Origin of the sequence: Lactobacillus sp. PV034 (assembly GCF_014522305.1) — a bacterium.
Taxonomy (GTDB): Bacteria; Bacillota; Bacilli; order Lactobacillales; family Lactobacillaceae; genus Lactobacillus.
Map to the genome: position 1 here is coordinate 5,001 of NZ_CP041982.1, position 115,343 is coordinate 120,343.

The following is a 115,343-nucleotide window of genomic DNA, read 5'->3' on the forward strand; positions in this document are numbered from 1 at the left end:
TAGGAAATTTGAGAGGAGCTGTCCTTAGTACGAGAGGACCGGGATGGACATACCGCTGGTGTACCAGTTGTCGAGCCTTCGGCACCGCTGGGTAGCTATGTATGGAAGGGATAAGCGCTGAAAGCATCTAAGTGCGAAGCCCCCCTCAAGATGAGATTTCCGATGCGAAAGCAGTAAGACACCTTAAAGACGATGAGGTAGATAGGCTAGGAGTGGAAGTACAGTGATGTATGGAGCGGACTAGTACTAATCAGTCGAGCACTTGACCAAGCAAGAAGAGCTCAGCGGTTTTTTGCGAGAGATTATATTTAGTTTTGAGTGTAAAAGCTCAAAAGAGTACGGTGGCGAAAGCGAGAAGGATACACCTGTTCCCATGCCGAACACAGAAGTTAAGCTTCTCCACGCCGAAAGTAGTTGGTGGGAAACTGCCTGCGAGGATAGGAAGTTGCCGTGCTCAGACCTGGAGGATTAGCTCAGCTGGGAGAGCATCTGCCTTACAAGCAGGAGGTCACAGGTTCGAACCCTGTATCCTCCATCTGAGTCGTTAGCTCAGTTGGTAGAGCATCTGACTTTTAATCAGAGGGTCGGCAGTTCGAGACTGCCACGACTCATTGGCCCTAATTTTAATATGCGGGTGTGGCGGAATTGGCAGACGCGCTAGATTTAGGTTCTAGTGTTTTCGGACGTGTGGGTTCAAGTCCCACCACCCGTATCTCGCCAATTACGGTAGAGCAAAGCCGATTTAGCTCAGTTGGTAGAGCATCTGTCTTGTAAACAGGGGGTCGAAGGTTCGAATCCTTTAATCGGCATTACAACTTAATATATATGCGGAAGTAGTTCAGTGGTAGAACATCACCTTGCCATGGTGGGGGTCGCGGGTTCGAATCCCGTCTTCCGCTTATCATTATCATGCCGGGGTGGCGGAACTGGCAGACGCACGGGACTTAAAATCCCGCGGTTGGTGACAACCGTACCGGTTCGATTCCGGTCCTCGGCATATAATGATGCACCCTTAGCGCAACTGGATAGAGTGTCTGACTACGAATCAGAAGGTTGAAGGTTCAAATCCTTCAGGGTGCACATTTCGGGAAGTGGCTCAGTTTGGTAGAGCACCTGGTTTGGGACCAGGGGGTCGCAGGTTCGAATCCTGTCTTCCCGATTGTAACTTGGTTACATTTTGGCGGTGTAGCTCAGCTGGCTAGAGCGTCCGGTTCATACCCGGGAGGTCGAGGGTTCGATCCCCCCCGCCGCTATACTTGGACCTTTAGCTCAGTTGGTTAGAGCAGACGGCTCATAACCGTCGGGTCGTAGGTTCGAGTCCTACAAGGTCCATTTTGGACTTTATTTTTTTATTATAATCGCGGGATGGAGCAGTCTGGTAGCTCGTCGGGCTCATAACCCGAAGGTCATAGGTTCAAATCCTGTTCCCGCAATATGGTCCCTTGGTGTAGGGGTTATCACGCCTCCCTGTCACGGAGGAGATCACCGGTCCGAATCCGGTAGGGACCGTAAAATGGCTCGGTAGCTCAGTTGGTAGAGCAAAGGATTGAAGCTCCTTGTGTCGGCGGTTCGATTCCGTCCCGCGCCATTCTTTGTTTAATTTTGCGGGTATAGTTTAGTGGTAAAACGAAAGCCTTCCAAGCTTTAGTCGCGAGTCCGATTCTCGTTACCCGCTTTAATGGGCCTATAGCTCAGCTGGTTTAGAGCGCACGCCTGATAAGCGTGAGGTCGATGGTTCAAGTCCATTTAGGCCCATTGGAGACTTACTCAAGTGGCTGAAGAGGCGCCCCTGCTAAGGGTGTAGGTCGGTTTATACCGGCGCGAGGGTTCGAATCTCTCAGTCTCCGTATAATTCTTTATAAACGTTGATATATCAGCATTTATTTTTTTATGTACAGAAAGCGTACAGAATAATTTGTATTTGAGTACCCGGAAGGGTGCTTTTTTAATAAATAGAATTTTTATACTCTTTGAAATAAAGTACTCAGAATCAAGCAAAAACAGGCTTGATTCTTTTTTTAAGCCTAATAGAGCTTAATAGTCAAAATTCAAAAATAATCGAGTATACTGACTATCTCATTAGAAATATGTAACTTCCTTAGGAGAATACTATGAACTCTTATAAAAGGGATTTAAAGATGTATTTTAAGAATCAAAGAAAAGTCAAAGTAAAGCCGTAGTATGGCTGTTTTCGCTAAAGATTGACATATAAAGAATTTGATTTGCAGATGTATTAATAAATTGAAAGAAGTCCCTACATTTGAATTTATAATGTATCTTTTGGCTGTTTATAAAGTCAGATTTAAGTCTCTACGAGAAACATATTAAATTTTTCTTTTAAGACTTGTTGCATTGTAATAAAGGAATACAAAAATTATATAAAAAATGCTTGCAATAATTATTTCAATTTAGTATTATTTATATTGCTGATGCGGAAGGAATTAGTTAAATAAAATTCTTCTTGACAAGGAATACTTCTTCCTGTATTATAAATAATTGCGTTAGCACTTATAAAGTTCGACCCGTTGGTCAAGTGGTTAAGACACCGCCCTTTCACGGCGGTAACATGAGTTCAAATCTCGTACGGGTCATTCCTGAAATCAGGAAATTAAAAATGGAGGATTACCCAAGTCCGGCTGAAGGGAACGGTCTTGAAAACCGTCAGGCGGGTTTTGCCCGCGCGTGGGTTCGAATCCCACATCCTCCTTATATAATCGCGGGATGGAGCAGTCTGGTAGCTCGTCGGGCTCATAACCCGAAGGTCATAGGTTCAAATCCTGTTCCCGCAATATGGTCCCTTGGTGTAGGGGTTATCACGCCTCCCTGTCACGGAGGAGATCACCGGTCCGAATCCGGTAGGGACCGTAAAATGGCTCGGTAGCTCAGTTGGTAGAGCAAAGGATTGAAGCTCCTTGTGTCGGCGGTTCGATTCCGTCCCGCGCCATTCTGGAGGCCTAGCGAAGTGGCTAAACGCGGCGGTCTGTAAAACCGCTCTCTCTGAGTTCGGTGGTTCGAATCCACTGGCCTCCATTTAAATAGGGATATCGTATAAAGGTAGTACATCGGTCTCCAAAACCGCTAGTGTGGGTTCAATTCCTACTATCCCTGTTTTAATATTTCACGGCGGAATTGGTGAAGCGGTTAACACACCGGTTTGTGGATCCGGCATGCGTGGGTTCGATCCCCACATTCCGCCCTAACATTGGGATGGAGCCATACACATGGCAATAACTTTTATTGGTTATTATCCCAATTTTTTTATATCAGAATTTGGCGGTGTAGCCAAGTGGTAAGGCACGGGTCTGCAAAACCTTGATCACCGGTTCAAATCCGGTCACCGCCTTTGCCTGAATATTCTGATTTCTATTTTAATATGGCGGTGTGGCGGAATTGGCAGACGCGCCAGACTCAAAATCTGGTGTCCCCTGGGACGTATCGGTTCGACCCCGATCACCGCTATAATTATTCAGACATTCTGGCAAAAAGAACGTGGGTAATCTTGCTCACGTTCTTTTTTTGTATCAAATTGCATGTCTGGTGTAACATCTTTATAATATCTCTATATGGAGGTTTTTTATGAATATTGGTCTTTTCACAGATACTTACTTTCCACAAATTTCAGGAGTAGCTACTTCAATTCAAACTTTAAAGAATGCTTTAGAAGCACGTGGTCATTCAGTATTTATATTTACAACTACAGATCCTCATTTACCAAAGGGGTCTGTTGAGCCTAATGTTTTTAGAGTAGCTAGTGTACCTTTTGTCTCTTTTACTGATAGAAGAATCGCGTTTAGAGGTGTTTTCCAGGCAACTAAGATTGCTAAGGAAGTTAAACTTGATGTAGTGCATACTCAAACAGAATTCTCAATGGGAATGATCGGAAAATATGTAGCAAAATCTCTTAATATTCCAGCTATTCATACTTACCACACCAATTATGAAGATTATTTACACTATGTTTTAAATGGCCATTTGTTAAAGCCATATCATGTAAAACAATTTGTTAAAGCTTATTTGCACAGTATGCAAGGTGTAATTGCACCAAGTGAGCAAACGAGAAAAACTTTAAAAGGTTATGGTGTAAAAACTCCAATGAGAATAATTTCAACTGGAGTAGATTTGCATAGCATTAATGAAAATCCAAAAAGAGATGTTAGACAAGATCTAGGATTAACAGATCGAGATTTGGTTTTATTAACTCTTAGCCGTGTTGCGCCAGAGAAGAAGATTGATCATTTGATTCAAAGTTTACCTCGAATTTTAAAAGAGGTTCCTAATGTAAAATTAGTTATTGCTGGTGATGGTCCAGCGATGGAAGATTTACAAGACCTAACCCATAACTTAAATCTTGAAGATAAAGTAATTTTTTCTGGAAATGTGGAACACAGTGATGTGGGGAATTACTATCGTATGGCAGATTTATTTGTTTCAGCTAGCGATACAGAAACGCAGGGATTGACATATATTGAAGCACTCGCTGCAGGTACACCTTGTGTTGTATTTTCAACGGATTATACTCAAGATATTTTTAGTGAACCAGAACTAGGAAGAATTTTTAAATCTCAAGCTGAAATGGAAAGAGATATTATTGAACTTCTACGTAAAAAGCAATTTACTATTTCTAAAAATATTTTGCATAAAACTTTAGATAAAGTTACGGCTAGTTCATTTGGAGAAAATGTTGAAAAATTTTATTTAGATGCAATTACAGAACTAAAAGCAAATGAGGTAAAAAATGATTAGAATAAATATGTTTTCCGAAGCTGATTCAGTAAAGGGTCAGGGAGTAGGATCAGCCTATAATGAATTAATGCGGTTAATGAGAAAAGACTTAGTTGATGATTTTTATGTAACAGTGAATAGATATGGGAAAAGTGATTTAACCCATTATCATACAATCAATCCAACATATTTTGCTAATAGCTTTTCGCCAAGTCGGGGAAGAAAAATTGGATATGTACATTTTTTACCAGAGACTTTAGAAGGTTCAATAAAATTGCCAGGGTTTGCTAAAAATGTATTTTATAAATATGTAGTAGATTTTTATGATCGGATGGATCAAATAGTAGTAGTAAATCCAATGTTTATTGAAAAATTGGCAAATCACGGAATTGATTCTCAAAAAGTTAAATATATTCCAAATTTTGTTTCAAAAGAAGAATTTTATGAACAGACGCAGGAAGAAAAAAATGCTTTTAGAAATAAACTAGGGATTCCATTAGATAAATTCATTGTATTTGGAGATGGTCAAGTACAAGAGCGTAAGGGAGTTGCAGATTTTGCTAAGCTTGCTCAAGCAAATCCTGATATTCAATTTATCTGGGCAGGGGGCTTTTCATTTGGTATGATCACTGATGGATATGACCGTTTAAAGGAATTAGTAAAGAATCCTCCAAAAAACTTAATTTTTACTGGGATAGTTGAACGTCAGGAGTTAGTAAATTACTTAAATATAGCTGATCTCTTTTTGTTACCCTCATATGATGAATTATTTCCAATGTCTGTACTCGAAGCTTTTTCAACCCATACTCCTGTTTTGCTTCGTGATTTAGAATTATATAAAGCAATAATTGATGGTTATTATGCGCAAGGAAAGGGCTTTACAGAACTAAATGCTCAAATTAAAAATTTCGTTAAACATCCGGAATTATTAGCTAAATATAAATTACTTTCTCAAAAGGCCAGTGAGCAATATTCAGAAGAGAATCTAGCAAAAATTTGGCGAGAATTTTATCTGTCTCAATATGAAATCGGAAAAAAAGTAGGACAAATTAAATAATGAATAAAAAACATTTACTGGGTGTACTGATAGTTTTAAGTATTAGTGGAGCAGTAATTTTTCATGAGTTAAAGACAACTAATATAGCTCAATTAATTTCAGCAGCTAAGAATATAAATTTTTTCTTTTTTGGTTTAGTATTACTTGTAATGCTAATTTCCTATGTTTTTGAAGCAAGCATTATTGCTGTGTTGGAACATCAGAAAAATGAGCCTAAACGGTCAAAGTGGTCATTTTTTAGAATTCCCTTAATTCAAGCTTTATTTAATGCAATTACACCAATGTCTACTGGTGGACAACCGTCTCAATTGATTGCAATGATTCAAATGGGAATTGAAGGTGGACGTGCAACATCGATTTTATTGATGAAGTTTATCATTTATCAAATTTGTGTATTTTTCGCCTATGTTTCTACTATTATCTTTGGTTTTCACTTAGTTATTCAGAAATTTAAGGGGTTAGCTCTCTTTATCTTAATTGGTTTTATTATTCATATTTCCTCTATTATTTTTCTTCTTGCTATCATGTTTGCTTATTCCTGGACAAAAAAAGCAACCCTGTGGATTATGAATTTGTTAGAAAAAATCTTTAAGAAATCTACTGTTGCTAAGTGGCGAAAAAGCACCATGGAACAAATAGATTCCTTTTATAAGGAGGGACAAAATTTAAAAAGGGAGAAATTCAAGCTTATTGGTGCCACAGGGTTAACAATTGGCCAACTTTTATGCTTTTATTCAATTCCGTATCTAATCTTGTTAGCTTTAAATGTGTCTACTTCTTGGGTTAATGTAACACAAATGAATATTATGATTATTATGTTTATGGCAATCATTCCAATTCCTGGGGCTTCTGGTGGAGCTGAATTTAGTTTTCAAACTTTATTTTCTACCTTTGTAAGTTCAAATATTATTTTAGTTTTAGGAATGTTTTTGTGGCGGTTTACTACATACTTCTTTGGCATGATTTTAGGAATCTTTGGCTGGATATTTAAACCAAAGAAGGTTAAAGCATAATTATCTATAAATTTTAATAAATTTACTTTCATTTGTACTGCGAATAGTAGTACTATCAAAAAAGAGAATTTTTGATGGAGGGAATTATGGCTCACCTTAAATCCTTGTATAACTGGCTTTTTAAAACTAAATTAGGATTTTTTAGTTTTGTTGTTGTACTTTTTTGGATCAAGACATATTTAATTTATAAAACAAAATTTAATCTTGGCGTTGTTGGACCAATGCAAGAATTTTTACTTTTGTTTAATCCAATACCAGCAGCCCTTTTACTAATTGGTATTGGTTTATTCTTTAAAGGAAGAAAATCATATTGGATAATGGTCCTAATTGATTTCTTATTATCTCTATGGCTATTTTCAAACATTCTGTACTATCGTGAATTCTCAGACTTTTTGTCAATGTCAATTATCAAAACATCTGGTTCAACGTCTGATAATTTAGGAAAGAGTATCGTTGGAATAACTCATGCGACAGATTTTTTATGTTTTCTTGATGTCTTAATTATTATTTTTTTAATTGCATTTAAAGTATTTAAGATTGATGTAAAGCGTTTAAAATTCAGAATTCCTATCCTAATAGAAGTAATTGCCGTGAGTTTATTAGGACTGAATTTGACAATGGCTCAATCAGATAGGTCAGGACTTTTGACTAGAACCTTTGATAATAATTATATTGTTAAGTATCTGGGGATGAATGCTTTCGCAGTCTATGACGGAATGAAGACTGCACAAACTGAGGCAATTATGGCCAAAGCTAATCATAATGATTTAAAAGCTGTCCAAAATTATATTAAGAAAAATTATATTGCCCCAAATCCGGCTTATTATGGTGTGGCCAAGAATAAGAATGTTCTAGTTATTCACCTTGAAAGTTTTCAACAGTTTTTAATTGATTATAAGTATAAGGGAAAAGAAGTAACTCCTAATTTGAATAAACTGTATCACGAAAACGATACAATTAGTTTTGATAATTTCTTTAATCAAGTAGGACAAGGTAAGACATCTGATGCAGAAATGATGATTGAAAATTCGTTGTTTGGTTTGCAATCAGGGTCTGCAATGTCGAGCTATGGAACTTCAAATACTTTCCAGGCAACGCCGGCTATCTTGGGACAACAAGCAGGCTATACAAGTGCAGTGATGCATGGAGGTGCTGGCTCATTTTGGAATAGAGACAACGCTTATAAATCTTTTGGCTATGACTATTTTATGCCGTTAAGTTACTATAGCAATAAAAAGGGTTACTATAATGGCTATGGAATTAAAGATAAGCTTTTCTTTGATCAATCTGTTAAATATATTGAGCATTTACCTCAACCATTTTATTTAAAAATGATTACTGTTACTAATCATTATCCTTATGACTTAGATAAAGAAGATACAACAATTGGTAAAACAAAAACTGGGGATCAAACGGTAGATGGTTATATTCAAACTGCCCATTATCTTGATGAGGCAATTGGGGAATTAATGGATTATCTTCAAAAGACAGGTTTAGAGAAAAATACTCTAATTATGTTGTATGGAGACCATTATGGTATTTCAGGAAATCACCATAAGGCAAGTGCGGAACTATTAGATAAAACTAGCTTTAATGATTTTGACAATTTACAATTCCAAAGAGTACCACTTATGTTCCATATGCCTGGATTAAAGGGTGGCATCAATCATACTTATGGTGGAGAGATCGATGTAAGACCAACCCTATTTAATCTATTGGGAATAAATGATAAGAATTACATTCAATTTGGCCATAGTTTGCTTGCAAAAAATGCTCCCCAGATTGTTGCTCAAAGAAATGGGGATTTTATTACTCCAAAATATAGTCGTGTTGATGGAAGCTACTTCTATACAGCAACGGGCAAAAAAATATCTCATCCGAATAAAGCTACTAGAGAACAATTAGCTTCAATTTCAAATACTGTTACAAGTGAACTTTCATTGTCAGATAGAGTAATAACGGGAGATTTATTAAGATTTTATACTCCTCAAGATTTTAAACCAGTTAAAAAGAAACAATATTCATATAAAGAGAGTAAAGCGTTAAGAAAGCTAAAAAAAGAAGAGCGGAAAAAGAAAAATAGCCTTTACTATCAAAATGGTAAGAAATCAACAAGAGATGAGTTTAAAACTGATGCGCCAGAATTAAAAAGATAAAAATAAGAGTAAAAGTATAATACTTTTACTCTTATTTTTTGTTGAAAATTATCTTGTAAAAAGTATTGTCAAGCCCAGGAGTACCGTGTATAATAATAAACTGTTGTTAGAAAGAGAAAGGATAAATTGATCCTTGACACTATTCTAATAGCTGTGCTATAATTATTAAGCTTCATTTTTGAGAAGCAATAAAATTGTGATTAAAAGAATTAATTAAAAAAAGTTCTTGACAAATATATTACAATTTTGTTACAATTATAAAGCACTGATTCGACTGCGAGTTTTATTACTTCTTTCGAAAAAATAATTTAAAAAAAGTTCTTGCTTTTATAAATTATGTGTGCTATAATTAATAAGCTGACTTAGTCAGCTGGTAGTACCTTGAAAACTGAACAAAGTTTCGCTGAAAAGTGTGCGGGGTTTTTAACCCCAATCAATAAGCGAAGTCAATTCGCAAGCAATAAATTTGTGATAACAAATTAAAAAATATCATGAGCTATTTCAAGCTCATTTCTTATGGGAAATGAGAGTTTGATCCTGGCTCAGGACGAACGCTGGCGGCGTGCCTAATACATGCAAGTCGAGCGAGCTTGCCTGGATGATTTTGGTGCTTGCACCAAATGAAACCAGATACAAGCGAGCGGCGAACGGGTGAGTAACACGTGGGTAACCTGCCCAAGAGACTGGGATAACACCTGGAAACAGATGCTAATACCGGATAACAACTTTAGACGCATGTCTAGAGTTTGAAAGATGGGTTTTCTATCACTCTTGGATGGACCTGCGGTGCATTAGCTAGTTGGTAAGGTAACGGCTTACCAAGGCAATGATGCATAGCCGAGTTGAGAGACTGATCGGCCACATTGGGACTGAGACACGGCCCAAACTCCTACGGGAGGCAGCAGTAGGGAATCTTCCACAATGGACGAAAGTCTGATGGAGCAACGCCGCGTGAGTGAAGAAGGGTTTCGGCTCGTAAAGCTCTGTTGTTGGTGAAGAATGATAGAGGTAGTAACTGGCCTTTATTTGACGGTAATCAACCAGAAAGTCACGGCTAACTACGTGCCAGCAGCCGCGGTAATACGTAGGTGGCAAGCGTTGTCCGGATTTATTGGGCGTAAAGCGAGCGCAGGCGGTTTAATAAGTCTGATGTGAAAGCCTTCGGCTCAACCGAAGAATTGCATCAGAAACTGTTAAACTTGAGTGCAGAAGAGGAGAGTGGAACTCCATGTGTAGCGGTGGAATGCGTAGATATATGGAAGAACACCAGTGGCGAAGGCGGCTCTCTGGTCTGCAACTGACGCTGAGGCTCGAAAGCATGGGTAGCGAACAGGATTAGATACCCTGGTAGTCCATGCCGTAAACGATGAGTGCTAAGTGTTGGGAGGTTTCCGCCTCTCAGTGCTGCAGCTAACGCATTAAGCACTCCGCCTGGGGAGTACGACCGCAAGGTTGAAACTCAAAGGAATTGACGGGGGCCCGCACAAGCGGTGGAGCATGTGGTTTAATTCGAAGCAACGCGAAGAACCTTACCAGGTCTTGACATCCAGTGCAATCCTAAGAGATTAGGAGTTCCCTTCGGGGACGCTGAGACAGGTGGTGCATGGCTGTCGTCAGCTCGTGTCGTGAGATGTTGGGTTAAGTCCCGCAACGAGCGCAACCCTTGTCATTAGTTGCCATCATTAAGTTGGGCACTCTAATGAGACTGCCGGTGACAAACCGGAGGAAGGTGGGGATGACGTCAAGTCATCATGCCCCTTATGACCTGGGCTACACACGTGCTACAATGGATAGAACAACGAGAAGCAAACCCGTGAGGGCAAGCGGATCTCTGAAAACTATTCTCAGTTCGGACTGCAGTCTGCAACTCGACTGCACGAAGCTGGAATCGCTAGTAATCGCGGATCAGCACGCCGCGGTGAATACGTTCCCGGGCCTTGTACACACCGCCCGTCACACCATGAGAGTCTGTAACACCCAAAGCCGGTGAGATAACCTTTATAGGAGTCAGCCGTCTAAGGTAGGACAGATGATTAGGGTGAAGTCGTAACAAGGTAGCCGTAGGAGAACCTGCGGCTGGATCACCTCCTTTCTAAGGAAGGCGAAGATGATGGAGAGTGTGAGAGCACTAATAGAAGTCATCGAAAAGCAAAACGGAAGCACACTTGAGAAACTTTGTTTAGTTTTGAGGGTAATACCTCAAAAAAACTTGAATAACGCCAAGCGAATCGGGCCTATAGCTCAGCTGGTTTAGAGCGCACGCCTGATAAGCGTGAGGTCGATGGTTCAAGTCCATTTAGGCCCATTCAAAGCTTATTGCTTTGAGCCAATATGGCGAATGGGGGCTTAGCTCAGATGGGAGAGCGCCTGCTTTGCACGCAGGAGGTCATCGGTTCGATCCCGTTAGCCTCCATAGAGAATTGAAATAAGTCAATTCTCTTAAGAGTTAGTACATTGAAAACTGAATATAATCTAGCAAAAAACCGAGACAATCGTAAAACAGATTGCAAGAGCGACCGAGAGAGAAAACTCAAAAAGAAGACTTGAAATAGGTCAAGTAGAAAAGGGCGCATGGTGAATGCCTAGGCACTAGAAGCCGATGAAGGACGTGACTAACCACGAAAGGCTTCGGGGAGCGGTAAGTACGCAGAGATCCGGAGATATCCGAATGGGGGAACCCAATACGTGAAGACGTATTATCAATTACTGTTAAGGTAATTGAAGGAAGACGCAGTGAACTGAAACATCTAAGTAGCTGCAGGAAGAGAAAGAAAAATCGATTTCCCAAGTAGCGGCGAGCGAAACGGAAAGAGCCTAAACCAGCTGGCTTGCCAGTTGGGGTTGTAGGACTACGACACGGTACTCGAAGAGATAGCAGAATTATTTGGAAAAATAAGCCAGAGAAGGTGAGAGCCCTGTAGGCGAAATTTCAGAGAGACCCAGTAGGATCCTGAGTAGGTCGGAACACGAGAAATTCCGATTGAATCCGCGAGGACCATCTCGCAAGGCTAAATACTAACTAGTGACCGATAGTGAACCAGTACCGTGAGGGAAAGGTGAAAAGAACCCCGGAAGGGGAGTGAAAGAGAACCTGAAACCATGTGCCTACAAATAGTCAAAGCACATTAAAGTGTGATGGCGTGCCTTTTGTAGAATGAACCGGCGAGTTACGTTATGGTGCAAGGTTAAGTCAGAAAAGACGGAGCCGGAGCGAAAGCGAGTCTGAAGAGGGCGAGAGAGTATCATGACGTAGACCCGAAACCAAGTGACCTACCCATGACCAGGTTGAAGGCGTGGTAAAACATGCTGGAGGACCGAACCCACGTAAGTTAAAAATTGCGGGGATGAGTTGTGGGTAGCGGTGAAATTCCAAACGAACTTGGAGATAGCTGGTTCTCTCCGAAATAGCTTTAGGGCTAGCCTCGTGTGAATGATAGTGGAGGTAGAGCGCTGTTTGGACTAGGGGCCCGTCATGGGTTACTGAATCCAGATAAACTTCGAATACCATATATCAATGCACGGGAGTCAGACTGCGAGTGATAAGATCCGTAGTCGAAAGGGAAACAGCCCAGATCACCAGTTAAGGTCCCCAAATCTATGCTAAGTGGAAAAGGATGTGGAGTTGCGTAGACAACTAGGATGTTGGCTTAGAAGCAGCCACCATTTAAAGAGTGCGTAATAGCTCACTAGTCGAGTGACGCTGCGCCGAAAATGTACCGGGGCTAAGCATAGTACCGAAACTGTGGATGCATATTTATATATGTGTGGTAGGAGAGCGTTCTAAGTGCGGCGAAGTTTGATCGAGAGGACAAATGGAGCGCTTAGAAGTGAGAATGCCGGTATGAGTAGCGAAAGATAGGTGAGAATCCTATCCGCCGAAAGACTAAGGTTTCCTGGGGCAGGCTCGTCCGCCCAGGGTAAGTCGGGACCTAAGGTAAGGCCGAGAGGCGTAGCCGATGGATAACAGGTAGAAATTCCTGTACTGAAACTAATCGATATGAGCGATGGAGGGACGCAGTAGGCTAGTGACGCATGGTGCTGGAAATCCATGTGTAAGCATTAAGTATTGAAGTGAGTCAAATGCTTGCTTCTAAAAGTACAAGATGTGATGCGGAGCGAAATAAAAGTAGCGAAGGTCATGATGTCACACTGCCGAGAAAAGCTTCTAGCCAGAGTAGTTTTACCCGTACCGCAAACCGACACAGGTAGTCGAGGAGAGTATCCTCAGGTGAGCGAGAGAACTCTCGTTAAGGAACTCGGCAAAATGACCCCGTAACTTCGGGAGAAGGGGTGCTGATAGTAAAATATCAGTCGCAGTGAAGAGGCCCAAACAACTGTTTATCAAAAACACAGGTATCTGCAAAATCGTAAGATGACGTATAGGTGCTGACACCTGCCCGGTGCTGGAAGGTTAAGAGGAGAGCTTAGCGAAAGCGAAGGTTTGAATTGAAGCCCCAGTAAACGGCGGCCGTAACTATAACGGTCCTAAGGTAGCGAAATTCCTTGTCGGGTAAGTTCCGACCTGCACGAAAGGTGTAATGATTTGGGCACTGTCTCAACGAGAGACTCGGTGAAATTATAATACCCGTGAAGATGCGGGTTACCCGCGACAGGACGGAAAGACCCCATGGAGCTTTACTGTAGCTTGATATTGAGTATTTGTTAAACATGTACAGGATAGGTAGGAGCCAGAGAAGATAGGACGCTAGTTTTATCGGAGGCAATGTTGGGATACTACCCTTGTTTGATGGATCCTCTAACTCACAGAGCTGAGCGTTCTGGAGGACAGTGTCAGGTGGGCAGTTTGACTGGGGCGGTCGCCTCCTAAAATGTAACGGAGGCGCCCAAAGGTTCCCTCAGAATGGTTGGAAATCATTCGCAGAGTGTAAAGGTATAAGGGAGCTTGACTGTGAGAGTTACAACTCGAACAGGGACGAAAGTCGGGCTTAGTGATCTGGTGGTACTGAATGGAAAGGCCATCACTCAACGGACAAAAGCTACCCTGGGGATAACAGGCTTATCTCCCCCAAGAGTTCACATCGACGGGGAGGTTTGGCACCTCGATGTCGGCTCGTCGCATCCTGGGGCTGAAGTCGGTCCCAAGGGTTGGGCTGTTCGCCCATTAAAGCGGCACGCGAGCTGGGTTCAGAACGTCGTGAGACAGTTCGGTCCCTATCCGTCGTGGGCGTAGGAAATTTGAGAGGAGCTGTCCTTAGTACGAGAGGACCGGGATGGACATACCGCTGGTGTACCAGTTGTCGAGCCTTCGGCACCGCTGGGTAGCTATGTATGGAAGGGATAAGCGCTGAAAGCATCTAAGTGCGAAGCCCCCCTCAAGATGAGATTTCCGATGCGAAAGCAGTAAGACACCTTAAAGACGATGAGGTAGATAGGCTAGGAGTGGAAGTACAGTGATGTATGGAGCGGACTAGTACTAATCAGTCGAGCACTTGACCAAGCAAGAAGAGCTCAGCGGTTTTTTGCGAGAGATTATATTTAGTTTTGAGTGTAAAAGCTCAAAAGAGTACGGTGGCGAAAGCGAGAAGGATACACCTGTTCCCATGCCGAACACAGAAGTTAAGCTTCTCCACGCCGAAAGTAGTTGGTGGGAAACTGCCTGCGAGGATAGGAAGTTGCCGTGCTCTTTTTTAATATTCCGGCTTAGCTCAGTTGGTAGAGCACCTGACTGTTAATCAGGCTGTCGTCAGTTCGAGTCTGACAGCCGGAGTCGTAGCTTAGTATTATGGAGTGTTGTCCGAGTGGTTGAAGGAGCATGATTGGAAATCATGTATACGGGCATTACCTGTATCGAGAGTTCGAATCTCTCACACTCCGTCGGGCTACAAAGTTTCTGCATTTAGTAAAAAGTTATTGCTAAATAAAAAGGAAACTGGTATATTTATATAAGTGCTCAGATAATATGACCCGTTGGTCAAGTGGTTAAGACACCGCCCTTTCACGGCGGTAACATGAGTTCAAATCTCGTACGGGTCATGAATGGAGGATTAGCTCAGCTGGGAGAGCATCTGCCTTACAAGCAGGAGGTCACAGGTTCGAACCCTGTATCCTCCATAGTTCAATGGAAGCTACCACCTATGTGGTGGCTTTTTTTATTACGTTGAACTAAAGTATTATTTCTAGTGGAGTCGGTTCAGGTCCCAAAAGGATTCGTGAATATACGAAGATGCCTTGTAACCGAAATATATTTTAGGGGGACACCATGGAAAAAGAAAAACATTTATTTACTTCGGAATCCGTTTCTGAAGGACATCCAGATAAAGTTGCTGATCAAATTTCTGATGCAATTTTAGATGCAATTTTAGAAAAAGATCCTAACGGAAGAGTAGCATGTGAAACTACTGTAACTACAGGATTAGTTTTAGTAGTAGGAGAAATTACTACTAATGCATATGTAGATATTCAAAATGTAGTTAGAAAGACTATACTTGAAATTGGATATGATAAGCCAGAGTTAGGGTTTGATGGTAATAATTGTGCTATTTTAGTGGATATTGATGAACAATCTGCTGATATTGCTGGTGGTGTGGATAATTCATTAGAAGTTAGAGATAGTGCTCGCGATACTGATGAATTAGACCAAATTGGAGCTGGAGATCAAGGATTGATGTTCGGGTTTGCAATTAACGAAACACCTGAGTTAATGCCCCTTCCTATTTCACTTTCCCATAAATTAATGAAAAAAGTTGCTGATTTAAGAAAGAATGGTACTTTACCTTGGCTTAGACCGGATGCTAAAGCCCAAGTTACTGTTGAGTACGATGATGATGGTAAACCTAAGAGAATTGATACTGTTGTTATCTCAACACAAACCGACGAAACTGTAACTTTAGATGAAATTAAAAGCAGTATGATCAATCAGGTAATTAAAGAAGTTATTCCTGATAAGTATTTAGATGAAAATACTAAATATTTGATAAATCCTTCTGGTCGTTTTGTTATTGGTGGGCCAAAGGGAGATTCTGGCTTAACTGGTCGTAAAATTATTGTTGATACATACGGTGGTTATGCTCGTCATGGTGGAGGAGCATTTTCAGGTAAAGATTTAACTAAAGTAGACCGTAGTGCAAGTTATGCAGCACGATATGTAGCGAAGAATATTGTTGCTGCAGGTTTAGCTGATCGTTGTGAAATTCAATTAGCTTATGCAATTGGGGTTGCGCACCCAGTATCTATTATGATTGATACTGCTGGAACTGGAAAAGTTGATGATGACTTATTGGTTGAAGCTGTTCGCCATACTTTTGATTTAAGACCAGCTGGTATTATTAAGATGTTAGACTTGCGTCGTCCAATTTATCGTCAAACCGCTGCATATGGACATTTTGGTCGTACAGATGTTGATTTGCCTTGGGAACACACTGATAAGGTAAATGATCTTAAAAAATATGTAGAAGAACATAAATAAAATTAAAGCCTTAAATTTTTAATTTTTAAGGCTTTTTATTTTAATTAATTAAAATTAAGCTAGGAGAATTATTAATGGATTATATCGATAGTTTTGCTCATATTTTGCCTAAAAATTATTATCAAGCTGTGTTAAAGTACGATTCATCAATACCTGATAAATATCCTTTTATTAATATTCCTACTTTAACAAATTTAGGTGAGCGGTTAAAATATTGGCCGGCATCGAATATCAAACAGGTAATTTCGTTTGCCAACATTAATGCAGAAGATTTTACTGAGCCGGTCCAAGCTGCTCACTTAGCCCATGAGGGAAATATAGAGCTAGCAGATATTGTAGCAAGCCACTCAAATTATTTTGAAAGTGGAGTGGGTATGCTAGCCCTTAACAACATTGAAAAAAGTAGAGAAGAATTAGAATGGATTGCAAAAAATAAGTATTTAGTTGGAGCACAAATTTTTACTCGTCATTTAGGAAAGAGTATTGCTAATGAAGAGTTTGAACCAATCTTTGAAGTTGCTCATAAATTAGGATTACCTCTTTGGCTTCATCCAGTATTTGATTTGCGCAAACCTGACAATAACTTGGTCTTTTCTTGGGAATATGAATTATCTCAAGCTATGTTGCAGCTAGTTCAGGCACAGCTCTTTAAAAAATATCCTAATATTAAAATTATTGTTCATCATGCGGGTGCGATGGTACCATTTTTTGCAGGAAGAATTGATCATATTTTACCTCCAGAATTAGCAGCTGACTTCAAAAAATTTTATGTGGATACTGCCATTTTAGGAAATCCACCAGCCTTAAATTTAGCTCTAGATTATTTCGGCATCGATCATGTTTTGTTTGGAACAGATGCGCCATTTGCAGTAAAGCCAGCTGGAGCAACAGATCTTATAATTACTGCAATTAATAAACTAAATTTAGATAAAGCAGCTTTAGAACAACTTTATTCAAAAAATTATAAAAATTTATTAAGTAAGTAAAAGGAGCCTCAAAATGAGGCTTTTTTTGTTGCAGTATAAATTATTTTTTATACAATGTATTAATAACTGATACATTTAAAGGATAACAAAATGAATGATGTTAAGTTTTCAGTAGCGATTCATATTTTAGTAATGATTGCTACCAGCTCCGTAGATGTTAATTCAATTGCTTTAGCGCAAAGTGTAGGGACTAATCCTAGTTATATTCGAAAAATTTTATCGCTCTTAAAAAAGAGAGGATTAATTGAAAGTCATCGAGGAAAATCTGGCATTAGTTTAGTTAAAAGGCCAAAAGATATTTCATTATTAACAATATACGAAGCTGTTGAAGAGCAAGAACCAACTTTTTTTCAAATTCATCAACATGCTAATCGTCACTGTCCAGTTGGAAAAAATATTAAAGAAATGGTTTTTCCAATTGAAAGTAAGCTAGAAAAGCAAATTTCAGAAAGTTTAGCTTCGGAGAATTTAGCAGATGTAATTGAAAGATTAGGGAAATTAATAGAAAAGGAAAATTAACATGAAAATACAAGCAGCTAGATTATTTAAATATAGTAAAACCAATCCTGAAATTAAAGTAGTAGAAACTAAGGTAGAAGAACTACAAGCAGATGACTTGTTAGTGCAAGTGTTAAATGCTGGTGTAAATCCCCTAGACAATTTAATTGCGCATGGAGAGTTAAAATTGGTTTTCCCATTTAAGTTACCGCAAACAATGGGAAATGAGTTTGTTGGCATTGTTAAAGAAGTTGGTGCTAATGTAACTGACTTTAAAGTGGGTGATCGAGTTTTTGCAAGAAATCCACTTGATAATATTGGGGCATTTGCCGATGAATTGGTGCTTAAACAAGCTGCAGTTGCTAAAGTTCCAGAGTATTTAACTAACCCAGAAGCAGCTGCTGTACCATTGACAGCTCTCACTGCGATGCAAGCGTTAGAATTAATGGACTTTAAACCAGGACAAACCTTGTTTATTTCTGGTGGAACTGGAAGTTTTGGGGCAATGGCAATTCCAATTGCAGTAGCTAAAGGATTAAAAGCTATTACTAATGGTAGTAGTGCTAAAAAGGAAGAAGTAGAAAAATTAGGTGTTAGTCAATTTATTGACTATCGTAAAGAAAACTACTGGGATGTTCTTTCTAATATCGATTTTGTAATTGATACTTTGGGTGGCGATAATATTGAAAAAGAAATGAGTATTATGAAGCCTGGAGGTGTGTTAGTTACTTTAAGAGGAATGCCAAATAAAGCTTTTGCTAAGTCAATGGGAATGAGCAAAGCTAAGCAGCTGTTGTTTGGTATGGCTAGTGCAAAAATGGATCGGTTAGCTAAAAAGTATGGCGTTACTTATCACTTTATTTTTGTGCATGCAGATGGGAAGCAATTAAAAGAAGCTAGTGAGATTTTAACGCAAAAAGAGATTAGACCAGCATTAGGTAAACATTTTACCTTGGCACAGACTCAAGCTGCAATGGACCAAGTTGCTAAGGGGAGAAATGCAGGAAAGATTATTTTAGATATTAATTAGAAATAAAAGCTAGCTAAGATAACCTAACTTAATTAATCAGCTCTTGTTTTTACTATGACTTATGTGTTAAATTATAATCATTATCTTAATGAAGCAATAAAGGTTAGAAAGTAGTAACATTTGGATTCTTTTAGAGAGAGACTGGTGCTGAGAAGTCTTAGATGAAGGTGTGAACTTGTTCTAAGCAATGCCTTTCGTCATACTATCCGCGTTAAGGAATAGTTCAAGGGTCACAAATGTGAAACTTAGGTGGTACCGCGATAATTCGTCCTATGATTATTTATAATCATGGGATTTTTTTATTAGGAGGAAATTAATGTACAATCATAAGACTGTAGAAAAGAAATGGCAAAAATATTGGGCAGATCATAATACTTTTAAAACAGGAACAGATCCTAAAAAGAAAAATTATTATGCTTTAGATATGTTTCCTTTCCCTTCAGGTAAGGGACTTCATGTGGGTCACCCAGAAGGATATACAGCAACTGATATTCTCTCACGTATGAAGCGTGCTCAAGGATATAATGTATTGCACCCAATGGGCTGGGATGCATTTGGTTTACCAACTGAACAATATGCTTTGAAAACTGGTGAAGATCCAGCAAAGGTTACTGATGAAAATATTGCTAATTTTAAAAAGCAATTAAACAAATTGGGATTTTCTTATGATTGGGACCGTGAAGTTAAAACTTCAGATCCTAATTACTATAAGTGGACTCAATGGGTATTTGAACAAATGTACAAGAAGGGCTTAGCTTATGAAGCTGAAGTTCCTGTTAACTGGTCTCCGGATTTAGGTACTGTTGTGGCTAATGAAGAAGTTATTGATGGCAAAACTGAACGTGGTGGTTATCCAGTTTACCGCCGTAACATGCGTCAATGGATGCTTAAGATGACTGCTTATGCTGATCGTTTACTTGAAGATTTAGATGACTTAGATTGGCCAGAAGCTGTTAAAGAAATGCAACGTAACTGGATTGGTCGTTCTGAAGGAGCCCAAGTTACTTTTAAGGTAAAAGACAGTGACAAGACTTTTGATGTCTTTACTACCCGTCCAGATACTTTGTTTGGTGTAAGTTATACTGTTTTGGCTCCTGAAAGTAAGTTAGTGCAAGAGATTACTACTCCAGAACAAAAAACAGCTGTTGATGCTTACATTAAGAAAATTGAATCTAAGTCAGATTTGGAAAGAACTGATCTTAATAAAGATAAGACAGGTGTCTTTACAGGTGCTTATGCTATTAATCCAGTTAATGGTAAAGAAGTTCCAATTTGGATTTCTGACTATGTTTTGGCAAGTTATGGTACAGGTGCGGTAATGGCAGTACCAGCTCATGATGATCGTGATTATGCCTTTGCTTCTAAATTTAAGTTGCCAATTAACCGTGTTATTGAGAGCGGAGATTTAGAAAAAGGAGCCTTCACTGGTGATGGCAAGCATATTAACTCTGAGTTTTTAGATGGTTTAAATAATGAAGAAGCTAAAAAGCAAATGATTGCTTGGCTTGAAGATCATAATGTAGGTCAAAAGAAGGTGAACTACAAGTTACGTGATTGGGACTTTAGTCGTCAACGTTACTGGGGTGAACCAATCCCTGTTATTCACTGGGAAGATGGAGAGACCACGTTAGTACCTGAAGATCAATTGCCATTAGTTTTACCACATGCTACTGATATTAAGCCATCTGGTACTCCTGAAAGTCCATTGGCCAACTTAACTGATTGGGTAAATGTAGTAGATGAAAATGGCCGCAAGGGTAAACGTGAAACTAATACTATGCCAAACTGGGCAGGTTCTTCATGGTATTACTTACGTTATATTGATCCACATAATGATAAAGAATTAGGTGATTATGATTTACTTAAGGCTTGGTTACCAGTAGATCTTTACATTGGTGGGGCAGAGCATGCAGTGCGTCACTTACTTTATGCTAGATTTTGGCATAAGGTTCTTTATGATCTTGGTGTTGTACCAACTAAAGAACCATTCCAAAGACTTTATAATCAAGGTTTAATTCTTAAAGATCATGAAAAAATGTCAAAATCTAAGGGCAATGTTGTTAACCCAGATGAAGTTATTGATGAATATGGTGCCGATAGCATAAGAATGTATGAAATGTTCATGGGACCATTAGATGCTTCAATTGATTGGGATGATAATGGTCCAGCTTCAACTAAGAAGTTTTTAGATCGTATTTGGAGAACAATGGTTAATGATTTAGATCTTCAAGCTATTCCTAGTGAAAAAATTGTTGATGAAAATGATGGCACCCTTGATAAGGTTTATAACGAAACTATTAAGAAAGTAACTGAAGACTTTGAAAACTTGCACTTTAATACTGCAATTTCTCAAATGATGGTCTTTATGAATGCAGCACAAAAAGCTAAGCAAATACCTCGTGAATACGCCGAAGGTTTCATTAAATTAGTTGCTCCTGTTGCTCCTCACATGATGGAAGAAATCTGGTCAATTTTTGGTCATGACGAATCAATTACATTTGCTGAATGGCCAAAATATGATGAAAGTAAATTAGTTGAATCAACTGTTGAGATTATGGTGCAAGTTAATGGAAAATTACGTGGTAAATTCAAGGCACCTAAAGATACAGTAAAAGATGAACTAGAAAAAGAAGCATTAAGCTTAGAACACGTCAAAAAATTCTTGGAAGGTAAAGACATTAAGAAGGTAATTGTCATTCCTAATAAGATCGTGAATATTGTTGCTAAGTAGTTTAAGTTTTTCCTAAATAATTAATTTATTTAAACAAAGTAAAAATATCTGAGTATGATAAATTTCAGGCTCGTTTTGAAGTAGGAAAAATTTATGGAAAATAATACAAAAAATTCTAATACCCAGGAGACGATGGTTAAAGGTTCCGCATGGATGACCTTTGGCTCAATCTTTTCGAGAATTCTTGGGGCGATTTATATTATTCCTTGGTATGCCTGGATGGGAAATCATGGAAATATTGCTAATGCTTTAACTGCAAAAAGTTATAACGTCTATAGTTTGTTTATTATTGTTTCTACAGCAGGTATTCCAGGTGCCATCGCCAAACAAGTGGCTAAATATAATGCCTTGAATGAATATGGAATTGGAAGGCAATTATATCGGAGAGGCTTGATTTTAATGACGGCTTTTGGGATTGCTTGTGCAGCTCTTATGTATTTTGCAGCACCAGTTTTGGCAGCAGATGATATTTTGGGTGCAATTTTCCATGGCGCAAATTCAGACCCCGCACAAGTTGCGGTAATGAGAAGTTTATCTTATGCCTTATTATTAATCCCAATTTTAAGTATTATGCGTGGGTACTTCCAAGGTTATGCCGACATGATGCCACCAGCTATGTCACAATTAGTGGAGCAATTAGCGCGAGTAGGGTGGATGTTGTTTACTGCTTATCTTATTATGCAAATTCAACATGGATCCTATGTGAAGGCAGTTGTTCAGTCTAATTTGGCAGCTGCTATTGGGGCGGTCTTTGGGATCTTACTTTTGGTCTGGTTTCTTTATCGAAGACGTAAAACAATTAATAATTTAATAGCTAATTCAAATAATGCAGTAAAAATTTCAACAATTGAAATTTTTAAAGAAATAATCAATCAATCGATTCCATTTATTATCATTGATTCCGGCATTACTTTGTTCCAGTTAGTTGATCAATATACTTTTCCTTCTATGATTAGGATGTTTGTTCATGCAAGTCAGGTGCAAGTCGATACTTGGTATGCATTATTTGGACTTAATGCCAACAAGCTAATTATGATTATTGTTTCTTTAGCTACTGCTATGGCTGTGACTGCAATTCCTTTACTATCTGGTGCACATGCACAAAAAAATTATCAAAGTATTTCTAATCAAATTGAAAATATCTTAGAATTATTTCTTTTTGTAATGTTACCTGCAGCTTTCGGGATGGCGGCCATTTCGGGACCTATCTATACTATCTTTTATGGCTATGATGCGTTAGGATCTCACGTCCTATATTTATCAGCTTTTACTGCCATAAGTTTAGGGGCCTTTACAGTTTTAATGGCTATTCTTCAAGGGTTATCTGAAAATGGCTTAGCAATTAAATATTTGATCTTGGGATTAATTATTAAGTTGGCAGTTCAATTACCAATGATAAAATTTTTCAAGGTTTACGGTCCTTTAATTGCTACTAACATAGGGATGATTGTAACTATATGGTTAGCTATTCAGCATTTAAAGGTTAGATACAAATACAACTCTAATAGAACTGCTCGTAGATTTATCGGGATTACGGTATTTTCTATTATTATGTTTATTTGTGTAAGTGCAGCTATATTTTTATTTGGAAAATTTATTTCTCCGGCTGGACGTGTGGGCGCAATGATCTTAGTTATTATTGCGGTAGCTATTGGTGGCGCTATATATGGTTATTTAGCAATAAAGACAAGTTTAGCTCAAAAAATCTTAGGCCATAAAGTCGATAGCATATTAGCTAAATTGCACATAAGAATATAAAAAAATAAGTCTATGATAAAATTCATAGACTTCTTTTTTTGAATATTTTGATTTCTATCAAAATACGCCCCTGCCAAGGTAAGTAAATTATACACCTTAATGAGTAAAATCTTTTTTAAATGTAATTAAAGAGTGTAAAATAAGATTGATAGAAAAGGGGAACGATAATGAAAAAAGATACTTACATGACCTTATTAGGCTTGAGAGACGTTTGTTATAATGATTTTAATTTTGATATCGATAACAAAAATCCTTTTTTAGGAACAGATACTTATAAAAAAATTGAAGAAATTTTAAAGAAAAATCAAACGGAAGATTTACTTAAGGAATTTGAAGTAGGTTCAAATATTTATCAAGATTACGCACCAGAATATTTAAGTTTAACTACAAAGCATGAAATTGAACATGATATTAATGCAGCCCGTGAATACTTAGATAATTATTCCGGTGATAAAGATGATCTTAAGAAAAACTATCAAGCATTTCTAGATGATAATTCATTAAGCTACTCTTTTGGTGCAGAAGATAATTTAGATCAAGTGCAGAAAGATTTAAATAATATTGATACAGAAAATGTTATTGTGTGGGAAAGAAGAAAAAATGAATATATTCTTTTACCTCACTCTTTCCAAAGTCTAGAAAGAATTAAAAATAAGATTTCTTCTGTGAAACGCGAAAACGATAAAGCTATTAGATTAGCAATGGAAAAGCTATTTAATAATATTAATGACTTTTTAAAACCTTTCAGTAAAAGCCAATATGGTAAATATGAAAAAGATTTGCCTGAAGATTTAAAGGTGAAGCTTGAACATGAAGCTTTACTTTTACAAAATGATGCTCGTGAAGTTGGTGCAGAAAAATTAGCTAAGACAGCAGAAGAGATCGCACGAAAAGCAAATGATGATTTTGAGTAGAAAAGGTACTTACAGAGTGTAAGTACCTTTTTTATAATTTGAAAATTAGTATAGGAATTATGTTTTGAATGCTTTATACTAATATAAGTTGTAAGGAGGAAAAGATGAAGAAAAGTATTTTAACCACAACTTTTATCGCAGGATTAGTTTTATTAGGAATCAGTACAACAAATGCAAAGGCTGATACAATTACTGATACTCAAAGTAATCAAGCTGTAGCAACTCCTCAAAATAATAATTCATCTATTTATGTGGATGATACTGTTGAACATCCTCGTTTGAAAAACGTTAATGGCTATATTAATCAAAATCATTTGCAGTTTTCAGGTATCAAGGATGAAAGTGCACAAAGTACCTTTACTGCAGGGAAGAATTATCGTCATGGGGCACCTGAGGGTATTGTAGTTCACGAAACCAATAAGCCTAATATCTCAGCACAAGAATGGGCTGATAAGTTTAATGAAAATTGGAAATCAAATCAAACTTATGTACATGCTTTTGTAGATAAATCTCAAGTTGTTCAAATTGCTCCAACTAATAAAACAGTATGGGGTTCAGGTTATTATGGTAATCAACGGTTTATTCAAGTAGAACTATGTGAAGAAAATACAGAACAAGATTTTGCTCAAAGTATTCAAAATGATGCTACCTATATTGCAAAATTACTTCACCAATATAATTTGAAGCCTAGTTTAGCAGATGGAAAAGGTAATGGAACGATTTGGTCTCACCATGATGTTTCTAAGTATTTAGGTGATACTGATCATACTGACCCAGATGGTTATTTTGCATGGCATAACTACTCAATGCAACAATTCTTCAATTTAATTAAGCAGCGTTACGATGAACTTGCACCGTTATATAGCCAGAACAACGTAATTGATGAAAAAGGTGTTGGTCAAGTTCGTTATAACGGTAAAGGTAAAGTGGCGATATGGTATACACCTAATAGTGGTCACAAGATCGTTAAATATGTTTCCCGCAATACGAAGTGGAAGTTTTTCAAAGTTGCCAAAATTAACGGTCACCTTTGGTACAATTTAGGTGGAAACCAATGGATTGACGGAACTTATTTTATTAAAAAGTAAGCAGAATAGCATCTACAAAAGTAGATGCTATTTTTATTGAAAAAACTTGGGCACCAACTTATAATTAAGACTGATTTTATTTTTTAACGAGGCATATTTGATGAAGAAAATTAATTGGATCTGCGGGGTTACTCTTTTAGGAATAACTATTTTAGGCAGTGGCAAAGTACACGCTGCTGAAAATAATTCGCAAAATACTGATACTAAAATTGCAATATCATCTGAAGCTGGTAATAAGCAGCAAAGTGCTACTTCCAGCTCGGATTTTAATACAAGGGATTCTATAACTAATGCAACAACTGAAAAATCTACTAATTCAAGCGCTCAAGTAATTAATCAGAATCAAGTAGTTAGAATTCAATATAGTGGTAAGGGTCAGGTTGCTGTTTGGGATAATTATCAGGCACCTCATAGCATTACTAAATATTTACCTAAAAATACTTCTTGGAAGTCGTTTAAAGTTGCCACTTTGGATGATAAGCATCAATGGTATAACTTAGGCGGGAATCAGTGGGTAGACAGCAATTATGCCGTTGTTCAAACTAGATCATCTGCTATGAAAGTTACTAAAAATCAAGACGCTCCTAATTCTACTGAAAAAATACAAAATGCTACTCCTGAGAATAAAGTAATCACAATCAACTATTCGGGAAAAGGAAAAGTGGCAATTTGGTCGAATTTTGATCAAAACAAAAAGATAAAACAATACGTGGCGCCAAATACAAATTGGGTAATTAATAAAAAAGCAACAGATATAAACGGAAAAATTTGGTATGATCTTGGTGCGAACCAATGGTTAGACAGTCAATATGCCAGAGATACTAATGGGATTATTTACTATAGTCCCCTTAAAGCCAATGTATTTTGTCGAGCAGGCAAGATACAATCTGGTAAAATTCTAAATGGTAAGCAAACTATTTATACTCATCCTAATGGTGCAATTTACCGTGTCCAAATGGATGTGCCTGTTATTAGTCAATTGCCACAATTACCAACAGGATGTGAGATGACAGCTGTAACAATGATGTTGCAATATGCTGGAGTTAATATTAATAAGCTTCAAGTAGCAGCTGAAACTCCAAGAGCTAATGATGGAAATCATGGTTTTGTTGGTAATCCCTATAGTCCTAGTGGATGGTGGGTTTTCCCAAGTGGGATTGCTGCGGTTGTAAATAGACATTTAGGACATAGTAGTAATTTAACTGGTGCAAGTATTAATACAATTAAAAATAAGCTCCTGCAGGGGCATCCAGTAGTTACATGGGTAGCAAATATGAATGGTTTTGTTAATCATGCTTTGACTTTAACTGGTTTTTCAACTAACGGAATAATCTATTATAATAATCCGTGGACTGGAAAAAGAGAGTCAATGAGCGAAAGTAACTTTTTGAGGCACTGGAATAATGATAAGAGACGAGCCTTAAGTTATTAGTTAGAGAGGAAAGAAAAATGAAAAAGATTAACTGGTTATGCGGGATGACATTAATTGGAGTTGCCCTTTTAAGTAGTGGTAAAGTTCATGCTGCCGATACAACTACTCAAGCAAATCAAGAAAATACTACTAGTGAAAATAATGTGGTTTCAAAGTCACAAACTCCTGATTTAGGTGAGACACAAGCAAGTAGTCAAAGCCAACAAAGTAATAAAGAAATAACAGCTGCAACTACTACACAAACTACAAATAATAGCAGTGAAAAGAATATTGCTATCAATAGTTCGACTAATTCAACTAAAGTACAAAATGTTAGTGGAATAATTAGAGTCCAATATTCAGGAAAAGGCCAAGTAGCTATCTGGAATAATTATGAAACTCCTCGTAAGATTACAAAATTTGTTCCAAAAAATACTAGTTGGAAAACATTTAAAGTAGCTACTCTTGCTGATAACCACCAATGGTATAACTTAGGTGGAGACCAATGGATTGATGGTCAATATGCTAGTGCTAATTTGAATAATGGCAAAGTTAGTGAAAAGACACCTGTAAAAGTTGAAAAGACAGCAGGTGATTGGACAGTAAATAGTGTTAATGAAAAGATTTCGATTGCTTATTCAGGAAAAGGTCAAGTAGCTGTTTGGACTACTTATGCTAATGGCAAGAAGATTGTAAAATATGTGCCAAATGCTTCATCATGGAAGGTATTTAAAGAAGCAATTCCTAAGAATGGATACGTATGGTATAACTTAGGCGGTAATCAATGGATTACTTCTGAATATGCAAATATTCAAAAAACTGCAACTAATAGCACAGTATCTACCAAAATAGTAGCTGTCCCATCAAGAAATCCTCATCAACCATACGCAGATCCGGCTGATATGCGTAAGAGTAATTACTGGAATAAAACAAGTGAGACTAAAGCTCATCCAAATTTAAGAAATGTTAAGAATCTTTGGATTAGAGTATCAATTTTGGGTAATAGAACCTATGTAATGTCTGGCAATACTCCAGTATATACTTTATATTCTTCAGCTGGTCGAATTGTGAACGGTAAAAGTCTAACACCTACTGGTACTTACTATGTACAACCAGAACGTGGAACTACATTCGTTGGAGCTCACTACTATGTAAGTTGGAAAGACCATGGTGTATATTTATTCCACTCAACTATTACCAATGGTTATAACGGTCCTTATGATATGCATGCAGCTAAATTATTAGGTACACAACCACTTTCTCACGGCTGTGTACGACTAACTGTGCCTGATGCAAAATGGTTCTACCAAGAATTACCTGTTGGTACAAAGGTTGTAATTGCAAATAATTAAATTAAAAAGAGATAATGAAATTTAATCATTATCTCTTTTTTATTTTTTAAAAGTTGGTGCGCATTTAGTGCGCACTTGTGAATAGCATTATTGATATATCAGTACTTGAGGGTGCTAAACGAATGCCCTGGACAGGATTCGAACCTGCACTCTCGTAAGAAAACAGCGACCTGAACGCTGCGCGTCTGCCAATTCCGCCACCAGGGCAAAGTAATTCTTGAATATATAGAACATCATACCAAAAAATTGATAAAATGGGAATGTAGAAGATTATTAGTATTTATTGTCTACTAATTGAGGAGAAGAAATGAAGATCAAAGCTGATATCTTAGAACAAGTGATTAAGCCACGAAAGAGTGCTAGTCATAAAGGTAATTACGGTAAAATTTTATTAATTGGTGGTAGCAGCCATTATGGTGGCGCAATTATCATGGCCGCAGAAGGTGCGCTGAACAGTGGAGCGGGACTCTTGTGTGTAGCGACTCATAATCTAAACGTAACGGCGTTACATAGCCGTGATCCTGAAGTAATGTTTATTGATTGGCGTGATGAAGCAGGATTAAAACAATTACTACCCCAAATGGATATAGTTGTTTGTGGAATGGGCTTAGGTACTGAAACACGCAGTATAAAGTGTATGGAATTATTACGTGATAACATTAATAATGAGCAAACGCTTGTATTGGATGCTAGTGCCTTGACTTTAATTTCTAAAAATAAACATTTACTTCCCTATAACGCTAAAGCGATCATTTTAACGCCACATCAAATGGAGTGGCAACGATTAAGTGAAATACGAATTAATTATCAAAATGATGCAGCTAATTTTGAAGCTTTAGATACTTTATTTCCTCAAAAAAATGCCTACTTGGTATTAAAATCTAATCATACTAAAATATATGAGCAAAAAAATCATCAAGTGTTAGAAAATCCTCTAGGAAATCCAGGGATGGCAACTGGTGGGATGGGTGATACATTGGCTGGAATTATTGGAAGTTTTTGCGGTCAATTTACAACTAAGCTAGATACCATTGCAGCAGCAGTTTATCTTCATTCACTTGCAGGAGATAAAATTTTTCAGGAAAATTATATTGTTCGGCCTACAAAATTAAGTGCTAGTTTACCAGAATTAATGAAGAAATATGGTGAGAATAACGATGAAAATGATTAAAAAGAATATTTGTCTGACCTTACTTGGACTTGTTTTATTTATAGGATTGTTGGGCATTGGTGATTGCCAAACACATACTGTTAGTGCAGCAATCAACAATTATCAAGATGATAGAGTTAATTTAAACGTAAAGAGTGCTATCGCTGTGGATGCAAAAAATGGTCAAGTTTTTTATGCCAAAAATGCAGATAAAAAAATGCCAATTGCATCAATGTCAAAATTAATAACTATTTATTTAACCCTTCAAGCAATTAAAGATAAAAAAATTAGTTGGGAGCAAGAAGTAACTCCAACTAAGCAGATGGTTAAAGTAAGTAAAAATCCTGATTATTCTGGTGTTCCGCTAGAACTTAGGCATAAATATACAGTTCGCCAATTATATGAGGCAACTCTAATTGCTTCCGCCAATGCTCCAGCAATGTTGCTTGCTCAAACAGTTGGCGGTAGCCAAGTTGGTTTTGTTAAGCAGATGCAAAATCAAGTTAAAAAATGGGGAATAAAGAATGCCAAAATTTATACTCCTGATGGCTTACCAAATTACACTCAAGGAAAAGATGCATATCCAGGTGTAGGCAAGAATGCAGAAAATGAGTTATCTGCTGCTGATATGGCAATTGTAGTAGATAAGCTAGTAAGTGAATTTCCTGAGGTAATTAAAACCACAAAGATTGCCCATAAAGATTTTAATGACCAAGGGAAAATAACTTCAATGGAAAATTGGAATTGGATGCTCAAAGGTTTATCCCAATATGATGCAGCTTACCCATTGGATGGATTAAAGACAGGTACAACTGACGCGGCAGGAGCTTGTTTTGCTGGAACAATGATAAAGAATGGGCGTCGAATTATTACCGTGGTGATGGGGGCACGTCATCAAGACGGAAGTGACCCATCTCGTTTTGTTCAAACCAAAAAATTATTAAATTATGTTTTTTCAAATTATCAACTTTACATTATGAAAAAAGGGCAAAAAATTGATGGCGTAAATGAAGTTGCTGTTCCAAATGGAAAACAAAAGACTGCCTCATTAGTGATGCAAAAAGATACTGGAATTTGGATTGCAAATGGAAAACATATTACCGCTAAATTTTCTCAAGATAATATCGCTGCACCTATAAAAGCCGGACAAAAGGTGGGATATTTTGATGTGGCGGCTATTCCATCAATTAAAGATAAAGATGGTGTACAATTACCAGCTACTGTAACTCAAAATATTGAAAAAGCAAATATCTTTGTTAGAGTATGGCGTAAGATTTTTGGTTAGAGTGTTTAAATTTAACTTTTAAAAATGTTAGTTGGATATTTTAATAATACCTGCTATAATCGTTATTTGAATAAGATCAAAAGTAGTAATTTTAATTTGTTTTCAGCGAGCTTATGGTGATGGGAGATAAGTAGCAAGTTAAAATGAAGGCGTGTTTGATTTTTACATTTTGATTAATTAAAGCGGATCTTTGTATCAAATAGAGTGGTACCGCGGGAAAATTCTCGTCTCTTTCTAAGTAATTTAGAAAGGGACTTTTTTATTGCAAGAAAGGTTGAAATAGATGGATTTTAAACAAAAAGTTGTTGATTTAATTGATGAGCAAGTTGATTTACCTAAAGAAAAAATCAATCTTTTAATTGAACGTCCAAAGAATGAAAAAATGGGTGATTATGCATTTCCAGCTTTTGCATTAGCAAAAATTGAACATAAAAATCCAGCTGAAATTGCTAAGAATATTGCAGAGCAGATTAATGATGAAAACTTTACTAGCATTCAAGCAGTAGGTCCTTACGTTAACTTTGCGATTGACCATGCAAAATTAGTTAATTCCACTTTGACAGATGTCTTGACTGAAAAAAATAATTTTGCCGATCAAAAGTTAGGTACAGGAAATGTCGCTATTGATATGTCTTCACCCAATATTGCTAAACCAATGTCAATGGGTCACTTGCGTTCAACTGTAATTGGTAATTCTATTTCAAAGATTATGGAAAAAGTTGGTTACACTCCAATTAAAATTAATTACCTAGGTGACTACGGTACCCAATTTGGTAAGTTAATTACTGCTTACAAGTTATGGGGTAATGAAGAAGATGTAAAAAAGGATCCAATTACTAATCTTTTCCATTACTATGTTAAATTCCATGAAGAAGCCGAAAAGAATCCAGAATTAGAAGATGAAGGACGTGCTTGGTTCAAAAAACTTGAAGAAGGAGATCCCGAAGCAGTTAAGCTTTGGAAATGGTTCAGAGAAGTTTCATTGCAAGAGTTTAACCGTATTTATAAAGAATTAGACGTTGATTTTGATTCTTATAATGGTGAAGCTTTCTTTAACGATAAAATGACACCAGTAGTTGATGAATTGAGACAAAAGAACTTACTTCATGAATCACAAGGTGCTCAAGTTGTTGATTTGGGTGAAGATGAAAACCCAGCTTTAATTTTAAAATCTGATGGTTCAAGTCTTTACATGACACGTGACTTAGCTGCTGCCCTTTACCGCAAAAATGAATATGATTTTGTAATGTCACTTTATGTTGCAGGTAATGAACAAAGTGGCCACTTTAAACAATTAAAACAAGTTTTAAAGAAGATGGGCTACGATTGGTCTGATGATATTTACCATATTCCATTTGGTTTAATTACTCAAGGTGGTAAAAAGTTATCTACTCGTAAAGGGAACGTTGTGTTCTTAGATCAAGTTTTAAAGGATGCAGTGGCTTTAGCTCAAAAGCAAATTGAAGAAAAGAACCCAGATTTAAATAATAAAGAAAGGGTCGCACATGATGTTGGTGTCGGAGCAGTTGTTTTCCATGATCTTAAGAATGATCGTTTAGATAACTTCGACTTTGATTTACAAGAAGTTGTGCGTTTTGAAGGAGATACTGGTCCATACGTTCAATATACTAATGCACGTGCGCAAAGTATCTTGCGTAAGGCAAACAAAGAAGTTTCAATGGATAATTTAAGCTTAGATGATAACTGGGCAGTTGCAAAACAATTAGCTGATTTTCCAAATGTAGTCGCTAAAGCAGCGGAAAAATTTGAACCTTCAATTATTGCTAAATACGCCCTTAGCTTAAGTAAGAAATTTAACAAATACTATGCAAATGTTCGTATTTTAGATGATAATGAACAATTAAATGCGCGTTTAGCTCTTGTACAAGCTACTTCGATTGTTTTAACTGAAGCATTACGACTTTTGGGTGTAAACGCTCCAAAAGAAATGTAAATTTATCCATAAAAATTAAGGATAAAGTATGTTAATTTTTGCACTATTGGGTTAAACTAAAGTTGTACAAGAATTTAGGAGGTATTTTTTAATGGCTTATTTTGTAAACGGTAACGAAATTTTTAAAGCTGCTCGTAAAAACCACTACGCTGTTGGTGCTTACAACACTAACAACCTTGAATGGACTCGTGCATTATTAAAGGGTGCTAAGGAAACTAGAACTCCATTATTGATTCAAGTTTCTACTGGTGCTGCTAAGTACATGGGTGGTTACAAGACTGTTAAGAATCTTGTTGAAAATGAAATGGATAACATGGACATTGATGTACCAGTTATTTTGAACTTAGACCACGGTGACTATGAATCAGCTAAGGAATGTATCGCTCTTGGTTACTCATCAGTTATGTTTGATGGTCACAACCTTCCAACTGAAGAAAACTTAGAAAAGACTAAGGAAATCGTAAGATTAGCTCACGAACGTGGTATTTCTGTTGAAGCTGAAATCGGTAAGATTGGTGAAAACCAAGGTGCTGATGGTGGTGAATTAGCATCAGTTGAAGATGCTAAGAAGTTCGTTGAAGCTGGTGTTGATAAGCTTGCTTGTGGTATTGGTAACATCCACGGTGTTTACCCAGAAGGCTGGAAAGGCTTAAACTTTGACCGTTTGAAGGAAATTGCTGAAGCTGTTCCTAACACTCCACTTGTTTTACACGGTGGTTCAGGTATTCCTCAAGATCAAATTGAAAAGGCAATTTCTTTAGGTATTGCTAAGATCAACATTAACACTGAATTCCAATTAGCATTCCAAGCTGCTACTCGTAAGTACATCGAAGAAAAGATGGACTTAGACAAGGGCAACAAGGGTTATGACCCACGTAAGCTTTTGAGAGCTGGTACTGATGCAATTACTGATTCTATGAAGGAAATGATTTCATGGATGGGTACTGCTCCAATTGATTCAAAAGAATCATCAGTTCACTTTGATGAAGCTTCATTAAACGAAGAATAATTCATCTTTTATAAAATAAAAAACCTCAGGAAATCCTGAGGTTTTTTTATTTTATAAATTTACAGTTATTTGCTCAAAGGAAAAAGGCTTCTGAAAAGTAAGCCGGTAGGCTTCAAGTTCAAGGCCTTCTCCCTCTTGATAATTTTTATTATAAAGTGGATCGCCAATAAGAGGACAGCCGATACTAGCTAAATGCACTCTAATTTGGTGGGTGCGACCTGTTTCTAATTGAATTGCTAACTGAGCTTTATTATCTTTTCGTTGCAGTACTTGATAATGTGTAATAGCCTTTAGACCATCTCTTCTGACTATTCTTTTTCGTTGGTCGTGTGGATCTTGGCCAATTGGTAAATTAATGGTTCCTTTGTCCTTGGCTAAATTATCTGTTTCTACCCAAGCTAAATATTCTCTATTTAAAGTTTTATTAGTAAGTTGACGATTTAAAATAGGAACTACAGCTGGATTTTTGGCTACTAATAACAGTCCATGGGTCAGCATGTCTAGCCGGTGGACAATATAAGGGGTATTTTTTAAATAAGTAGCACAATCATTTAATGCGGTATTAGTTTCATCAAGGTTAGGGTGAGTTTTTTGCCCGCCAGGTTTATTGATAACTAGAATGTTCTCATCTTCATAAATAATATTAGGTATTTTTCCGCTAGGTGGATAAATATGTTGAAAAGTTTCTACATGATCTAAAATAATATTAACTTTATCTCCTGGTTTAACTGTGAAATTTAATGGAAGATAGTTATCATTTATTTGTATTTTTTTCTCTGTTCGCAAAAAGTGCCGCCATTTACGTGGAATTAAAAGCCGGCGCATTAGTTGATCAACTGTAATTGGTGGATAATTTTGTGGATATTGTAAAGTAAAATTATAATTTTTCATCTTGATTTTTTATTAAACTTAAATTATTGAGGTATAGAGTTACTTTAATATGCTAAAATCAAAATATTGATTTAATTAAGGAGAGCATTTAATGCATTCAGAAAAACAAGGTTTTGCACACAGTCTCTGGGTGCATCTTAAAGAATTTAATCATCGATTTCAAATCATTCGTTGGTTAATTTTTATTATTCTGACTTTATTTTTAATAGTATGTACTTATTATACCGTTAAAGTTAAAACTTCAAATATTCCTAATTTAAAGGCCTCATTAGCGACAACAACTACAATTTATGATGATAAGGGGCAAAAAGCTGGTGAATTGTATTCACAAAAAGGATCTTTCGTCGAACTTGATCAAATATCACCAGATATTCAAAATGCGGTGATTTCAACTGAAGATCGTACTTTTTACAAAAATCATGGGTTTAGTATTAAAGGGATGGCAAGAGCAGCAATTGGTGGTTTAATCCATCATGGAATTGTTGGAGGTGGCTCCACTCTGACGCAACAGCTAGCCAAGAATGCTTTACTAACGCAGCAACAGACTTTCTCAAGAAAATTTGAAGAATTATTTTTTGCAATTGAAATAAATCATACTTATTCTAAAAAAGATATTTTAACAATGTATTTAAATAATGCATATTTTGGTAACGGGGTATGGGGCGTTCAGGATGCGTCACGTAGGTATTTTGGTAAGGATGCTTCTGATGTTACTCTAGGTGAAGCGGCAACTTTAGCCGGAATGCTAAAAAATCCGAGTGGATACAATCCTATTGATCATATGGATAATGCAATTGCACGTCGCAATGTTGTCTTGGATTTAATGAAAGAAAATAATAAAATTTCTGCCAGCCAGGAAAAAGAAGCGGCAGCAACTGGATTAAGTTTGCATAATACGTTTACGCAAAAAGATGGTTATCGTTATCCTTATTTCTTTGATGCGGTGGTAGATGAAGCAATTAATCGCTATGGTCTTAAAGAAGAAGATGTAATGAATAAGGGGCTGAAAATTTATACAACCCTAGATCCTAGTTATCAAACGGCAATGCAAAACAGTTTTGAAAATGACAGTAATTTTCCACCAAATGCTGCTGATGGAACCCAGGTTCAAGCTGCAAGTGTTGCTGTAGATCCAAAAACCGGAGCAGTACGTGCAATAGTAGGTGGCCGTGGTTCTCATGTCTTCAGAGGTTATAATCGTGCTACGCAGATGAAACGTCAGCCTGGATCAAGTATTAAGCCACTGGCGGTTTATGCTCCAGCTTTGCAAAACGGTTATAACTATGATTCTAAATTGTCCAACAAATTACAAAAGTTTGGTAAGAATGATTACGAACCTCACAACGTCGATAATGAATATTCGAATACAATTCCGATGTATGAGGCGGTCGCAGAAAGTAAAAATGTTCCAGCAGTTTGGTTATTAGATAAAATTGGAGTGGCTAAAGGAGTTCAATCGGTTGAAAACTTTGGTATTCATGTAAGTAAACAAGATCAGAACTTAGCATTAGCTTTGGGTGGATTATCAACAGGTGTTTCCCCTTTACAAATGGCCCAAGCATATAGTGCGTTTGCGAATAAAGGGAATTTACCAAATCAAACACATTTTATTACCAAAATTACAGACGCAAGTGGAAAAGTGATTGCGCAAGATAAGGATACTGGCTCTCACCGCATTATATCTGATAATACAGCCAAAGAAATGACATCAATGTTACTAGGTGTGTTTGAAAATGGGACAGCGCAATCTGCACAGCCAACTAGCTTTAAAGTTGCAGGTAAAACTGGCTCAACTGAAGTTCCCGACTCCTATGGTTTTGGCACTAAGGATCAATGGCTTGTAGGATATACACCCGATGTTGTTGTTTCAACTTGGGTTGGTTTTGATAAGACTGATGAAAGTCATTTTATGCATGGTGTCTCTGAAACTGGGGTCACACGACTTTATCGCTCTGAAATGGAAAATATTTTACCATATACACCGCAGACACAATTTACTGAAAAGAGTCCTAGTCAAATTTTGAAAACTACTGATAGTAAGAAGAATTGGTTCGCGCAATTTAATGATCAGATTAAAAAGGGAGTCGATGATGCTGGGTCAAAAGTAAATGAATGGTATAATAATGTCAAAGGATTTTTTGGAAATCGATGATTTTTAATGAGGAGATTTTACTATGGCAAATTTTTATGATGATGTAAATAAGCTTGCAGAAGACTTAAAGCAGACTCCTGAATATCAAGCATTAGAGAAGGCAATTGATGAAGTGAAAAATAGTCCAGAGAACTTGAAGCTTTACCAAAGAATGGACGCACTTCAACGTAAAATCATGGCTGCTCGACAAGCTGGACAACCAATGACAGATGAAATGAAAAAAGAATACGAAGAAGTCAATAAAGCAGTTTCTGATAGCGATCTTTTAAAGAAAATGATCAATGAAGAACAAAAGTTATATAAAATTATTGGCGATATTCAACAAGCTGTAACCAAATCAGTTGGTGAATTATATGAGGAATTATCAGAAAATAAGAAATAATCATGAAATTTATTCATTTAGCTGATGCGCATTTAGATAGTCCTTTTTTGGGACTATCTTTTTTGCCATCTAATCAATTTGAAAAAATTAAGAACTCTACTCAAATATCTTTTAAAAAGATTGTTGATCAAGCAATTGACAAGCAAGTAGATCTGGTTCTAATCGCGGGAGATACTTTTGACTCGATTCATCCTAGTCCTCAGAGTCAAATTTTTCTAAATGCCCAATTACAAAGATTAGTAGATCAAAAAATTCAAGTAGTTATGATTTTAGGTAATCATGATTATTTAAATCCACGCGAATTATTATTACCGCAATCACCTTATTTCACTCTTTTGGGACCCAAGCAAGAAGTTGAGTCTGTAGATTTCGTAACAAAGAGTGGTTTTCCTTATCGGGTAGTAGGCTTTTCTTACCAGGAAAATCATATTGAAAATGATAAAATTCCGGAATTTCCAGAAAAAACAGACCAAACTTTTACTTTTGGGCTAATGCATGCTGGTGAAAAAACAAATAGTAAAGAAAATGATAATTATGCTCCTTTTATGACAAATGAAATTAAGTCTTTAAATTATGATTATTTTGCTTTAGGCCATATCCATTTGCGCCAGACGCTTAGTCAATCACCTTTGGTTGTGTATAGCGGTAATATTCAAGGACGCCATATAAATGAAAGTGGAGCAAAGGGTTGTTATTATGGTGTGATTGATGAAGAAACACGAGCAATTGAGTTAGAATTTATTCCTACAGCGCCTATTGTTTGGAGTAAAGTAAAGATTACATTGGATCAAAAAATAGGCCAAAGTGAGCTCTTGAGTTTAATTCAGTTACAATTAGCTTTACAGGCAAAACAAGATACGCTTTTTGCTGTAGAAATTTTAGGAGCACAGTTTTTAAGCGCGGAAGAAATTGAATTTATTAGAGATGCAGATAGCTGGGAACAGATATCTGCTCAGTTACCTTATTCTTCCAGATTAGTCAAAGTTTACCTTAAAGATACTGAAATCCTAAAACTCAATGAAAGTGATAAGCAGGCTTTTGAACAAGCAAAAGAGGAGATTTTATCGCAAGCATCGATTAAAAAGTTAGGTAAGACGCTAGCTAAGAAAGATATCGCTTTACAGGAACTTTTTGATAATGAAGATTTTATCAAGGAAACTCAAGAGCTTGCTAAAGTTAAATTAGGACGAGAACTAAAGGGATTTGATAATGAGATTAAATAAAATCGAAATAATTCATTTTGGAAAATTAAGTAACGTTCAGTTTGAACTAGATAAGAATCTAAGTATCTTTCTCGGAAGTAATGAAGCTGGTAAAAGTACTATTGTTGCTTTTATTAAGCAAATTCTGTTTGGCTTCCACTTAAAATCTAAAAAAACAAAATTCTTTGAAGACTATTTTCCTTTAGATCATGTAAGTCCAATGGGCGGAAAGTTATATTTTCAAAATGGTAGCGATAATTATGTTTTAAAGCGATTATACGCTAAAGGTGACTCTAAAAAGGGTGTGCTCACGGTTACGTTAAATGGACAAGAAGTTCCAGAAGCTACTTTTTTTGATTTGATCAAAAATATTTCTGCTGATTTTTATACTGATTCATATATTTTCAATCAAGATCTGTTAGCTGAAGTTACTGGTCTAAATGAGAAAGAATTAATTGAAAGAATTTATTTTTTAGGTGCTTCTCAAAGTAATCAATTATTAGACTTGCGTGATAAATATGCAGATGCGGCTAGTGAAGCTTTTAAACCTACTGGTAAAAAGCCTGTAATTAATCATTTGTTAACAGACCTAAAAAGTCAAAAAGAACAGGTAGCTCAAACTAGTAAAGAATATGAGGTCTACCATCAATTAGATCAAGAACAGCACTTACTCTTAGATCGTCTTAAGCAATTGCAAGAACAATTAAGTAGTTTGAAGAAAAAACAGCAGCAACTTCAAATTTTACAAACAAAAGAAAAGAATTTTACTGAATACCAAAACTTGCAAGGGCAATTTCATCCTATTAATTTTTCACAGGAGTCATTTGATAAGGCAAATAATTTAGAACGAGAAATTAAGGCAAACCAAGAAAAATTGGCTAAGTTAGACAGTCAGGTTCAAAAAATCAAATTAGACTCGCCACAAATAAATTTAGAACAAGTTCAAAATATCCTTGATCAAAAGGCTGAGTTTTTACAATGGCAAAGTCAGTTAGATAATTTAGTCCAACAAACAAGGCGTATTGAGGATGAAATTAAGCGGCTGGAACGTTTTCAACCTGATTTGGTCCAACTTAAACAATATGATGAGCAAAATTTAGCTGAGTTAAAGGCAGATTATTATCGTGCAAAACAGGAACTACAAGCCCCAAAGAAACAATCAAGTATTGTTTCAGCTGCCATTAGTGGTTTAGTGTTTTTAGTAGGTTTGATTTTATTATTTAGTCAGCAAAATCTTTTGATTAGCCTTTTGTTAATAGTGGGAGGTCTTGGAGCAGGGATTTATTTCTTAAAAAGACCGGCAGTACAGACAGCTGCTCAAAGTACTTTTCAATCTAAATATCCATTTAACCTCAATAATTTTGATCTTGATAGTAATTTAAATCAATTAATTAATTTATTATCAAAGGAAGAAGAATTAACACATGAGCAAACTCTAATTAAGGAGTTAAAGCAAAAAATTCAGACTTTTGTGGGACAAGTCAGTTTGTGTCTTAACCATGAGGTTAGCGGCGAAGACCAAGTTAAAAATGCTCTTAGTTCTTTACAAAAATTGCTCGAAAAGAAAAAGGACAGTGAATTTACTCAAAAAAATCTTGAGAATCAAATTCAAGCAACAAAACTAGCCCTCAAAGAAGATGAAGGCCAGTTGAACAAATTATTATTGGCAAATAAAGTAGAATCATTATCTGAATTCCAAGAAAGTCGTAATGAATACTTAAAGCAAGAAAAAATCAAACTAAAATTAGATACGCTAAAAAATAATCTCGATCAAGATTTAAAAGAGTTACAGGAATATCGACAAAATAATAATTTAGGTACAGAATTAACTAGTTTAAAGCAAGCAATATCTGAACAAACAGACAAGGTAAATGAGCTCCAGCAAGAAATTGCTAATATTAAAGCTAAACAAAATAATTTAGCGGATTCTGATGCTGTCTTTAAAAATAATCAGCAGTTAGCTAATCTTAAAGCTCGTTTACGAGAAGAAAGTAGTGATTATTTATCAAACTTATTGGTTTCTAGTTGGATAAATCGTAGTTTAGATTTAGCTTCTAACGAACGTTTTCCAAAAATGCTAGAAAGTGCCAAATCATACTTTAAGTTATTAACAGCTGGCAGATATGTTGATTTGAATTTTAACAAGAGCTTGTCCGTAACAAATAAAGATAATAAAAAATTAAAAGTCCAGTATCTTTCACGTGGTACCAGTGAGCAGCTATATTTTGCTTTGAAGCTGGCATTTGTTGAACAGATAGCTGATGAAATTTCGCTACCAGTTTTAATTGATGATGCTTTTGTAAACTTTGACCAACAAAGAATTGAGAATATTATTAAGCTTTTAGAATTATTGGTAAAGAAGACACAAGTAATTATATTTACTCAGCGCAGCGATTTAGCAAAACAATTAAATGGTAAATTGATAAATTTAAACCAGGAGAACTAGATGAGAAAAAATCTGATGGAATATAATGATGGCGAAGAGATGGAACTCGTTGTCATGATTAAAGATGCAAAAATGCGTACAAGTAAAAATGGTAAACCATATTTAATTCTATATTTTAGTGATGCTAGTGGGACTATTAGAGGAAACTACTGGGATGCTACTAAAGAAGATGCGGAACTATATTCTTCTGGTAGTTTAGTGGAATTGAATGGTAAACGAGAAGAATATCAAGACCATCCTCAAATAAAAATATTTTCAATGAGGGTGATTGGTGAAAATGAAAATTATGATTTTAGTCAATTCGTTAAGTCTGCCCCTGTTAAACGGGAAAGTTTAGAAGAAACGATTAATAAACGCATTTTTGAGATCTTAAATCCGACCTGGAATCGGATCGTGCGTTACTTGTTAAAAAAGTGGAATAAAGAATTTTTTACTTTCCCAGCTGGCAAATCTAATCATCATGCGGTACGAGGTGGCTTAGCATTTCATACGGTTACAATGTTAAAAGATGCTGAAGGGATAGCAAATTCTTATCCTCAAGTAGATCGTTCACTCTTATATGCGGGATGTATTTTGCATGATATGGGTAAGGTTTTAGAATTATCTGGACCAATTGCTACTAAATATACAACTGAGGGTAATTTAATTGGTCACTTGGTTTTGATCGATGAACAAATCATGCTTGCAGCAAAAGAATTAAAGCTTGATCCCAAAAATGAAGATATTGTGTTGTTAAGACATATGGTACTTTCTCACCATGGCTTACCTGAATATGGCGCAGCTCGTCGTCCAGCATTGCTTGAAGCTGAATTATTACATATGATTGATGATTTGGATGCAACAGTATATGCAGTTACAAAAGCCCTACAATATACCAAACCAGGGCACTTTACTGATGTAATTGCGTCGCAAGATAATCGCAGATTTTATCGACCTAAACAAGACGCTGCCTTAGAAAGTATTGAAAAATTAGAATAAAAAGAAATTATTAATTTTTCTCAATATATGTTATGATTTTGACACTATCATAAATTAGCAAGTAGACTTGTATTAATTAAAATTAAAGGAAGAGAATTAAACTATGAAAGCAATTTTATCAGTAATTGGCCAAGACAAGATTGGCATTATTGCCCAAGTAAGTAACTTATTAGCAAAAAAAGAAATTAATATTTTAGATGTTTCTCAAACCATTATGGAAAAGGAATTTGTGATGATGATGTCTTTAGAAATCCCACAAAATGCTGATTTTCAAAGTTTGACTGAATCTTTTAATAAGTTAGGTAAAGAATTAGAAGTTGAAATTAATCTACGTAATTCTAAGATTTATGAAGCAATGCATACATTAGATTAGGGGAAAGTCATGGACTCACAACAAATTTTTGAAACAAGCCATATGATTAGTAGTGAAAATCTTGATATCAGAACGATTACAATGGGGATTTCATTGCTGGATTGTATTGATAGTGATAGCGATCGTGCGTGTCAAAAAATTTATGACAAGATTACGAATAAGGCAAAAGATTTGGTTAAAGTTGGGAAAGAAATTGAAACTGAATACGGTATTCCAATTGCCAACAAAAGAATAACTGTAACACCAATTTCATTAATTGCTGCAGCAAGTGGTGATCACGACTATGTTAAATATGCTAAGGCTCTTGATCGTGCAGCAAAGACCTTAGGGGTAGATTTTATTGGTGGTTTTAGTGCCTTGGTTCAAAAGGGCTTTCAAACTGGAGACGAAGTATTGATTAATTCACTTCCTCAAGCCCTTGCTGAAACTAATTATGTCTGTGCATCAGTAAATGTTGGTTCGACTAGAAGTGGGATCAATATGGATGCAGTGAAAAAAATGGGTCAAATTGTAGTCGATAGTGCCAATCTTGATTACATGACTAATACTAAATTAGTGGTCTTCTGTAATGCGGTGGAAGATAATCCATTTATGGCAGGGGGATTTCATGGCGTTAGTGAACCAGACGTAGTAATTAATGTAGGTGTTTCAGGCCCGGGAGTTGTCAAAACTGCCTTAGAAAAAGTTGCTGGCGAATCTATGGATGTCGTGGCAGAAACAATTAAGAAGACAGCCTTTAAAGTTACTCGTATGGGACAATTAGTTGGAAGCGTTGCAGCCGAAAAATTAGGAGTTCCATTTGGTATTGTTGACCTCTCATTAGCTCCAACAGCCGCTGCTGGAGATTCTGTTGCTGAAGTCTTGGAAGAAATCGGTGTCTCTCAAGTAGGTGCACATGGTACAACAGCTGCCTTGGCTATGCTTAACGATGCAGTTAAAAAGGGTGGTTTAATGGCCTGCAATCATGTAGGCGGTCTTTCTGGCGCATTCATTCCAGTTTCTGAAGATGCAGGGATGATTAAAGCAGTTGAAAGTGGAGCACTTAATATTTCTAAGTTAGAAGCAATGACAGCTGTCTGTTCAGTTGGTTTAGATATGATTGCCATACCGGGAGATACTTCTCCAGCTACTATTAGTGGAATGATTGCTGATGAAGCTGCAATCGGGATGATTAATAATAAAACTACTGCGGTCAGAGTGATTCCAGTTCCTGGTAAGAAGATTGGCGAAACGGTAGAATTTGGCGGCTTGCTTGGACATGCACCAATTATGGCTGTAAGTAATGAGACAAGTGATAAGCTGATTAATCGTGGAGGCTTAATACCTGCACCAGTTCATAGTTTTAAAAATTAGTAAATTAAAAAAGACTCGATTCATGATATGAACCCTAAAATTAGGACATATTATTAAGCCATTTGATTTAAAACCATATTTCGATATTGAATCGGAGTATGGTTTTTTATTGAGCTCTTAATTCTTTTGTTATTGTAGTAATAAATATATTCTTTGATTGCTTCTTCCAGCTCATCTAAATTCTTAAATGTTTTCTCAAAGCCATAGAACATTTCTCGCTTTAAAATGCCAAAAAATCCTTCCATTAATCCATCATCTAATGAATTACCTTTTCTAGACATTGATTGTTCAATCCCGTGATTTTTAAGCCAATTTTGAAATGCTGGATGTTGATATTGCCAGCCTTGATCAGTATGAAAGATAAGCCCATTTAATGCAGGATGATCTTTATAAGCTAATTCAAGCATGTTCATTACTTGTTCTAAGACTGGATGACGACTAAGAGTGTAAGAAATTATTTCATGAGTGCAACCATCCATAATTGGTGATAAATATAGTTTTTCTCCATTTAAATGAAATTCGGTTATATCAGAGTACCACTTTCTATCTGGCAAAATAGCTAGAAAATTGCGACAGATCAAATTAGGTTTGATTTTACCTACGGTACCCTGATAACTTGAGTATTTTCTTCTACGTCTAATTGCAATACCAAATAGATGCATCTTTTTCATTAGACGCTTTACTTTCTTGTGATTAATTTTAACGCCTTCAATGTGTAATTGGGCTGTAATTCTCCTATAGCCGTATCTATGCTTGTGTTCCTCAAATATTTCTTTAATCCGTTTCATGATATCTTGATTTTTTAAATCTTTATCATCCTGTTTTAAAACATAGTAGTAATTGCTTTTAGATAAATGAGGCAAATCAGGATTAGAATTAATTGTATTTAAGATAAAAGTTACGGTTACATGAAGTTCATGCCTTAGTTCAGTAACCACCTGAGCTATTTCTTTGGCTTTTGGTTTTTTCTTTGAGAAACTAAGGCGCTTAATTTTTTTACAAATTCGTTTTCGACAGTAAGCCTTAAGTTCTCTTGTTTTAGGTCTTTTAGTTGTTTTTGAAGTTCTTTGATTTGTTGGTCTTTGTTTTTCATGAGATGGTTTGCCTTTCTTGTGATTAATGACATTATACCCATCTTCTTTATATTTGCGAATCCAATTATGGATTAGACCCTGGCTAGGCAAGGCTAAATCTAAGGATACGTGTTGCGCAATTTCATTGTTAATAAGTACTCTTCTAATTGCTTCTTCCTTAAATTCAATTGTATAAGCAGAAGAAGATCTATCTAAAATATTGATTCCATGACGATCTATCAAATTAAGGATATAACGGATATTACCTGAGTTTATTCTGTATTTTTTACTTAACCATGTAGAAGTTTTTCCATATTTTTTCCAATAATTATAAATATCAATTTTATCTTGTTTTGTTAATTTAGACATAATAAAACCCCGAAATTCTTGTCCAAATTTCGGGGTTCATATCATCAATCGAGTCTTTTTTAATTTTACTTTACAGTTTATTTTGCATCAGGAGTAATGTACTTAGTTAAGACATCTTTTAAGTCATTATCCTTGATTGAAACATCTGCACGTTTTAAGACAGTTGCAAGTACACTTTGCATAGTTGTTTGGTCTTGAGCCATCTTAGCGTAGATTTGGTTGTCAATTTCTTTCTTGTGGTCCTTAAAGCTACCTTTAGAAGGCTTACTAATCATTTTAATGATATGGTAGCCGTATTCAGTTTTAACTGGAGTCTTAGTGTATTCACCCTTATTAAGCTTGAAGGCAGCGTTCTTGAAAGTTGAATCTAGGGAAGTATCAGAAGAATCGAATTTTGGTAATTTACCACCATCATTCTTAGTTTCACTATCAGTTGAATACTTCTTAGCTAAAGTTTCAAATTTTGCACCATTGTTCAATTGGTTAATGATATCCTTAGCAGTACTTTCTTTAGAAACTAAAATGTGTTCAACTTGAACTTTAGGTTGGTAACTCTTCCAAGCTTTTTCTTCTTGTTTTTTACTAATCTTCTTAATGTGACGTAATGCTTGGTTCATTAAAAGGTTAGTCTTGATACTTTCTTTATAAGTTGATTCAGTTAAACCTTGTTGTTGTAAAGCAGTAGAGAATTGAGAACCGTATTGCTTCTTAGATTGGTTAAATTCTTTGTTAACTTGCTTATCGGTTACATATTTCCCATATTGTTCTTCTAAAGCATCATTAACAATCATTGAAGCAAGTTCTGATTGACCTGCGGCAGATTTCTTCATCTTGTTGTAATATTCTTCTTGAGTGATTTTACCACCCTTGTAACTTACAACGGTTTTACTATTTGAACATGCAGTTGCACTAAGTGCAATTCCGGCGAATGCTACTACAGCAGCAGCTTTTTTCCATGTGTTTTTCATATATAAATCTCCATTAAATGATAATTTCCAAGTTCAAATATAACATAAAAAAGCCTCAATACCCAAATGAGTACTAAGACTTTAAAAATACTTCAAATAATATAAATAAAATTAGCAAAAATTATTTAAATTCTTCAATAGTTTGATTTATTTGTGTTAAATCTTTTTTGATATTTTTGAGATTTGGTTGAATAGCTGTTTCGTATTTTCTAATTCTTTTTTCCAGAGATGAAAGGGTACGTAAAGCTTGTGGTAACTGAGCCTTGAGGGTAGCGACATTCGCTTTAGTTTGCTGAATATCAGTAGCTAATTCTACACTGTCATCTTTGACACCAATTACCCATGCTTTAACATCATCTTTAACTTTTTGATTAGTTTCAGGATCATATAAGAAAGATGACATGACGCCTAAAACAGTTCCAACTCCAAATCCGCTTGCAAAATATTTCATTTTTTATTCCTTATGTTCTTCTTCAGAAGCACCAGTCGCTGCGTCAGTTGTTTTTGGTTCTTCTTCATGTTCTGATGCACCAGTTTCTGAATCGGTTGCCTTGTGTTCTTCTTCAGAAACACCGGTGGTAGAATCTACCTTATTTTCAACTTCTTCGGGTTGAGCTTGTGGACGATCACCGTGAACGTAATCTTTAATTGCAGCAAAGACTTTCTTGTGGTCAAGAGCCTTAAATGAAGCTGCAGTAAATGCATCGGTGAAGACCTTAGCACGAGATTCCTTGTTACCATCTTGTTTGTTCTTTTCTTCAAGTTCGCTGTAGATGTTAGATAAACGGTGAACTGAATCAGTAAAAGTATCTACAGTATTACGAACATCTTGTCTAATAGGGCGACCAGTCAATGGATCTTTTGCAAATGAAGCTATCCCACCAACTACAGCACCTGAAACAATACCAATTAAAAATCCTGCCATTTTTATTACCTCTATCTATACTCTTTGTAACATATTATTAAATTACTTATTCATAATTATTGTACCGCATTCAGGAACTAGAGGATAATATTAAAGATTATCTTTTATTGCATCTGCTACTTCTTGATAACGAGTTTCATCGTAATCGTCCGCATTATTAACGTGTGGAACGCTAATTGCGTCTTCATCACCGTAACGGGGAATAAGGTGAATATGAGAATGCATTACCACTTGACCAGCAACTTCACCATTATTTACACAGATATTTAATCCCTTAATGTTTGGATCTGATTTTTTGATTGCTTGTGCTACTTCAGGAATGTATTGCAAGAATCTTTGGGCATCTGCTTGGCTATAATCAAAAATATTGGTGAGGTGCTTTTTAGGAATTAAGAGGGTGTGTCCCTTTGTCACTTGCGAAATATCTAAAAATGCTTTGACATCATCGTTTTCAAATACAGTGTAAGAAGGAACATTCCCTTTGATAATCTTACAAAAAAGGCAATCATCGACTAATTCAGTATTATTCATTTTAAACTCCTATTAACTTTAAATTATTTAAGAAATTTTAGTGTAACTATAGTGTTCATGCTATCATATAAAGGAAGTTTTTTCAGTAAGGAGAAAGAACAATGTCATTAAAAATCGAACATCTTAGTGGTGGTTATGCTGGCATCACAGTTATTAAGGATGTAAATCTTACTATTGAACCAGGTCAGGTCGTTGGTTTGATCGGGTTGAACGGAGCAGGTAAATCAACTACCATCAAACATTTACTTGGATTATTGCGGATGCAAAAGGGAAGCATTAGTTTAAATGATGTTAAATTAATGCAAAATCCTAGTGAATTTAAAAAGATGGTTGCTTATATTCCTGAAACTCCAATTCTTTATCCTGAGTTAACCTTAAAAGAACATTTGGAATTAGTGATGTTGACTTATGGTTTAGAAAAAGAGCAAGCCTGGAAACGTGCTCACCAATTGTGTGAAATGTTCCGTTTAGACAATAAGTTAGATTGGTTGCCAATTAATTTTTCTAAAGGGATGAAACAAAAGGTCATGATCGTTACTGCCTTTTTGGCTAATGCCGATTTATTGGTGATTGATGAGCCTTTTACTGGGTTAGATCCACTTGCAGTAGCTAATTTAATAGACCTTATTAAACAAGCTGTCAAACAAGATAAAATGGTCTTGATGACTACTCACGTTTTAGCCGAAGCACAAGAAGTAGTGCAAAAGTTTGCGGTATTAAACGCTGGTACAATTCAAACAGAAGGCAGTTTAGATGAGATCCGTAAGTTTTATGGTCTTAAGCCAACTGATTCCTTTGATCGCTTATACCAAATTTTGAATCAGGAGCAAAAGCATGAATAATATTATTAAAAAGCGACTTGAAGCTAATTTTAAACGCTCAATGCACTATTTGACTCTTGTATTTAATGACTTTTTTATTCTAGCTTTAATCTTTCTATTTGGGGCTTTGATGTTTTGGTATGCCCAAAATATTAAAAAATGGCCTCATGATTTGTGGTTCTATAAGCCTCTAATCGCTTTAATCTGGACGGTTATTTTGGGCTTTGGCAATTTTGCCACACTTTTCAAAAAAGCTGACGAACAATTTTTATTTAATGAAGATAAGCAAATAAAAGAATATTTTAAGCCCTTATATCGGCATAGCTTGATCTTGCCAGTTATCTTAATTGTTTTAGTTTCAGGTTTACTATTTCCATTTGCTACATTAAGAGCAGGAGTTTCTGTTTTAGCTTTAGTTTTAACAGCACTAGGCTTAATTTTGGCTAAGGATGTCCAGTTTCATTTAGTAGCTCGTTCTTTTTATTTTAATAATAATGAATACTACAATTACTGGATGTTTTTACTAGTTAATTATATTTTTATTTTGTTGTCGATCCAGTTAAGCTACTTAGCTTGGCTTTACCTAGCTTTAACCTTAATTAGTTGGAGTGTGGTGCCACATTTAGAGCAAGGAAAAGCTTTTAATTGGTATAAGGCAATCGATTACGAAGAAAGACGTCAAGACTTAGTTAATAGCTTTTACAGTATGTTTACTGATGTCCCTGAAAAGAAAGTGAAGATTAAGCGTAGAAAATACTTTGATGCCTTTATTTCTCATAAAAATCAAACGCCAAATACTTTTTTGTATCAAAGAGTACTCTTGCGTGACCCAGAATATAGTAATTTGTTATTACGCATGATGATCTTTGCTGTTTTATTATCTTGGGCATTACAAGATTATATTTGGGCTGGAGCAATTGGAGCTTTAATTATCTTTTTGACCTTATACCAGTTAATTCCTTTGGGAATTGTTTATGAGCATAATGTAATGTATCATGTCCAACCTATTCCGCTGGCAAAAAGAGGACAGGCTTTAGCTCGCGTCTTACAAAAAGGCATGTTAATTGAATGGGTAATAATTAGTGCTGGAATTATCATCTTTTCACCACAAAAATTGTTTGCCGTGGGGATGAGTATTGGATTGCTAATATTTACTTTTGTCTTACTTTATGGTTATTTACCATTACGAATTGAAAAATTATTTAAAAAAGTTAGATATTGATTATTAAAAAGGAGACTGTATGAGATTAAGAAACAAACCTTGGGCCCAGAAATTAGTTCAAGAACACCCAGAAGCTATTATCAATGAGCCAAGTATTGATCAAAAAATTGATTGGTCAGAAAGATTTGCGGATTTTTCTAAGCCTTTAGCAATTGAAATTGGATCAGGAAAGGGTCAATTTATTACTACCCTTGCTAAACAACATCCAGAAATGAATTTTATTGGCGTAGAATTACAAACTACTGCTGCAGGGATGATTCTGAGAACAAAACTAGAAGAGGAAATTGATAACTTACAGTTAATGTGTGCAGATGCCGCCAATATTGCTTATTATTTACCTGAAAATAGCGCTGATATTATCTATCTTAACTTTTCTGATCCATGGCCAAAGACACGTCATGAAAAGCGTCGCTTGACTTATACAAGTTTTCTAGATAAGTATCGTGAAGTGCTAAAACCAGAAGGTCATTTAGAGTTTAAGACCGATAATCGTGGTTTGTTCGAATATAGTTTGGTTAGTCTTAATAACTATGGGATGAAGTTTGATTTTGTGAGCTTGGACTTACATCATTCTGATTCTGAAATTGCGGCAAGAAATGTTGAAACCGAATATGAACATAAATTTGCGCAAAAAGGTAATCCAATTTACTGCCTTCATGCTTCATTTGTAGAAAAATAAAAAAATACTTCCAAGATATTAAAGCAATCTTGGAAGTATTTTTGTTTAAAAATGGTTATTTTGTAATATCGGCACCAAAGTATTTCTTAGAAAGTTTGGCAACTGTGCCATCTTTGAGTAATTCTTTCATGGCCTTATCGTAAGAATGACGAAGGGCATTGTCTTTTTTATTGAAGAGGGCAGAGATATCATCTGGCTTAACATCACTAGAAATATCAATTGCTTTTAAGCCTTTTGTATTGTTCTTTTTACGGTAAGTGTACCAGGCACCACTAGAGTTAACTTCTCCATCCACGCGATGATCTTTTACCATACCGACCGCAGTCGCAAAGTCACCGTTTGGTACTACAGTGGCACCGTATTTCTTAGCGATGGCTGCATTTTCAGTACCAATTCCAGCTACAATTTTTTTACCCTTTACTTCTTTAATATTCTTAATTTTACTGTCACTTGGAACAATTAAAATTGAACGAGATTTGATGTAAGGAATAGAGTAATTATAGTGTTTGGCCCGTTCTGGAGTTGGCGTCATGTCATTCATAATTACGTCAAATTTTCCAGTACCTAGACCTGCTACTAATGAATCCCATTTAGTTGGGACAAATTTTGCTTTAAGACCCATCTTTTTAGCTACAGCCTTGCCAAGGTCAACTTCAAAGCCAGTTAACTTGCCATCTTTACGATAAGAATAAGGAGCATAAGTTCCTTCGAGACCAATCACTAGCGTCTTTTTACTTTCGTTTTTTTGTGAAGCGCGACTAGAAGCTTGCCAAGTATAAATTCCTGCCCCAGCAATGATAACAGCTAAAACAACCAGTAAAATTTTCTTCCATGATTTCATAATTAATAATCCTCCATTTATAAATCTTTCATTGTCATTGAGTTAATAAATTTTTTAATTCTTTGATTAGGGTTATTTGCATCGAAAAATTCTGCAGGGGAACCATCGTACAAAATATTTCCATTTTCAACAAAGATAATCTTGTCTGCTATCTTTTGTGCAAAAAGCATATTGTGGGTCACGATTACCATTGATTGATTTTCTTTTGCTAGTCCTAAAAGAACTTTCAAAACACTTAATTCTAATTCAGGGTCAAGGGCAGAAGTGGGTTCATCTAAGAGAATATATTCAGGTGCCATGGCTAAGGCGCGGGCAATAGCAACTCTTTGAGCTTGGCCACCTGATAGGGCGCTAGGATAAGAATTTTCATATTCAGCTAGGCCTACTTTAGCTAATAATTGTCTAGCTGTAGTTTGCGCTTGTTTTTTTGAATGTTTTAAAACTTGGGTTGGTCCTTCGATGACGTTTCCAATAACAGTTTTAGTTGGAAAAAGATTATAATCTTGAAAAACCATGCCAGTTTTTTTACGAAGAATAGTTTTTTCTTTAGTAGTAATTTTTTTACTAAAATCTAAATGTTCCTCATCAAACTCATATTCACCACTGTCAGGAGTTACCAACAAATTTAGAGTACGTAAGAGTGTAGATTTTCCTGAACCTGATGGACCTACTAAAACGGTAGTCTTCCCAATGGGAAAATCTAAGCTAATATTCTTAAGGACTTGTTTATCACCAAAGCTTTTGTTAATATTTGTCAATTTCATTGTCTCACCTCCTAATTTTGTTCGGTATTCACATGCCGTCCAGTGACTTGCTCTAAATATTTTTGTAACAAAGTTAAAACACTAGTAAAGGCTGCATAAATTAAGGCAACTAAGCTGTACATCAGTAAGGGTTGATAATTTTCTGCTGCTAATTGTTGACTAACTGCGAACATTTCCATGATTGTAATTGAGGCAGCTAGCGAAGTATCTTTTACTAAACTGATAAAACTGTTTGAAAGGGGCGGCAGCGCAACTCTAAAAGCTTGCGGTAAGATAATGCGCCAAAGTGTTCGTAATTTGGACATTCCCATGGACATACCCGCTTCCCATTGGCCTTGTGGTACTGAGCTAATGGCAGCACGGATAGTTTCTGAAGCATAAGCCCCAGTATTAAGTGAAAAGGTAATCACACCTGCCGTAAAAGGTTCTAGTTTAATACCATTAGGGAATATCCCTTTAATTTTGAGGTAAGGTAAACCAAAGAACACAATAAACAATTGCACTAAAAGTGGAGTAGCCCGAAAGAGCCAAACATAAAAACCAAAGATCCATTTAATAATTAAAAAGAATCCACCCTTTTTTGAAAGGCGTACTAAGGCTGTGATTAAAGCAAGTATCAGGCCAAAGAAAAATGAAATTATGGCTAAGGGGATGGTGTATTTAAAGCCAGCCGCTAGCATCTGCGGTACAGAGCCCTCAATTATTTTCCACATATCTTAAAATTTCTCCTTTATTTCAAAATGGGTACAAAAAAGGCGCAAATTCAAAAACGAATTTGCGCCTTATGCATTGTTATCCCGTAATTTTGTTAGTCAAAACTCATTATTTATGAGCATGCCAAAACGTGGGTCGCATAAGACGCGATCCACAGCAACATAAAGTAAAGTTAATGTTGTTTTGGCTGTTAAACATAATTTATTTCTCCTAACTTAAAGTATGTGTTTAGACTAACTTATAAAAAATAAGTTGTCAATAAAAAATTAAAGGAGATTAAGAATAAAGTTAATGGATTGTTTGTTCTAATTTTGTTTGTTGAAAAATATTTACTAAGTCTTTAATTGCTTTAGAGTGTTGTTTCCCCTGTTTAAGAGCAATGAAATATTTGATCATTAAGAGCTCACGCTTAATTGGCAGCAAATTAATTGGCAGGTGCTGTAATCTCTTCAAGATACTGGCCGAAGAAATAGTTAGCCCAACTCCTTTAACAACTAAGTTGGCTACCGTAATCACACTATTGCTTTCCATAACTATTTTGGGCTTTACATGATATTTTTGAAATAAGCCGTTAAGTTGGTGGCGAACAGCAGATTCAGGCTGACTTAGGACTAAAGGTTGCTGCAAGAGCTCTTTGATTTCTAATTCATCATCTTGCAAGATAAATTTGTTTGGCTGGAAATATTGTGAACTAGCTGGAATTATAATGTAGTATTGCTCATCCCCATTAGTGTAGACATCGAAGCCACCACTAATTGCCTCCGGTGTTTGACCAATATAACAGTCTATCTCTTCGTTGGATAAGCGGCGTTCGGTTTTGCGAGGAAAAGCTTCAAAGAGTTGAATCTCTGCATTGGGATGCAGTTTTAAGAAAGTAGGTAAGATTTTAGGTAATAAGTAAGAACCTAAGCTTTCTAAGATCCCAATTCGGATTACTTCTTTATCTGGATGGGAGAATTGGGCAAGTTTTCTTTCTAATTGTTGATCATTATAAGAAACATTTTCTAGGTATTTGTAATAGATCAGACCTGCTTCAGTTAAGGTAAAAGGTTTACTGTCACGATTAATAATCTTGGCGCCAACTTTTTGTTCGATCCGCTTAATTAATTGCGTTAAATAAGGTTGTGAAATATATAACTGTTTAGCCGCCTTAGTAAAATTACTTTCTTTTAAAAGCATATCAAGATCATGTAATAATTCTTCTGCATCGTTCATTTGATCACCTCTTAATTCGATAACAATTTTATTATAGCTTACTTGTAATAATACTATTTCACTTAAGTAAAAATTGCCTTTAAAATATAAATTAAGAGAGAAACATGGCTTAAATTTGGAGGTATCGCAGTATGCAAGCAGGTAAATATCATGTTAAGGCTAAGGGACATGGCTCAAGTTTTATGCCGATGGAAGTCACAATTGCAGACGATAAGATTAAAGCTATTGCTGTTGATTCACGTGGCGAAACAAAGGGCGTAGCTGATGAAGTCTTTAATCGTTTGCCACAAGAAATTGTTGACCACCAGACTTTGAATGTAGATACAGTGTCAGGTGCGACCATTTCTAGTAATGGAGTAATTGATGGGGTTGCTCAGGCAATTACTGAAGCTGGTGGGGATGCTAGTGAATGGAAAAAGCGCTCAAAACCTGTCACGGCAAGTCATGCGGATGAAGAATTAACAACAGACGTTGTTATAGTTGGTGCAGGTGGTGCAGGTCTAGCTGCAGCAGTACGCTCTTTAGAAGAGGGTCAAAGTGTCGTAATTTTAGAAAAATATCCTCAAATTGGTGGTAATACTTCGCGTGCAGGTGGCCCAATGAATGCAGCTGAACCTGATTGGCAAAACAAATTTAAGGCGCTACCAGGAGAAAAAGAAACTTTAGCTGAATTAGCATCAACACCAATTGATAAAATTGATCCAGAATATCAAGACGACTTCAAACAATTACAAATGCAAATTAAGGACTATTTAGCTTCTGAAAGAAATAGTTTATTTGACTCAACTTTATTACATGAAATTCAAACTTACTTGGGTGGAAAAAGAATCGATCTACAAGGCAATGAAATTCATGGTAAATATCCTTTAGTTCATAAATTGGTAACTAATGCCCTTAATTCAGTGAAGTGGTTAAGCGACTTGGGCGTAAAATTTGATAATCAAGAGGTTACAGAACCAGTTGGTGGTTTATGGCGTCGTGGTCACAAGCCTGTTGAACCAATGGGTTATGCTTATATCCATATTTTAGGAGACTGGGTTAAAGACCATCGCGCAAAACTATTAACTGAAACAAAAGCTGAACATCTGATTATTGAAAATGGTGAAGTAAAGGGTGTAGTAGCTCAAAGAAAAGATGGCTCAACTGTTACCGTCCACGCTAAGGCGGTAATTTTGACGGCTGGTGGTTTTGGTGCTAATACCAAGATGGTCCAAAAATATAATACTTATTGGCAAAAAATTGCTGACGATATTGCTACTACTAACTCACCAGCAATTACAGGTGATGGTATTAAATTAGGTCAAGAAGCAGATGCTGATTTATTTGGGATGGGTTTTATCCAGTTAATGCCTGTTTCCGATCCTGAAACTGGTGAATTGTTTACCGGACTTCAAACACCACCTGCTAACTTTATTATGGTCAATCAAGAGGGTAAACGCTTTGTCAATGAGTTTGCTGAACGTGATACTTTAGCTAAAGCTGCGATTGCCAATGGTGGACTATTTTATCTAATTGCTGATGATAAGATTAAGGAAACTGCTTATAATACCACGCAAGAATCAATTGATGCTCAAGTTGAAGCCGGAACCTTGTACCGAGCTGATACTCTTGAAGACTTAGCAAAACAAATTGGAATGGATCCAGCAACTTTGGTTAAAACGATTCAAGATTATAACTCCTATGTTGACCAAGGCGAAGACCCAGAATTTCATAAGAATGTCCTTGGATTAAAATGTGAAGTTGCACCATTTTATGCTACTCCGCGTAAACCAGCCATTCACCATACAATGGGTGGTGTGGTAATTGATGAGCAAGCTCACGTTTTAAATCAAGAAGGAAAAATAATTAAGGGACTGTATAGTGCAGGTGAAAATGCTGGTGGACTTCATGCTGGTAACCGCTTAGGTGGTAATTCACTTTCTGATATCTTTACTTTCGGTCGAATTGCGGCTGAGACTGCTGCTCATGAAATAAACCCCGATGCAAATAGTGGTGCCTCTGCTCATTAATTAATTATTTTAGGCAAAGGACTAGATTTTTTTCACTAAGGTAAGTAAAATATGATTAAACTTATTAAAAGTAAGAAAAAGGTGAAAAAGATGGAAGAAATTAAAAAGTTAACTAACGATAAATTAAAAGAGATTACTGCAGATGGTCGTACTGTCTTATTATTTTCTGCTACTTGGTGCCCAGATTGCCGCTTTTTAGATCCATTTTTACCAGAGATTGAAAAAGATTTTTCAGCTGCTAAGTTTTATAAGATTGATCGTGATGATTCAATCGATATCGCAAAAGAATTAAATATTTTTGGAATTCCTAGCTTTGTTGTCTACCAAGATGGCGAAGAAATTGGTAGACTAGTAAATAAGGACAGAAAGACTAAAGAAGAAGTAGAAAACTTCCTTAACTCTCTAAATTAGTCGCAGAAAGGAATTTACTAGAAATGATTATTTCTACCAATAAAGAAAGCTATCCAAATACTTTAATAGTAATTTTAGGCCAAGATAAGGGCCGTAGTAGTTTTGAAGAAAAAGAAGACATTACTCGTGTCAAAGATGAAGATGGCAAGGTAATTGGCTTTAATTTCTTTAATGTAGATAAGTTTTTAGATTATGATAAGTTACCTAATGGTCAAGTTACACCAAATCAAGAGTTAATTGATACTCTTAATAAGCAAATTGAAAAAGCTGGTTTTGACGATAAATTAACAATTGGTAAGCCAACTTTAGTTTATGGTTATGTAGAAACTTGTGAACCACATCCTGATTCAGACCACCTTCATGTAACTACTGTGAATGTTGGAGATGAAACTCATCAAATTGTTTGTGGTGCTCCTAATATTGCTCAAGGTCAAAAAGTTGTTGTTGCTTTACCAGGAACTTTGATGCCAAATGGTCAACAAATTTGGCCAGGTGAATTACGTGGTGTAGATTCATACGGGATGATTTGTTCAGCTCGTGAATTAGGTCTGCCACATGCTCCTCAAAAGCGTGGGATTATGGTTGTTCCAGATACCTTCCAAGTTGGTGATGAATTTGAACCAACTAAGACTGATGAGCTACTTGCCAGTGGGGACATTACTTTAGACTAATAAATTTTAAAGAGTCTCAGATTAGAGGCTCTTTTTTGATGTAAAAATGTTAAAATTAAAGGCAGAAATTTAGACAATACTTTAATTGGAGAAACAACAAATGTTAGATAAAAATAAGCAAATTTGGTTCATTGGCATTAAGGGAACAGGAATGGCTGCTTTAGCCTTGCTGTTACATGATCTTGGTTACAATGTGGCTGGTTCTGATATTGAAAAATATACTTTTACTCAAGTTCCTTTAGAAAAAGCTGGTATCAAAGTTACCAATTTTGATCCTGAAAACATCAAAGGTAGCGGACAAATTATTGTTAAGGGGAATGCTTTTAAGCAAGATAATCCAGAAGTAAGTGCGTGCATTGAAAAGAATGTAAGCTGGCAAAGTTATCCTGATACTGTGGAAGAAGTAGTTCAAGCTCACACATCAATTGGTGTATCTGGAACTCACGGTAAAACATCAACTACTAGTTTACTAGCTCATGTTTTAGGTGAAGTTGCTCCAACTTCTTATCTAATTGGTGATGGTCGTGGCCAAGGTGTAGCTGATTCACGCTTTTTTGCTTATGAAGCTGATGAATATCGTCGTCACTTTTTAGCTTACCATCCAGACTATCAAATTATGACTAACATTGATTTTGATCATCCAGATTATTTTAAAGATCAAGCTGACTATACTTCTGCTTTTCAAACTGCGGCCGAACAAACCAAAAAGGGACTTTTTGTTTGGGGTGATGATCCACGTTTACAATCATTAAAGATTGATATCCCTAAATATACCTATGGCTTCAAGGATACTGACGATTTCCAAGCTACTAATATTGAAAAAACTACCCAAGGCTCAACTTTTAATGTAATGGCTAATGGGAAAGATTTAGGGCGTTTTGAAATCCACCTATTTGGTGATCACAGTATTTTAAATGCGACTGCAGTTATTGCCTTAGCTTACACTGAAAAGATTCCAATGGAAGATATCAAGAAGGGCTTGCCAACCTTTAAGGGTGCTAAGAGAAGATTTTCAGAAAAAGACTTTGGTGACATCGCAGTAATTGATGATTATGCCCACCACCCAACTGAAATGCGCGCTACAATTCAAGCAGCACGTCAAAAATTCCCAGACAAGGAATTAGTTGTTGTTTTCCAGCCACATACTTACTCAAGAACTAAGAAATACCAAAAAGATTTTGAAGAAATCTTGAGCGATGTGGATAAAGCTTACATTACTCCAATTTATGCCTCAGCTCGTGAAAGCGATGGTGATATTACTAGTGAAGACTTAACTGCGAATATTCCTGGCTCTGAAGTAATTGACTTGGATAATATTACAGATTTAACTAAACATAAGAATGCGGTCGTTGTATTTATGGGTGCGGGAGATATTCCTAAATATGAAGATGCATATGAAGCTAAGCTAAAATAAAACTAATCGATCATGAAAACTGTTAGAATAGACAAAAAGGGTTATTCTAACAGCTTTTTTCTTCAAGGAGAATTTATATTTATGGCTCAAAAAAAATTACTTTTAATTGATGGAAATTCTGTTTCATTTAGAGCATTTTATGCTTTATTTCGCCAATTAGAAAATTTTAAAAGTCCAGATGGCTTACATACCAATGCTATTTTTGCTTTTAAAAATATGCTTGATTCCTTATTAAAAGATATTGAACCTGATAATGTTTTGGTTGCATTTGATGCAGGGAAAGTCACTTTTAGAAATGAGATGTATGATGACTATAAGGGTGGCCGTCAAAAAACACCAAGTGAGTTATCAGAACAATTACCTGTTATCCGTGAATTATTGAAAGATATGGGAATTGAAAGCTATGAACTAAAGAACTATGAGGCAGATGATATCATTGGAACTTTTGCGACTTTAGGTGAAGATGCAGATTTTAAAGTAACCATTGTCACTGGAGATCGCGACTTGACGCAACTGGCTTCTGATAAAGTTACGGTGATGGTAACCAAGCGTGGTGTAAATGATTTGGAAGCTTATACACCTGAACATATGAAGGAAGTTAATGGGGTTACTCCAACTGAATTTATTGATATGAAGGCCCTGATGGGAGATAGTTCCGATAATTATCCAGGTGTTGAAGGAATTGGGCCCAAAACTGCTTCAAATTTGATTCAAAAATATGGTTCTGTTGAAGGGCTTTACGAACATATTGATGAGCTCAAGGCTTCTAAACGTAAGGAACGCTTAATTCGTGATAAAGACAAGGCTGTCCTAGGTAAAAAATTAGCAACTATAGACCGTCATGCACCAGTGACTATTACTTTAGCTGATACTAAATTACGTCAGCCAGATCAAGAAGCTTTGCGTCAACTATATGAAAGACTTAATTTTAGAAGCTTTTTAGCTAAAATGAATGCTAGTGCAGCTGGAACAAGTCAAGAAGCCACTGAAACTTATGCTTATGAAGAATTAACTTCGGAAAATATTGATGAGTTAACCACAATTAAGGATCATGAAGTTACATTTTACTTGGCTATGCTGGGAGAAAATTATCATCTTGCGCCAATTGAAGGCTTTTGTCTCAAAGCTAATGGCAAAATTTATGCTAGTGAAAATATTGATTTGTTAACTGAACCAGTATTAAAAGATCTCTTACAAGATGCTACGATTAAGAAGAATGTTTTTGATATTAAGAGAACTTTGGTTGGCTTAGATCGTCTAGGGATAAAAGCCAAGGGACTCGATTATGACATGCTTTTGGCATCTTATTTGGTTAATAATGAGAATAACTCAAACGACTTGGGAGAAGTGGCGCATTTATACGGCGAATATTCTGTAAAAAGCGATTTAGAAGTTTATGGTAAGGGCAAAAAAGCTGCTGTTCCTGAAAAGGATATTTTTTATAATCACTTAGCCGCTAAGGTAGCTGTTATTGAAAAACTCAAACCAGAATTATTAGAAAAGTTAAAGGATCATGAACAAGATGATCTATATGATAGTATTGAAATTCCAACAGCTTATGTTTTGGCTAAGATGGAACGTAATGGGTTCAAAGTTAATGCAGCTACTTTAGAAGAGCTAGATCAAGGTATTTCTGAAAAACTTGCAGAATTAGAAGCAAAGATTTATCAACAGGCTGGAGAAGAATTTAATATTAATTCTACAAAACAACTCGGTCATATTTTGTTTGAAAAGCTTGGTTTGCCACCAATTAAGAAAACTAAGACTGGTTATTCAACTTCAGTTGAAGTTTTAGAAGCATTAAAGACTAAGAGCCCAATTGTTTCTAATATTTTGGAATATCGTCAACTTAATAAATTAGAATCAACTTACATTAAGGCTTTACCAGAATGGATCATGTCAGATGGTAAAATTCATACTCGTTACTTACAAACTTTAACAGCAACCGGACGTTTATCTTCAGTAGATCCTAATTTACAAAATATTCCTACTAAAACAGAAGAAGGAAAACAAATTAGAAAAGCTTTTGTACCTTCAACGCCTGATGGGTATATTTTTTCTTGTGACTACTCTCAAGTGGAATTGCGGGTCCTAGCTCAAGTATCAGGTGATGAAAATATGCAAGAAGCCTTTAAATCGGGCTATGATATTCACGCTCATACAGCAATGCGTATTTTTCATTTAGATTCTCCTGATGAAGTTACTCCCTTAATGCGTCGACATGCTAAGGCGGTTAACTTTGGGATTGTTTATGGAATTTCTGATTATGGCTTGTCTAAAAATATTGGGATTAGTCGGAAGCAGGCAAAAGAATTTATCGAAAATTATTTTGAACAATATCCACAAATTAAAGAATATATGGATCAAGCAATTAAAGAAGCACGCGAAAAAGGCTATGCTGAAACAATTATGCACCGTCGGCGTTACTTGCCTGATATCCATGCCAAGAACTTTAATGTCAGATCATTTGCGGAAAGAACAGCAATTAATTCGCCAATTCAAGGTAGTGCGGCTGATATTATTAAAATTGCGATGATTAATATGCAAAAGAAGCTGGACGAACTGAAACTTAAGACGAAAATGGTCTTGCAAGTTCATGACGAATTGATTTTTGATGTGCCTAAAGATGAATTAGAGACAATTAAAAAGATTGTTCCGCAAGTTATGCAATCAGCTGTTAAATTAGATGTACCTTTAATTGCAGACTCAAATTGGGGTCATAATTGGTATGAGGCAAAATAGACTTATTTAGCTTTTAAAGAAGGGAGGATTTACAATGCCAGAATTACCTGAAGTCGAAACTGTCCGCCGCACACTTGAACCTTTGATTAAGGGGAAAACTATCAAAGATGTAACAGTTTGGTATCCTAAAATTATTATGGGGGATGCTCAAAAAGTGGCTCAACAATTAAAAGGTAAAAAAATAATCGCCATTGATCGTTATGGAAAATACCTTTTAATTAGATTAAATGAAGATTTAACTTTAGTTTCTCATTTAAGAATGGAGGGTAAATATCGCTTAGTTACTCCTGATCAGTCCAAGCAAAAACATGAACATGTTCAATTTGAGTTCACTGATGGCACGGCTTTGCGTTATGATGATGTGCGTAAATTTGGCCGGATGCATTTAGTAGAAACCGGTACTGAAAGAGTAACAACTGGAATTAGACATTTAGGTCCTGAACCTAATTCAGAAGAATTTACGCTTAATTACTTTAAAAATGCACTCGCTAAGAAAAAGAAAAATATCAAAAATACTTTACTTGATCAGTCAGTGGTAAGTGGTCTTGGAAATATTTACGTTGATGAAGTTTTGTGGCAAAGTAAAATTCACCCTTTAAGTAGTGCAAGCAAAATACCACTTGCTCAAGTAGAGAGTTTACATGATAATATTAATCACACTATTAAAAAGGCAATTAAATATCGCGGCACTAGTGTTCATACTTTTCTTGATGCAGCTGGAGATTCTGGTCAGTATCAAAATGAATTAAAAGTTTATGGTCATGCTGGTGAAGCCTGCACTAGGTGTGGAACAGAATTAGAAAAGATTAAGGTTAATGGGAGAGGCACAACTTTTTGTCCTCACTGCCAGGTATTATATTAATGACTTTATATTTAGGTTTAACAGGTGGAATAGCTACCGGAAAAAGCGTAGCAAGTAATTATTTTAGCAAGCAAGGGATTCCGGTAGTTGATACCGATAAGATTGCCCATCAACTAATGGAACCAGGTAAACGCAATTATCAAGGAATTGTTGATTATTTTGGAAAGAGTATCTTGAATCAGGATTTAACCATCAATCGTCGTATTTTAGGGCAAATTGTTTTCAATGAACCTGAGCAGTTAGCAGCTTTAAATGCAATTACTCATCCTTGGATTAAGCATGAAGCTATGCAACAAATGGTAATTTTTCACCAATTAGGTCACAAGCTTTGCGTGGTTGATGTGCCTCTTTTATTTGAAAGTGGTTGGGATGAAGATGTAGATCGCACGATTGTAATTGCGGCAAAGCAAGACCTTGAAGTAAAACGCTTAATGGAGCGCAATAACTTAGATCGCCAAGCAGCATTGGAAAGAATTCAGAGTCAAATGCCGCTAGCAGAAAAAATTAAAAGAGCTGATTATACGATCGAAAATAATGGCACAATTGCTGAACTAGAACATCAGTTAGCTGATTTATTGAAGATGCTGAGAAAGGTTGATACAGATGGAATGTCCTAATTGTCATCAAAATTCTTCGCGCGTGATTGATTCTCGTCCAAGTGATGAGAATCGCGCCATCAGACGGCGCCGAGAATGTGAAAATTGTGGTTTTCGTTTTACAACATTTGAACGAGTTGAACAGGCGCCACTATTAGTAATTAAAAATGATGGTACTCGTGAAGCATTTAGTCGTGATAAAATTTTACATGGTGTCGTCATGGCTGCCCAAAAGCGCCCAATTTCTAGCTTTCAATTAGGTACTTTAGCAGATCATGTTGTTAATGCTATTCGTAAACAGGGTATTTCTGAAATCTCCTCAAAAGAAATTGGAGAATTAGTGATGAATGAATTAGCAAATCTTGATGACGTGGCTTATATCAGATTTGCCAGTATTTATCGCCAATTTAAGGATGTTTCTGGTTTTATGGAGGCCATGGAAGATATGATTAAAAAGCATAGTAATGATAAGGGGAATTAAGAAAAATGTATGTTAGTAGCAATCCAAAACAACCTTTCTATGTTGCTAACCAAATCGTCCTAACTAGTAATGATCAAAAAGTCTTAACTAAGCTTTATCAGCCTCTAGTAGGTGTGTTAGGAGTAGGACTCTACACAACCTTAGTTAATGAATTTGATACGATTCCTTTTGCTGGAGATTATAAAACTCTCTATCAATTGCAAGATCAAACCGATGCTGATTTAAAAAGTATTTTTTCTAGTTTACATCACCTTGAAGCGGTAGGACTTTTAAAAACATTTGTTGGACAAAATCCAGTTTTGGGCGATGTTATAATCTTTCAACTTTTACCTGTTCCTAGACCGCAAGAATTTTTTGCCACTTTCCTACTATCAAGTATGCTACGTGAAAGACTGGGAACTGTTGGTTTTGAACGTTTAGTTAAAGAATTTACTCCACGCGTTTTTACTGGCTTAAAAGACGCACGAGAAGTAAGTGCAGGATTTTTTGAAGTTTTCCACTTATCGCAAAATGCGGCAATTGAACCGCCAGCAGTTGTCAAAGAAGCTAGCGCAAAGGTCGGAGAAGTTAAAGCTCCACAAGTAAAACTAACTGAAAAAGCTAAAAAAATTGACTGGGATTTTTTACTTGCACTCTTTGATGCCTACCATATTAATAAGGCAGAAGTTGACAAGCACCGCAGTGAAATTAGCCAGCTGATGGCGTTTTATGATTTGAGCGAACAGGATTTTATCAACGAAGCCATGCTTACTTTTTCAGCAGGAAAGACCAGCTTAGATATGGAGGCAATTGCAAGCGTTATTGCAGAAAATTATGGTAGCAGGCAGACTAAGACTTCTGTTGAAAAACAAATTACACCTAAGAAGGATACATTAGCTACGATCAAAAATCTTTCAAAGCAAGATGATGAATTTTTAAAGGAAGTCAATCAATATTCAGTTGTGGACTACTTATACCATCTCAAAGAAAAAAAGGGTGGTTATGTAACTGCTAATGAAAAAAAGGTGCTCTATCGTTTGCAGAATCAATATGGCTTAAGTCCGCAACTAATTAATGTATTAATCTATACCTGTTTAGAATATGACTCAGTCTTAGCGCCTAATCTGGCTGATCGGATTGCAAATGACTGGCTGCAAAAGGGCGTAACTACGGCTGTTCAAGCTATTGGGTATGTTAAAAAGCGACGCTCGCAAACACGTAATCGCCGCTACCAGGTAAATCATAAACCAGTCAAAAAAACTAGTGATTGGCAAGCTAAAAAACGCCAAACTAGTGAAACTTCAAGGGCACAGATGTCTGAAGATGAAATGAATCAAATTTTTAAAAATTTTGGAAAAGAAAATAAAGGGTAAAAAACGATGGAATCTATTTCAGAGGTTATCAAAAAAATTTTGCAGGAAAGAAAAGTAGCAGGTGATAGTGCAGAACTAGCTAAAAGCTCCCTTCAAAATTCTGCAGTTAAAGAATTTTTAACGCAGCATCAAAATGAAATCTCCAAAGAAATGATCGCTTCATCTCTGACCAATCTGTATATTTTTGCCCAACAAGTGGAAAAAGCAAATGACAAAATCATTTCTGATTATCAACCACGATTATTTATTAATGGATCAGTGATTGATATTGCGTACTTGCCAACACAGGCTAAAGCAATGGCCACTAAAAGACAGCAAGTAGCTAAGAAAATTGAATTGATCGATTTGCCTAATAAATTGCGCAAGATTGAATTAGCTCAAGTTGAGCAAACGCCTGAGAGAAGAATGGCTCTTCTTGAAATTGCTAGTTTTTTAAAATCTTTTGCTAAAGATCCCCACGCACGTGGCCTTTACCTTGAAGGTGATTTTGGCGTGGGCAAGACCTATTTATTAGCCGGCTTAGCTAATTCAATTGCAAATGAAGGTTATCAGGTTAGCTTTTTGCATGTACCGTCATTTATTGCTAGTTTATCGAGTCACTTTTCTGATAATAGTTTGAGTCAAGAAGTTGACCGTTTAGCAAATGTACCAGTTTTGATTTTAGATGACATTGGGGCTGAAACCTTGAGCGAATGGTCACGTGATGATGTTTTAGGCGTAGTTTTGCAAAAACGCATGGATAATGTTTTACCGACTTTCTTTTCCTCAAATATGGATATGAAGGCATTAGAAGACCATTTTGCGGAAACTAAAAACAGTCTCGATGAACTCAAAGCCAAGCGGTTAATGGAACGAGTACGTTTTTTAAGTAAAGAAGTTTTTGTTGATGGTAAAAATCGCCGCCAATTTAATTCATAAAAAATAAAAAATAGACTTGCAACTAAGAAATGAGCTAGTATAATTAAAATCAATGAAAGACATGACAATTTCTAACTCAGAGACAAGGATCTAGTTCTGGAAATCCTTGATTAAGAAGTTGCCCCAATTTCATCAGCCCAAATTTTAATATCGGATTAGGTAACCTTAACAACCTGTAGAGGAGCTAATAGTCTTAGCTCGAATTTTGGGTGGAACCACGTACTTTAACGTCCCAGTGCTTTATGGCACTGGGACTTTTTTATTTGGAGGTAAAAAATGAGTTTTTCTGTAACTTTACCAGATGGATCAAAAAAAGAATTTGACCAAGCAGTATCTGTTAAGGATTTAGCATCTTCAATTGCAACTTCTCTTGGCAAAGCTGCTGTTGGTGCAAGAATTGATGGTCATGTAAGACCATTAGACTACATGATTGATGGTGATGTAGAAGCAGCTATTATCACTGATAAAGATGAAGAAGGTCTAGACATTTTACGTGCTACAACTGCATTCTTATTAGAAGCAGTTGCTAAGCGTGAATACCCTGAATTGCGTCTTGGAATGCATGAAGCCGATGAAGGTGGCTTCTTTGTCGATACTGATAAGAGCGATCAAATTAAGATTACCGAATTACCAAAACTTGAAAAAGCCATGGAAAAGGCAATCAAGAATGGTGAAAAGATTGAATTCGCTACTATGAGTAAGAGCGAATTACAAGAAATCTTCAAGGATGACAAGTTTAAACTTGAATTACTTGAAAAAGAAGATAATGAAGTTGAAGTTTACAAGTTAGGTGACTTCGTTGACTTTGGTTTTGATGCCTTATTACCAAATACTGGTAAGATTAAGAACTTCAAACTTTTATCAGTAGCTGGTGCTTACTGGTTAGGTAAGTCTTCTAATCCAATGCTTCAAAGAATCTTTGGAACTGCCTTCTTCAAGAAGAGTGCATTAGAAGAAGATTTGAAGCGCCGTGAAGAAATTAAGGAAAGAGACCACCGTACTATTGGCCGTGACTTAGACTTGTTCTTTGTTGATCCTAAAGTTGGTGCTGGTCTTCCATACTGGATGCCAAAGGGTGCTACAATTCGTCGCGTTATTGAACGTTACATTGTTGATAAAGAAGTTGCAGATGGCTACCAACATGTTTACACCCCAGTTTTGATGAATGTTGATGCTTATAAGACTTCAGGTCACTGGGCACACTACCGTGATGACATGTTTCCACCAATGGACATGGGTGATGGCGAAATGCTTGAATTACGTCCAATGAACTGTCCATCACACATTCAAATTTATAAGCACCACATTCGTTCATACCGTGAATTACCAATCCGTATTGCTGAATTAGGTATGATGCACCGTTACGAAAAATCAGGTGCCTTATCAGGTTTACAACGTGTGCGTGAAATGACTTTAAATGATGGTCACACTTTTGTTGCTCTAGATCAAATCCAAGAAGAATTTGCTAAGGTATTGAAGTTAATCATGGATGTTTATGAAGACTTTGATATTACTGATTACTACTTCAGATTATCTTACCGTGATCCAAAGAATACTGATAAGTACTTTGCAAATGATGAAATGTGGGAAACTGCTCAAAAGATGCTTAAGGGTGCGATGGATGATCTTGGTTTGGATTATGTTGAAGCAGAAGGTGAAGCTGCCTTCTATGGTCCAAAACTTGATATTCAAACTAAGACCGCCTTGGGTAATGATGAAACTATGTCCACTATCCAATTAGACTTCATGCTTCCAGAAAAATTTGACTTGAAGTATGTTGGTAAAGATGGTGAAGAACACCGTCCAGTTATGATTCACCGTGGTATTGTTGGTACGATGGAAAGATTTATCGCTTACTTAACTGAAATTTACAAGGGTGCTTTCCCAACTTGGCTTGCTCCAGTTCAAGCAGAAATTATTCCAGTTAATGAAGATGCACATGGTGAATATGCTGAAAAAGTTAAGGCAGAATTAACTAAGCGTGGCTTCAGAGCTGAAGTAGACCACCGTAATGAAAAGATGGGTTACAAGATTCGTGAATCTCAAACTCAAAAAGTTCCTTACACTTTAGTTTTAGGTGATGATGAAATGAATGCTAATAGTGTTAACGTTCGTCGTTACGGAACTGAAGAACAAATTTCTAAGAGTTTAGATGACTTTATCAATGAAATTGATGCTGATGTTAAATCTTACTCACGTAAAAATTAATTAAATAAATTAAGTTAAAAGACTAACTTTCTTGCTCTAGCAGAAAAGTTAGTCTTTTTTATGTCTTTTTATGTTGTTTTTTGTTATTTTTTATTTAATTGTAGTTAATTTTATTCAAAATTTCTGATAACAACATAAGAAAAGTTTAACACTAAAATTTTGCTTTTGCCTTGATAAATAGGTAAAATAATAGTACAAAGAAAAATTAGATTTACTGTATTTTGAAAATTTATTTTTGTTATTTAATTTGTCTTTTTCTAAAATATCGAGGAGAAAAAATGATATATTTTATTAATTTTGGAATGCCAGATCATAAATCTGGAATTGAACATGCCGAGATCAAACGGTTAAATTTATTTAAAAATCATAATCAACCAGCCAAGGTTATTGCGCGTGATTGGAACCGTACTCTTCATCAGACTGCAAATGCTGCAGGGGTGGATGATGATAGTTTACTAGGAATGTTTGATTACTTCCAAGATGCAACGAAGGTAGCTGCTAAGAACTTAACAGTTGATGATTTAGATTTTGGAATTGTTAACACTAAGCGTGAAGATGAAACTGATAAGAATAGATACTTGGTTACTAATGCTGCCAATGGCAAGTTAGTAGCCCGTGTTAATTACGATCCGGTTCATGATCGTCAAGTAGTATCAACTGAATTGTTTGATGAATATGGTAATCTTTACCGCGTTGATCATTATGATTCACGTGGCTTTAGATCATTAGTTCAATGGTACACACCTGATAATAAGATTGGTAATGAAGAATGGTTAACTCCTGATGGTCGTACTGTAATTAGAACATTTAATAAATTTGATATTCACCACAAGTTAGTCAAGACCGGTTGGTGGCTACAAGAAAAGAACGGCGAGATTCATACTTTTGATACCATTGATGAATTGTTTGAACACTTCTTAAATCGAATTAATGAAAAAGGTAATAATATCTTTGTGCTTGACCGTTCACTTCTTGCCGACGGAGCATTAACTAGATTAAAGAAGCCAGCTTATACAGTTATGCACTTGCATAATTCACAGGCTGGGGATGCCCAAGATCCACTTCATTCAATTGTGAATAACAATTATGAATATGCCTTGGCAAATCTTGATCGTTATTCTTCTGTTGTTTCAGCAACTCAACGTCAGACAGATGATGTGATTGAAAGATTTAAGCCTAAAGCAAAAATGTTTACCATCCCAGTTGGTGTAGTAGATGATGAAACTTTAAATGAAGATCATGTCCCTATGGATAAACGTACTTTCGGTAAGATTATCGCAGTGGCAAGAATTGCTTATGAAAAGCGTTTAGATGACTTAGTACGTGCAGTTAAAATTGTTCATGATCAAGTTCCGGAAGTAACTTTAGACCTTTATGGTTATGCCGATTCATCAAATAATTATGGTGAAAAACGTAAAATTGAAAAATTAATCAAGGAATTAGGTCTTGAAGATGTAGTTACTTTTAAGGGCTATACCAACGACATTGCCAAGGTTGAAAAAGATGCCCAAGTCTTTGGCTTGACTTCAAGAATGGAAGGATTCAACTTAGCCGTTATGGAAGCTTTATCACATGGTGTGATTGGTGTAACCTACGATGTTAACTATGGACCAAATGATATTGTGGTTGATGGTAAAAATGGTTATATCGTTGATTTTGGTGATTATAAGGCATTGGCTGAAAAGATGCTCAAGATCTTTAAGGACAAGAAGTTAATGCAAGAACTAAGCGATGGTTCTTATGAAACAAGTGAACGTTTCTCAGATGAGAACGTTTGGAATGCATGGCATGATTTAATTCAAGACGCAGAGAAGACTTTGGGAGGTGCAGTAAGAAAATGATTTATTTAATAGGAGAAAACGTATTTACTTTTAATTCAGGTACTGAATTCTCTCAATTTGAAAGATTGAATGCCTTTAACAAAAATGATAAGCCCGCTGTTTTATTACTCCGTAATTATAACCGCATGTTAAGTAATGAAATTAAGAAGCATGGCTTAAAACAAAAAGATGTTATTAACATGTACGATTATTTCCAAGGAACGGTTAAGACTAGACGTAAAGAACAATCATTGCGCTTGCTTGATAGTATTCCGCTTACTGATTACCACATTGTTGGGGTAGATAATAACTACTCTAATATTGAATACAAGGGTAAAAAAATCGGTGAAATTCGCGTAATGCCAGCGACTGTAGGACTAGTTGGCTCGATTGAATACTATGATTCACTCGGTCAAACTGCAGTCAAAGAATATTGGGACTGGCGTGGTTTTAAGTCAATGGTTGAAACCTACCATCCAGATGGCTCAGTGGCTATGCAACAATATTTGCGTCAAGACGGTAGTCCAGCGATTGAAGTAACTCACATGTATATTGGTGATAAAGTATTACCAACCATGTGGAAGTTAATTGATTACAAGGGTAGAGACTGGCAATTTAGAACTGAAGATCAACTCTTTACCTTCTTCTTAAATGAAATCAACAACCAAGAACCAGGAACATTTATTTCAGATCGTCGTACTTTAGATAGTTCAGTCTTGAATGTTGAAAATGCAGATAAGAAGATTTCATATCTTCACAGTGTTCCTTTCAAAGAACGTAATCATCCTCAACATGGAATTATGGATGTTTATGAACGCAGTGTTAATGGTGAAGCAGGCAGAGAATTTGATTACGTAGTATTACCTACTCAAGATCAAGCAGATGAAGTTGCTAAGTTAGCTACTTCAAATAGTCAAATTGTATCTGCTCCTGATAGTTACGTTAAAGCAGGTAAGGCAAAAGAATTAAGCGAAGATATTACCTTAGTTTATGTGGGGCGCTTAGCTGCTGAAAAGAATACTACTGATGTAATTAAGGCTTTTAAGCATATTAGCAACAAGCTCCCTGAAGCTAAACTAAAATTACAAGGCTATTTTGGCAGTGGTGAATATGAAAAAGAACTCAAAGACCTAATTAAAAAGTTAGATTTAACAGATAAGGTTGAGTTTATTCCTTATGATCCAGCTAAGCAAGATTTGCAAGATGCTACTTTATTCTTGAATGCTAGTCATAGTGAAGGCTTTGGGATGAATATGCTTGAAGCATTGGCAAATGGTATTCCGGTAGTAACTTATGCAGCTGATTATACTAGGAATAACTTAATTAAAGATGGAGTTAATGGCTTCAATGTAGTAAAAACTACTCCAGTTGGCTTAGCTAATAAGGTTTTGGAAGTGTTAGGCGATAGCAAAGAATATGCTAGCCTTTCTCAAGGAGCAATTCAAACTGCCAAAGAGAATACAGAAGCTAACTTTATGAAGCAATGGGATAAATTTATAGACTAAATATTTTGTTTTAGTAGTTGGATATGCTAATTTTGTTTAGATAGATTTAGATTAAGAATAGGGGAAATGTTAATGTCTAGAAAAGACTTACATAAAAAAGATGTTTTCTCTTTACGAAAATTATCTGTTGGTTTAGCCAGCGTGATGATTGGTTCATTCTTCTTTTTATCTCATGATACCGACTTAGTACATGCAGATGAATTAAAGGAACCAGAATCAGCTGCAGTAGATCAAGCGACGCTTGATGCTGCTGGTGAGCTTGCCAACGATACACACTTAACTAATAAAATTTCACAACAAAGTGAAGCAACAACTGCAAGTGAGGCAGCTACTGCTAATAGTGTATCTACTGCTAGTGCTGAAATTAGCATGGCAAGTAGCAGTAGTCAGTCAGCATCTTCAGCAAGTGAGAGTAAAGAAGCTGATGAACTTGCTCATAATGAAGTAAGTAAGAATAGGAGTGCTGAAGTTCATACTGTACAAGTAAATACTGCTAGTCTTTTAGCAACAAAGGCTGGAACTGATTCTGCAGCTCTGGCTCAATTAGGCGAATCTAAAGTTACAACTCCCGCTTCAAATGCTACTGCTGTTGCTAATGCTAGTGAATTTGTTAATGCAATTACTAATACCAGCGCAGCTATAATTGATGTGACGAGTAATATTGACTTAAGTTCACAAAGTACACTCACTGTTTCTTCAGATGCAGCTTTACGTGATGTGACAATTAATGGTAATGGTCACACCATTAGCTTTGGTAATGCCTACCTTGATATTAAGAGCAAGGATGACCAAAAGCTTACTATTTCTGGTGCAACTATTACTGGTTCTAACACTAATGGTATTGTTTCTATGGATAGTGGGAACAACGCTAGTGTTAAATTTGATGATGTTACTTACACCGGGACTGGATTAGTAAATAATACTAATACAAACGTTGTCTTTAGTGGAACTAATAACATTACTACTAATAAGAATGTTTATAGTGTTAATGCTAAGAGTGTAACTGTGCAAGATGGCTCAAATACTACAATTTCAGCTAGTGCAGGGGCAATTTCAGTACCTGCTAATACTACAGGAATTAACGTAGCAGGTGATTTAACGCTTCACCGCACTGGTTCTACTGCTTTAAGTGCTGGTACTGGATTTGTAGATGCTTCCTCACCAATTAATATTACTGGTAACGGTAAAGTAGATGTTGAATTTGATAAAGTAGCAGGTTTAACTTCAAAAATGGGTGGGATTTACATCCACAATGGTGCCGACTTAAATATCAAAGATAATGGTAGTTTAACGCTTAACAATAACGATAGTACTACTTTAGATACTACTGTAATTAACGTTGCAAACTCTGGTGATACTAATATTAATGTACTTGATAATGGATCACTTAATATGAAGGGATCTGTAAATCAATCAGTTATCTACTTCCAAGGTAATGGAAACTTACGTGTTAACGGAGAAAAAGCAACCGTTAATATTGATGTAACTGGTAAAGCTGCTAGTCGGGTATTTGACTTGAAAACCGGTAATGGTATTTATGTCAACAACGGTGGAACTTTCGATATTGCGTATGAGAATAACAGCGGAAACGGTTATAACGTTATCTATGCTGCGGCAGGTACGGTTTTATCATTTGGTAATAACTCAAATGTTAAGTTAACAAGTAGTGGTAAAAATTCTACTAATTTACTAGGTGGTAAAGGTGCTGCTACCATTACTATTTACCGTCCAGATTCCGTAGTCTTTGATGTTCAAGGTAGCGGTGCAATTATTTCTGGCTTAGGCGGAGATATTAATGCTCACTATGTTGAAATGAAAAACTCAGCTAACAGTGACTGGAGTAGTGCCTACAAGGATGCTGATTACAATATTAGTAAAAAATCAGCAACTACACTTGGTGAAACTAACACTGACACAACTGCTGGTAACAGTCTTTTAGCCAGTTTAAACAATGGTAAGTACTTTGCATTTGGTACTCCTGATATGCACAATGCTATTACTTTAGATGATAGCAGTAAGATTACTGATCAAACTAAGACTTTAACTGGTACTACTAACGCCAACGGTTATGTAACTGTTCACTACTACAATGGTAGTGATAATAATACTGCAGTTAATGGTTTAACTTATGGCCTGGCTGCACCAGGCGAAACTAGTTCAGACTTCGTTGTTAAGGCAGATGCTAATGGTAAATGGAGCATTGATTTAACTAATGCACCACTTACTGCAGGTAGTGTAATTGTGGTTGAATCAATGTCACAATTTACCCCTGCATTTGCAACTGCATATGTTGCTAGTGCTGATTCAACTTACACTGATTTTTCACAATATGTTGACAATGCTAATTCGATTGCTTCAATTGCTACTAGTCAAGCAAGTCAAGCTGATTTAAGTAGTGCAACTGCAGAATTAGCAAGTGCTGCTAGTGTAGCAACTTCAATTTCTGATTTTGATCAGCAAATTACAAACTCAATTCCTACAATTGGACCAGATTCAAGCTATACTTTAACTGGATTTCCCCCTGCTGCGGTTCAAAATAATATGGCATCGTTAGCACTCCTTGCTGGCGGATATGATGAAGAAGGCAATGATGTTAATCCTGTAGCAAGTGAAGTTACAACTTCTTTGGCTAGCGCTGCCACTGCTGCAAGCAGTGCAAGTAGTACTGCTGCAAGGATTGCCAGTGCAGTTGCTAAGTATAATAGCGCGGCTAAGCCAGTGATGGATGCTGCTAGTCAAGGCTCTGTTGCTGCAAGTGCAGCCTTACAAGAATTGAATTATTCTTTAGCAGCCAGTCAAGCTAATGCTGCAAATAATAGTACATTGGGAAATAGCGCTACAAGTACGGCAAATTCTTATGCTGCGATTGCAAGTGCAAATGCCACTGCAGCTGCTAAAGCTGGAAGTTTAAGCTCAAGTGCTGCTTCTTTAGCTAAAAGTTTAAGTGATAATATTCAAAGTGATGTTAACTCAGTTGCGAGTTACGCAAAAGATACTATTAGTTCTGTCCAAAGTGCTCAAAGTCAGTATCTCTCAGCAGCAAGTACAGCAACTAGTTTAACGGCAGAAATTATTAGTGAAACAGCTACTGATCTAGATTCTATCGCAAGTGTGGCCACCAGCAATGCATCAGTAGCGACTTCAGTAGCTACTGAATTGAGTAGCTATAGTAATAGCTATCCAAACGGTATTACTGTTTCTGGATATCCGATTGGTATTAAGGGTAGTGTAAAGCCTGTTGAAACTAAGGTAGATTCTTTGTCTAGTGTAGCCGATAGTGTTGCTAGTTTGGCTGTAGGTCTATCAAATGTTGCTAGTTCAGCTCATGAAACAGCTGCACGGTTAAGTTATGCAGCTATTGATGAAAGTGCTATGCATAGTGCTACCAGTGCAGCAGCTCAAAAGGCTAGTGATTTAACTGCTGCTATTGAAGCTTTAAGCCAGAATAATACTAGCGAGGCGGCTGCAAGTTTGAGTGCCGCTGCAAGCAGTAATACTGATTTTGCAAATATTGATAATCAAATTAATAATTTGGTACCAATTCTTGATAAAACTAGCACTTCAAGCCCAATTGGGGGAGCCCAAAGTATTGCTAATGAAGCAAGTGCACTTGCAGGAATTGGTGAAGCTGCAAGCGCATTTGCAAAGAAGAAAGGGTTAGTCGCTGCGCAAATCCTGCTCTTCGAAGTCCAAGTGGCAGCTGCTAAGGAAACAATTACAAGTGCTGCAAGTGCTGCAAGTAGTGCTCAAATTGCTGCTTCTAGTGCTACCGCTTCAGTAGCTACTAAAAGTAATGCAATTAGTCAATTAGTTGATCAGTATCCAGATCAATTAGCCTCTTATGCTAATTCAGCAAGTAGTGCATATAACATCTCATCTACTGCAACTGGGGATGTTCCCAGTCAGGGGGCAAAAATTAATGCAGCTTCAAGTAGTGTTGCAAAGGCAACAAGGGTAGTACGTGAAGGTAATAATAAAGCCAATGGTGCTATTACAAACGCTGCGAATGCTCTTGCTGGGGATGTTAATACGGCGAATGCAATGTATATAATGGCCCCTGATACAGCAGGCGCAATGCAATCGCCCTATTATCAGACTTTATATGAATCTATGGCAACTCTGCCTCAACAGTTGGCATCTTATGCTAGTGAGGTAAATGCAGTAACCAGTAGTGCTGCTGCTGCTCAGCTTGCAGCTTCAAGTGCTGAATCTGATGCGCAAAGAGCTAAGCAAGCAATTGCTGATATTGATTTAGCTTATGCAAGTGCAGCATCTGCTTACATTGATCTTAAGTCGCAAGCAGCTTCAACTGCTGTTTCAAGTACAACTAGTTCAGCTAATGCGGCAAGTGCAGCAACCGGCAATGCTCAAGCTAACCAAGCTGCAGCAAGTTCAGCCGCATCCAATGCTAAGGATAGTGTATCTAGTGCAAATACTGAAATTGCTAGCGCAGCAACTAATTTAACTAGTTTAACTAATTTATCTAGTGCTAATGCTATTAATAAGGTTGTTGCTGATAATTTGAACAACGCTACTAAAGCTAAATCTAATGCAGATAGCTATGCCAAGGTAATTGCGGATACTAGTGATCTTGCAAGCTCAGCTGCAAGTACTGCTGCTCGAGAGGCAAATAGTGCAGCCGCCGCAAGTAGCGCAGCTTCAACTGCTGCTAGTGCTGCTGCAAGTTACGCTGCTATTGTTGATAGTGCCAAGGCAACTGGTGATACTTCTCTAGCAAGTAGTGCTGCATCTCAAGCCCAAGCTCAAATTGCTAAGGCTAGTCAAGCAAACAGTGAAGCTCAAAGTGCAGCTAGTGCAGCCAGCGCTGCTCAATCTACTGCTAATGCAGCATTAACTACAATTGTAACTGCTCAAACTTCACTTACCAGTGAAGCAAATAAGATTGCTGATTACTTAAGTGCAGCTCAAACTAATGTAGAACAAGCAAGTGCTGCCAGCTTGGCTGCAAGTCAAGCAAATTCAGGAGCAATTGCAGACAAGACAAATACTGATCAAACTCAAACTGATATTAATAGTGCTGCTAGCGATGTTAAGACCGCAAGTAGTGCTGCAAATTCTAGCGCAAGTGAAGCTGATTCATATTCTAAGAGCGCAGCGAGTCAAGCAGCTTCATTAGCTACTGATCTTACTTCTTACTCAGATAATCCAATTGTAGTTAGTGCAGCCAGTGCTGCTAAGAGTTTAGCTACCGTTTCAAGTACAGCTGCAAGCAATGCTGCTGACCAAGCACAAACTGCTAAAGATTTAGCCTCAACTGCTGATTCATTAACTGCTGCTGCAAGTACTGCAGCAGCTAATGCAAGTAGTGCAGCCAGTGCAGCAAGTAGCGCAAATAATGCTGCAAGCAGCTATGCTGCTTTAGGTAATATTGCCAAGGCGCAATTAGCAGCCAGTGCTGCTAGTGCAGCCAGTGAAGCCGCAAGCACTGCCGCAAGTACCGCAGCAAGTTTATTATCAGATGCTAAGAAGACTTCTGAAAGTGCATCTAGCGCCGCAAGTGCTGCTGACAAGTTTGCTAGTGCTGCAAAGGTCGCTGCTGTAACTGCTTCTGTTGCAGCTAGTGATGCAGATCGAGCAATTTTAGCAGAAAGTTATGCAAGTAATGCTGCAAGTCAAGCTAGCCAAGCACAATCAAGTGCCGCAAGTACCGCAGCAAGCTCAACTGCAGTTTCATCAAGTGCTTCTCAAGCAACTGATTCAAGAAGCCAAGCTACCAATACTGCATCAAGTGCTGGCAAGAATTCAGATGACGCTACGAGCACAGCAGGTGAAGTAGCCTCAATGGCAAGTGCACACCCAACTAACTCATTAGTTGCGAGTTCTGCCACCAGAGCAAGTGATGATTCTGAAGTTGCAAGTAGTGCGGCTACTAAGGCAAGCAGTGCCGCTGATGTAGCAAGTTCAGCTGCTCAAGATGCTGCAACTCAAAGTACAGCTGCAACTGCAGCCAGTGAAGCCGCAAGTAGCGCAGCCGCCAAAGCCTCAAGTGCCGCAAGTGAAGCTGCAAGTTTTGCTAAAGAAGGAAATGTCAGTGCCGCAAGTAGTGCTGCTAGCGTGGCTTCAGCAGCTAATTCAGATGCAGCAAAAGTTTCTAGTGCTGCAATTAGTGCTAGTGAAGCCGCAAGTCTTGCTAACTCAATTGCTTCGAGTGCCGCAAGTGAAGCAGCTTCATACCAAGCTATTGCTTCAAGTGCAGCTAGTGATGCAGAAATTGCTAAGAGTGAAGCAAGTGATGCAATTATCGGGGAAAGTGCTGCAAGTCAGGCTAGTGAAGAAGCTAAATTAGCCAATACCGCTTCAACTGCAGTTAACTCATACGAAGTAGTTGCAAGTAGCGCTGCTAGTGTTGCAAGAGATTACAACAGTAACGCAAATAGCGCATCTAGTTCAGTTGCTCATACTGCTGAAGATACTAAAGCTATTGCTGATTCAGTAGCCTCAATGGCAAGTGAACATGCAAGTAATGAAGTAGTATCTAGTGCCGCCGCCAAAGCCTCAAGTGCAGCAACTGCTGCAAGTTCAGCTGCAAGTAGTGCTGCTAGTGTAGCAGCTTATGTAAGCTCAATTACTACTGATGCCGCAACACAAAGCTCAATTGCGGCTGACCAAGATCACGTTGCTAGTGAACAAGCAAAACTTGCAAATAGTGCTGCAAGCGCTGCTGATGCTGCGTATAAGGCAAGCGATGCTAGTGCAGCAGTAAGTTTAGCCGCTGTAGCTAGTGCCGCTAAGAGTGCTGAAGCAGTTGCTTCAAGTGCCGCAAGTCAAGCTCTTGTAGATGAAAGTGAAGCAAATAAATCAATTGCAACTCTTAATAGCTATGCTCAAGAGGCTTTGAACTTTGAAAGCCAAGCTAGTGCTGCTAAGAGTGAAGCAATTGATAATCTCACAAAAGATAGCATAGCGGACTCAATTGCAAGTGGTGCAGCCAGTGCAGCTAACTCTTCTTCAATTAAAACAAGTGATTATGCAAGTTCAGCTGCTGTTTCATCTAGTGCAGCTCAAACTGAAGCTAACAAAGCTAGTCAGTCTACTAGTTCAGCAACAAATATTGCTAGTGAAGCAAGTAGTACTTCTAGCGATGTGAGTTCAATGGCTTCAGCTCATCCTACTAACTCATTAGTTGCAAGTGCAGCTGTAGTTGCCAATAGTGCCGCTAAGAAAGCAAGCAGTGCTGCTAGTGCAGCAAGTGTAGCCAAGAGCAATGCTGATTCAGCAAGTAGTATGGCAAGTTCAGCTTATGAAGATGCAAAATCAGCAGATACTGTTGCTAAAAGTGCTGCTAGTGCAGCAAATAAAGCTAAGAGTGAAGCAGATGCCGCTTCTGCAGCTGGTAATGTGTCAGCTGCCAATAGCGCTGCAAGTTTAGCTAGAAGTGCAGCGAGTGTAGCAAAGAGCGCAGAAAGTGCAGCTCAAGCTGCAGCTAGAAAAGCAAGTAGTGCTGCAAGTATTGCAAGTCAAGCAGCGACTGCTGCTAGTTCAACAGCTGATATTGCTAGCCAAGCATCTACGGCTGCCAGTGTAGCCAAGAGTGAGGCGATTGAAGCAATCAGAGGTGAAAGTGCTGCTAGTGCCGCAAGTTCTTCAGCGAGCGATGCTGAGACAGCTCATACTAGTGCAAGTTCAGATGAAAGTGCAGCAAGCAGTGCTGCTAGTGCAGCAGGAAGCTACAGTGATATTGCTTCAGAAGGTGCTAGCGCAGCTGCAAGTTCATCAAGTCACGCAAGTGAAACAGCTAGTGAAGTAGCTTCATTAGCAAGTGACCATCCAACTAACTCGGTTGTAGCCAGTGCCGCAGAAAAAGCTTCAAGTGCAGCTAGTTCTGCCCAAAGTGCTGCAGATGTTGCAAGTAGTGCTTCAGCAGTAGCTTCAAATGCTGCAAGTGATGCTGTAATTCAACGCTCAACTGCTAGTGAACAGGAAAAAGCAGCAAGTGAACAAGCAAGCATTGCTAACTCCTTAGCTAGCGCAGCTGATAGTGCTTATAAAGCAAGTGATGCTGATAAGGCTGAAAGCTTAGCTAGTCAAGCTTCCGAAGCTGCAAGGCTTGCAAGCTCAGCAGCTAGTGCAGCTTCAAATGCTGCAAGTCAAGCAATTAGCGATGAAGAAACTGCTAAGAGTGCAGCATCTGTTGCTAAGAGTGCTGCTGATGATGCCGCAAAATTTGATGATGAATCGACTAAGGCCAAGAGTGAAGCAGAGGACAACCTGAACCAAGGTAGTGATTCTGTTGATAGTGCTAGCGCCTCATCAAGTGCAGCATCTAGCTCAGCTGATCAAACAAGTTCATATGCAAGCATTGCAAGTAGTGCTGCAAGTTCAGCAGGTTCAGATGAAAGTGCAGCATCAACTTCAACTAGTGAGGCAAGTTCTTCAGCAAGTCATGCAGGCGATACTGCCAGTGAAGTAGCCTCAATGGCCAGTGAACATTCAGATAATTCACTTGTATCTAGTGCTGCCGAAAAAGCATCAAGTGCTGCGAGCCTTGCTTCAAGTGCCGCAGATACAGCATCCAGTGCCACAAGCGATGCGTCAGAAGCTGCAAGTTCAGCAAGCGACGAATACAAGAAGGCCAGTGAAGCAGATTCAATAGCTAAGAGTGCAGCAAGTGAGGCATCAGTTGCCAAAAGTGAAGCGGAAAGTGCCGCTGCAGCAGGTGACACTAGTGCAGCAAGTTCTGCTGCAGAAAAGGCCTCAAGTGCCGCTTCTGTTGCCAAGAGTGCCGAAAGTGCTGCAAGTAGTGCAGCTTCAACAGCTCAAAGTGAGGCTAGTGTAGCAAGTAGTGCAGCCAGTGTAGCTAGCGAAATGGCTAAAAAGGCCAGTGAAGCAGATAGTATTGCAACAGATGCTAAAAGTGCAGCTAGTGATGCAATTACTGGTGAAAACTCAGCAAGTCAAGCAAGTGAAGATGCTAAGAGTGCCGACGTTTCTCATACTAATGCAGCTTCCTACGAAAGCATCGCAAGTAGTGCAGCCAGTGCCGCAGGTAGCTACAGCAATATTGCTTCAGAAAATGCTAGCGCCGCATCAAGTTCAGCAAGCAATGCAAGTGATACTGCTAGTGAAGTAGCTTCAATGGCCAGTGAACATTCTGCTAACTCTGCTGTTGCCAGTGCCGCAGAAAAGGCTTCAAGTGCTGCAAGCAGTGCTAAATCAGCTGCAGATCTTGCAAATAGTGCAGCTAGTGTTGCAAGTAGCGCTGCTAGTGATGCGGTAGATCAACATGCTAAAGCCTCAGAAGCTGATCAACTAGCTTCAAGTGCAGCCAGCGTTGCTAATAGTGCAGCTGATGAAGCTGATAGTTATGCTAAAGCTGGTAATACCAGTGCAGCAAGTAGTGCAGCCAGTGTAGCTAGTGCCGCAAGTTCAGCAGCCAAGAGTGCAGAACAAGCTGCTTCAAGTGCTGCAAGTCAAGCAATTGAAGATGAAAAGAAGGCTTCAGAGGCTGCAAGCATCGCCAAGAGCGCTGCTGATGATGCAACTAACTTTGATAGTGAAGCAACGAAGGCTAAGAGTGAAGCAGAAGACAACTTGAACCAAGGTAGTAATTCTGTTGATAGTGCTAGTGCATCTGCAAGTGCCGCATCAAGTTCAGCTGATAAGACTAGTTCATATGCAAGCATCGCAAGTAGTGCTGCTAGCGCAGCAAGTTCAGATGAAAGTGCTGCTTCGACGTCAACTAGTGCCGCAAGTTCTTCAGCAAGTCATGCAAGCAAGACTGCTAGTGAAGTAGCCTCAATGGCCAGTGAACATTCAGATAATTCACTTGTATCAAGTGCCGCAGAAAAGGCCTCAAGTGCTGCTAGCCTTGCTTCAAGTGCCGCAGATACAGCATCCAGTGCCACAAGCGATGCGTCAGAAGCTGCAAGTTCAGCAAGTGATGAATACAAGAAGGCTAGCGAAGCAGATTCAATGGCCAAGAGTGCAGCTAGTGAAGCTTCAATTGCTAAAAGTGAAGCTGAAAGTGCTGCAGCAGCCGGTGACACTAGTGCCGCAAGTTCAGCCGCAGAAAAGGCAAGTAGTGCCGCTTCTGTTGCCAAGAGTGCCGAAAGTGCTGCAAGTACTGCAGCTTCAACAGCTCAAAGTCAAGCTAGTGTAGCAAGCAGTGCTGCTAGCGTCGCTAGTGAAATGGCAAAAATTGCTAGTGAAGCTGATGAAGAAGCATCTGATGCTAAGGATGAAGCCAGCGATGCTATCAAGGCATCTGATGCCGCCAGTCATGCCAATGAAGACGCACAAAGTGCGGAAAGTTCCCATACTGACACTAGTTCATACGCAAGTATTGCAAGTAGTGCTGCCAGTGCTGCGGGTAGCTACAACAGCATTGCTTCAGAAAATGCTAGCGCCGCATCAAGTTCAGCAAGCCATGCAAGTGATACTGCCAGTGAAGTAGCCTCAATGGCCAGTGACTATCCAAATAATTCAGTTGTTGCGAGCGCTGCAAAAAAAGCCTCAAGTGCTGCAAGCAGTGCCAAGAGTGCAGCAAACGTTGCAAGTAGCGCAGCTAAAACTGCAAGTAGTGTTGCCAGCGATGCAAGCAAGCAACGTGAAAAAGCAGCTAAAGCTGATCAAGATGCTTCAACTGCCGCAAGTCTTGCTAATGCTGCTGCTAGTGCTGCGTCAAGTTATGCTAAAGAGGGAAATGCTAGCGCCGCTCAAAAGGCCACTGATATTGCAAGTAGTGCTAGTGCCGCTGCTAAGCGTGCAGAAGATGTAGCAAGCAGTGCTGCTAGCCAAGCAATTGAAGATGAAAAGAAGGCTTCGCAAGCTGCAAGTCTAGCCAAAAGTGCCGCTGATGAAGCTGCTAAGTTTGATAGTGAAGCAACTAAGGCTAAGAGTGAAGCTGAAGATAACTTAAAACAAGAAAGTGATGCTATTAAGACTGCAAGTAGTGCCGCAAGTGCCGCAAGCAGCTCTTCCGATAAAGTTAGTTCGTATGCAAGCATTGCAAGTAGTGCTGCCAGTTCTGCTGGTTTAGATCAGAGCGTTGCAGCTACTTCAACTAGTGCTGCAAGTAGTTCAGCAAGTCATGCAGGCAATACTGCCAGTGAAGTAGCTTCAATGGCATCTGAGTATGCAGGTAATTCGGCTGTCTCAAGCGCTGCTTCAAAGGCAAGTAGTGCCGCTAGTCTAGCCAAAAGTGCCGCCTCAACTGCTGCTAGTGCGGCTAGTGATGCTTCAAATGCTGCAAGTTTGGCGAGTGAAGAATACAAGAAGGCCAGTGAAGCAGATTCAGTGGCCAAGAGTGCTGCTAGTGCTGCCTCAACTGCAAAGAGCCTAGCTTCAAGTGCCGCTACCGCTGGAGATCTGAGTGCCGCAAGCAATGCTGCCAGTTTAGCAAGTAGTGCAGCTAGCGTAGCTTTAAGTGCTGAAAGTGTAGCAAGTTCTGCCGCTTCAACAGCACAAAGTCAAGCTAGTGTAGCAAGCAGTGCCGCTAGTGTCGCAAGCGAAATGGCTAAAAAAGCAAGTGAAGCAGATAGTATCGTAAATGTAGCTAAGAGTGAAGCCAGTGCTGCTATTGAACAAGCAAAATCAGAAGCTGATCAATCAACTTCAAGTGTAGATTCCAGTGCTGCAAGTTCAGCTGAATCTGAAGCAACTTCGAGTGCCGATTCAAGCGCAAGCTCAAGTGCCGCTTCAGATACTGCTTCAAGTGCTGAGAATGTAAGTTCTGTCAGTGAAGCTGATACTAAACCAAGTGCAGAAAGTATCACTGTTTCAGGAACAGATAAGACTGCTGCTACAGCTAACAAGCACCAGAATGAACACCGCTTACCTCAAACAGGTGTTGGTCAAAATGATCACACTGCTGGTATGCTCGGAATCTTAATTGCAAGTATTGGAAGTTTATTAGGACTTGCCGGTGCAAGCAAACGCAGAAAAGATAAGGATCAATAAATTAATTGATTGATAAAAGGAGTACTAACTTAAGTGGAAGTACTCCTTTTTCTATAAATTATCTTGACGCTTATCTAACGAATAGGTATAATATTGTAGTTGAGAACAAGAAGAAGCACCCGCTTCTCGCCTAAGTGCATAACCTCTAGGCTAATCGATAATATCTGTTGATTAAAAGCGGGCGTTAACTTTGCCCGCTTTTTTCTTGTCCTCGAAATTAACATGGAGGTGAATACTTATTCCAAGAAATCTAATCTTAAATGAAGATATCCGCGCACGTGAAGTTCGTTTGATTGGTGAAGATGGCCAACAAGTAGGTGTTGTATCTAAGAACGAAGCGTTGAATAAAGCAGCTGATGCTGGTTTAGATTTGGTTCTAATTTCCCCAAATGCCAAGCCACCTGTTGCACGAGTTATGGACTATGGTAAGTACAGATTCGAACAACAAAAGAAGGCCAAGGAAAACCGTAAGAACCAAAAGGTAATGGCTGTTAAGGAAATTCGTTTAAGTCCAACCATTGAAGGAAATGACTTCGATACTAAATTGAAGCATGTACGTAAATTCTTGGGTAAAGGCGCTAAAGTTAGAGTTTCAATTCGCTTTAGAGGCCGTGCCATTACTCATAAGGAATTGGGTAAAGAAGTACTGGAAAAAATGGCTGATCAGGTTAGTGATATCTCAACTGTTACCACAAGACCTAAGATGGAAGGTCGTTCCATGTTTCTAATGCTTGCTCCTTTGAGTAAGAAAGACAAAAAGAAAAAGTAGTTAATTGGAGGAATAGATATGCCAAAGCAAAAAACACACCGCGCTTCAGCAAAACGTTTTAAGAGAACTGCTAATGGTGGTTTAAAGCGTCACCACGCATACACTGGACACCGTTTCCACGGTAAGACTAAGAAACAACGTCGTCATTTGAGAAAAGCTGCTATGGTTTCAAAGAGTGACTTAAAGCGCATCAAACAGATGGTTTCCCAAATGCATTAATTTATAGAGAATACTTTTTGAGGAGGAATTATAGATGCCAAGAACTAAGGGTGGAACCGTAACACGTAAACGTCGTAAGAAGATTTTAAAATTAGCCAAGGGTTACCGTGGCTCAAAGCACGTACAATTTAAAGCAGCAAGTACTCAAGTATTTGTTTCACGTAAGTACGCATTCCGTGACCGTAAGCAAGTTAAGAGAGAATTCAGAAAGTTATGGATTGCTCGTATTAACGCTGCTGCAAGACAAAACGGTCTTTCATACAGCAAGTTAATGCACGGCTTAAAGCTTGCTGGTGTTGACATGAACCGTAAGATGTTAGCTGATATTGCTTACAACGATGAAAAGGCTTTTGCAGAATTAGCTGAAACTGCTAAGAAAGCTTTAGCAGCTGCTTAATTTAAATAAGTATTTTAAAAGACCGAATCATTTGATTCGGTCTTTTTACTTACGTTTTTTTAGCAAATCTTTCAATAGTTGGTCAGGGACATGTCGGGGACCGCGGATGGCTTTAACATTATAGTTAGCTAACTTCTTGAAAGTATATTGGTCTGAGGGGTATGAAAGTATTTTTTTAATGCGCATGACATGATTAATTTTGAGGTATTTATTGTGTTCATGATAAGGTAGATTAACTTCGAGAACTTGGCATTGGTAAATGATAGCGGAAATAGGAGCACCAACATACATAAAGATAATATCATTGGGCTTAATTTTGGTGCTTTGCTTCCAAATAATATTATCGACATTGTTAAAGGCATTCATAATATCGAAGTACTTAGGATTAGCGGGGATAAGCCAGTAATGCTGCGGGCCATCAGGATAAATTGTGACTTGGTTAAAGCAATTTTGCCGAATATCTTTTAGGAGAGCGAGATAAGCAGAGCGCACTTCATCGACAAATTTACCTCGTTGACTAGAATGAATTGGCATGTATTCTTCTTCGATATCGAGATCAATTACTTTACCCTTAACTTGATTAGGTGGAGTAATGGTAATTTGAGCTTCAAAATTATTAAAGAATTTTTTCTTATAAAAATAGAGTGAATCTTGTTTTCCAAAGCCGTATTTTAATAATTTTTGCCCATCTGTTTGATATTGTTTAAAAATCGTGTTTTCTAGTCGCATTAATTTCACCTCATTTTCATTGTAAAACATTGCAATCAAGAACCCCAAAAATTTCTCTAAATGGCGCAATTTTGGTATATTATATATGAGAAAAAAGCGGAGATTTTTAAATGTTATTTAGACCTCGTTATACAATAGATACAATTTATAATTTAGATCCCAATACTTTAAAAAAGATGGGAATTAAAGCAGTTTTTAGTGATTTGGATAATACGTTACTTGCTTGGAATAAAGCTGATTCTGCTAACGAAATGCAGAAATTGAACCAGCGCTTAAAGGCAGCCGGAATTAAATTGGTCGTTATTTCTAATAATAATGCTCAAAGAATAGGTAAAGTTCTCAATCCTTATGGTATTGATTTTATTGCTAAAGCACGTAAACCTTTACCTGTCGGAATTAATGAGGAATTGAAAAAATTAGGCTTGAAAAAAGATCAGGTTCTAATGATCGGTGACCAGTTAATTACTGATATTCAAGCAGGGAATTTAGCTGGAGTACCAACAGTGCTAGTAAAACCATTAGTCCAAACAGATAAGTGGAATACACGTATTAATCGTTTTTTTGAAAAGGGAATCTATTTCTTTTTAAATATGAAAAAGCCAGTAACTTTTGGGGAGAAACTTAAATGAGTGAAGAATTACGTTGTATTGGTTGTGGAAGTATTTTACAAGATAAAGATCCAAAAAAGTCGGGATATTTACCAGCTTCTGCACTAAAAAAAGCTATGGAAGAAGATAACGCGGAAGTATACTGCCAACGTTGTTTCCGTTTGCGTCACTATAATGAAATTATGCCAGTTGAAGAAAATAATGATGACTTTTTGGCTTTATTAAATTCTATTTCAGAAAAGAATGCCTTAGTAGTCAATGTTGTCGATTTATTTGATTTTAGTAATTCATTGATTACATCACTTAAACGTTTTATTGGGGATAATGAGTATATTTTAGTGGGTAATAAAGTAGACCTTTTCCCTAAGAATACTAAAGAGTCTAAGGTCAAGGACTGGATGCGCCAAGAAGCTAATCGTAATGGCTTGTATCCGGAAAAGATTTTCTTAGTGAGTGCTGCCAAGAAGAAAAATCTTGATCCTTTGATTGATTTTATTGCTAAAAAGGGTAAGGATAAGGATATTTACTTTGTAGGGACAACTAATGTTGGAAAATCTACTTTGATTAATGCAATTTTATCAGCACGTAGTGATTTGAAGGAATTAATTACCACTTCTAAATTCCCTGGAACTACTCTTGATGAAATTAAAATTCCACTAGATAATGGTCACTATTTAATTGATACACCCGGAATTTTAAGTAAGAAGCAATTAGCTAGTCACTTAACTGGGAAGGAATTAGAAGTAGTTGAACCGAAGAAGCCATTAAAGCCAGCTACTTATCAGTTGTTACCCGGCCAAACTATTTTCTTAGCAGGATTGGGTCGGTTTGATTATATTGATGGGCCGTCAGCAGGCTTTACGATTTATGTGGCACGCGATCTTTATTTGCACCGCACTAAGACGGAAAATGCAGATGAATTTTACCAAAAACATAAGGATGATCTGTTATTACCACCAAGTAAGGAAGATGATCTTGGACCACTCAAGGGCCAAACTTTTAGACCAAAGCAAAAAAGTGATATTTTGTTTGGTGGTGTTGGCTTCATTACCGTACCAAAAGATGTGGTAGTCAAAGCCTACACACCTGATGGAATTGGATTAGGAATTAGAAGAGCGTTGATTTAATGAATTGCGTAGTGGAAGAAAAAACTCAAATTCGATTTGCTCCTATCGCTACGTCAGCGATGAAAATTGGAATTATGGGTGGAACTTTTAATCCCGTCCATCAAGCTCATTTAGCAATGGCTGAACAAGTTCGCAAGAACCTACATTTGGATGAGATTTGGTTTATTCCCGATAATGTTCCTCCGCACAAAGAAGTAGCAAATCAGGTTAGTGCTAGAGATCGCGTTGCTATGCTTGAACTTGCGACCCATGCTAATCAATATTTTCATGTTAAGTTGTTTGAGATTCTGCGTGGTGGCGTGTCTTATACCGTTGATACCTTGCGCTATTTAAAAAAGCGGGCACCCAAGAACCAGTACTACTTAATTATGGGGACTGACCAGGTTAATAGTTTCGCCAGTTGGCGTGAACCTGATGAAATTGCACGCTTAGCAACCTTAGTGGGAGTAAAGCGACCGAATTATCAGCCTGATTCAGCTTATCCAATTGTATGGGTTGATGCGCCCCAGCTTGCTATTTCTTCAACTTTAATCCGTAATACTGTAGCTGCTGGTGGATCAATTCGCTACTTAGTTCCCGAAGCAGTAAGATTGTATATTGATTCAAGAGGCTTATATCGTGAGTGAGCTTAATTTTAAAAATACCTTTTCACCGCTTAGTTCAGCTGAGCTAATTGCCCGTGAAAAAAATAATATGGATGATAAACGTTTTCAGCATTGTATTGGTGTGAGTGAAACCAGTCGTAAATTAGCTGAACTAAATCATTATGATCCTGATAAGGCGGCTTTGGCAGGGTTTGTTCATGATTATGCCAAGCAAGTGCCAAATGAAAGATTTATTGAAATTATCAAGAATCAAGGTTTTGATACCGACCTGCTTAACTATAACCGTGCCATCTGGCATGGAATTGTGGGGGCTTATTTGGTTGAAAAAGAGCTCAAAATTACAGATCCAGAAATTTTAACCGCCATTCGGCGTCATACAACTGCCGATACGGAAATGACTACTCTTGATAAAATTGTCTTTGTCGCAGATTTTATCGAACCACACCGTGATTTCCCTGGAGTAGACGAGGCCCGTAAGGTGGCTTTTGCTGACCTTGACCAAGGGGTAGGCTATGAATTAGCACATACCTTACAGTTTTTAGTAGGAAACCGGCAAAAAATTTATCCTAAGACCCTAGATGCGTATAATGTTTGGGCCATTAAGAAATAAAATAAATTAATTAGAAATCAGAGGTAAAAATTTGGAAGCAAAACAATTATTAGATTTAACTATTGAAGCAATTGATGAAAGACATGGAGAAGATATTGAAGCTTATGATATGGCCGGCCAAAGCATTTTAGCTGATTATTATGTCATCACCAGTGCTGGTTCTAACCGTCAATTACACGCCATTGTGAATGCAATTGTGGATAAGATCCACGAAAATGGTAAGGAAGATTACCGTATTGAAGGAAACCGTGATTCTAATTGGTTGTTAATTGATATGGGCGATGTTGTTGTGAACGTCTTTACTGAAGATGCACGTGATTTTTATGGTCTCGAAAAGTTATGGCGTAATGGTAAAAAGCTAGAACTTGATTTGGACGAAGACTAATAGGTAAGAATGAATACAGTAGGTATAATTGCTGAATACAATCCCTTGCATAGTGGCCATGATTTTTTAATGAATCAGGCGCGCCTGATTGCTAAAAATGACCCCATTATTGTAGTCATGTCGGGTAACTACGTCCAACGTGGCCAAATGGCGATTATGGATAAGTGGCATCGCGCTCAGGCAGCCTTGCAATCAGGAGCTGACCTGGTATTTGAATTACCATTTTCCTTTGCTGTGCAGCCAGCCGACCTTTTTGCCCAGGGTGGTGTTGAAATTTTAAGTAAACTTGGGGTTAAAAATTTGGTTTTTGGGGTAGAAGATGCTAACTTAAATCTGGACTACTTAGCTAAAAAAATTAGTCAAATTCCACAAGAAAGTTTAAATTTTCGTGATTACACCCAGACTTATGCTACCCAGTATAATCAACTGGTTGCGCGTGAAGTTGGGCATGAAGTTAATCAGCCTAACTTGATGTTGGCCATTGCCTATGCGGTGGCCAACTTAAATCTTGGTCATCCCATGGATTTAAAACCCATTACTCGGATTGGGAGTGGTCATGATGACCCCTTAATCACCGAAAAGGTTATTTCTTCGGCAACTGGAATTAGAAATTATGTTTTAGAACATCAAGATCAAGACCTAAGGATGCTAAAGAATTTTTTACCTAAGAGCGAATTGGCTAAATTAGCTGAGCAAAAAGTATATCCTAATTGGAACTTACTTTATGAATTTTTGAAGTACCGGCTGGAAAGTTCTTCAGTTACCGAACTTGGAAAAATTTATCAAATGAGCGAAGGTTTGGAATACAAGATGAAGGAAGAAATTCATGAAGCGACTAATTTTACTGACTTTTTGCGTAGAATTAAGTCTAAACGCTACACCTATGCTCGTTTGCGTCGTTTAAGTCTTTATACTTTATTAAATGTGACAGATGAAGCCATGCAAGCATCCAAAAGGGATGTGAGCACGATGCTTTTAGGTTATAGCGAACGGGGACGTAATTATTTAAAGACTTTACGTAAAGATGGTGAAATCCCGATTATTTCCAAAGTAGATAAGCGCAATAGCAGTCAGGGAACTCTAGGTTTACAAGTAAAAGTTGATCGCTTTTATGAACAGATTATTGGTCAAGATCAAAACTTTGGTCGTAGACCGCTTGAAGTTAAGTGAGGTTAGAAAATGTTAGAATATTCTTTTTCACAAATTAAAAATGATCGTAATCCATTAGTTGACATAGATGAAGATATATCCTTGAGACCACCATTTTTTGCTAGAAGCCAAGGCTTATTACGTAAGGCTAAGAATGTTCATGTTAAGGGGCAATTCTTCTATGATGAACCATTTGTTACGGGTAATTTTACCGTTACTGCTGATGTTGAAGTTCCATCAACTAGAAGTTTAACTCCGGTAGCAATGCATGAAGAATTTAATTTTACTGAAAATTATAGTGAAATTAAGCCAACTCCTGAACAACTTGAAGACGAAGAAACTATTATTCAAGTTAAGGACGATAAGATTGATCTCCAAACTGCGGTTGAGGATAACTTGTTACTAAATATTCCTTCCGTAGTTTTGACTAAAGATGAAGACGAAAATAATATCTATCCTGCAGGTCAAGGTTGGAAAGTAGTGTCTGAGGCTGACCATGAGAAAGAAGCAAAAGAAAAGGTCAATCCTGCATTTGCTTCACTTAAGCAATTACTAGATAAAGATGATAAAAATTAACTTGCAATAAGTTCGGGAAAAACTTAATATTAAATTATTAATAAAAAAGCACTAGAATTAGCTAAACAAATAATAATATAGTGATAATGCTTAAGTCGCTAAGATAGGATAGGTTTACTAGGATGAGCAAGATTTTAATTATTGAAGATGAAAAGAACTTAGCAAGATTTGTTGAGTTGGAACTTCAACATGAAAAATACGAAACAACAGTTGAATCAAATGGGCGTAAGGGTCTTGATGCTGCATTAAATGAAGATTATGATGCGATTTTACTTGATTTAATGTTGCCAGCACTTAATGGTTTGGAAATTGCACGTCGCGTTCGCCAAGAAAAGACTACGCCAATTATTATGATGACTGCACGTGATTCAGTTATTGATCGAGTTTCTGGACTTGATCATGGTGCTGATGACTATATTGTTAAGCCTTTTGCCATTGAAGAATTGTTGGCACGTTTGCGCGCCGTTTTGCGTCGTGTCCAAATCGAAAAGAAGGCAATGGGAGAGACAATGGGTGTGCAAAAGGTTGTGCACTTTAATGATTTAACGATTGAAACTGCTAATCGTATCGTTCACCGTGGTGATAAAACCGTTGACTTAACTAAGCGTGAATACAACTTATTAATGACCTTAATTGAAAATAAAAATAATGTTGTAACACGTGAACAATTACTTAATAAAATTTGGGGACCAGATTCAAAAATTGAAACTAATGTGGTGGAAGTTTATGTACGTTACTTACGTAATAAGATTGATGTTCCCGGCCAACCTTCATATATCAAAACTGTTCGTGGTACCGGATATATGGTAAGAACGGATGAAAATGATGAACAAAACCAAAATGAAGAAGAAACCGAATAAGAATAAGAAAGAGACCAAGCAAGCATCATTAACTTTTAAGTGGGTTAGTGCTGTTGCAGCTGTAATAACGGTCTCTTTTGTCATTTTTTCCATCATTATTTATTCAGTAGTCAAACGGCAATTAGTTGAACAAGAAGCACGATTAACAAGTAATGTCGTCCAAACCTTTAATAATCGTTTAGATAACATTCCTGATACATTAGAAATTTCAAATGTTGTACCGCGCCTTTCCCCTAATACGGGACGATTACTTGCAGGTAAAGCAAGTAACGACAATGACGATTCTCGTCAGGTCTTTAATGATGATGTCCTAGCTTCACTAGCTAACCGGGAAATGAGGGTGACAATTTTTGACCCGACTGGATCCGTGGTATTTTCAAATGGTAATAGTGATAGTTCAATGAAGATGCCTAAGATTTCTAAAAATGGCCAACAAACTATTATTAATAAAGATCACCAACTTCATCTGGTAGCTGCTCAACCAATTCATTCAGAGATAAATAATAAGCTAATTGGTTATATAGTAGTGGATAACTCGCTCTCACGCTTGAATGATGTCCTGCATTCACTGCGACTTTGGATGACAACCATTTCAATCGTAGGAATTATCTTGTTCAGTTTATTTGCTTTCTTGATAGTAAATAATGTAGTTAAGCCGATAAAACAAATGTCTAAGATTTCAAGGGCAGTTAATAATGATCCTAATAGTCAAGATCGAATGCCAGTAACGCGGCGCCATGATGAATTAGGTGAATTGATTCAAAACTTTAACCAAATGTTAGACCGGATGCAAGCCTATATTCAGCAGCAAAAGCAGTTTGTTGGCGATGTGTCGCATGAGTTGCGGACGCCGGTAGCAGTTGTACAAGGACATCTTAACTTGCTTGAACGGTGGGGAAAAGATGATCCTGAAGTACTTGAAGAATCAATTCAAGCTTCCTTGCAAGAAATAAACCGGATGAAACACTTGATTCAGGAAATGCTTGATTTGACTCGGGCAGAACAAATTGACGTGCAGTTCCCTAATGAAGTTACTAACGTTAATGAGGTTCTTAGCCGCACAATTAATGATATGCGAATGATTCACCAAGATTTCGTGATTACTTATAATGATGCCTTAAAGCCAAATACGATGATCAAGATGTATCGCAATCACTTAGAACAAGTCTTAATTATTTTGATGGATAATGCGATGAAGTATTCGACTGATCGGAAGGAATTAATTGTGGATGCTTCAACGGAAAAAGATAAGGTTGAGATCATTGTGCAAGACTTTGGAGAAGGTATTTCTCATGAAGAACAAAAGAAGATCTTCAATCGCTTCTATCGGGTTGATAAGGCTCGCACTCGTGAAAAGGGTGGTAATGGTTTGGGACTTTCAATTGCGCAAAAGCTTGTTGAAAGCTATCATGGTAAAATCAGTGTGATTTCCGAATTAGGTTCAGGCAGTAAGTTTAAACTTGAATTTCCACTTTTAAAAGATGAGAAAAATTAATAAATTTAAACCAGTATTCAATTAGAATACTGGTTTTTTTATGCCAAAAATATATTGTGATATATATTTGAGAATATAGGGTATTATTCTTGAAAATGATATAATAACGCAAGTTATATATGAGGAGAATAATGAATGAAAAAATTTTTAATAATATTGGGAATAATTGCAGGTGTAGCACTTGCAACCACTGCTAGTGTTGTAAGTACAGAAAGAATAATTATCGAGATAAAGAAAACTAGAGCAGAACAAGCTAAGGAAAAGCAAATTAGAGAAAAAAGACAAGCGGCAAAAGATAGAGTAAAAATTGCACTGTGGGTTGTACAACATATGGATGGTCCTGAACCAATTGAAAAGCTAGAGATAGGTAATATTGTAAGAAATGGAATTGGTGGAACGGGTGGATCGTATGTAGATGTCCGAATTAATAATTCAAAAAATAATGAATTTTCTTTTGAAGAACCAATTGGTGACGTAATTCCAGAAGATTTAGAAGAGCAATACAGTGAAAATCCCACTTTTAAATATCATGATAAAGCTAATAAGAAGAAAACTTTAAAAGGTGTAAAAGTTGAAGAGTGGAAGGAAAAATAAAAGCTGTGAGTAAAGTAATGAAGAATAAAAAGCGCAAGCAAACAATTAAATATGTATTTTTTTGGATTGTTAATAGGTATACTTACTTTAATAGCAATCTGGAAACTCATCTCTTTTCAAGTCAAAATCCAGCAACAACAGCAACGAGAAAAAGTAGCTTTGTGGTGTGTGCAGAATCTGAAGGGACCAAAAATTAAAGAAATAAAAGTTGGAAAATTAAGGAAAAATGGGTTAGGCGGAACTGGCGGATCAGCAATAGATGTAGAAATTAATAATAAAAAACAAAATATAATTATATTTATTGTAGACAGTGCAGATTTAACTCCAAGTTCAGGAACATTTGATCCTAAAAGTGAATATAATTTTGCTAGAAAAGCTAACAAAAGTAAAAACTTAAAAAGAGTGAAAGTAGAAGGATGGAGAGAAAAATAGCATATGAATAAGATAACGCTGAAAGATTATAATACATTATCTAAGATTGTATACGATAGTGATCCTAAAAAAGGTGGACAATATTCAAAAAATAAAACTATACGAAAACCTAATTTTTCCCAACCCTACAAAGTCCTCGATATCTCCCGCAACGGCACATATGGTCCACATCATAAATATGGCGCAAAAAATGGGATGCAAGCAATGGCAGTTGCTCCAATAAATAAAAAGGGGCAAGTAGATTACAGTCATATCACTGTGACATATGCTGGTACAAATTTTGGTGATGCGAATGATCGAGCTGCAGATTGGAACAATATCATTAAATGAAAGAATAGGCTAAAACGTTAAGAGGGTTAAAGTAGAGAATATTAACAATTATGAGGGAAGTAATGAAGAATAAAAAGCGCAATAAAACTATTAAACACGTATTTTTTGGATTATTAATAGGTATATTTACAGTAATTGGCATCTGGCAATTGTTGTCTTTTCAGGTGAAAATTCAGCAACAAGAGCAAAGGGAAAAGATAGCACTGTGGTGTGTACAACATTTTTCTGGTAAAAAGCCCATCAGAAATATAAAAGTTGGTCGAATAAAGATTAATGGAATTGGAGGAAGTGCTGGTAAAAGTACCTCAGTCATTATAAATAATAAAGATGTGAATAGATTAGAAGGAATGGGATTAAATGATGATGGAGAACCTGACGGAAGTTTTATTTATAATGATCAAATTGAATATACTTACCATAGTAAAAGAAATACGTGTGCAACTCTAAGAGGGGTAAAAGTAGAAGACTGGAGGAATAATTAAGATGAAAGTAAATAAAATAAAGGATTTTAATATAATTTCTAATGAAGTTTACAGGGTTGATCCAAAAAAGGAAAATAACTATGTAGTTAATAATAATTTTCATCCTAAGGGTATTTCTCAAATCTATAGAATCCTAGACATCTCCCGCAACGGCACATATGGTCCCCATCAAAAATATGGCGCAAAGAATGGAATGCAGGCAATGGCCGTAGCCCCGGAAAATAAAAAGGGAAAAGTAGATTACAGTCATATTAAAAAGTGCAGTTGTAATAAATTAAATAAGAAATTTGATAGGTTTAAGTAAAATGAAGAAGAATCAAAAAAGAATATTAATAATTTTAGGAATTATAGTAGGAGTGAGTGGATTAACCACTGTTAGTGTTCAAACAACAAATAGAGTTATTGAAAATAGGAAAGTAAAAAAAATGGAAGAAGCTAAAAAAGAGAGACAAAGGATTGCTTTGTGGTGCGTGCAAAATTTAAAGGGTCCAAAGATTAAAGAAATAAAAGTGGGAAAACTTACAAAATATATTTTTGATGGAACGGGTGGTGCATCAATTGATGTCGAAATTAATAATAAAAAACAAAATACTATTGTACTTGACCTGGATGGCTTAGAAAAAAATAGTAATCCAACAGGAGGAGGTTTTGCTCCGAAATGTGAATATACCTTTACACAAAAGTCCAATAATAATACTTTAGACGGAGTAAAGGTGAAAGAATGGAAGGGACATTAAAAATGCATTCAATTAATTTACAAGATTATAATAGCATTTCCGGTAATGTATATAAGATCGATCCGAAGAATGAAAACAAATATTTTGTCGGCTATATATTAAGAAAAAAAGTGAGTTTTCTCAACCATACAAAGTCCTAGATATCTCCCGCAATGGTACTTATGGAGCCCATCATAAATATGGCGCAAAGAATGGGATGCAAGCAATGGCAGTGGCTCCAATAAATAAAAAGGGACAAGTAGATTATAGTCATATTACTGTAGCATACGCAGGTACAAATATGTTTGACATAAACGATCTGGGTGCAGATGGGAACAATATCATCAAAGGAAAGAAGTATAAAAATAGCCAATTCGATACCGCTTATGGCTATGCCAAAAATATCAAAAAGAAATTTACCAAAACTAAATCCAATCATAAGGGTGCCTATAATCCTAAGTTGAGTTTTACAGGACATTCGCTTGGAGGCTCTTTAGCTTTAACTATTGGAGTAAAAATGAAAGCTCCAGCAGTTACCTTCAATGGACCGGTTCCGGCTAATCAAATGTCAAAAAAAGAAATAAAGTTCCTTCAAACTCATCCTACAATGTATCAAAATTATTTGAATAGCTCGGATTTTATTGGAAATTACAATAATACTTATGGATTAAATGAAGTTATGGGAGATTTCCAACATATTTATAATAATGATCAAATATTATCACATCTTTTGATTATGAATAATTTGCTGTCTAAAGACATTGATGTAGATAAAACTTTTCATTCTTTAATTTCTTCACCTTTAAGTATCTTTTTTGGAAATCCTTATGCTTATTTAAAAAATGGGAAAAAGATAAATAATCCTCTTTCTCCGTATTCAATGATTATTTCTAATCATGGAGTAGAATCATGGTTTAATGACAAAAATATCATTAGAAATGCCAATATCAAAATTAATGTTCCTAAAAATCAATCAACTTTTGAAAATACAAGTTATCAAATTGATGAAGCCTTAAATAATCATCTTGTTGCAATTGTTCGTCAATTTGGTGGTGCAGGAACAGGAAATGAAGGAGAAATATATTTAGATTCTTTAAGTGCTCTTGCAGTTAAGGATGCCATTCAGGAACATGCCCAAGCTGGAATTAAAGCAATTAAACAAGAAAAGCAACAAACTAGTCGCTCTCTTAAAAATAATTGGACTGAAACCCATGAAGCCGCAACTGCTGTTGGTCAAGCCTTGACTGCAAGTGAAATTGCTGAAGCTCTAGCCACAGTAAAAGCAGACGAAAATAGTATTTACAATAATCTGGAAGAAAAGTTAGCAAGTAAAATTAAAGGAATTTCCCAATTATCACAAGATTTTGATGATTTTAGTGCAAAAATGACGGAGCGAATTAATAAACGAATTGGCGATGATGGAGAATTAGCAAGGAACTTTGGACTATGAAAGAAGAGCAAAAGAGAGAATTAATCAAAGATATTAGGAGACAACAAGAACAATTAGAGTATGAATTTTATATAAAACGTAGAGAGTTCAATGAAAAATTGGACTTATTTAACCAGACAAATAGACAGCTTGGGCAGTTTTATCAAGAAACTAACTCTAAAGTACACTTGGTCTTAAAGAAAATAGATTCTGCTTCTGAATATTATTCCAAGGCTGAAAAATTAAATAGTCAGTTGCAAGAAATGACTACTGATATTTATTAAAGAGAGCAACGTTCATTAGTTAATAAATGGGAAGAATATGAGCATAATTATCGTTGACAAAAAATCAATTTAGAGGACAAGTTAAGTAAATTACGGATGGAGAAATAATGAATATTAATATAAACGATATAGCTGCCAAAACTAGTGAGCTTTTTAATGTATTGAGTAAGGGACAATTTGACTCGGTTGCAGCTATCAAACAGCAAATTGAAAAAATGACGGAACTAATGAATATCATGAACGTTGTTGGACCAAGTGGTGTAGCTAAAGCAAGCCAAATATATTCTAAGGGTTCTAATAATATTACGTCCTTGACTGGTGAAGTTCAAGAGAATATTGAAGTAGATATTAAATCAGTTGAGAACGCAATTAGAGGCGAAATGGCTAAGGGAGTAGTTGATGCAGCTACTAAACTTAATAATGAATTTGATAATTTTAAATAAAATAAGATCTAAGTTTTAATAGACTCAAAAAGCATTACCTAATGCGACAAAAGGTAATGCTTTTTTAATACTTAAATTAATGATCAAGTATTGAGAAAAGCGAGTTAATAATTATGGTAAAATTGAAGGCATCTATCTAAGCTTTTGGACTATAAAAATATCAGTTTGGATAGAAATATGAGTTAGTAAGATGGAGAAGTTGGAGTATGAAAGAAGAGAAAAGAGACGAATTAAAACAAACTATAAAACTTAAACAAGAACAACTTGAAGATGAATATTATGCTAAACGTAATGAATTCAATGAAAAACTAGATCTATTTAATCAGACAAATAATAAACTAGGTCAAATGTACAATGAAATAAATTTTAATGCCCGTCGTGCTTTAAAAGAGATGCATTCAGATCTCGAGTTCTTTACTAGTGCTGAGCAGATAAATCAACAATTACAAAGTATCAGTTATGAAATATATCAGACTAAAAGAAAAAGGCTGCTTAATGAATGGGAAGAATACGAACAGGATTATCGCAAGCAAAAACGAAACTTAGAAGATGAGCTGGATAGAGTAAGGAGAATGAAAGATGGACATTAATTTTATTTTTGAAAAAATAGGAAGTTTAACAGGGCAATTATATGATGCGTTAAATCTCAAACAATGGGGAGTAGCTGAAGACATCAGAAAAGAAATAGAAAAAGCATCAGAAATGTTAACCATCATAAAAAGCGTTGGCCCAGCTGGAAGAAGTGTGAAAAATGATATTTATCATTCTACTTTAGATGCTGTAAAATCATTCGCTAGTTCTACTCAAGAAGATATTCAAAGAGACATTAATGCGGTAGATGGTGCCGTTAAAGGTGAAATGGCTAAGGGAGTAGTTGACGCAGCTACTAAGTTAAATAAGGAATTTGATCAGTTTAAATAAAATGAAAAAGAAGAATCTAAAACGAACACTAATAATTTTAGGAATAGTAATAGGGGTAACTGGGTTAACAACGGTCAGTGTGCAAACAACGAATAGAGTTATTGAAAATAGGAAAGCAAAAAAGATGGAAGAAGCTAAAGAAAAGAAAATTAAAGAAGAAAAAGAAGCTAAAAAAGAGAGACAAAAGATAGCATTGTGGGTAGTGCAAAATGTGGAAGGTTCCGAGCCTATTCGAAATATTAAAATTGGAAATATTAATCATGGGGGTTTTATGGGTACAGGAGGAAGCTCAGTTAATGTAAAACTTAATAATAGTAGTAATAATCAATTTTTATTTCTTTTAAAAGATAATAAAACCTATTTCTGATACAGCTATTGTTTCAGAGAAAAATAAGTTTAAACTTAGACAGAAAAAAATAAAAATCTCAGTCTTAAGGGAATAAAAGTTGAAGAATGGAAGTAGAAAATGAGTTTTTCAAATAATTTAAGAGACAAAAATTATCTTTCTAGATATGTATATTATACAGATCCTAAAAATAATGAAGATAAAGAAATAAGTGTAGGAGAAGAATTGCCTATAAAACCTTATTCCTACAAAATCCTCGACATCTCCCGTAATGGTACTTACGGACCTCATCACAAATATGGCGCAAAAAATGGAATGCAGGCAATGACAGTAGCTCCGGTAAATAAAAATGGCAAAGTGGACTATAGCCATATTACTATTGCTTATGCCGGTACAAATACAGCTGATAAAGCTGATGTGCGTACCGACTTAGAAAATATAGTTGCAGGCTTACCCGTTTATGTTGGAAAAATATAAATTTAATAAGGAAATTAATACGTTAAAAAATGAAGAATAAGATTATAAAACGAATAATAATAATTTTAGGAATACTAGTCGGAGTAGCTGGGTTAACAATGGTCAGTGTGCAAACAACGAGTAGAGTTATTGAAAATATGAAAGCAAAAAAGATGGAAAAAGCTAAAGAAAAGAAAATAAGAGAAGAGAAAGAAGCGGACCAGGAAAGAAAGAAGATAGCGCTTTGGGTAGTACAACATTTCTCAGGTAAAGAACCAATAAAAAATATAAAAGTTGGCAGGGTAAATACTAACGGTATTTTTGGCAGTGCTGGAAAAAGCACATCGTTAATAATTAATAATAAAAATGGGAATAGATTAGAAGGAATAAAGTTAGATGAAGATGGAGTACCAAATGGTAGTTACATTTGGTTTGATGGTTTTAGATATACTTATCATGAGAAAAAAGATTCTAGAGTGACATTAAAAGGAGTAAAAGTAGAAAAATGGAAAAACAACTAAATAGTCATTTGATTCCATTACGAGATTATAATATTTTATCTGATGAAGTTTATATTACCGATCCAAAGAAAGGAAGTAATTACTTAATAAATGGAAATTTTCACCCTAAGAATATTTCCCAATCGTACAGAATTCTAGACATCTCTCGTAATGGTACTTACGGACCTCATCATAAATATGGCGCAAAAAATGGAATGCAGGCAATGACGGTAGCACCCGTTGATAAAAAAGGTAAAGTAGATTATGGCCATATAACAATTGCTTATGCTGGAACCAATACGGCAGATAAAGCTGATGTGCGTACCGATTTAGAAAATATAGTTGCAGGCTTACCCGTTTATGTTGGAAATGAAATCAAACAATCGCAATTTACGACAGCTAAAAGTTATGCAAAATATATTCAGACTAAATATAAAAAGAAGATGCCCAATGCTAAGTTTTCAGTTACTGGACACTCACTAGGAGGATCTTTAGCACTAGCAGTTGGCGGAAAGTATCATCTTCAAACTGTTGCTTTTAATGGACCATTTCCAATTTATAATCTCACTCCCTTACAGATACTTTATATTAAAAATCACCCAGAAAAATTTGCAGATTATTTAAATGAAGATGATTTTATTGGAAACTACCATAATAATTGGAGTATGAATAAGTCCCGGAATGTTGTTCATGGAAGTTTCCAACATTATTATAAGAATGGAAACAATTTTGAGGAGTTTTTAAGAAAAAAACCACATTGATATGTCTAATATTGATTATGTCCAGACATTACTAAAATTAAAGGATAAAAAGCTGGTTCTGAGAAAGGGTAAAGAAATAAACTTATCTAAAGCAATAATGGATACTATTTTGGAAAACCACGGAGTCGAAAGTTGGTTTGATAATAGTGGCAAGATGAAATTTAGTAAGCACCAAGTATTAAAAGAACCAAAGAGTCAGATCGACTTTGATAATGAAGTTTATGAGGCTGATGTGCAATTAAGTGATGCCATAATGGCAATCAAACAGGGAAGTAAAGGTGCAGGAGGATCTGGAAAAGAAGTATATCTAGATAGTGCGACGGCTTATGCAGTGCAAAGAGCGATCAAAGCACATGCGCATGCTGGAATCAAAGCAATCAAAAGTGCCATAAATAAAGGTGAAGATGACTTGGCAGATAATTGGAACTGGGTCCTTAAACGAGCACAAAACGTAGGACAACATTTATCTAGTGATGCAATTTACACGGCATTAACAATAGCTTTTGCGGATAAAAAACACCTAAAAGATAAACCAGTTTCAAAATTGGATGATAAAAAGAGAGAGTTAACGCCAGTAAAAGATAATTTTGATTCATTTAGTAATACCTTTGCCCAAAGAATTGAGAAGAGAATTGGTGATGACCAAGAATTGGCTGGATGGTTTAAAGATTAAAAAAATATTAAGTTTATAATAAAACCAGTATTTAACTAGATAAGTTTAATACTGGTTATATTGTTTGTTATTAATTCTTTATAGTTGTTTATTTAGTAATAAATAGAATATTTAACTAGCGATTTATAATTATTATCAATAAAAATATGAAATGATGTTATTATATATATTATTAATTTAACTTTAATTATATCTAGTTTTATAAAAGCTGATACATTAAAAATAGACGGTGCTAAATTCTATATTCATAAAATAACTACTATTATTTTAATCTTATCTTCTTATAATATGAATATCATGTGAACAAAATATGAAAAAAGTGTTTTAAATTTTTATATTTAATGATATTCTGTTAACATACGATATTTAATATCGTGAACTAATATTTACGAGGAGGAATTTTTACTGTGAGTGCTATTTCAGTTACCCCAGAACAATTACGTGCATCTGCAAAAGTTTATATGAATGCTTCTCAAGACATTCAACAACAAATGCAACGTGTACAAAGCGAAAATAACAATATGGCAAGTGAATGGAGAGGTCAAGCTTTCCAAGCCTACCTTCAACAATTTGAACAATTGAAGGGTAATGTTAACCAAATGACCCAATTATTAGAGCAAATTAATCAGCAACTCGATAATTACGCTAACACTGTTGAACAACGTGATAGTGAAGATCGAAATGCCTTCGGTTTGCAATAGAATAGATTGAGTAGTCTAGGTTCTCAATATCGACACAGACCGTGGCGGTATGGGAACCTTTTTCTTTTATATTGATTTTGTAATTATTGCTAGATTTTAGTGGAGGAAAGAATTTTATAATGGAGAAAATTAAAAGAAATCGTCCGTTAGTAATTGGCTTAATCGTATTAGCGGCAATTATTTTAATTAGCTTATTAGTAGGGATTGGTATTCACAATCGAGATGTTAGACGTCAAAATTCCGCTGCTCACAAAGCAAAGGTACAGTATGTCTTGGTTAATGAAGATAATGGTGCAAAATTTAATAATAAACATTACAACTTAGGAAAAGACTTTTTAAAGTTAGTTTCTCAGGATAAGAAGCATGATTGGGAAACAGCAACTTATGATGGTGCCCAAGATGGAATGAAAAATGGTTTATACGATGTTGAAGTTATTATCCCACAAGATTTTTCTCAAAGAATTCTTTCACTAGAAAGTACTTCACCTAAAAAGGCTGGGGTTAGATATCGGGTACGTAAAGGACAAAATGAAGTTACAAATCAAATGATTGGTCGTAATGTAAACCAATTAATCTATGATTTTAATAATCGTGTAGTGCGAATGTACTTCTCTAGTTTGATTGGAAATTTACGTAATGCTCAGTTAGCAATGGGAAATATTGCCAATAAACAAGATATGCAAGTTAGTGATTTGGCTAATCAAGTTCAACAGCCTTTTAATGGTTTGGATGATCAATTTGGTGCCTTATTCAATACTGCTAGCATCTTAGATGAAAATGGTAGTACTGATAGTCAGGCATTTAGTAATAGTATGAAAGACATGCTAAATGCCCTTGATAAGAATAAGGATGCAGACAGTCGAGAAGATAGCCAATCAATCAAGGATCTTCAAGATCGCTTAAATTCTCAATTAGATACTTATAATAATTTGAATCGTCAATCTGATAAGTATCGTAATGATCTAAAAGCATATTTTGGACCAGAAAATCCAATTGCCAAACTGAAAAAATATAGTTTTGATGCTAAGACACCAACAAAAACTGATGATTCTTTTAATAGTCAAATTACTGATCTAGATGAAAAGTATGATTCATTATTAAAGAAAAAGAAAGATCTTGAAGAAGAGTATCACTTGCAACCGGGTAAAACCGAAGAAAATATTACTCAGATAATGAATCAGTCACTAAATAAAAATCCTCAAACTAACGCTTCAGCTCTGCAGAACTTTATTAATTCTTTAAATGGTGAAATAAGTGAGTTAGAAATTGCCCAAGATATGACTACTGATAGCAAAGATACACAAAATCAAATTAATCAAAATGACTATAATTTAGCAGTCGATATTTTGAAAAAATACAGTCATACTGTAGGTGCAAATTACGGAAGTCATCAAACTACCTTTATTAATAAAAATAGTCAATCAAACTTTGATGGGAATGTAACCTTAGGTCTTACTCCTGGTACAAATAAAATTGAACTTGATGGTAAAGGTATTTCTGCTAATGGTGTTGATGCTGAAAGTATTAAAAAGCAACTTGAACAAGAAGACTTTGTGGTTGATAAAATTTCAAGTTTTGATGATAACAGTATGGAAATTAAAATTCATCCTAAAGAAACCAAAACAGAAGTAACTACTAAGGAAGATAAAGAAAAGAAAAATCCAGATAAAGCTACAGACTCTAGCGAAAATAAAGAGGATAAAAAGGAAGAGTCAGATCAAGAGGAGAAGAAAACAGAGATTACTTCTACTGCTGGAAATGCCTTTATAACATTTGGTGTTACTTATCATTATAAAAAACCAACAACTTATAAATGGACGGTAAATGGACAAGAACAAAACACTGGTGACATCCAAAAATTAAATGATGATCGAATGGATGCATTAAATGCAAATGTTACAGCTACTATTGCTGCGGCCAAACAAGTGGTTGCTACTTACGGTAATGGTGAAAGTATGGCAGATTTTGCCAGTCATCAAACTGGAGACCAAATTGTGGCAAGTGCTGGTTCATTAGCAGATTTAGCAAGTAAAGACCCTACACAGCCTGTACCAACCGATAACAGCAAAATTCAACAAGAAGCTAAAGACCTTGCTGATAATTATGATAAGATTTGTCAACAACTTGAAACTTTAGGACAAGCTTCAGGGAATCTACCTGTTGATAAACAAACTAACTCAGATATTAAGGCATTGAATGAGATTAGTAAGAATTTGGGTAAAGATGGTTTAAAAGCTTATTTAGATAATATGTCTAATATTATTGAGTGGTACAACAAGGCTCAAGAATTAGTTAACAGTGAAGATGAAAAACAAACAAATAATGAAAATGAACAGCCAAAAGCGGTAGCTTCCGATGAAACAGATTCATCAACTGAAAAACAAACTAATGATGATTTGGTTAACCAATATAATGATTTGCAAAAATCAATTAATGACAGTGTGAAAAGCTTAGATTATGGTAATAAAGATAAGCAAAAAGATCTTAAACCAGTCATCAAAGATTTGACCAATAATACAACCAAATTACAAAATTCAACTAATTCAATTAAGAATAAACTTAGTCAGAATGTAAAAGACAGTCAAAATCAGGCAAATAATAATCAAGATTTTGCTCAAGCCTTCAATAATGTGATGAGTAATGCACGAAATGGAGAAGCTGATAACAGTAAAGTTTATAATTTCTTGACTAATCCGATTAAGGCTACTGGTTCTTATAGTGAATTGCGTCAACAATCTATCATTCCATACTTTATGACCTTAATTGGTACTCTTGCAGCACTATTTGTTGGTTTAGGAATTGCTAAAAACCTTCCTGGAAGAAAATTAACTGAAGAAACAGCCATGATTGATCACACTCGTCCATGGCTCAATCTTCCAAGTGCGTTAATTACTTTGGGAATTAGTTTTGTAATTGGGGTTTTCTTTAGCTTGACTACAATGGGCGTAGTTCCTGCCACTAGTCATTTTGATTGGGGCTTTTATCCAACTATCATCATGGTAATTATGATCAGTGCAATTGCTGCAGGTGCAAGACATCATCGGATGGTCACAATTTATGTTGTTAGCTTTTTACTTGCCCTTTATATTTTATTAACGCCATTTATTGGAGTCTTAGTACGTTCAGGAAGTTTAATTCAATTCCTTTATCGTATTTCTCCATTACAAAATATTGAAATTGGCTACACCGTATTAATTAATCATGGAGTAATTGGTGGTTTAACTCTTTTCGGATTAATTATTTTCTTAATTGTCGTGATCTTCGCCAACTTCTTTATTAAACCATTACCAACGATTGAAGAAAGTCCAAAAGCAGGTAACGAGCATGAAGCTTAAATTATCAAGTTTGCTCTTAATTCTTCTTATTTTAAACTTTCCTAAACCAGTAATGGCAGCCAGTGATAATCAAGGTAGCCTTAATATCAATGACCAAGCTATTTATGACGATGGAAAAAATAATCAAGGAAATATCAAAGACTATGATGTAAAAACAATTTTTGGACCTGAAATGGAACGTAAAAATCACCAGTTAAAACAAAAAGCTGATCAACCATTACACCAAGGCAAGAAGATAGTTTTTACCAAGCAAGTTCGGAGTCAAAAAGTAATTGACCGTCATAATCGTCATGTAATTAAAAAGTATTTATTTAAAAATAATTACCGTCCTGTTAAGGCAGTTGGTAATTCAGTTCAAGAAACGTCTTGGTTAGAGCAACATAGTTATGTGATTGGAATTTTAATATTAGTAGCTGGGTTAATTGGTTTGGGAACCTGGTTAGGTATCAAGTTTGGGAAGTATCAAGTAAGACAAAAGCAGGAAGGTAAAGATGAAAGAAGATTTAATTAAAATTGGTCTCCACTATCATGAGCATACTTATGATTTACAAATTCCGCGACAAATTAGTTTAAGTCAATTGGCTAAGCAATTACCTGAAGCACTAGCAGTTGTCGGGGTGAACTTGCCACACAATTTTCATTTAAGCTTGATGGATAAAGCAATAAATTTAGCTGAACATCAGCCTTTAGCAGATTATTCAATTGGCAATAGTGACCAATTTGAAATTATAGAGGATAAGGAGATAAATAATGCCACAGATTAGTGACGGTTTTAATAGTATTGAAGTTAGTAAACTTGATTCAGCTTACAAGCGCAAAGTAATTTTAACTGCTGATCAGTTTCATTTAGATGCTGTAAATGAATATAAATTATTTTTAGGGAAAAATGATCATTACTTTGCGGGTGAAGTAGTTAAGGCTGATGAAGACCAACTGGAATTATCTTATCAACTCTCAAATGCTGCTATTCCATTACCAGAGTATGTAAAAGATTTGAATCGTTTGGAAATTTTGCAATTGATTAGTCATCTTTACTGGCTAGTTGATGAACAAGTAGATGGACTGCAACCATTTATTTCACCAGATAATTTATATGTAATGGGTGATCAAGTTGTAGTTATGCATCGAGGCTTCAGCAAGGCAATTACTCCTGAACAGGAAAGTGCTGATCAAAGAGTTAAACAGTTTAAAGCTTTAATTCATTATTTATTTAACCCAAAGTTGAATTTCACCAAATTAGTTGGAGGAAGTATAGCGTTAAATAATACGTTTGGCCAAACTTTGGCTAAACTTGATCAAATTGATCAGATTAAGAGTTGGGTTAATAAAAACTTAACTAATCAAATTAAATCCGCTCATCGTACGCAAATAACAATTAAAAAGTCTCGTTATCAACTAACACGTTGGGTAGCAATTGTTGCTAGCCTAGTAACAACCGCCATGATTATCTTGGCACTTGTTTGGGGCTTTTATACTCTGCCAAAACAAAACCGCATTATTAAAGCACAATCTGATTATTTGAACAATGATTATAGTGCAGTGGTAGATGAACTGAATTCATATCAAACCAAATCATTACCACAAAGTGCACGCTTTGTTTTAGCTGTAAGTTACATTAATTTGGATGATTTATCTAAAAGCCAAAAGCAAGCTGTGCTAAAAAGTATTTCACAAAAATCTAGTGCTAGTCAGCTTAATTATTGGATTGAATTAGGTCGCGCAAACTATAGCCAAGCCTTAAGTATTGCACAAAATATTGGTGATAATGAATATATCTTGCATGCATACACCAAACTTTATACTGCAACTAAGAATAATACGACAATGAATGGTAGTAAGAAGCAAAGTGAGCTTAATAAGTACCGCAAGCAGATTAATAAATATATCAAAAAATTAGGAGGAGCTAAGAATGAATTTGAAGGAAATTAGTGATTTATTCGCTGAGCCCCAAACTAGTATTGATGATCGGAAGATAGATAAGTCAGATGTAGTGTGGGATGTTTTTATCCTCAAAAATAATTTTAGCCATCTTGAACTTGGTATTAATCAGACTATTCAGTTGGGAGCAGATGAATTATCAACCACTGATAATCAAGTGAAGTTAAATGGAAAAGTAATCAATTTAAACACTGGGGTTAATTATCAAGCCTCTAGTTCAATCTATGTAATGCCGCATCGTGATTTAAAAGTTTATACAACTAATTTACCGCATACGGCAATTCTATTAGGTGACAACTTTGGTGATATTCGTTATCAAACATCAGCTTTTTTAAAAATCACTCCTGAAGCTGATAATAGTGATTATCAGGTCCAAGTGTTTGCACATGAAAGTCAGCTATACTGGCAAGGTAAAAAAGCAAATGAAATAGATGACCAGTTTAAAATTGGCGATCAACTCTATCTTGATGGTCTTTTAATAGAAAGACGGGAGTTTCAATTCAAATTAACTCCCTTACGCAATGATATTAAGCTTAATATCGATCATCTATTGTCCACAAGAACTATTAGTGAATATCCAGAAGATTTTCCTAACTTTAGACGTAGTCCACGAATCTACTTGCGTGAACCTGATGAACACTTACAATTAGAAAATTTACCAGCAAAACAAGAAGCTCCTCGAAGTGCTGTAATGCAAATGATCGTTCCACCAATTGGGATGGTGGTTGCTAGTGGCTTAGTTAGTGTCTTAAGTGGAGGTAGTGGCTTAATTATCCTCGGGATGGGTAGTGCGAGTGTTTTAACTGCTGCGTTTTCTGTTTCTAGTTTCTTTGGTAATCGTAAAGAAATTAACCATAAAAATAAGACCGCTCAAGCAGCCTATGAAAATTACTTATTAGATTTTACAGGTAAGCTTGATGCCTTAAATCGAGAGCAAAAAGCAGTGCTTCATTATAACTATCCGTCGATGGATCAATTAAGTTTGATGATGAAGCATTATGATTCTCGGTTATATGAACGAATGACAAGCAACGATGACTTCCTAACTGTAAGTTTGGGTTATGGTGAATTGCCAATTTCTTATCAGTTTGATCATCAAAAACAAGAGTCTAAAGTTGCAAGTTCATTAGAAAAATTTATCGAGAAGAATGTCATTGAACCTTATTCAACTGTCAAAAATGTTCCGATTACTGTACCTCTGCGCAATACTACATTGGGATTAGTTGGTAATCAAAGTGCCTTAAGACAAGCAATTCAAACTACCTTATTCCAAATTGCTGCCTTTCATTCTTATCATGATGTGCAGTTTATTGCCATCCTAAATGAAAGTGAATATCACAATTACTGGCAAGAATGGCGCTGGTTACCACATTTTCAAATTGAAAGTCTCAACTTACGTGGTTTGGTCTATAATGCACAAACACGTGATATGGTACTTAATTCGCTTTATCAATTATTAGTAAAGCGGCGCCAAGAAGTACGTGAACATCGCAACTCCCATGAACAATTACAGTTTAAACCTAATCTAGTCCTCTATATTCAGGATGAATCATGGTTAACGGGCCATAGCCTGAATGAATTCTTAATGGAAGATATGGGTCAGTACGGCGTGACAGTAATTTGGGCTAAGGATACTAAAGCTATGCTACCTGAAACGGTAACTACGCTCGTTGATTATCGCAGTACCAAATTGGGAACGGTAATTAACCAAGATCATGAATATTTAAATCTTGATTTCACACCTCATGCATATCCTCATACTTATCCAATGGATAAAGCCATCAAACGCTTAGCTAACCTTAACCATGTCGAAGTAGAAAAGAATTCAATACCAGATAGTATTACTTTCCTTGATCTATATCATGCCAAGAATGTAGCTGATCTTCATATTTTAAATCGCTGGCAAAAAGCAGATACTTCCAAAACTTTGGCTGTGCCACTTGGTCTCAGAGGTAAAGATGATATTGTAGATCTTAACTTGCACGAACGTGCGCATGGTCCGCATGGATTAATTGCCGGAACAACTGGATCTGGTAAGTCAGAAGTTATTCAAAGTTATATCCTTTCCTTGGCAGTGAACTTTGCTCCAGAAGACGTTGGGTTCTTACCGATTGATTACAAGGGTGGAGGAATGGCAAATTTATTTGCCAAATTACCACACTTAATGGGAACAATTACCAACTTAGATGGAGCGGGTACTGAACGTGCATTAAAGAGTATTCGTGCTGAATTAAACAAGCGCCAAGAATGGTTCAGAAAATACCATGTGAATAATATTAATGCCTATACCAAGCTGTACAAGAAGGGCAAGACGATTACTGATCCCGAAGAAAAGAAGAATTATCCCGATCAACCTTTACCACATCTATTCTTAATCAGTGATGAGTTTGCGGAATTAAAGGCTAATGAGCCAGAATTTATGGACGAGCTTGTTTCAACTGCTCGTATTGGTCGTTCTCTTGGCGTTCACCTAATTTTAGCCACTCAGAAACCAAGTGGTGTGGTAAATGATCAGATTTGGTCTAACTCACGTTTTAAAATTGCCCTTAAAGTTGCTGAACCAGCAGATTCAAAAGAAATTATTCACACACCAGATGCTGCTTCCATTACACAACCGGGACGTGCTTACTTGCAAGTTGGTAACAATGAAATTTATGAATTATTCCAAACTGCTTATAGTGGTGCATCCTATCAACCTGATAGAGAAGAAGATCAAAAAATGGATAATCGGATTTGGATGATTAATCACTTAGGACAAGCTGAATTATTAACAACTGACTTATCTGAAGAAGATCAAGAAGAACAAGTTGATGAAGATATTACTCAACTTGATGCTGTTGTAGATGAAGTAGTTAAGGAAAGTAAAGCAGCCAAGTCAGTAATTCCATTGAAGCCATGGTTGCCGCCACTTAAAGAAGTGATTCATGGTCCAGAAATAGACTGGCGCGAAGAGTGGAAAAAGGAACGTACTTTATCGGCACCATTTGGAATGTTGGATATTCCAAGTCATCAAGGACAAAAGCCAATGAATTTTGACTTAGCAGAATTTTCTCCAGCAGTTATGATTGGAAGTTCCGGCTACGGTAAATCCATGGCTTTACAGACTTTAATTTTAAATTTGGCAAAAGAAAATTCTCCTGAACAAATGCAATTCTATTTACTTGATTTTGGAACTAATGGATTATTGCCACTTCGTAATCTGCCCCATACTGGTGATATAGCTGGTTTTGAGAATCGTGAGAAATTAATGAAGATGCTTCGTATGCTTGAACGTTTGATTGATACGCGTAAAGCAATATTCGAAGAAGCAGAAGTATCTAATATCACACAATATCAAAGAGAATCTGACCAAGAATTACCAATTGTTTTAGTAGCAGTAGATGCTTATGATACGGTCGCAGAAGATGATTCAAGAGAAAGAATTGATTTTGTCTTAAATCGTCTAATTAGGGAAGGGCAAGCACTAGGCATTTACACAATTATTACCGCCAATCGGTATAGTAGTTTAAGAATGACAATGACAGCAAATATTAATAAGCGTATGAGCTTATACATTGTGGATACTGATGAGTTTAAGAATATGCAAGGATATAATGCACTAACTCAAGAAGCAATTCCAGGACGAGGACAGGTAGAAGACGATGAAATGTTAGCATTTCAGGTTTATGTACCAACGTCAGCAACTGATGGCCTAGAAAGTATTAAAGAGATACAAAAAATTTCTAGAGAAATGACTATTAATTGGCATGGTAAATTACCTAGAAAAGTACCAATGCTGCCAAAACAAATTAGTATGAAGATGTTTTTAGATAATAAAAATGTCAAGGATATGCTTAAAACTCAAAAATTACCATTAGCATTTGATAAAGAGAGTGCCAATGCCGTTGGATATGATCCAGAGAGCGTGAAATATTTTATGGCTTTGCATGATACTCCAGAACAGGCTGAATACTTTGAAAATACATTATTAACTGATTTAAATATGTTAAACAGTGAATCTCAAAAAATATTATTTGATCTAAAGGGAAAACATCAAGATATTCAAAAATATTTTGATAATGTAATTCAAGCTGATCAAGTGGGATTAATTATTAAGCAAATGTGTAATGAAATTGAGAATCGAAAGCAAATAGGGTTTGAAAAGAGTATCTACATTTATATCCCTGATGCTGAAGAACTTGGGACTAAGGTAATGGCATCTGTTGATGATATATCTTTATTATTAGATGAAGCCCATAAAGTTGGTATATATCTAATCTTTTCTGCTAACCAAAAAGCAATGTACAGTACATTTTCTGATATTGGTAAACTTCTTAAAAATAATATTCCTGCTGGATTTATTGGTTCGAGAATGGCAGACCAAGAATTTATTAAAATTAAAACATCTTATAAAGAACCAATTATTGAATCAGATGAAAGTAATTTCTTTATTGGAAGAGATGTAGTTAGAACAAAATTAGTTAGTGAGGTAAATCTAAATGAGTAAAAAAGCTCAAGGATTACAATTGATTGCTGAAGCAAATGCTTTAGTTGCTGCAACAGATACTCTAAATATGCAAAAGGCAGCTATAGATCAAAAAATATCTAGATTAGAAACAGCTATTTCAAACTTAGATTCTTTTTTAAATGATATTCAAGATTGGAAAAATAATGTGAATAAGTTAGTAACAAACAATAATAATGATTTTAAAGGAGACCGAAGAGATAAATTTGATGACTATATAAATGACGCAACAGATGCGGTAACGAGCTGGTCCAATAAACATGATGATAATAAAACACAGATGCAGCATAAATTAAATGAACTTAAAGATAAATCTTCAAGTCTTTCGTCATCTATCTCTGAATTAAGCGCACAAGCTGCAAGCTTATTAAGAATGGGATCACAATTAATTAATGAATAGGAGAAAACGTGAAAAATCAACAAGAATTATGGTATGAATTAAATCCCGAGATTACTCCTGAGAGTTTAATAAATAAAGTTTGTTTAAGTATTTCTAGTGATATTAAACAACTTGATTTAATAGTTGAGGGATTGTTACAAAATAAAGAAAGTTTTAATTATCAACCTTTATTTGGAGCTGATATTCTTGTGTCTTATGATTGGAAAAAATTATCAGTAGTTGTTAAAAGTTTAAACCAGATAGAAGAACTTTCATTATTTCAATGGATTAATTATCTTGCTAAGATTGATACTATTTTTTCACCTATATTACCCAATGGATCTGTTATTGAAATTGATGGTGAAAAAATAAGTAAAGAGGTCAAAGAAATCTTTGAAACGGATGAACCAGGACTAGGATTTTACTTACAAGTTATTTCAAGAAGAGCTACGGTTGAAAATAGTAATGCATATGCGGATTATTTAACTACAATTTGGCCTATAGGAATCCAACCATTGTTTCAGCCTATACCAATCAGTAATTATGTAATTAAAAGTGTTATTAATGAAGGATACAAAAATACGTTTGAAGAAAAATATACTAACGCTTTAAGATTAGAATCAATAATTAATCAGCGTCATTCAATTCTGTTTGACAATTTATTGGAGGCGACAAAAGAAAATGAAAGTTGATGTAAGCGAAGTTATAAATATTAAAAATCAACTTAATAATCTGAAGAATACAATATTAGGGCAATTTGAGGACGCGGATACTAATGCTCATCAAATTGTGAATTCGGATTGGTTAAGTGGACAAACTAAACAGGCAATAAATGCTGAATTCAATAATTATAAAATTCCAATGCTTACAAACCTTGAAGACAGTTTAATAGAATTAACCGAGAGCTTTGATGAGACAATTAGCAAGTTTAAATCTATAGTTCATGAAAATAATGAAAGTGCAGTTATTGATACTAGTGCCGTAACTTCATTAAAAGATACGCTTAAATCAAATGGTGAGGATCTAGATGAATTACATGATTCTGCAAAGAGTATTTACCAGAGTGTTGATGATATTATTAAAATTTCAAATCCAAGTGTAAGTAAAATTAAAAATCAATTTTCAAAGGCAAAGACTGTGCTGACACATACCAATGATTGGATGGATACTTTTAATTCCATAAGCGATCCTTATAAGAAAATAGGTGAAAAATTAGATAATCAAAAGGTTGTAATAGGAAAATTAGCTTCTGCATTATCAGGTGGTTATGCTCATATTGGTAAAGGTTCTTATGTATTCAGTACAAAGTATCTACAAGATACAGAAAAGTTTGACGAAAAGGTTAAAAAACAACTTATAAAGAAAACGCCCGCTTTAGATATTATTGATGGTAAAAATATAAAAGCTTCGGAATTAAATGATTTAGTTAATTTAATTGGTGAAGTGAAGAATAATGGAAATAAAATTTTTAAAGCTGGAAAGACATTAAAAAAAAGGTTTGCCGATCTTTTTGTTATAGCGGCTTTGACTAAAGATGAGAAGGGAAGAATTGGTTTTAGAATAGTTGGGGACATGGTAAAAGCTTATGAGATGAAAACCAAAAAAAATGTTCCCAAGGGTATTATCAAATTACTAGAACATATGGATCAAAAATATATTGTTGATCGATTAACGAAAAATTTACCTAAATCTTCAGTCTCTAAAAGAGGATTGCGAGTTCTAGTTAATATTAGAGGGGAATTTGTTAAAAACGGTGAAACGTTAGCAAAGAAACATTTACATGTAATTGATAGCCGTCAATTGTATAAACCTAAATCAACTCGTCTAAAATCTTATAAAAAATCTGCTCTCAAGGCAGCTAAGGATGAAGTAGATTTTAAAGGGATGTGGAAAGATTTTAAAGATGCTAAAGGTTTGAAGAAAATTTTACCAGGTTTAAATATTGGAGCCAAAGTACTTACTGTAAGTGGTAGTGTAAGTAGCTCTAATAAATTGGCAGATGAATCAAAACTAAAGGGAAATTGGAAAGGAGCGAGTGTAGCAGGAGGAGTAGCAATAGATTTGGGGACGGCAGCTGCAGAAGCTGGAACTGCAGATTTAATTACTAGTGGACTTGTTACACTTGCCGGTACAGGATTAGCAGCAGCGGGAGTAACAGTTTCTGCTCCTGTTTGGGTCACAGCCGGAGCTGTAGCTGCTACTGGAATCGGAGTTGCATATATTACTAGCAAGATATCTGATAAACTCGATTTGGGAACCAAAGTAAAGAAAACATGGAATAATGTACTTAGCTGGGGAATGAAGCATTTTAAATAGGAGAATAAAACTTGAAAACTAAACAACTTTTTAGAAAACAATTGTATAATGCTACAAAAAAATTAAATTTAACAAAAGGAAGTAATGAAACTTGTTTATGTATTACTGCTTTCATAGTTGTTTGCCTATTGTTTGGTGATTTTCCCATAGATCTTTTAACACATAGCTGGAAACTAATTTTAACTATTTTCTATAGTATAACTTTATTTTTATTAATAATTTCCCATTTCTTTTGGAAACGCTATAGTGAAAGTAAAATTGCAGGTCTTTTTGAAACCATAGCTGTTTATGGGGATACACCAATAGTTATTTATGTCGGTGGCTGGGCATTAGGAGTATCTACAAAAGTAATTGTTTTTGTAACCCTTTTAGCTCTTTTTTATTACTTTATTACTTTATTTGTAGCTTTTCAGTATGAAAAAAAGGGCGATAAAGAAAGACCTATTGCGAAATGGTTAGTATTGGGACCCATGGTTATTTTAATCTTTAGCATAGCATTAGGAGTAGTTACACAAAAAGAAATCTTTATGAATATAGGCTTAGCTATGTTGGGGTTTATAGCAACATTTAGAGTAGTACCATATTTTTTTATTATGAACTTTCCTTATAAATTAAAGTTACGAGAAGAGTTTGGTCCTAAAGATATTGAAACAAGTAGTATTTTTATAAATAAAAAGAAAAGTGAGGAGAAATAGAATGGATTTAATTTCAGTACATGTTGAAGATATGATGACAATTGAAAAACGTTTGAAGGGAGAACAATTTGCCGATTTAGTTGAAGATATTAGCCAACTCACTTTTGGAGAAGGGGTATATCAAATAGGCCCTACCATAATTTCTATTCCAACAGAACATTTTTTTGATGAAGAGATTGATTTTAAAGCCTATGTACCAGTTAGTCAAGAAGTCGAAGTTGAAGGCAGTGAATTTAGTTGGCAAAATGTTCTAGATATTCCTAAGGCTATTTCTTCAGAAATGAAATTTAATGATCAAGTTAGTGAAGAATTTAGAAAGCTACGTGAATATCTTGATGATAATAGTAAGCCTGTACCGGAAAGAATATTCTTAATTATGACTCCAGTATATACAGATTACTGGGTAAATATTGTGGTGCCTTTAGAAGATGTAGTGGAAGAATAGGAAAAATTATGGTTGGATACGAGCAAGCAATAACTGAAAAAAATGTAATTGAGTATAAGTGTATTGCAGATATGGATATGATGAATGAGGCATTCCAAGATTTTGCAAAAACAATTAAGGAAGCGGGATACACACCGGTAAAAAGTATTTTTTATGCTAATGGTGGAGAGATCGATCAAACAGAAAATATTCCTTTACAAATATTTGTTCCCGTAGCAGAAGATTTTCACGGAAAATTACCGGAAAACTTCATTTACCGTTCATATTTTCAAATTCGACATTTACTTTCAGTCCGAGTAAAAGGAATGACAAATTTAGATTTTGCACGCGGATTGGAAAAGCTTGGGCAAGCTGTCTTAGAGACAGGGGATTTAGAAGATCCTAATACACCTACTTTTTTTGTTTTTCATGAATTAAATGGCGAAATTTATACAGATATTAGTGTAGGTTTGCAACGGAGATGGGAGGATTAACAATGAAGACTGGGGTAGTACCTGACCGATGGGAACAAACAGTGTTGATTGCACAGCAAAGTGTAGATAGTATCTCAAAAGTAGATAAGATGCAATTTAGTAAGACCGATCTTAAACCGTTTACTGATATTAATAAGGTAATAGGCAGCTTTAATTTAGCCGTTAGTGCTTTAAAGCAGCAAACAGATGGGGAAACAGATAATCTTTTGTGTGTTGGATATAATAAACAAATTGATGATGTTAATTATGGTAAGTAATTTTTGTAGGGATTTAATTACAGCAGTTATTAAATGGAAGAATTAAAGGATATTATT

94 protein-coding genes, 33 tRNA genes, 5 rRNA genes, 1 riboswitch and 1 other annotated feature (1 of these 134 only partly in view) are annotated in these 115,343 nt (G+C 36.2%); of the genes, 120 read left to right on the forward strand and 12 right to left on the reverse strand.

All coding sequences use genetic code 11. From position 1 onward, the window contains the following. The 51 genes from FP432_RS00020 to FP432_RS00270 form a co-directional block, all read left to right on the forward strand. Nucleotides 1-270: ribosomal RNA gene (locus FP432_RS00020) — 23S ribosomal RNA — on the forward strand (it extends 2,637 nt beyond the left edge of the window). 67 nt (nucleotides 271-337) lie between these two features. Next, nucleotides 338-454: ribosomal RNA gene (rrf, locus tag FP432_RS00025) — 5S ribosomal RNA — on the forward strand. An 8-nt stretch (nucleotides 455-462) separates the two neighbouring features. Continuing rightward, nucleotides 463-535, forward strand: a tRNA-Val gene (locus FP432_RS00030). A gap of 3 nt (nucleotides 536-538) precedes the next feature. After that, nucleotides 539-611: transfer RNA gene (locus FP432_RS00035), tRNA-Lys, on the forward strand. Nucleotides 612-630: 19 nt separating this feature from the next. Then, nucleotides 631-712, forward strand: a tRNA-Leu gene (locus FP432_RS00040). 24 nt (nucleotides 713-736) lie between these two features. Beyond that, nucleotides 737-809 (forward strand) — tRNA-Thr (locus tag FP432_RS00045). Between the two features lie 18 nt (nucleotides 810-827). Continuing rightward, nucleotides 828-899 (forward strand) — tRNA-Gly (locus FP432_RS00050). Nucleotides 900-911: 12 nt separating this feature from the next. Beyond that, a tRNA-Leu gene (locus FP432_RS00055) sits at nucleotides 912-997 on the forward strand. 9 nt (nucleotides 998-1,006) lie between these two features. Next, nucleotides 1,007-1,080: transfer RNA gene (locus FP432_RS00060), tRNA-Arg, on the forward strand. Between the two features lie 5 nt (nucleotides 1,081-1,085). Beyond that, nucleotides 1,086-1,159 (forward strand) — tRNA-Pro (locus FP432_RS00065). A 20-nt stretch (nucleotides 1,160-1,179) separates the two neighbouring features. After that, nucleotides 1,180-1,253, forward strand: a tRNA-Met gene (locus FP432_RS00070). 5 nt (nucleotides 1,254-1,258) lie between these two features. Further along, nucleotides 1,259-1,332: transfer RNA gene (locus tag FP432_RS00075), tRNA-Ile, on the forward strand. A gap of 27 nt (nucleotides 1,333-1,359) precedes the next feature. Continuing rightward, a tRNA-Met gene (locus FP432_RS00080) sits at nucleotides 1,360-1,433 on the forward strand. 3 nt (nucleotides 1,434-1,436) lie between these two features. Further along, nucleotides 1,437-1,509 (forward strand) — tRNA-Asp (locus tag FP432_RS00085). 6 nt (nucleotides 1,510-1,515) lie between these two features. Further along, nucleotides 1,516-1,588, forward strand: a tRNA-Phe gene (locus FP432_RS00090). A gap of 16 nt (nucleotides 1,589-1,604) precedes the next feature. Continuing rightward, nucleotides 1,605-1,675: transfer RNA gene (locus FP432_RS00095), tRNA-Gly, on the forward strand. 5 nt (nucleotides 1,676-1,680) lie between these two features. Next, nucleotides 1,681-1,755, forward strand: a tRNA-Ile gene (locus tag FP432_RS00100). Nucleotides 1,756-1,757: 2 nt separating this feature from the next. Beyond that, nucleotides 1,758-1,847, forward strand: a tRNA-Ser gene (locus FP432_RS00105). A gap of 672 nt (nucleotides 1,848-2,519) precedes the next feature. Next, nucleotides 2,520-2,591: transfer RNA gene (locus FP432_RS00110), tRNA-Glu, on the forward strand. 25 nt (nucleotides 2,592-2,616) lie between these two features. Then, nucleotides 2,617-2,707, forward strand: a tRNA-Ser gene (locus FP432_RS00115). Nucleotides 2,708-2,715: 8 nt separating this feature from the next. Further along, a tRNA-Met gene (locus tag FP432_RS00120) sits at nucleotides 2,716-2,789 on the forward strand. 3 nt (nucleotides 2,790-2,792) lie between these two features. Further along, nucleotides 2,793-2,865 (forward strand) — tRNA-Asp (locus tag FP432_RS00125). Nucleotides 2,866-2,871: 6 nt separating this feature from the next. Then, a tRNA-Phe gene (locus FP432_RS00130) sits at nucleotides 2,872-2,944 on the forward strand. A 4-nt stretch (nucleotides 2,945-2,948) separates the two neighbouring features. Beyond that, nucleotides 2,949-3,030 (forward strand) — tRNA-Tyr (locus FP432_RS00135). 7 nt (nucleotides 3,031-3,037) lie between these two features. Then, a tRNA-Trp gene (locus FP432_RS00140) sits at nucleotides 3,038-3,108 on the forward strand. Nucleotides 3,109-3,123: 15 nt separating this feature from the next. Beyond that, nucleotides 3,124-3,196 (forward strand) — tRNA-His (locus tag FP432_RS00145). 76 nt (nucleotides 3,197-3,272) lie between these two features. Further along, nucleotides 3,273-3,343, forward strand: a tRNA-Cys gene (locus FP432_RS00150). 32 nt (nucleotides 3,344-3,375) lie between these two features. Next, nucleotides 3,376-3,459 (forward strand) — tRNA-Leu (locus tag FP432_RS00155). 117 nt (nucleotides 3,460-3,576) lie between these two features. Beyond that, the gene (locus tag FP432_RS00160; protein WP_265488797.1) at nucleotides 3,577-4,743 is read left to right on the forward strand and encodes a glycosyltransferase family 4 protein; all 1,167 of its coding nucleotides are present in this window, start codon (nucleotides 3,577-3,579) and stop codon (nucleotides 4,741-4,743) included. Then, nucleotides 4,736-5,779, forward strand: a complete 1,044-nt coding sequence (locus FP432_RS00165; RefSeq protein ID WP_265488798.1) for a glycosyltransferase family 4 protein — start codon at nucleotides 4,736-4,738, stop codon at nucleotides 5,777-5,779. Before FP432_RS00160 ends, FP432_RS00165 begins: the two co-directional genes overlap by 8 nt. Further along, a complete protein-coding gene (locus tag FP432_RS00170) occupies nucleotides 5,779-6,792 on the forward strand; it encodes a lysylphosphatidylglycerol synthase transmembrane domain-containing protein (protein WP_265488799.1) in 1,014 nt (337 codons plus the stop codon). Before FP432_RS00165 ends, FP432_RS00170 begins: the two co-directional genes overlap by 1 nt. Before the next feature lie 86 nt (nucleotides 6,793-6,878). Beyond that, complete coding sequence (locus FP432_RS00175) at nucleotides 6,879-8,948, forward strand: LTA synthase family protein (RefSeq protein ID WP_265488800.1); 2,070 nt, start codon at nucleotides 6,879-6,881, stop codon at nucleotides 8,946-8,948. Between the two features lie 519 nt (nucleotides 8,949-9,467). After that, nucleotides 9,468-11,040, forward strand: a 16S ribosomal RNA gene (locus FP432_RS00180). Between the two features lie 138 nt (nucleotides 11,041-11,178). Beyond that, nucleotides 11,179-11,253, forward strand: a tRNA-Ile gene (locus tag FP432_RS00185). Between the two features lie 35 nt (nucleotides 11,254-11,288). Further along, nucleotides 11,289-11,361, forward strand: a tRNA-Ala gene (locus tag FP432_RS00190). Between the two features lie 138 nt (nucleotides 11,362-11,499). After that, nucleotides 11,500-14,406: ribosomal RNA gene (locus FP432_RS00195) — 23S ribosomal RNA — on the forward strand. Between the two features lie 67 nt (nucleotides 14,407-14,473). Beyond that, nucleotides 14,474-14,590 (forward strand): 5S ribosomal RNA (gene rrf / locus FP432_RS00200). The 16S, 23S and 5S rRNA genes sit together here with 6 tRNA genes alongside, the layout of an rRNA operon. Nucleotides 14,591-14,603: 13 nt before the next feature. Continuing rightward, nucleotides 14,604-14,676: transfer RNA gene (locus FP432_RS00205), tRNA-Asn, on the forward strand. Nucleotides 14,677-14,693: 17 nt separating this feature from the next. After that, nucleotides 14,694-14,783 (forward strand) — tRNA-Ser (locus FP432_RS00210). An 87-nt stretch (nucleotides 14,784-14,870) separates the two neighbouring features. Continuing rightward, nucleotides 14,871-14,942: transfer RNA gene (locus FP432_RS00215), tRNA-Glu, on the forward strand. Between the two features lie 5 nt (nucleotides 14,943-14,947). Then, a tRNA-Val gene (locus FP432_RS00220) sits at nucleotides 14,948-15,020 on the forward strand. Between the two features lie 72 nt (nucleotides 15,021-15,092). Next, nucleotides 15,093-15,171, forward strand: a riboswitch (SMK box riboswitch). Beyond that, nucleotides 15,169-16,374 carry a methionine adenosyltransferase gene (gene metK / locus FP432_RS00225; RefSeq protein ID WP_265488801.1) on the forward strand — a complete coding sequence of 402 codons (1,206 nt, stop codon included), beginning with the start codon at nucleotides 15,169-15,171 and terminating at the stop codon, nucleotides 16,372-16,374. It overlaps the preceding riboswitch by 3 nt. 74 nt (nucleotides 16,375-16,448) lie before the next feature. Next, entirely contained in the window at nucleotides 16,449-17,360 is a 912-nt protein-coding gene (locus tag FP432_RS00230) for an amidohydrolase family protein (RefSeq protein WP_265488802.1), read from the forward strand. 90 nt (nucleotides 17,361-17,450) lie between these two features. Next, entirely contained in the window at nucleotides 17,451-17,879 is a 429-nt protein-coding gene (locus FP432_RS00235) for an Rrf2 family transcriptional regulator (RefSeq protein WP_265488803.1), read from the forward strand. 7 nt (nucleotides 17,880-17,886) lie between these two features. Next, nucleotides 17,887-18,888, forward strand: a complete 1,002-nt coding sequence (locus FP432_RS00240) for an NADP-dependent oxidoreductase (protein ID WP_265489569.1) — start codon at nucleotides 17,887-17,889, stop codon at nucleotides 18,886-18,888. A 316-nt stretch (nucleotides 18,889-19,204) separates the two neighbouring features. Further along, nucleotides 19,205-21,619, forward strand: a complete 2,415-nt coding sequence (gene leuS / locus FP432_RS00245; RefSeq protein WP_265488804.1) for a leucine--tRNA ligase — start codon at nucleotides 19,205-19,207, stop codon at nucleotides 21,617-21,619. A 93-nt stretch (nucleotides 21,620-21,712) separates the two neighbouring features. Further along, nucleotides 21,713-23,377, forward strand: coding sequence for a putative polysaccharide biosynthesis protein (locus FP432_RS00250; RefSeq protein WP_265488806.1), 1,665 nt, complete (start codon nucleotides 21,713-21,715; stop codon nucleotides 23,375-23,377). A gap of 167 nt (nucleotides 23,378-23,544) precedes the next feature. Next, nucleotides 23,545-24,291 carry a hypothetical protein gene (locus tag FP432_RS00255; RefSeq protein WP_265488807.1) on the forward strand — a complete coding sequence of 249 codons (747 nt, stop codon included), beginning with the start codon at nucleotides 23,545-23,547 and terminating at the stop codon, nucleotides 24,289-24,291. 104 nt (nucleotides 24,292-24,395) lie between these two features. Next, on the forward strand, nucleotides 24,396-25,379 hold the full coding sequence (locus FP432_RS00260; RefSeq protein ID WP_265488808.1) for an N-acetylmuramoyl-L-alanine amidase family protein: 984 nt from the start codon (nucleotides 24,396-24,398) through the stop codon (nucleotides 25,377-25,379). Between the two features lie 100 nt (nucleotides 25,380-25,479). After that, the gene (locus FP432_RS00265; protein ID WP_265488809.1) at nucleotides 25,480-26,811 is read left to right on the forward strand and encodes a C39 family peptidase; all 1,332 of its coding nucleotides are present in this window, start codon (nucleotides 25,480-25,482) and stop codon (nucleotides 26,809-26,811) included. 17 nt (nucleotides 26,812-26,828) lie between these two features. Beyond that, on the forward strand, nucleotides 26,829-28,142 hold the full coding sequence (locus FP432_RS00270) for a L,D-transpeptidase (RefSeq protein WP_265488810.1): 1,314 nt from the start codon (nucleotides 26,829-26,831) through the stop codon (nucleotides 28,140-28,142). Between the two features lie 123 nt (nucleotides 28,143-28,265). Here the strand turns inward: FP432_RS00270 and FP432_RS00275 are convergent. After that, nucleotides 28,266-28,349, reverse strand: a tRNA-Leu gene (locus FP432_RS00275). A gap of 100 nt (nucleotides 28,350-28,449) precedes the next feature. Between FP432_RS00275 and FP432_RS00280 the strand changes: the two genes are divergently transcribed. The 4 genes from FP432_RS00280 to fba all read left to right on the forward strand — a co-directional run bounded on the left by FP432_RS00280 (nucleotide 28,450) and on the right by fba (nucleotide 33,540). Continuing rightward, nucleotides 28,450-29,313 carry an NAD(P)H-hydrate dehydratase gene (locus FP432_RS00280; protein WP_265488811.1) on the forward strand — a complete coding sequence of 288 codons (864 nt, stop codon included), beginning with the start codon at nucleotides 28,450-28,452 and terminating at the stop codon, nucleotides 29,311-29,313. Next, nucleotides 29,300-30,577, forward strand: a complete 1,278-nt coding sequence (locus FP432_RS00285; RefSeq protein WP_265488812.1) for a serine hydrolase — start codon at nucleotides 29,300-29,302, stop codon at nucleotides 30,575-30,577. Before FP432_RS00280 ends, FP432_RS00285 begins: the two co-directional genes overlap by 14 nt. Before the next feature lie 283 nt (nucleotides 30,578-30,860). Then, nucleotides 30,861-32,531 carry an arginine--tRNA ligase gene (argS, locus tag FP432_RS00290; protein WP_265488813.1) on the forward strand — a complete coding sequence of 557 codons (1,671 nt, stop codon included), beginning with the start codon at nucleotides 30,861-30,863 and terminating at the stop codon, nucleotides 32,529-32,531. A 91-nt stretch (nucleotides 32,532-32,622) separates the two neighbouring features. Continuing rightward, nucleotides 32,623-33,540: a class II fructose-1,6-bisphosphate aldolase gene (gene fba, locus FP432_RS00295; protein ID WP_265488814.1), complete on the forward strand. Its 918-nt coding sequence runs from the start codon at nucleotides 32,623-32,625 to the stop codon at nucleotides 33,538-33,540. A gap of 51 nt (nucleotides 33,541-33,591) precedes the next feature. On the opposite strand, the gene FP432_RS00300 is transcribed toward fba, so the two are convergent. Next, nucleotides 33,592-34,431: an RluA family pseudouridine synthase gene (locus FP432_RS00300; RefSeq protein ID WP_265488816.1), complete on the reverse strand. Its 840-nt coding sequence runs from the start codon at nucleotides 34,429-34,431 to the stop codon at nucleotides 33,592-33,594. A 91-nt stretch (nucleotides 34,432-34,522) separates the two neighbouring features. Between FP432_RS00300 and FP432_RS00305 the strand changes: the two genes are divergently transcribed. The 7 genes from FP432_RS00305 to FP432_RS00335 all read left to right on the forward strand — a co-directional run bounded on the left by FP432_RS00305 (nucleotide 34,523) and on the right by FP432_RS00335 (nucleotide 43,317). Next, entirely contained in the window at nucleotides 34,523-36,583 is a 2,061-nt protein-coding gene (locus tag FP432_RS00305; protein ID WP_265488817.1) for a PBP1A family penicillin-binding protein, read from the forward strand. Nucleotides 36,584-36,605: 22 nt separating this feature from the next. Next, nucleotides 36,606-36,965, forward strand: a complete 360-nt coding sequence (locus tag FP432_RS00310; protein ID WP_265488818.1) for a YlbF family regulator — start codon at nucleotides 36,606-36,608, stop codon at nucleotides 36,963-36,965. Between the two features lie 2 nt (nucleotides 36,966-36,967). Then, nucleotides 36,968-38,188 (forward strand): metallophosphoesterase family protein, encoded by a 1,221-nt coding sequence (locus FP432_RS00315; protein ID WP_265488819.1) that lies wholly within the window; start codon nucleotides 36,968-36,970, stop codon nucleotides 38,186-38,188. Beyond that, on the forward strand, nucleotides 38,175-40,613 hold the full coding sequence (locus FP432_RS00320; RefSeq protein WP_265488820.1) for an ATP-binding protein: 2,439 nt from the start codon (nucleotides 38,175-38,177) through the stop codon (nucleotides 40,611-40,613). The genes FP432_RS00315 and FP432_RS00320 overlap by 14 nt, the downstream gene beginning before the upstream one ends. Continuing rightward, nucleotides 40,614-41,591: a 3'-5' exoribonuclease YhaM family protein gene (locus FP432_RS00325; RefSeq protein ID WP_265488821.1), complete on the forward strand. Its 978-nt coding sequence runs from the start codon at nucleotides 40,614-40,616 to the stop codon at nucleotides 41,589-41,591. Nucleotides 41,592-41,694: 103 nt separating this feature from the next. Next, complete coding sequence (locus FP432_RS00330; RefSeq protein WP_265488822.1) at nucleotides 41,695-41,964, forward strand: ACT domain-containing protein; 270 nt, start codon at nucleotides 41,695-41,697, stop codon at nucleotides 41,962-41,964. A gap of 9 nt (nucleotides 41,965-41,973) precedes the next feature. Further along, nucleotides 41,974-43,317, forward strand: a complete 1,344-nt coding sequence (locus FP432_RS00335) for a PFL family protein (RefSeq protein ID WP_265488823.1) — start codon at nucleotides 41,974-41,976, stop codon at nucleotides 43,315-43,317. A 53-nt stretch (nucleotides 43,318-43,370) separates the two neighbouring features. Here FP432_RS00335 and FP432_RS00340 read toward each other — a convergent pair whose 3' ends face one another. From FP432_RS00340 to FP432_RS00360, 5 genes are all read right to left on the reverse strand, one after another. Continuing rightward, nucleotides 43,371-44,759: an IS3 family transposase gene (locus FP432_RS00340; protein ID WP_322555881.1), complete on the reverse strand. Its 1,389-nt coding sequence runs from the start codon at nucleotides 44,757-44,759 to the stop codon at nucleotides 43,371-43,373. 77 nt (nucleotides 44,760-44,836) lie between these two features. Next, a complete protein-coding gene (locus FP432_RS00345; protein ID WP_265488824.1) occupies nucleotides 44,837-45,727 on the reverse strand; it encodes a peptidylprolyl isomerase PrsA in 891 nt (296 codons plus the stop codon). 121 nt (nucleotides 45,728-45,848) lie between these two features. Then, nucleotides 45,849-46,178 (reverse strand): hypothetical protein, encoded by a 330-nt coding sequence (locus tag FP432_RS00350; RefSeq protein ID WP_265488825.1) that lies wholly within the window; start codon nucleotides 46,176-46,178, stop codon nucleotides 45,849-45,851. Between the two features lie 3 nt (nucleotides 46,179-46,181). Beyond that, on the reverse strand, nucleotides 46,182-46,652 hold the full coding sequence (locus FP432_RS00355; protein ID WP_265488826.1) for a hypothetical protein: 471 nt from the start codon (nucleotides 46,650-46,652) through the stop codon (nucleotides 46,182-46,184). 90 nt (nucleotides 46,653-46,742) lie between these two features. Further along, nucleotides 46,743-47,183, reverse strand: coding sequence for an HIT family protein (locus tag FP432_RS00360; protein ID WP_265488827.1), 441 nt, complete (start codon nucleotides 47,181-47,183; stop codon nucleotides 46,743-46,745). A 101-nt stretch (nucleotides 47,184-47,284) separates the two neighbouring features. On the opposite strand from FP432_RS00360, the gene FP432_RS00365 reads away from it, so the two are divergent. Genes FP432_RS00365 through trmB form a run of 3 tightly spaced genes read left to right on the forward strand, consistent with a single transcriptional unit; the run spans nucleotide 47,285 to nucleotide 49,905 of the window. Continuing rightward, entirely contained in the window at nucleotides 47,285-48,025 is a 741-nt protein-coding gene (locus tag FP432_RS00365; RefSeq protein WP_265488828.1) for an ABC transporter ATP-binding protein, read from the forward strand. Next, a complete protein-coding gene (locus FP432_RS00370; protein ID WP_265488829.1) occupies nucleotides 48,018-49,226 on the forward strand; it encodes an ABC transporter permease in 1,209 nt (402 codons plus the stop codon). The genes FP432_RS00365 and FP432_RS00370 overlap by 8 nt, the downstream gene beginning before the upstream one ends. A gap of 19 nt (nucleotides 49,227-49,245) precedes the next feature. Next, a complete protein-coding gene (trmB, locus tag FP432_RS00375) occupies nucleotides 49,246-49,905 on the forward strand; it encodes a tRNA (guanosine(46)-N7)-methyltransferase TrmB (RefSeq protein ID WP_265488830.1) in 660 nt (219 codons plus the stop codon). A 55-nt stretch (nucleotides 49,906-49,960) separates the two neighbouring features. On the opposite strand, the gene FP432_RS00380 is transcribed toward trmB, so the two are convergent. The 4 genes from FP432_RS00380 to FP432_RS00395 form a co-directional block, all read right to left on the reverse strand. Beyond that, complete coding sequence (locus FP432_RS00380; protein WP_265488831.1) at nucleotides 49,961-50,746, reverse strand: transporter substrate-binding domain-containing protein; 786 nt, start codon at nucleotides 50,744-50,746, stop codon at nucleotides 49,961-49,963. Between the two features lie 17 nt (nucleotides 50,747-50,763). Then, on the reverse strand, nucleotides 50,764-51,510 hold the full coding sequence (locus FP432_RS00385) for an amino acid ABC transporter ATP-binding protein (RefSeq protein ID WP_265488832.1): 747 nt from the start codon (nucleotides 51,508-51,510) through the stop codon (nucleotides 50,764-50,766). Between the two features lie 11 nt (nucleotides 51,511-51,521). After that, nucleotides 51,522-52,223, reverse strand: coding sequence for an amino acid ABC transporter permease (locus FP432_RS00390; protein ID WP_265488833.1), 702 nt, complete (start codon nucleotides 52,221-52,223; stop codon nucleotides 51,522-51,524). Between the two features lie 289 nt (nucleotides 52,224-52,512). Next, the gene (locus FP432_RS00395; protein ID WP_265488834.1) at nucleotides 52,513-53,439 is read right to left on the reverse strand and encodes a LysR family transcriptional regulator; all 927 of its coding nucleotides are present in this window, start codon (nucleotides 53,437-53,439) and stop codon (nucleotides 52,513-52,515) included. Nucleotides 53,440-53,570: 131 nt separating this feature from the next. Here FP432_RS00395 and FP432_RS00400 point away from each other — a divergent pair, with 131 nt between their 5' ends. The 17 genes from FP432_RS00400 (at nucleotide 53,571) to rplT (ending at nucleotide 83,732) form a co-directional block, all read left to right on the forward strand. Further along, nucleotides 53,571-55,448 (forward strand): flavocytochrome c, encoded by a 1,878-nt coding sequence (locus tag FP432_RS00400; RefSeq protein ID WP_265488835.1) that lies wholly within the window; start codon nucleotides 53,571-53,573, stop codon nucleotides 55,446-55,448. Nucleotides 55,449-55,499: 51 nt separating this feature from the next. Beyond that, nucleotides 55,500-55,859 carry a thioredoxin family protein gene (locus FP432_RS00405; RefSeq protein WP_322555882.1) on the forward strand — a complete coding sequence of 120 codons (360 nt, stop codon included), beginning with the start codon at nucleotides 55,500-55,502 and terminating at the stop codon, nucleotides 55,857-55,859. A 23-nt stretch (nucleotides 55,860-55,882) separates the two neighbouring features. Next, nucleotides 55,883-56,530, forward strand: a complete 648-nt coding sequence (gene ytpR, locus FP432_RS00410) for a YtpR family tRNA-binding protein (protein WP_265488837.1) — start codon at nucleotides 55,883-55,885, stop codon at nucleotides 56,528-56,530. A gap of 100 nt (nucleotides 56,531-56,630) precedes the next feature. Beyond that, entirely contained in the window at nucleotides 56,631-57,944 is a 1,314-nt protein-coding gene (gene murC, locus FP432_RS00415; RefSeq protein ID WP_265488838.1) for a UDP-N-acetylmuramate--L-alanine ligase, read from the forward strand. 81 nt (nucleotides 57,945-58,025) lie between these two features. Beyond that, complete coding sequence (polA, locus tag FP432_RS00420) at nucleotides 58,026-60,686, forward strand: DNA polymerase I (protein WP_265488839.1); 2,661 nt, start codon at nucleotides 58,026-58,028, stop codon at nucleotides 60,684-60,686. 34 nt (nucleotides 60,687-60,720) lie between these two features. Further along, complete coding sequence (mutM, locus tag FP432_RS00425; RefSeq protein WP_265488840.1) at nucleotides 60,721-61,548, forward strand: DNA-formamidopyrimidine glycosylase; 828 nt, start codon at nucleotides 60,721-60,723, stop codon at nucleotides 61,546-61,548. Continuing rightward, on the forward strand, nucleotides 61,548-62,165 hold the full coding sequence (coaE, locus tag FP432_RS00430; protein WP_265488842.1) for a dephospho-CoA kinase: 618 nt from the start codon (nucleotides 61,548-61,550) through the stop codon (nucleotides 62,163-62,165). The genes mutM and coaE overlap by 1 nt, the downstream gene beginning before the upstream one ends. Next, on the forward strand, nucleotides 62,152-62,625 hold the full coding sequence (gene nrdR, locus FP432_RS00435; RefSeq protein ID WP_265488843.1) for a transcriptional regulator NrdR: 474 nt from the start codon (nucleotides 62,152-62,154) through the stop codon (nucleotides 62,623-62,625). The genes coaE and nrdR overlap by 14 nt, the downstream gene beginning before the upstream one ends. 5 nt (nucleotides 62,626-62,630) lie before the next feature. Beyond that, the gene (locus tag FP432_RS00440) at nucleotides 62,631-63,977 is read left to right on the forward strand and encodes a DnaD domain protein (protein ID WP_265488844.1); all 1,347 of its coding nucleotides are present in this window, start codon (nucleotides 62,631-62,633) and stop codon (nucleotides 63,975-63,977) included. 6 nt (nucleotides 63,978-63,983) lie between these two features. After that, complete coding sequence (gene dnaI / locus FP432_RS00445; protein WP_265488845.1) at nucleotides 63,984-64,895, forward strand: primosomal protein DnaI; 912 nt, start codon at nucleotides 63,984-63,986, stop codon at nucleotides 64,893-64,895. A 276-nt stretch (nucleotides 64,896-65,171) separates the two neighbouring features. Next, nucleotides 65,172-67,103, forward strand: a complete 1,932-nt coding sequence (thrS, locus tag FP432_RS00450; RefSeq protein WP_265488846.1) for a threonine--tRNA ligase — start codon at nucleotides 65,172-65,174, stop codon at nucleotides 67,101-67,103. 278 nt (nucleotides 67,104-67,381) lie between these two features. Further along, entirely contained in the window at nucleotides 67,382-68,944 is a 1,563-nt protein-coding gene (locus FP432_RS00455) for a glycosyltransferase family 4 protein (protein WP_265488847.1), read from the forward strand. Beyond that, nucleotides 68,941-70,428: a glycosyltransferase gene (locus FP432_RS00460; RefSeq protein ID WP_265488848.1), complete on the forward strand. Its 1,488-nt coding sequence runs from the start codon at nucleotides 68,941-68,943 to the stop codon at nucleotides 70,426-70,428. The genes FP432_RS00455 and FP432_RS00460 overlap by 4 nt, the downstream gene beginning before the upstream one ends. Nucleotides 70,429-70,500: 72 nt before the next feature. Continuing rightward, nucleotides 70,501-82,347: a pectate lyase-like adhesive domain-containing protein gene (locus tag FP432_RS00465; RefSeq protein WP_265488849.1), complete on the forward strand. Its 11,847-nt coding sequence runs from the start codon at nucleotides 70,501-70,503 to the stop codon at nucleotides 82,345-82,347. 101 nt (nucleotides 82,348-82,448) lie between these two features. Beyond that, nucleotides 82,449-82,559: a sequence feature (ribosomal protein L20 leader region), on the forward strand. A gap of 26 nt (nucleotides 82,560-82,585) precedes the next feature. Then, nucleotides 82,586-83,116: a translation initiation factor IF-3 gene (infC, locus tag FP432_RS00470; RefSeq protein WP_265489571.1), complete on the forward strand. Its 531-nt coding sequence runs from the start codon at nucleotides 82,586-82,588 to the stop codon at nucleotides 83,114-83,116. Between the two features lie 18 nt (nucleotides 83,117-83,134). After that, the gene (gene rpmI, locus FP432_RS00475; protein WP_265488851.1) at nucleotides 83,135-83,335 is read left to right on the forward strand and encodes a 50S ribosomal protein L35; all 201 of its coding nucleotides are present in this window, start codon (nucleotides 83,135-83,137) and stop codon (nucleotides 83,333-83,335) included. A 34-nt stretch (nucleotides 83,336-83,369) separates the two neighbouring features. Then, complete coding sequence (rplT, locus tag FP432_RS00480) at nucleotides 83,370-83,732, forward strand: 50S ribosomal protein L20 (protein WP_265488852.1); 363 nt, start codon at nucleotides 83,370-83,372, stop codon at nucleotides 83,730-83,732. Nucleotides 83,733-83,777: 45 nt separating this feature from the next. Here rplT and FP432_RS00485 read toward each other — a convergent pair whose 3' ends face one another. Beyond that, nucleotides 83,778-84,461: an MmcQ protein gene (locus FP432_RS00485; protein WP_265488853.1), complete on the reverse strand. Its 684-nt coding sequence runs from the start codon at nucleotides 84,459-84,461 to the stop codon at nucleotides 83,778-83,780. Between the two features lie 110 nt (nucleotides 84,462-84,571). On the opposite strand from FP432_RS00485, the gene FP432_RS00490 reads away from it, so the two are divergent. From FP432_RS00490 to FP432_RS00675, 38 genes are all read left to right on the forward strand, one after another. Beyond that, nucleotides 84,572-85,090, forward strand: a complete 519-nt coding sequence (locus FP432_RS00490) for a YqeG family HAD IIIA-type phosphatase (protein ID WP_265488854.1) — start codon at nucleotides 84,572-84,574, stop codon at nucleotides 85,088-85,090. Next, nucleotides 85,087-86,196, forward strand: coding sequence for a ribosome biogenesis GTPase YqeH (yqeH, locus tag FP432_RS00495; protein ID WP_265488855.1), 1,110 nt, complete (start codon nucleotides 85,087-85,089; stop codon nucleotides 86,194-86,196). Before FP432_RS00490 ends, yqeH begins: the two co-directional genes overlap by 4 nt. Further along, nucleotides 86,196-86,822, forward strand: coding sequence for a nicotinate-nucleotide adenylyltransferase (locus tag FP432_RS00500; RefSeq protein ID WP_265488856.1), 627 nt, complete (start codon nucleotides 86,196-86,198; stop codon nucleotides 86,820-86,822). Before yqeH ends, FP432_RS00500 begins: the two co-directional genes overlap by 1 nt. Further along, a complete protein-coding gene (yqeK, locus tag FP432_RS00505) occupies nucleotides 86,815-87,411 on the forward strand; it encodes a bis(5'-nucleosyl)-tetraphosphatase (symmetrical) YqeK (protein WP_265488858.1) in 597 nt (198 codons plus the stop codon). The genes FP432_RS00500 and yqeK overlap by 8 nt, the downstream gene beginning before the upstream one ends. A 31-nt stretch (nucleotides 87,412-87,442) precedes the next feature. Then, nucleotides 87,443-87,796, forward strand: a complete 354-nt coding sequence (gene rsfS / locus FP432_RS00510; protein WP_265488860.1) for a ribosome silencing factor — start codon at nucleotides 87,443-87,445, stop codon at nucleotides 87,794-87,796. A 9-nt stretch (nucleotides 87,797-87,805) separates the two neighbouring features. Then, a complete protein-coding gene (locus FP432_RS00515) occupies nucleotides 87,806-88,966 on the forward strand; it encodes a nucleotidyltransferase (protein WP_265488861.1) in 1,161 nt (386 codons plus the stop codon). A 9-nt stretch (nucleotides 88,967-88,975) separates the two neighbouring features. Next, entirely contained in the window at nucleotides 88,976-89,521 is a 546-nt protein-coding gene (locus FP432_RS00520) for a YceD family protein (RefSeq protein ID WP_265488862.1), read from the forward strand. 122 nt (nucleotides 89,522-89,643) lie between these two features. Then, nucleotides 89,644-90,381 carry a response regulator transcription factor gene (locus FP432_RS00525; protein WP_265488863.1) on the forward strand — a complete coding sequence of 246 codons (738 nt, stop codon included), beginning with the start codon at nucleotides 89,644-89,646 and terminating at the stop codon, nucleotides 90,379-90,381. Further along, on the forward strand, nucleotides 90,338-91,876 hold the full coding sequence (locus tag FP432_RS00530; protein ID WP_265488864.1) for a HAMP domain-containing sensor histidine kinase: 1,539 nt from the start codon (nucleotides 90,338-90,340) through the stop codon (nucleotides 91,874-91,876). Before FP432_RS00525 ends, FP432_RS00530 begins: the two co-directional genes overlap by 44 nt. A 135-nt stretch (nucleotides 91,877-92,011) precedes the next feature. Next, nucleotides 92,012-92,470 carry a hypothetical protein gene (locus tag FP432_RS00535; protein ID WP_265488865.1) on the forward strand — a complete coding sequence of 153 codons (459 nt, stop codon included), beginning with the start codon at nucleotides 92,012-92,014 and terminating at the stop codon, nucleotides 92,468-92,470. Between the two features lie 51 nt (nucleotides 92,471-92,521). After that, a complete protein-coding gene (locus FP432_RS00540) occupies nucleotides 92,522-92,902 on the forward strand; it encodes a hypothetical protein (protein WP_265488866.1) in 381 nt (126 codons plus the stop codon). A 3-nt stretch (nucleotides 92,903-92,905) separates the two neighbouring features. Next, a complete protein-coding gene (locus tag FP432_RS00545) occupies nucleotides 92,906-93,232 on the forward strand; it encodes a hypothetical protein (protein ID WP_265488867.1) in 327 nt (108 codons plus the stop codon). A 62-nt stretch (nucleotides 93,233-93,294) separates the two neighbouring features. Further along, on the forward strand, nucleotides 93,295-93,714 hold the full coding sequence (locus tag FP432_RS00550; protein WP_265488869.1) for a hypothetical protein: 420 nt from the start codon (nucleotides 93,295-93,297) through the stop codon (nucleotides 93,712-93,714). A 1-nt stretch (nucleotide 93,715) separates the two neighbouring features. Continuing rightward, nucleotides 93,716-94,018: a hypothetical protein gene (locus FP432_RS00555; RefSeq protein WP_265488870.1), complete on the forward strand. Its 303-nt coding sequence runs from the start codon at nucleotides 93,716-93,718 to the stop codon at nucleotides 94,016-94,018. A gap of 1 nt (nucleotide 94,019) precedes the next feature. Next, the gene (locus tag FP432_RS00560) at nucleotides 94,020-94,451 is read left to right on the forward strand and encodes a hypothetical protein (protein WP_265488871.1); all 432 of its coding nucleotides are present in this window, start codon (nucleotides 94,020-94,022) and stop codon (nucleotides 94,449-94,451) included. Between the two features lie 205 nt (nucleotides 94,452-94,656). Continuing rightward, nucleotides 94,657-95,880, forward strand: coding sequence for a lipase family protein (locus FP432_RS00565; RefSeq protein WP_265488872.1), 1,224 nt, complete (start codon nucleotides 94,657-94,659; stop codon nucleotides 95,878-95,880). Then, nucleotides 95,877-96,143, forward strand: coding sequence for a hypothetical protein (locus FP432_RS00570; RefSeq protein WP_265488873.1), 267 nt, complete (start codon nucleotides 95,877-95,879; stop codon nucleotides 96,141-96,143). The genes FP432_RS00565 and FP432_RS00570 overlap by 4 nt, the downstream gene beginning before the upstream one ends. 107 nt (nucleotides 96,144-96,250) lie before the next feature. Continuing rightward, nucleotides 96,251-96,586 carry a hypothetical protein gene (locus FP432_RS00575; protein WP_265488874.1) on the forward strand — a complete coding sequence of 112 codons (336 nt, stop codon included), beginning with the start codon at nucleotides 96,251-96,253 and terminating at the stop codon, nucleotides 96,584-96,586. Nucleotides 96,587-96,792: 206 nt separating this feature from the next. Continuing rightward, the gene (locus tag FP432_RS00580) at nucleotides 96,793-97,176 is read left to right on the forward strand and encodes a hypothetical protein (protein WP_265488875.1); all 384 of its coding nucleotides are present in this window, start codon (nucleotides 96,793-96,795) and stop codon (nucleotides 97,174-97,176) included. Next, entirely contained in the window at nucleotides 97,166-97,507 is a 342-nt protein-coding gene (locus FP432_RS00585; RefSeq protein ID WP_265488876.1) for a hypothetical protein, read from the forward strand. The genes FP432_RS00580 and FP432_RS00585 overlap by 11 nt, the downstream gene beginning before the upstream one ends. Before the next feature lies 1 nt (nucleotide 97,508). Next, complete coding sequence (locus tag FP432_RS00590; protein ID WP_265488878.1) at nucleotides 97,509-97,874, forward strand: hypothetical protein; 366 nt, start codon at nucleotides 97,509-97,511, stop codon at nucleotides 97,872-97,874. Between the two features lie 99 nt (nucleotides 97,875-97,973). After that, nucleotides 97,974-98,330, forward strand: coding sequence for a hypothetical protein (locus tag FP432_RS00595; protein ID WP_265488879.1), 357 nt, complete (start codon nucleotides 97,974-97,976; stop codon nucleotides 98,328-98,330). Nucleotides 98,331-98,359: 29 nt separating this feature from the next. Further along, a complete protein-coding gene (locus FP432_RS00600; RefSeq protein ID WP_265488880.1) occupies nucleotides 98,360-98,830 on the forward strand; it encodes a hypothetical protein in 471 nt (156 codons plus the stop codon). Continuing rightward, complete coding sequence (locus FP432_RS00605) at nucleotides 98,815-99,570, forward strand: lipase family protein (RefSeq protein ID WP_265488881.1); 756 nt, start codon at nucleotides 98,815-98,817, stop codon at nucleotides 99,568-99,570. Before FP432_RS00600 ends, FP432_RS00605 begins: the two co-directional genes overlap by 16 nt. Nucleotide 99,571: 1 nt before the next feature. Further along, the gene (locus FP432_RS00610; protein ID WP_265488882.1) at nucleotides 99,572-100,243 is read left to right on the forward strand and encodes a hypothetical protein; all 672 of its coding nucleotides are present in this window, start codon (nucleotides 99,572-99,574) and stop codon (nucleotides 100,241-100,243) included. A 407-nt stretch (nucleotides 100,244-100,650) separates the two neighbouring features. Next, nucleotides 100,651-100,944, forward strand: a complete 294-nt coding sequence (locus FP432_RS00615) for a WXG100 family type VII secretion target (RefSeq protein WP_265488883.1) — start codon at nucleotides 100,651-100,653, stop codon at nucleotides 100,942-100,944. A 119-nt stretch (nucleotides 100,945-101,063) separates the two neighbouring features. After that, nucleotides 101,064-104,279, forward strand: coding sequence for a type VII secretion protein EsaA (esaA, locus tag FP432_RS00620; RefSeq protein WP_265488885.1), 3,216 nt, complete (start codon nucleotides 101,064-101,066; stop codon nucleotides 104,277-104,279). Further along, the gene (locus FP432_RS00625; RefSeq protein WP_265488886.1) at nucleotides 104,269-104,790 is read left to right on the forward strand and encodes a hypothetical protein; all 522 of its coding nucleotides are present in this window, start codon (nucleotides 104,269-104,271) and stop codon (nucleotides 104,788-104,790) included. The genes esaA and FP432_RS00625 overlap by 11 nt, the downstream gene beginning before the upstream one ends. Next, entirely contained in the window at nucleotides 104,771-105,043 is a 273-nt protein-coding gene (locus FP432_RS00630; RefSeq protein WP_265488887.1) for a type VII secretion protein, YukD family, read from the forward strand. Before FP432_RS00625 ends, FP432_RS00630 begins: the two co-directional genes overlap by 20 nt. After that, nucleotides 105,030-106,208, forward strand: a complete 1,179-nt coding sequence (gene essB, locus FP432_RS00635) for a type VII secretion protein EssB (protein WP_265488889.1) — start codon at nucleotides 105,030-105,032, stop codon at nucleotides 106,206-106,208. The genes FP432_RS00630 and essB overlap by 14 nt, the downstream gene beginning before the upstream one ends. Beyond that, complete coding sequence (essC, locus tag FP432_RS00640; RefSeq protein ID WP_265488890.1) at nucleotides 106,189-110,703, forward strand: type VII secretion protein EssC; 4,515 nt, start codon at nucleotides 106,189-106,191, stop codon at nucleotides 110,701-110,703. Before essB ends, essC begins: the two co-directional genes overlap by 20 nt. Further along, entirely contained in the window at nucleotides 110,696-111,121 is a 426-nt protein-coding gene (locus FP432_RS00645) for a DUF5082 family protein (RefSeq protein ID WP_265488891.1), read from the forward strand. Before essC ends, FP432_RS00645 begins: the two co-directional genes overlap by 8 nt. Nucleotides 111,122-111,129: 8 nt before the next feature. Next, entirely contained in the window at nucleotides 111,130-111,792 is a 663-nt protein-coding gene (locus FP432_RS00650; RefSeq protein WP_265488893.1) for a DUF4176 domain-containing protein, read from the forward strand. Next, on the forward strand, nucleotides 111,782-113,416 hold the full coding sequence (locus FP432_RS00655; protein ID WP_265488894.1) for a T7SS effector LXG polymorphic toxin: 1,635 nt from the start codon (nucleotides 111,782-111,784) through the stop codon (nucleotides 113,414-113,416). Before FP432_RS00650 ends, FP432_RS00655 begins: the two co-directional genes overlap by 11 nt. Nucleotides 113,417-113,427: 11 nt before the next feature. Beyond that, on the forward strand, nucleotides 113,428-114,111 hold the full coding sequence (locus tag FP432_RS00660) for a hypothetical protein (RefSeq protein ID WP_265488895.1): 684 nt from the start codon (nucleotides 113,428-113,430) through the stop codon (nucleotides 114,109-114,111). A gap of 1 nt (nucleotide 114,112) precedes the next feature. Then, on the forward strand, nucleotides 114,113-114,556 hold the full coding sequence (locus tag FP432_RS00665; RefSeq protein ID WP_265488896.1) for a hypothetical protein: 444 nt from the start codon (nucleotides 114,113-114,115) through the stop codon (nucleotides 114,554-114,556). Nucleotides 114,557-114,564: 8 nt separating this feature from the next. After that, nucleotides 114,565-115,029, forward strand: a complete 465-nt coding sequence (locus tag FP432_RS00670; RefSeq protein ID WP_265488897.1) for a DUF5085 family protein — start codon at nucleotides 114,565-114,567, stop codon at nucleotides 115,027-115,029. Nucleotides 115,030-115,031: 2 nt separating this feature from the next. Beyond that, nucleotides 115,032-115,286, forward strand: coding sequence for a hypothetical protein (locus FP432_RS00675; protein WP_265488899.1), 255 nt, complete (start codon nucleotides 115,032-115,034; stop codon nucleotides 115,284-115,286). The last annotated feature ends 57 nt before the right edge of the window (nucleotides 115,287-115,343 follow it).

Coding starts and splice junctions, on each gene's coding strand:
- FP432_RS00305 (WP_265488817.1), top strand. CDS start 34,523: ATGCATTCAGAAAAACAAGGTTTTGCACACAGTCTCTGGGTGCATCTT.
- FP432_RS00345 (WP_265488824.1), bottom strand. CDS start 45,727: ATGAAAAACACATGGAAAAAAGCTGCTGCTGTAGTAGCATTCGCCGGA.
- FP432_RS00285 (WP_265488812.1), top strand. CDS start 29,300: ATGAAAATGATTAAAAAGAATATTTGTCTGACCTTACTTGGACTTGTT.
- dnaI (WP_265488845.1), top strand. CDS start 63,984: ATGGAATCTATTTCAGAGGTTATCAAAAAAATTTTGCAGGAAAGAAAA.
- FP432_RS00600 (WP_265488880.1), top strand. CDS start 98,360: ATGAAGAATAAGATTATAAAACGAATAATAATAATTTTAGGAATACTA.
- essB (WP_265488889.1), top strand. CDS start 105,030: ATGCCACAGATTAGTGACGGTTTTAATAGTATTGAAGTTAGTAAACTT.
- rpmI (WP_265488851.1), top strand. CDS start 83,135: ATGCCAAAGCAAAAAACACACCGCGCTTCAGCAAAACGTTTTAAGAGA.
- thrS (WP_265488846.1), top strand. CDS start 65,172: ATGAGTTTTTCTGTAACTTTACCAGATGGATCAAAAAAAGAATTTGAC.
- FP432_RS00310 (WP_265488818.1), top strand. CDS start 36,606: ATGGCAAATTTTTATGATGATGTAAATAAGCTTGCAGAAGACTTAAAG.
- FP432_RS00235 (WP_265488803.1), top strand. CDS start 17,451: ATGAATGATGTTAAGTTTTCAGTAGCGATTCATATTTTAGTAATGATT.
- FP432_RS00340 (WP_322555881.1), bottom strand. CDS start 44,759: ATGTCTAAATTAACAAAACAAGATAAAATTGATATTTATAATTATTGG.
- FP432_RS00570 (WP_265488873.1), top strand. CDS start 95,877: ATGAAAGAAGAGCAAAAGAGAGAATTAATCAAAGATATTAGGAGACAA.
- FP432_RS00300 (WP_265488816.1), bottom strand. CDS start 34,431: ATGAAAAATTATAATTTTACTTTACAATATCCACAAAATTATCCACCA.
- FP432_RS00270 (WP_265488810.1), top strand. CDS start 26,829: ATGAAAAAGATTAACTGGTTATGCGGGATGACATTAATTGGAGTTGCC.
- FP432_RS00590 (WP_265488878.1), top strand. CDS start 97,509: ATGAAAAAGAAGAATCTAAAACGAACACTAATAATTTTAGGAATAGTA.
- ytpR (WP_265488837.1), top strand. CDS start 55,883: ATGATTATTTCTACCAATAAAGAAAGCTATCCAAATACTTTAATAGTA.
- FP432_RS00175 (WP_265488800.1), top strand. CDS start 6,879: ATGGCTCACCTTAAATCCTTGTATAACTGGCTTTTTAAAACTAAATTA.
- FP432_RS00335 (WP_265488823.1), top strand. CDS start 41,974: ATGGACTCACAACAAATTTTTGAAACAAGCCATATGATTAGTAGTGAA.
- FP432_RS00560 (WP_265488871.1), top strand. CDS start 94,020: ATGAAGAAGAATCAAAAAAGAATATTAATAATTTTAGGAATTATAGTA.
- FP432_RS00625 (WP_265488886.1), top strand. CDS start 104,269: ATGAAGCTTAAATTATCAAGTTTGCTCTTAATTCTTCTTATTTTAAAC.
- FP432_RS00585 (WP_265488876.1), top strand. CDS start 97,166: ATGGACATTAATTTTATTTTTGAAAAAATAGGAAGTTTAACAGGGCAA.
- FP432_RS00595 (WP_265488879.1), top strand. CDS start 97,974: ATGAGTTTTTCAAATAATTTAAGAGACAAAAATTATCTTTCTAGATAT.
- FP432_RS00575 (WP_265488874.1), top strand. CDS start 96,251: ATGAATATTAATATAAACGATATAGCTGCCAAAACTAGTGAGCTTTTT.
- metK (WP_265488801.1), top strand. CDS start 15,169: ATGGAAAAAGAAAAACATTTATTTACTTCGGAATCCGTTTCTGAAGGA.
- FP432_RS00440 (WP_265488844.1), top strand. CDS start 62,631: ATGTATGTTAGTAGCAATCCAAAACAACCTTTCTATGTTGCTAACCAA.
- FP432_RS00160 (WP_265488797.1), top strand. CDS start 3,577: ATGAATATTGGTCTTTTCACAGATACTTACTTTCCACAAATTTCAGGA.
- FP432_RS00400 (WP_265488835.1), top strand. CDS start 53,571: ATGCAAGCAGGTAAATATCATGTTAAGGCTAAGGGACATGGCTCAAGT.
- FP432_RS00355 (WP_265488826.1), bottom strand. CDS start 46,652: ATGGCAGGATTTTTAATTGGTATTGTTTCAGGTGCTGTAGTTGGTGGG.
- FP432_RS00525 (WP_265488863.1), top strand. CDS start 89,644: ATGAGCAAGATTTTAATTATTGAAGATGAAAAGAACTTAGCAAGATTT.
- FP432_RS00255 (WP_265488807.1), top strand. CDS start 23,545: ATGAAAAAAGATACTTACATGACCTTATTAGGCTTGAGAGACGTTTGT.
- FP432_RS00655 (WP_265488894.1), top strand. CDS start 111,782: ATGAAAGTTGATGTAAGCGAAGTTATAAATATTAAAAATCAACTTAAT.
- FP432_RS00645 (WP_265488891.1), top strand. CDS start 110,696: ATGAGTAAAAAAGCTCAAGGATTACAATTGATTGCTGAAGCAAATGCT.
- FP432_RS00405 (WP_322555882.1), top strand. CDS start 55,500: ATGATTAAACTTATTAAAAGTAAGAAAAAGGTGAAAAAGATGGAAGAA.
- FP432_RS00390 (WP_265488833.1), bottom strand. CDS start 52,223: ATGTGGAAAATAATTGAGGGCTCTGTACCGCAGATGCTAGCGGCTGGC.
- esaA (WP_265488885.1), top strand. CDS start 101,064: ATGGAGAAAATTAAAAGAAATCGTCCGTTAGTAATTGGCTTAATCGTA.
- FP432_RS00460 (WP_265488848.1), top strand. CDS start 68,941: ATGATTTATTTAATAGGAGAAAACGTATTTACTTTTAATTCAGGTACT.
- FP432_RS00610 (WP_265488882.1), top strand. CDS start 99,572: ATGTCTAATATTGATTATGTCCAGACATTACTAAAATTAAAGGATAAA.
- argS (WP_265488813.1), top strand. CDS start 30,861: ATGGATTTTAAACAAAAAGTTGTTGATTTAATTGATGAGCAAGTTGAT.
- coaE (WP_265488842.1), top strand. CDS start 61,548: ATGACTTTATATTTAGGTTTAACAGGTGGAATAGCTACCGGAAAAAGC.
- murC (WP_265488838.1), top strand. CDS start 56,631: ATGTTAGATAAAAATAAGCAAATTTGGTTCATTGGCATTAAGGGAACA.
- FP432_RS00555 (WP_265488870.1), top strand. CDS start 93,716: ATGAAAGTAAATAAAATAAAGGATTTTAATATAATTTCTAATGAAGTT.
- FP432_RS00605 (WP_265488881.1), top strand. CDS start 98,815: ATGGAAAAACAACTAAATAGTCATTTGATTCCATTACGAGATTATAAT.
- mutM (WP_265488840.1), top strand. CDS start 60,721: ATGCCAGAATTACCTGAAGTCGAAACTGTCCGCCGCACACTTGAACCT.
- FP432_RS00540 (WP_265488866.1), top strand. CDS start 92,522: ATGTATTTTTTTGGATTGTTAATAGGTATACTTACTTTAATAGCAATC.
- FP432_RS00365 (WP_265488828.1), top strand. CDS start 47,285: ATGTCATTAAAAATCGAACATCTTAGTGGTGGTTATGCTGGCATCACA.
- trmB (WP_265488830.1), top strand. CDS start 49,246: ATGAGATTAAGAAACAAACCTTGGGCCCAGAAATTAGTTCAAGAACAC.
- polA (WP_265488839.1), top strand. CDS start 58,026: ATGGCTCAAAAAAAATTACTTTTAATTGATGGAAATTCTGTTTCATTT.
- essC (WP_265488890.1), top strand. CDS start 106,189: ATGAATTTGAAGGAAATTAGTGATTTATTCGCTGAGCCCCAAACTAGT.
- nrdR (WP_265488843.1), top strand. CDS start 62,152: ATGGAATGTCCTAATTGTCATCAAAATTCTTCGCGCGTGATTGATTCT.
- FP432_RS00550 (WP_265488869.1), top strand. CDS start 93,295: ATGAAGAATAAAAAGCGCAATAAAACTATTAAACACGTATTTTTTGGA.
- FP432_RS00380 (WP_265488831.1), bottom strand. CDS start 50,746: ATGAAATCATGGAAGAAAATTTTACTGGTTGTTTTAGCTGTTATCATT.
- FP432_RS00500 (WP_265488856.1), top strand. CDS start 86,196: ATGAATTGCGTAGTGGAAGAAAAAACTCAAATTCGATTTGCTCCTATC.
- FP432_RS00350 (WP_265488825.1), bottom strand. CDS start 46,178: ATGAAATATTTTGCAAGCGGATTTGGAGTTGGAACTGTTTTAGGCGTC.
- FP432_RS00535 (WP_265488865.1), top strand. CDS start 92,012: ATGAAAAAATTTTTAATAATATTGGGAATAATTGCAGGTGTAGCACTT.
- FP432_RS00515 (WP_265488861.1), top strand. CDS start 87,806: ATGAATACAGTAGGTATAATTGCTGAATACAATCCCTTGCATAGTGGC.
- FP432_RS00320 (WP_265488820.1), top strand. CDS start 38,175: ATGAGATTAAATAAAATCGAAATAATTCATTTTGGAAAATTAAGTAAC.
- FP432_RS00385 (WP_265488832.1), bottom strand. CDS start 51,510: ATGAAATTGACAAATATTAACAAAAGCTTTGGTGATAAACAAGTCCTT.
- FP432_RS00170 (WP_265488799.1), top strand. CDS start 5,779: ATGAATAAAAAACATTTACTGGGTGTACTGATAGTTTTAAGTATTAGT.
- FP432_RS00490 (WP_265488854.1), top strand. CDS start 84,572: ATGTTATTTAGACCTCGTTATACAATAGATACAATTTATAATTTAGAT.
- FP432_RS00455 (WP_265488847.1), top strand. CDS start 67,382: ATGATATATTTTATTAATTTTGGAATGCCAGATCATAAATCTGGAATT.
- fba (WP_265488814.1), top strand. CDS start 32,623: ATGGCTTATTTTGTAAACGGTAACGAAATTTTTAAAGCTGCTCGTAAA.
- FP432_RS00360 (WP_265488827.1), bottom strand. CDS start 47,183: ATGAATAATACTGAATTAGTCGATGATTGCCTTTTTTGTAAGATTATC.
- FP432_RS00580 (WP_265488875.1), top strand. CDS start 96,793: ATGAAAGAAGAGAAAAGAGACGAATTAAAACAAACTATAAAACTTAAA.
- yqeH (WP_265488855.1), top strand. CDS start 85,087: ATGAGTGAAGAATTACGTTGTATTGGTTGTGGAAGTATTTTACAAGAT.
- FP432_RS00260 (WP_265488808.1), top strand. CDS start 24,396: ATGAAGAAAAGTATTTTAACCACAACTTTTATCGCAGGATTAGTTTTA.
- FP432_RS00670 (WP_265488897.1), top strand. CDS start 114,565: ATGGTTGGATACGAGCAAGCAATAACTGAAAAAAATGTAATTGAGTAT.
- FP432_RS00485 (WP_265488853.1), bottom strand. CDS start 84,461: ATGCGACTAGAAAACACGATTTTTAAACAATATCAAACAGATGGGCAA.
- FP432_RS00230 (WP_265488802.1), top strand. CDS start 16,449: ATGGATTATATCGATAGTTTTGCTCATATTTTGCCTAAAAATTATTAT.
- FP432_RS00630 (WP_265488887.1), top strand. CDS start 104,771: ATGAAAGAAGATTTAATTAAAATTGGTCTCCACTATCATGAGCATACT.
- FP432_RS00325 (WP_265488821.1), top strand. CDS start 40,614: ATGAGAAAAAATCTGATGGAATATAATGATGGCGAAGAGATGGAACTC.
- FP432_RS00395 (WP_265488834.1), bottom strand. CDS start 53,439: ATGAACGATGCAGAAGAATTATTACATGATCTTGATATGCTTTTAAAA.
- FP432_RS00370 (WP_265488829.1), top strand. CDS start 48,018: ATGAATAATATTATTAAAAAGCGACTTGAAGCTAATTTTAAACGCTCA.
- leuS (WP_265488804.1), top strand. CDS start 19,205: ATGTACAATCATAAGACTGTAGAAAAGAAATGGCAAAAATATTGGGCA.
- rplT (WP_265488852.1), top strand. CDS start 83,370: ATGCCAAGAACTAAGGGTGGAACCGTAACACGTAAACGTCGTAAGAAG.
- FP432_RS00250 (WP_265488806.1), top strand. CDS start 21,713: ATGGAAAATAATACAAAAAATTCTAATACCCAGGAGACGATGGTTAAA.
- FP432_RS00330 (WP_265488822.1), top strand. CDS start 41,695: ATGAAAGCAATTTTATCAGTAATTGGCCAAGACAAGATTGGCATTATT.
- FP432_RS00545 (WP_265488867.1), top strand. CDS start 92,906: ATGAATAAGATAACGCTGAAAGATTATAATACATTATCTAAGATTGTA.
- FP432_RS00665 (WP_265488896.1), top strand. CDS start 114,113: ATGGATTTAATTTCAGTACATGTTGAAGATATGATGACAATTGAAAAA.
- FP432_RS00520 (WP_265488862.1), top strand. CDS start 88,976: ATGTTAGAATATTCTTTTTCACAAATTAAAAATGATCGTAATCCATTA.
- FP432_RS00675 (WP_265488899.1), top strand. CDS start 115,032: ATGAAGACTGGGGTAGTACCTGACCGATGGGAACAAACAGTGTTGATT.
- FP432_RS00165 (WP_265488798.1), top strand. CDS start 4,736: ATGATTAGAATAAATATGTTTTCCGAAGCTGATTCAGTAAAGGGTCAG.
- FP432_RS00280 (WP_265488811.1), top strand. CDS start 28,450: ATGAAGATCAAAGCTGATATCTTAGAACAAGTGATTAAGCCACGAAAG.
- FP432_RS00265 (WP_265488809.1), top strand. CDS start 25,480: ATGAAGAAAATTAATTGGATCTGCGGGGTTACTCTTTTAGGAATAACT.
- FP432_RS00530 (WP_265488864.1), top strand. CDS start 90,338: ATGAAAATGATGAACAAAACCAAAATGAAGAAGAAACCGAATAAGAAT.
- FP432_RS00565 (WP_265488872.1), top strand. CDS start 94,657: ATGGCAGTGGCTCCAATAAATAAAAAGGGACAAGTAGATTATAGTCAT.
- FP432_RS00315 (WP_265488819.1), top strand. CDS start 36,968: ATGAAATTTATTCATTTAGCTGATGCGCATTTAGATAGTCCTTTTTTG.
- FP432_RS00465 (WP_265488849.1), top strand. CDS start 70,501: ATGTCTAGAAAAGACTTACATAAAAAAGATGTTTTCTCTTTACGAAAA.